This window comes from Pseudoalteromonas piscicida (assembly GCF_002744175.1).
Classification (GTDB): Bacteria; Pseudomonadota; Gammaproteobacteria; order Enterobacterales; family Alteromonadaceae; genus Pseudoalteromonas; species Pseudoalteromonas piscicida_B.
Window position 1 is genome coordinate 1 of record NZ_NKHF01000055.1, and the last position, 113,986, is coordinate 113,986.

Genomic DNA, 113,986 nt, shown 5'->3' on the forward strand with positions numbered 1-113,986 from the left:
CTGGGCGACGCCATGGTAGGAGCGCTTCACGCGGCGAGCTGTGAAAAGGCCACGAGGTGAACTCGCTCCTACTGGGTGAACGCCTTGGTAGGAGCCGCTTCATGCGGCGAGCCGTTAAAAAATCGCGAGGTGAACTCGCGCCTACCGAGTGAACGCCTTGGCGGCGATTAATGAAATCCATTCTAGAGGAATAAACTTAACATGATAGTAGGTTCCTGGGTTACTTGCTTTGTTGGGTTTATTCCTCGATTTTTCCTTAGTGTATTCTTACACGTTACTCGGTATAATGTCCGCTTTTAGCACTGCGGCAGACTAGAGTAAACTAATACGACTCGGCCGGTATTTTTGTTGAGAATGACTATGACATCACCTACACGCGGTAATCTGTTTATCCTTTCTGCACCTTCTGGTGCCGGTAAATCAAGTTTAATCAAAGCATTACTGGAAAAGCACGACGACATTAAAGTGTCGGTGTCTCATACCACCCGTGCACCTCGTCCGGGCGAGGAAAATGGCGTACATTATCACTTTGTCTCGGTTGATGAGTTTAAACAGCTGATCGACAAGGGTGATTTTTTTGAATGGGCACAAGTATTCGAAAACTACTATGGCACGTCTAAACAAGCGATTGAAGATCAGCTTGCCGCTGGCATCGATGTGTTTTTAGATATTGATTGGCAAGGCGCCCGTCAGGTACGTGAGCTAATGCCTGAAGTAAAAACCATCTTTATTCTCCCACCTTCTACCGCTGAGCTAGAAAACCGCTTAAATGGCCGAGGCCAAGACTCGCAAGAAGTGATCGCTGGGCGTATGGCAGAAGCGAAATCAGAAAGCTCGCACTACAACGAGTTTGACTATATTTTGGTTAATGACGACTTTGAACAAACGCGCGGTGAGCTTGAGCATATTGTTATTGCTGCAAGACTTGAGCAAAAAGCGCAGTCATCTCGTCATCAGGCGCTGATCGCCGACTTGCTAAAATAATTACTTTTTAACCATCAATACTTGGCGAAAGGCTAGACATACAGTAAACTAGCCTTTTGCATAATGAACTGAATTTGGAGTGCTTCGATGGCTCGCGTAACTGTAGAAGATGCAGTAGATAAAATTGGTAACCGCTTTGACTTGATTTTAGTAGCAGCGCGTCGCGCTCGCCAAATTTCTGTAGGCGGTAAAGATCCTATGGTTGATGCTGAAAATGACAAGCCAACCGTAATCGCGCTACGTGAAATTGAGCAAGGTTTTGTAACCACTGACTCGCTTGATATTATCGACCGTGAAGAGCAGCAGCATCAAGAAGCTGCAGAGCTTGCAGCCGTGGCTGCAATCGTTGGTGGCAATCGCTAATCCAACCACTGTCTTGATTCAATAATGCCAGCTTTTGCTGGCATTATTGTTTTATACCAATTGAAATTAAAACAATTGGTATAATTACCAGCAAATTGTACAACTTATAACGCCTTTAACTTCCTAACAAGTAGCATAAATTGTTCATTGGCATTGCTGGTGTTTCATCGTATATTCTTAAGTAATTAGCTTGTAAGTCGTTTTTATACTCGTTGAGTATAGCTTCTCTGAAACATTGGAGTGTGAATGTATCTGTTTGAAGGCCTCAAAAAGAAAATCTCAGAATATTTGTCACCAGAAGACGTCGATTTGGTGCAAAAAGCCTATGTCGTGGCCCGCGAGGCACACGAGGGACAGACTCGCTCTAGTGGTGAGCCTTATATTACTCACCCGGTGGAAGTAACTCAGATCTTAGCAAGTATGAAGCTTGACCATGAAACACTGATGGCAGCGCTCATGCATGATGTGATTGAAGATACGGATTTTAGCCAAGATGATTTAGCCGAGATCTTTGGTAACACGGTTGCTGAGCTGGTGGAAGGGGTATCTAAGCTCGACAAACTGAGTTTTAAAGATAAAAAAGAGTTTCAAGCTGAAAACTATCGCAAGATGATTATGGCGATGACTCAGGATATTCGCGTCATCCTTATTAAACTTGCGGATAGAACGCACAACATGCGAACGCTTGGGGCGCTTCGTCCTGATAAACGTCGTCGTATCGCTCGTGAAACTCTAGAGATTTACGCGCCAATTGCAAACCGCCTTGGTATTCATGATATTAAAAATGAGTTAGAAGACTTAGGGTTTCAAGCATTATATCCAATGCGTTACCGTGCTCTGCGCTCAGAGGTGGCGAAGGCACGTGGCAACCGCAAAGAAGTGATCAGCAATATTCAGTCTGAAATCGAATCTAGATTAGAAGAGGCTGGGATCCAAGGCTCAGTAAAAGGGCGTGAAAAGCATTTATATAGTATTTATCGAAAAATGCTGAATAAAGAGCTAATGTTCAACGAAGTTATGGACATTTATGCCTTTAGGATTAATGTTGATAACCTTGACACCTGCTACCGTGTGTTAGGCGTTGCACATAACTTATATAAGCCGATAGAAACTCGCTTTAAAGATTATATCGCCGTGCCAAAAACCAACGGCTATCAATCACTGCATACGTCACTGGTTGGCCCTCACGGCATTCCAGTAGAAATCCAAATTCGTACTCACGATATGGATCATATGGCTGACAAAGGGGTAGCAGCGCACTGGATGTATAAAAAGTCAGGTGATAATGCCGGCCATACCGCGCAACAACGTGCACGTCAGTGGATGCAAAGCTTACTTGAACTGCAGCAAAGCGCTGGTTCGTCTTTTGAGTTTGTTGAAAACGTTAAAACCGAATTATTCCCCGAAGAAATTTACGTCTTTACCCCAGATGGCCGCATTGTAGAACTACCAATGGGGGCAACGGCGGTAGACTTTGCTTACGCTGTGCACACCGATGTAGGTAATACCTGCGTGGGCGCGCGCGTTAACCGCAAACCTTACCCGCTAAGCAAAGCGCTAGATACGGGGCAAACGGTCGAAGTTATTACCAGCTCAGGTGCCCATCCAAATGCAACTTGGTTAAATTTTGTCGTAACGGGCAAAGCACGCCTTGGGATCCGCAATTACCTCAAGAGCCAGCAAGAGGAAGAGGCAATTCAGTTAGGCCGTCGCTTGTTAGATTCAGCATTGGGTGAGTACAAGTTAGATGATATTGCTCAAGAGCAGATTGATAACGTACTGGAAGAGCATAGCCTCAACACGCTGTTAGAGCTGTTGGTGGAGATTGGCTGCGGTAATATCATGAGCGTATTGATAGCGAAGCGCCTATTACAAGACGATAATGCGGTTGAAGATATTGCTAAACGAGCAAAAGCAGCGATAATCGGTACTGAGGGTATGCTAGTTACCTACGCTAAGTGTTGTCGTCCGGTCCCAGGAGATGCAATCACCGCGTATGTGAGCCAAGGTAAAGGCCTGATGGTACACCGTCAAGAGTGTAAAAATATCAAAGGTTGGCAGAACGAACGCTCGAAATATTTCGTTGTGAAATGGGAAGACAACCCAGAGAAAGAATATATCGCAGCGCTACGTGTGGAGATCATTAACCACCAAGGTGCGCTGGCTAAATTAACTAATGTTGTTGCGACCACTCAAGCCAATATTGTTGAAATCGCAACCGACGAAAAAGAAAGTAATTTATACGTGATTGATTTAGGTATTACCGTGAAAAACCGAATTCATGTCGCTGATATTATGCGCCGAATTCGAGTAATGCCAGACGTGCAACGCGTGTATCGTAAAAAATAAAGGAACATCCATGAACAAAGCTATTATTTCAACAGATAAAGCGCCAGCAGCCATCGGCACTTACAACCAAGCGGTAAAAGTTGGTACTGCGGTGTATTTATCTGGTCAGATTCCACTGGTTCCAGAGACAATGGAATTTATTTCTGAAGACTTTGCAGAACAAACGCATCAAGTATTCAAAAATCTTATTGCAGTTTGTGAAGAAGCAGGTGGTGAGCTGCAAGATATGGTGAAAGTAAATATTTTCTTAACTGATCTGAGCAACTTTGCGACAGTAAATGAGATTATGTCACAGTACTTTAGAAAGCCTTATCCCGCTCGTGCTGCCATTGGTGTAAAAGAACTACCAAAAGGCGCGCAAATTGAGATTGATGGCATCATGGAGTTGCCATCAACAAACTAAGTTGGTTATCGCTCCTGCAGTAGCAGGAGCGGATTTTTGTAATACGGTTTAGACAATCCCCGTCACAACATAGTGGCCAATACCCTGCCAATTAACTAAAGTTTGATTTCTACACCGAATGTGACAGTGCGTCCTGGTTCTGGCATCGCCACCACTGAGCCGGATGATACAGTGTATCGATTGGTTAAGTTACTGACGGTAAGAAATGCGGAATAACTCTCGTTGAATTTATAATCTGCATAAAAATCAAGTTGGTAACCCGCAGGGATACGCTGCAATGCATTCGCACCAGTACCGCTTAAGAAACCTGCAGGATGCATTTTTTCAGAGTGACCCTTATAGGTTAAGCCGATATCTGCTTTGTCGTTAAATAAGGTTGTGCCAATATTAGCAATAAGATGCTTTTTAGGTGGAATACGCACCGGTGTTAAGCTGCCTGAAAAACCGGTGGCATTACAAGTGTCGACACCCTCAGCTTCAGCGACAAGGCTTGAACACATCTCAACGTCAAAATATTTGGTGTAGGCAATTTTGCCGTAAAATAGATCGCCCTGATAGTTAAGGCCAAACTCTGCGCCCGGTAGCTCAAACTTATCATAGTTGGTGAAAGTGAAGTTTTGATCCCAAGACTCTGCGTCTGGTTTTTTACTAGGTAAAAATCCCGTTGCCAGCATATCTTTAATATGGGTATTAAAATACTCAGCAAAAACGACTAACTTATCGCCATTGGTCAAGACGTTGGAAAAGTCACTTTCAATACCAATGTCGTAAGACTGGGTTTTTTCAGGGCCTACAGGGTAGTCTGGCGAGTAAGAAAATACTTCATTAGAGATAGTAGACTCATATAGGTTTGGCATGCGGTAGGCATTACTAAACTTTGCTTTGATTGCGGTATTGTCTACTACATAGTAAACCCCCTGCACTGTGATATCGGTTTTACCATCAAAGCGCAACTGCTCACCAGTTTGGTGATCTTGGTTCTCAGAGTCATGATGATTGATATTCAGCGAGAGCTCTAGCGGTGATAAGTCGATTTGAGCATTGGTGAAAATCGCACGCTTTACCTGCTTGCCATGACGAGAAGTTGGCGTGTATTGGTGATCGTCAGGAAAATAATCTTTTTTGAAGTTGTTCAGCCAATCTTTATGTGGCGCTAAAGTTTCTTCTTGCCAAGAGAGGCCATACAACAAGGTTACCGGATAGCTAGCGACGGTGAATGAAGAAGTATTTAACACCCCTACACCAGCTCGCTTGTTGCTGTAGCGATGGAAATACTGACCTGCATTACTTCCTAGGTTGCTACCCAGCGCATTATACTGTTTTAGTTTTGCGCTGGTGCGCCACGCGTTGATCTTTAAGTCGATAAGTGAGGTAGACGCTGGTAAGTAGCGATAGAGCACACTGGCACTGTTAACGGTAGCTGAGCCTGGCTCCCATTGTGGCATGGTCTCAACCCCTTCAGGGATCTTTTCAATATGGGTTTGTTTTTCGCCGTTTTCGTCAACACTGGTCCAGTATTTCAAATCTCCAGCTCGACCTTTATACCAGTAGCTCGCCAGCATTTCTCCAGCTTCTTGTCGATGCAATCGAGTGTTAGCTTCTATTGAATGCTCATCGTTCAGTGCATAGCTAAACTTAGCCAGGTATGACTCGCTTTCAAAGCTGGTATTTACGACTTCACCTTCGCGGTTGACTGGAGGAGGTGTATGGACGATTTCGGTTGTTTCGATATACTCAGACCAAGGCACGTTGAGTGCATTACCGGCAGCGTCTGTTGGTGGCACATATTTGGTGAATTCATCGACTTCTACAAAGTTGTCGAAGCCGTGTTTACCAGCAAAATAGTTACCGACTTTTTTATCACTGAACGCGAGTACGGCTTGTAACTTATCTGACTGGTAAGCTGTTGCAAAGGTAATACCACCGCCGTCAAAATCAAACGTATCGTTGTCGTTGCTGACTTCATAGTAACTTTGGAGGCCAAAGTTTTCTGCGATTTCAGGCATTTTGTTGTTATTGTGGGTTTTTAATTTAACTAGTGCGCCAAACTGCTCACCTTCTTTAAACACATCTTGCGCATTTAAGGTGCGAATGGTCACACTGCCACCGATTGCGCCAGAGCTAAACGCAGAGCCTTTGCTGGTAGCCCCTTTTTCTAGTGATAGATCGCTAATTAAATCGGAGTCGATATATGTTCGATCTGCACTGCCCATATAACCACGGTTAGTGTGTGTCGACTGTAGGCTACCATCAATGAAGATAGGTACTCGGCCCTCACCTTGAACACCTCGAATACCAATATCGAGGGCGCCAGCTTCGTTACGTAAGTTGTTGGCATTCACTCCTGTAAAGGTTGAAAAGATATCTGAGTTTGAACTTCCCTTTGTATGCTCAATTTCACGTTTTCTTAGTTGAAGCTTTTCCCCCTCAACAACGATAACTTCTATATTTTGGTCAGCTAGCTTCACGTCTGAAGCAAATGTTTGTGTTGCTTGCATACTGAAAAGAGAAGCAGCAACAGCAATAGATAATTTGGAGTAGTTCATATTCAAAACACGGCAACTGGTTGTAACTTAAATAGGAGCGCACATGATAATGATTTCTATTACAAATTCTAGTGCTTTGTATGAATTTAGGTAAAAATAAGCCATTACTACCGTGTGGTGTAACTAAGTACTTACTTATTGTTTTTAAAAAATTATCAAATAGGGGTTGTAAGGAAGAACGCTATTTTTGTGTTACTTGAATCGTCTAGGTTAAGTAGAAGGGAAGGGACATACTGCTATGGGGGCAAATAATGTGTGGAAAGGGTTGGAGAAATCAAGGGGAAGCAGAGCTGCCCCTTTTAGTTGGTGTTTCAGTACACGAGCGTGTTGGCACGCAGCAGGGTTCTATACGTTGCGCAGTTGTATTACACGTTGTTATGACCTGCCTTGTGACTCATGCTCTTTAAACCTTGCGCTATCCTCTTTTTCCTCAATTGGGGCTGGACGAAAGCGTTCAACATAAACGGTTGCCAAGAGTACTGTTACAACGGCGGCGAGCAAAATTGCTTTGGCATATGGATAGCTTTGATATACCCAATTCCAACTCCAAAATGGCTTAGCAGTATCCTCTGCGACACCGAAAATATAGTCCATATTGCGAATTAAGTTTTCGATGAATGCGGCTATATCAACCACCATGAAAAGAAAATAGATTCCTACCAACAGAATATCAGCGTGAGTCATATAAATAAACTCTCGCTTCTCTGGAACGAATTTGCTTATAAAAGCCATGGATAATTTCGTTCTATTTTTGAAATAGTAAAATAGTGCTAGATCAGTGAAAAAGTGCAGTGAAAATATTAAAGCATTTACAAAGTAGGCCGGCCTTTCAGGGAATAATATCTCAGTGATCAATGAATATAAGAAGAATTCAAAAGAAATAACTAATACCAAGCCCGCAGAGATATGCTTAATATTCTCTTGTGATTTGAAAAAGAATGTAAATATTAAAGTAGTAACAATGATATAAATATAGGCATACTCTTCAAAGGTAATTTGAATATACGCAATAAAAAACCATGCTACTACCGCTAACAAGGCAAAGTGCCAAGTTTTAATCATTTAACTTTCCTTGATCCTGAAGGTAGAGAACTAAGATGGTAGGAAGGCCTTGATGAGCTCCTTGGATCATCTTTGATAACACCTAAGCTACCGCCGTAGACTCGCTCTTTTTCAGCCTTTGATAAGTGCCTTGCTTTCATTTTCTCTGTTATACCTTTCTGATTTGAAGACATCATATTCTATTCCTTATAGGGTTTTGCAGTGGTTAATATTGTCAATACAGTACTCAGAAACTTACCTATTGAGAATAACTTGTAACATTAAGATAGCTAACTTGCCAAGTGTTAGGCTTAGGTGAAGTTCCCTTATTCTCGGGTCATTATCTATTTTTCAGTCTCCAGCTACTAGGTATATTAACTAGTGGTATAGGATTACTTAACCAGTTTCTTGTAATTTTAAGTTGGCTAATAACATAACTTTTACTCTTCCACTTTCTTTGGATTAGAAGTTGTTGGGCTTTTGCGTCTTAATTGAGTATCACTAATTAAACTCCGTAGCGCTTGAAACTGTTTAATGATGGGAGAAAGATCAATATCACAGTATTTACACCAAACTTGAAAGTGATCCCAAGGTATACGACTAACTCCATTTTCATAGTTTTCGTACGTTTGACGACTAATACCAACAAGGTCGGCCATTTGCTGTGTAGTTTTTTGGGCAGCAAGGCGCATTCTTCTAAGATCATCACCGTTATATTTAAAATTGGGATTGCCCACCAATTTAATCCTTTGCTTATGGGAGAGTACTCTTAAACTCTATATAAGTTATTTTTTTGTATAATATTTGTTGTGATTGTATCGGTGGTTGTAATTTTAATCAATGAAAACGTTTCCGTAAGAGGGAAGTTTATTCACTGACTTTTCGTGGTAACACACTCGCCGGTATACTTTTCACCTTGATTTCTTTACTTTAATTTTAAAGCTGGTTCGACAAGATTTTTTAGCAAGGCTTTTGTTATTTTAGTGTGAAATAAAAGTAAGGTTAACAACTGAGGATGATATGGATTATCTACGTCAATACAATGACTTAAATATTCTCTATGAAGCACTTAAAAAAGCAAGTCGCGAAGAGGTTGAAGTTCCTGAAACGACCACTAAATGGTTTTCTCTTGTAGAAAGTACCTTATTTGAGCTTCAGGAACTGGCTTATATGGAAAAGGCATATATGCAGAAGTCTCGGACCATGAATAATCTCATCGAACTGGTGTATGCCAGTGTTCCTACCACTGAATAGTGGTAAATAGAAGAAACAAAATTGTATGTTTTACAGTGGTAAGAGTGCCAATAAAACTCGGTTGAGTATTGGCACTCTTTTTTTAGTGATTGGCGTCGTTTTTAGAGTTCAAAGGGGGCGACGCCTTTGGCTTCCATCATATAACCAGTCTGTGCGATATCACCTTTCCAGGTCGCAACTTTGATAGTGCCGCTGACGGTGATTGCATCGTATAAGCTTTCGATAGGCACGCCGTCTTTAAATTTTACATGGACGATTTGGTTAGGTGGCGGTGGTGGCACATGAATACAAGCACCAAAATAAGGTACCAACAAAAATTCGGTAAGCACTTCACTGTTGCCTTCGAGTGGTACAACAAACCCAGGTAGGCTCACGTGTTGACCGTCCAGTTCTTTTACCACTGGTGCATTCAAATCTGGTTGCACCCAATTTTGTTCGGAGCCTTCATGGCTGGCAGCAGCTTGATTGCTAATTTGAACATGCCCTTTGGGAATTAAATCTTCCCAAAATATTTCTTTTGGCGGTGCTGCATTAACGGCAGTGCTAAACAACATCGCGGTGATGAGTGCCATAAAGTAAAAAACGTGACTACGTGCATTTAACAGCATCTTGATCCTCTTAGGTTTTAATTTGCATGCCATCGGCAAGCGAGTAAAAATAAGCACGCGCAGCGGGAATAGCGCCGATAATAGTACCTGCACCTATAATAACGCTTAGTAGCGTGAGTTCATAGGGGGAGAGCCCTCGGATACTAAGCACCACACCAAACTGGCTTTGGAGGCCAGACTGTGCCGCAATGAGCAATAAATAAAACAGAATGACACCAAAGGCACATCCTAATACTGTGATAAAAATTGCTTCGCTAATTAGCAGCGCAAAAATATGCCAAGGCCTAGCACCGACTGAGCGTAAAATTGCCAGTTCTCTGCGCCTTTGATTTAATGTTGCCAGCAGGGAAGTAAGCATACCCAGTAGGCTGATGAGCACAACGGCAAGGGTGATAAGTAGCAGGATTTGCTCGACAATATCTAGCATTTCCCAAAGTTCCCTTAGGGTGACTCCCGGCATGATAGCCAGCAAAGGTTCTGCCTTATATTGATTGATGTTTCTTCTGACTTGCAAGGTATAAAGCGGCGAGTCAAACCCGAGTAAGAATGCTGTAATTTGCTGTGTAGAGCCGATTAAATCGCCTGGCTCGGAGTCGAGATTGTGTAGTAGCTCATCTTTTTCTTTACTGTCATGCTCATGCTCATGCTCATGCTCATGCTCATGCTCATGCTCATGGCTTGTAGCTGTGTGCTTACGTGAAATCATTCTAGGCTGCGTATTGTGCCCAGTACTATGCATAGCTTCAATTGCACTGAGTGGCACATGTAAGGTCTTATCTACCGGTGTGCCGGTACGCGCTAAAATCCCAGAAATAACCAGCGGGTTATCATCATGATGATGAAAGCTAGTATTACCCATGCCATGAGAGATCACGATTTTTTGCCCGAGCCGATAGCCTAATTGTTTTGCTACTTCAGCACCGAGCACCACCTCTTGCCCATTATGAAATGGGCGACCAGCAACAAAGGTGAGATTTTGTTTATTGGCATACTGATAGTGGTGAAAGTAATTGTCGTCGGTGCCAAGCACTGCAAAACCTTTATGGCTATCACCTAGACTAATAGGTATGCTCCAAGCAACCCCACGTTGGGATTTTATATATTGATAGCTTTGCCATTGCACAGCGTTGTTGGCATGACCAATTCGAAAGACGCTAGAAAGTAACAGTTGAATATCGCCAGTCCGTGCGCCCACAATGAGATCAGTACCGGAGATAGTGTTGGCAAAACTAGATTTAGCGTCCTGACGGATCCGTTCAACCGAAAGCAGCAACATCACACTAATCGCTATAGTGACTAAAGTGAGGGCAACACTTGCTTTGCGGTTTAATGTGCTCTTCCAAGCGAGTTTAATTAACATGGGCTGCCTCCTTGATTAATGTCGCCTAAACTCAGTTGCTTATCAAAAAGAGGGGCTAAGCTTTGATCATGACTAACAAAGAGGATCGCAGCACGATATACCGCGGCTTGGTTGAACAGCAATTTTATAAAATCATTGCGACTATCGGCGTCGAGTGCTGAGGTTGGTTCATCCGCGATGATAACTTCAGGTCTACCAATAAATGCACGGGCTGCAGCAACTCGCTGCTGTTGTCCAATGCTCAGCTCGGAAACATGACGGTGTTGCGTTGCTTCATCTATGCCAAGCTCGTTCAGTAGTAATTTGGCTTCGTGCTCTAGGGTCTTATTTTGTGAGGTGATGGTTTGTACCCGTTTACTCGAAAATTCACACCCTAAAGTGACATTTTCGATGGGAGAAAGGTACGGCAGTAAATTAAAGTTTTGAAAAATAGTCCCAATATGGTCGGCTCTAAACTTATCTCTGCGACTGCGACTCAGTTTGCTGACCTTTACCCCTGCAATTTCAATTTCACCTTGCTGACAATCCAGCGTGCCAGCGATAAGCCCAAGCAAAGTTGACTTGCCACTGCCACTGGGACCATGCAAAAAAACGTGCTCACCGCGTGCGATATGCAGGTTCGGTATGGTTAACACCGGTTTACTCGACTTGGGCCAAGTAAACTGTAATTGCGTAATCTTAAGCATAATGTCTCTGATCTGCCGAATAACTTGGTGATGGTATAACAAGAATGACGAAAGCAAAACCTAGTTTAGTTCAGTAACAAGCGTGTAAGTTAAATTGTGATTTTGGTTCAGCTCGACTATTATAGCGACCCTAACCCCCTCATTATTTTGTGCCCTTTAGCAAGGCGCATCCTGTCATCGGAGTAACAATGAGTAGCTACAAAGTTTTAGACGTCAATGACGATCTTCCAATTCGCACCAAAGGTGCGGTTCATAGCGGTAAAGTACGTTCAGTTTATTGGTTAACCGACGCCGACAGCGCGCGTTTAATCGAAGAAAAAGGCTATCAAGTTCCAGCTGGCACTGAGTTGGCTATCATGGTTATCTCAGATCGTATTTCTGCATTCGACTGTATTTGGCAAGGCGAAAATGGCCTAAATGGTGTGCCTGGTAAGGGTATCGCGCTAAATAGTGTTGCAGCACACTGGTTCAAGCTTTTTGATGAAGCTGGGCTTGCGGGCAATCATATTGTTGATATTCCGCATCCGTATGTGTGGATTGTGCGCAAAGCCAGTACAGTTAAAGTGGAAGCCATTGCACGCCAATACATTACTGGCAGCATGTGGCGCGACTATGCCAAAGGTGTTCGATCTTTCTGTGGTTTGCAATTACCAGAGGGCTTAGAAGCCAATCAAAAGCTAGATGATGTGCTTATCACGCCATCGACCAAAGGTATCATCAAAGGTTTAGCAGATGTGCCAGAGGTTGATGATGTGAACATTTCTCGTCAGAATATCGAGGACAACCTTAGCGCCTTCAATTTTAAATCAGCGGCAGATGTTGATAAGTACGAACAGCTGCTAACTGAGGGCTTTAGCCTTATCAGTAGAGAGTTGGAAAAGCTTGATCAAATCTTCGTAGATACTAAATTTGAATTTGGTTATGTTGAAGATAAAGACGGTCAAGAGCGCTTGATATACATTGATGAAGTAGGCACGCCAGACTCATCTCGTATTTGGGATGGGCCAGCTTACCGTGATGGTAAAATCATCGAAAACTCAAAAGAAGGGTTCCGTCAGCTACTAATTAATAATGTACCTGACAGCGATGTACTGCTGAATAAGGATCGTATGCCTGAGCGTGAAGCGTTGGCACGAGACTACCAGTTGCCAGAAGCGGTGATGATGTCGGTAAGCGAAACCTATGTGGGGATCGCCAGTAAAATTATTGGTCGTGAATTAACGATCCCATCAGATCCTCGCCAAGAAGTGATCGATATTCTTAATAGCCACTACGGGCTTATCGATTAGCGCTAGCAACCATAATATTTTGCCCTAGTAAATGAGTTTATTAGGGCAAATTTCTCAATTCGCTTGCATTTCATGGCAAGGTCTCTTTTACTTACCTTAATTGTTGCAATAACTAGAGTCAGATATGCGACCGTTTGTTCTGCCCTTGCTAAGTTTAGGTTTTTTACTTTTCATCGCTTCAAGTAAAGCACAGGCCACCCAGCTAAAGATATTGGATGGCAATGGTGAGCCGCTTCAACATGCCGTTGTTGAGTTGATAGATCAGCCGCTAGCATCATCACCACAAGGGATTGCGGTTATGGATCAAATCAATAAACAATTTGTTCCTTTTATTTTAACTATTCAGAAAGGACAGCTGGTCAGCTTTCCAAACAGCGATGACATTCGCCATCATGTTTACTCATTTTCTGCGGTAAAACCATTTGAATTAAAGCTCTATGCCGGTACGCCAAATCAACCGCTTAAGTTTGATAACGCTGGGGTTGTGGTGTTAGGTTGTAACATTCATGACTCTATGGTTGGTTATATTTACGTTGCAGATGACAACCCCGTACTCGTGACCGATGCCAGTGGTGTTGTGTCTTTACCCGACGCGTCTCGCACTGTAACTGTGTGGCACCCGTATCAGAGCAACGACATTGATAGTCGCCAAAGTGCACAAATAGTGAACACAAATGCGCAGGTGACCGTAACAATTGAAACAACTTATCCAGCGCCGCGAAATACCTTTGGAGAGCGCTTTGGACAGCATGAATGAATAACAGCTTTAAAAATAAAATAATCAGCTTGTGTATCATGCTTATTCTGGTTACGGCCGGAATGAGCTTAGCGAGCTTTTGGTGGTCAACGAGTAAATTCAATGAAGCGCAAGTTGAAAGAAAAATTCAGGTTGCGCAAAACGTTTATCAACAATACCTGAAAGCTAGAGAACGCTTACTCGTCACAGCCGCAACGGTATTGACTGCTGATTTTGGCTTTAAGCAAGCGGTGGCAACGCGCGATGCGCAAACCATCAGTAGTGTGCTGTTAAATCATTCACGCAGAATTGATGCAGACTTAATGTTACTTCTTGATGTGCAAGGCAACCTTATCTCTGCAAATACAGAAGGATTAAGCTTTCCCGGCAATACACGAAGCTGGATGCAAGCGCTGCAAAGTCATAACGACCACTCGGCATTCGTCGTACTCAATGATCACCTATATCAAGTAATTATTCTCCCAGTAAGGGCTCCTAGAACGATTGCTTACACGGTTATAGGCTTTGAAGTGGGCGAAACGGTGGCGAATGAATTAAAAGAGCTAACCGGTATGGAAACCAGCTTTGTTGGTGAAGCTGACAACCTAAAAGCCTCATCTCTAGACGCGTTGACACTTGGTAGTGATCTATTTGATTTCTTGGCAGCCCAAAAAACGACGCGTTGGTTTGGAGAATATTCTGTTTTTGAGAGCGCTGAAGTGAGCTTACCGTCGCTTGATAGCAACCCGATCAGTTTGGTGCTGAGCTCCGATCTAACTACCCAATATCAAGAGTTCGACAAGATGGTACTGACCATTATTTTGCTTTCGGTTGGAACCATATTAATTGGTTTTATTACCAGTGGCGTGGTTGCTAAGAATTTGACCACCCCGTTAAGCAAATTGACAGAGATGGCCAAACGTTTTGCGAAAGGCGATTACTCAGCAAAATTAGCTGAGTCTCGGCCTACTCAGGAGATTTGCCAATTAGTTGATGCCTTTAATAACATGGGTGAAGACATTCAAGAGCGGGAAGAGCAAATCCGCTTTCAGGCGAGTCACGACCACTTAACAGGGTTTTATAATCGTAACGCCGCGCTAGATAGGCTACATAGCATGCTCAGTGGCGGTGCCGAGTTCTATTTTCTTGCTATCGATATCAAAGGATTACGGCACATTAACGACAAGCTGGGACCACGAGTAGGTGATGACTGTATCAAAGCTGTTGCCAAACGTATCGCTGAAATCAATGCTGAAGAAGGTGGGCTCAATGTTCGCTTGGGTGGTGACGAGTTTTTAGTTGCACATCGAGCAAAAGCCTACGCTGATCCGCAAAGTGCAGTGATTGGGATTGTTGAATGTGCCGAGAGGTTAAATCAAGGCCTAGGTAAACCTTACATGGTACAAGGCTTAGACATTTCGCTGCACTTTAGTATCGGGGTGGTGCATTACCCCAAACAAGCGCACACACCAGAAGATGTGGTTCGTCGGGCTCTGATTGCGGTGGATACCGCGGCCCATGATGGTCACGATGTTTATTATTATCAATCAGGGGAAGACGAAGCGCATCTGGAGCGTTTGCAGATCATTGATGAGCTAAAGCAAGCCATAACTCATGATGACGGTCAGTTGTTTATGACCTATCAGCCTAAGCTTAATATGAAGACTAATCGTATTGATAAGGTGGAATCCTTGATCCGTTGGCAGCGCAAAAACGGTGAGTGGGTTTCTCCTGAGCTATTTATCGACTTAGCTGAGCAATCAGGTTTAATTGTTGAACTAACACAATGGGTTGTGAAAACTGTGGTGTCACAAGTTGCAAACTGGGTGCGGCAAGGGGAGCGTATCAAAGCTGCCATTAATGTGTCGGCGCAAGACATTGCTGATAAAAACTTTTTGCCTCACCTTAAGGCACTACTTGAATCTTACAAGGTCAAGCCTGAGTTGATCACCATCGAGCTTACCGAGCGAGATATGATTGAAAACGAAGAGAAAGGCATTGCAGTTTTACAAGCACTCAAACAACTGGGTGTTCAAGTGTCGTTAGATGATTATGGTGTAGGGCAAACTTCGTTAGGTAGATTGAAGATGCTACCAATTGACGAATTAAAACTAGATAAGGTGTTTATTTTAAAGCTTGCACAGTCCGAAAAAGACCAGTTTATCGTGAGCTCAACCATTACGCTTGGCCATCAACTTGGTTTTAGCGTGGTGGCTGAAGGGGTTGAAGATAAAGCATCATTGGATCTATTAGAGTCAATGCAATGTGATTATGCTCAAGGGTACTATCTTAGTAAGCCATTAAAAGCACAAGATTTTGACCAGTGGCTCGGGAGGTATCATGAAGTGGGTTAATGTGATTATTGCTTACTTGCTGCTAGGTAGTTCAGCTTATGCTGCAACGGGCAAATTGCTAGCAACACCGGGCGTGTCTCAAGTTGAGGGGAGTGCCGGTGGTGGAATTGTACCTTGGGCACAACTTGCAGGCTATGCGTCAGAGGATGAGTGGTCGGCAACAGGTTTTTGTAGCCGTGCCAGCTTAAAGGATTATCAGCTTGATGTCTGTGGGATTCAGGCAAATCTATTTAACCGTGTTGAGCTGAGCTTTGCCCAGCAAAACTTCGATGTTGATGCGCTAAACCTCGATATTGAGCAAGATATTATCGCAGCTAAGGTACGTTTATATGGCGATATTGTTTACAGTAAATATCCACAACTGAGCTTTGGCATTCAGCATAAATCTCTAGATGACGCTACAGTTGCTAATCTGCTTGGGGCTAAAGATGACTCTGGTACAGATTATTACTTAGCTGCAAGTAAATTACATTTAGGGGCGATCGGCGGCTATAACTGGTTTTGGAATGTCACGGTAAGACACTCGCGAGCTAACCAACTAGGAATTCTGGGTTATGGTGGGGCAAATGACAGCTCACCTTGGCAGCTTGAAGCGAGCAGTGCGGTGTTTTTGTCGAGGCATTGGGCCCTCGGCGTCGAATATCGTCAGAAATCAAATAACCTTGGTCTTGGCGAGTCAGATTGGCAGGATCTTTTTGTAGCCTGGATCCCGAATAAGTCTGTCAGTGTTACGGCTGCTTGGCTCGATTTAGGAAAAATTGCAGGTCAACCGTCTCAAACCGGTTGGTATCTCTCTGTGACGGGGTATTTTTAAATGAAATGGTTACCGCTAGCAGCGTTGCTATGTATTTTGACCGGTTGTAATGCCACTACGCCTCAACGTTCGTTATATGAACAAATTGGAGGGAATGCTGGAGCACAAAAGTTGGTAGATGCGTTTATCCAGCAAATAGGTAACGATGAAGTGATCCTACCCTATTTCAAAGCGTCTAACGTAAGTCACTTTAGAGAAGGCTTTATTACCCACCTATGCGACACCCTAGATGGTCCTTGTGATTATCAAGGGGATAACATGGTACAAATCCATACTGGGATGAATATTACCGAATCAGATTTTAATCGTGTTGTTGATTTACTGATTAATGCGATGAATGAGGTTGGTATTCCGCATGGAATACAAAACAAAATTTTAGCCCGCCTAGCCCCCATGCGAGGAGAAATAATTAAACTTTAGGGGAGCGCTGAAGGGCTTTACTTTGGCACAAAGATTAGGGAAAAAAGCTGAATTATTTACTGTAATTCTGTAACCTAAAAGAAATATATTGAAAATTCAGTCACGGGATCGGATTAACACGCAATTAGCGTGCTTTATACCGTGCCAATAGAAGAAGAGAGCCAACTTGAAAAAAGTCATTACATTTGGAACCTTTGATATTTTCCACGTAGGACATGTCAATATTTTGGAACGCGCGCGTGCGCTCGGCGATTATTTGGTTGTGGGTATTTCATCGGATGAGCTTAACTTTTCTAAAAAAGGTAGAAACCCGGTTTACTCCATATCTGAACGTTTAAAAATCATTAGTTCTTTACGGTTTGTCGATGAAGTCTTTGTCGAAGAGTCACTCGATCTAAAAGCACAATATTTAAAAGATTTTAACGCTGATGTCTTGGTCATGGGTGATGATTGGAAAGGTAAATTTGATATATATAAAGATATTTGCGATGTCGTTTATTTAGAACGCACACCCTCCATATCAACGACCGAAATTATTGAAGTTGTGCGTCAGCCAAAAGGAAATTAATCATGAAGCATGTGGTTGATGTAAAGTGGCTTTTTTCTAATCTAGAGCAAGTCAAAGTGCTCGATGCGGGCATCGTTAAACCAGGGCAATTGGGGCCGTATCAACCACAGGCAAAAATTCAGGGGGCGCTGAGATTTGATATCAGCGGTGCGTTGTGTGCAGAGCAAGCTACAAGCCCAAACATGTGTTGCAGTCCCGCTCAGTTTCAAGCAGAGATGCGCCAGCTGGGCATTAACCGTGGCGATATCCTAGTTGCATACGATGACAAAGGCATGTTTAGTGCTGCAAGAGCTTGGTACATGCTAAAAATGATGGGACATGAACAAGTCTATGTATTGGATGGGGGACTCCCTGCGTGGTGTGAAAAGCAATATCCAACCAGCCAGTCTTATGGTGCCGCAGCGCAGGCAGGAGACTTTGTTGCAATATTTGATGAAAGTGCATTTGTTGATAAAGACATTGTACTAGCCAATATTGGATCAGCGCAAAGTCTACTGCTTGATGCCAGAGGCGCTAAGCGGTTTACCGGACAAGAAGCTGAGCCGCGAGCCGATATGCGTAGTGGTCATGTGCCTAAAAGTAAAAACCTACCATACACCCGCCTGTTAAGCTCTGACGGCTGTTTTAAGCCACTCAATGAGCTTGAGCTGATATACCATGAGTTATCAGCTGATAAAGCTAAACCATTAATTTTTTCCTGTGGCTCTGGTGTTACCGCCTGCATTTTAGCGCTGGTGGCAGATGAGCTAGGCTATAAGAGTTTAACTGTGTATGACGGCTCTTGGAGCGAGTGGGGAGCTGACTCAGACGTGCCTGTTGAAACAAGTTATACCAATTGAATTAATTCTCTAATCAATTTTAAGGATGAAATAGCATATTAGCGTCGTTAAAAATTTCTTATTTAGCACAACTAAATAGCAAAATTTTTGCCTAGCTACTAACGCTGTTTCTGTGCTTAAAATAGCCCATTTACTTAACACATTTAGTATTAATTGGCATCGCTAATATATTGTACTTAACAAAAAGGTGCCAATGGCACCTTTCTCGTTTGTAATACCAGTTGTTTAAGCAAACTAGTTATTCGAAGCTCTGGTTAGTTATTTATGATAACCAAGGCACACTTCTACTTCATTTTTTGAGCCTAAGATCACGCCAACACGTTGGTGAATTTCTTCAGGCTGAATATCTAAAATACGTTCACGGCCTGTATGGGCAATACCACCGGCTTGCTCAACCAGCATCGCCATTGGGTTTGCTTCGTATAGTAGGCGCAGTTTAAATGGCTTGTTGGGGTCTTTGCGGTCTTCAGGGTAAGTGAACAGTCCACCTCGGCATAAAACCCGGTGTACGTCACCCACCATTGCCGCTATCCAGCGCATGTTGAAGTTTTTACCACGCGGACCGGTTTCACCTTCAAGTAAGTCTGCAATGTAGCTCTGCATTGCAGGTGTCCAATGACGTTGATTAGAGGCATTGATCGCAAACTCTTTGGTGTCTTCAGGGACTTGGGCAAAGTCTTGCGTAAGAAGGAAGCTGCCGTGTGTTTTATCTAGTGTAAACAAACGCGTTCCTTTGCCTGTTGATAGTGCCAACATGGTCGACGGGCCATATAGTACATAACCTGCTGCGACTTGCTTATGGCCTGGCTGCATAAAAATAGTCTGATCGCTAGGATCAGACCCTTCCGGTGCTTCCATAATAGAGAAGATAGTACCAACTAAGGAGTTGATATCGGTATTTGATGAGCCATCTAGCGGATCAAACGCAACGATATAGTTAGCATTAGGGTTACCGGCGACCGTAAAGTCTTCTTCTTCAGAAGCAATCGCTTTCACATAGCCTGATTCAAGCAAGATGTCTTTTAACAGCTGATTTGACAGCACATCTAGCTTTTTCTGCGTTTCGCCTTGGATATTCTCATCTAAGGTTGAGCCAAGTACACCTGATAGCGCACCTTGACCAACACGGAACGATATTTCTTTACATGCCGCGAGAATGGTTCGAATAAGAGAAACCAACTCACGAGAACAACCATCTTCAATTAACACCGGAGGGAGTCTACGCATTTTTTAAATCCTGATTACCTTGTGTTTATAGCAATAAATAATGTGAGAGGTGCCATAAACGGCGCTGTAATTCGTCTTGAAAGACTATAAATTGTATACGATTTCATATACAACTGGGGTTAAGCCTCAAAACCATAAATAACAAAGAGCAGCCATGAGAAAAATAACGTGTTTCACTCAAACTGTATCGGCTTTGTTACTGTGTATGATAACTCAAGCACACGCAGCAATTAAGTCTATTGATGAATTTACTGCCAGTTTTAATCACCACCCCGGTTTTTACGCCTTTTATAGTGATGATAGCACTGGCAAACTGTACCTTGATGTCGACAAGCTCGATGCCCCTTTTTTGTTACAGCAAAGCCTGCCTTATGGCGTCGGCTCTAATGATATTGGACTAGATAGAGGTCAACTCGGCGGTACTCATCTAGTTCAATTTGAACGTTTTGGCGATAAAGTGATGTTGCGTGCGATCAATACTTACTATCGCGCAAGCGCAAATAACAAAGCCGAACAACAAAGTGTGAAAGAAGCCTTTGCCTCGAGTATATTGCACGGTTTTAACGTGGTTGCGGAAGATAGCGATAGCGTACTAATTGATTACACGCCTTACCTACTGAGCGATGTACATGGCGTTTCTCGTACTTTGGCAAATCGTAAGCAAGGTAGTTTTAGTCTAGATCCTAGCCGCAGTGCCGTATTTATGTCTCGTTCAAAGGCATTTGTAAAAAATACTGAATTGGAAGCCGTGCTCACTTTCAAGGGTGTAAAGCCCGGTGAGTATGTGCGCCAAGTGAGTGCCGACCCTTATGCACTGACGGTACATCAGCACCACTCGCTTATTGAACTGCCAGATGATAACTACCAGCCGCGTGCATTCCACCCCCAGTCTGGTTATTGGAGCATTGAGCATAAAGATTATTCGGCACCGCTTGGAGAGCCTATGTTGGTACGTTATATTCCGCGCCACCGCTTACAGAAAAAAGATCCAACCGCGGCTGTATCTGAAGCAGTAGAACCCATTGTGTACTACCTTGACCCTGGCGTGCCAGAGCCAGTAAAAACTGCATTACTTGATGGGGCAAAATGGTGGGATCAAGCATTTGCAGCTGCGGGCTATAAAAATGCTTTTCAGGTCAAAATTCTGCCTGAACACGCTGATCCTATGGATATTCGCTACAACGTGATCCAGTGGGTACATCGTGCTACTCGTGGTTGGTCATATGGGGCGTCGGTGATCGACCCACGTACCGGTGAAATCTTAAAAGGGCATGTCACGTTAGGTTCTTTGCGAGTACGTCAAGATATCCTGATCGCAGAAGCGCTTTCTGCGCCGTTTGTTGACGGAAACGAGCGTACCGAGCGGCTACATGCAATGGCGCTAGACCGTATTCGTCAACTCAGTGCTCACGAAATCGGCCACACTTTGGGGATCGCGCATAATTTTTCAGCATCGGTAAAAGACCGAGCATCGGTGATGGATTACCCTCACCCACTGGTTGGGTTCAATAACGGCAAATTAGAAGTAACAAAAGGCTATGCCAAAGGCATGGGGGCATGGGATACACAGGTTATTAAATATGGCTACAGTGAGTTTAACGGTGCTGATGAGACAACTGAGCTGGCTGCAATCTTAGCGGAAAATAAAGCACAGGGGCTTGAGTTTATTTCTGACTCAGATGCCAGAGCCCAAGGCGGAGCACATCCCACGGCACACCTTTGGGACAATGGTGCAGATCCTGCCACCGAGTTATTACGTGTGCTGGATGTCCGCAAGCAGGCGTTGAATACCTTTGGGGTCAATAGCATTAAAAAAGGGGTAGCCCTTTCGCAGCTAGAAGAAAAGCTAGTGCCACTGTACCTGTTCCACCGTTACCAAGTTGAAGCTGCTGTAAAACTGGTCGCGGGAGTGGATTACGACTATGAAGTGCGTGGTGATGACGTGATTAAAGGGGCTCGTGTGGTTGAAAAGGCAACGCAGCAACGCGCTGCAAATGCTGTGCTCAATACTTTATCATCAGACGCGTTAACGATCCCTGAGTCTATTTTAGCGCTGATCCCACCAAAAGCTTACGGCGAGTACAAAACTCGTGAGAGTATTAAAGGTCGAACTGGACTAACTTTAGATGCCATGGCGCTGCCTGAAGCCGCTGCACAGCACAGCCTTGAGCTTTTGCTTAATCCACAGCGGTTAAATCGGTTAGCGCAACAACATGCGCGCAATACTCAACACTTTGGTACAAAGGCACTCTTGGACGCTTTATATCAGCAAGTCTTTGCTCAGTCTGCGCAAACAGGTATGGCACAGAAGTTACAACAACGAGTGCAATATCTTAGTGCGACTAAGCTGGTAACACTTAGTAATAGCGACAAATTGGCACCTGAAGTTCAGGCACAGCTGAAATTTATGTTGGCCAAGGTCGCGAAAGACTTTAATCAGTCTTCAGTATTTAGCGATGTTGCGTTTGAGCAATCGTTCAAGCATATGCTCGCACAACAAATCAATCATTTCCTCGCTTCAGGAGAATGGCCTGATAGCTTTAAAGCGCTTGATATGCCTCCAGGCTCACCAATTTAATCAATCGTGAACTTCGTAAATAGGGGCTTAGCAACGCCCCTATTTTTTTATGCTTTTTTGACCATAGTATTGGTCGTAATATGTGGGAAAGTCACAAGTTGTCCAGCGATCGGAATTTCCATTGTAATATTTTGCGAATACTGCAGTTGCGTGAAGTTATCACTACCGTCAAGGGACTCAAGCCAATAGCTAATGGCGTAACGACTGACTTTTGCATGCTGTTGTTCAAAGCCAATATTCGTGACGGGGATCCCTGAATGCGCGGTATCGACTTCAAGTAGAATAAACTTCTTAGGCGGAGAAACTTCTAACGCATTATTTAAGGGCTGGTTTGGATTAAGTGTAAAGTCAGGATTTAAGTTACCAACACTTTTGGTGGTGTATTGATCGGTACTGATCCCATGGGGTAAACCCATAGGCAAAATATCATTTTGGCTCAACATAGGGATCGTTGGGACTCCAGTACCAGTTTGAAAATGTCCACTGGCTAAAATGGAATTACCGTGGGGAACAGACATTTGTTTTATAAAGTCATAGGTTTGGGTTGGCGGCACACTGTTTGGTATGGTTTCATCGCCAATTCCCGGGTTTTCACCATTGCCATATGGGCCAAGTAATTGCTTTGCGTCCGATAAATACAACAGCGAACCATTTTCAGCATGGACGAGCTGGTCTTTCGCTGGACCTTCTGCAAAATAAACCCTTTGTTCGTAAAATAAGGTATTAGCGACCTGCGTACCAAGCCCTCCTCGGTTTGGCGCGGTGCCATGGATAGCTGAGAAAGTAAGCTCTTCATAATAAGAGAAATTTTTAAGAATATAGCTGGCTTCTTGGGGGAGTGGCATTAAGCAGTAAGAAAATGGTTTGTCAGGGCCGCCCAACCCTGAGTTAACCAAGGGCTGGTTAGTCCAAGTGCCGACCAAATGTTGCAGTGGACCTAAACTGGTGGTTGGAGCTGCTGGGCTGCTCTGGGCTGGGTCAATAAGTAATGGTTGCGATAGGTCTGGTGGTGTTGTTTCAGTCACGGTTATATCCTCGCTAAATTGCTTGCGAACACCTTGACTATTTCTAGATACTTTCTTTTGGTGCCCGCACTATGATCCCTGTCATGACCGCTCAGTGATGATGGGATCCTCGACCACCACCGCAATGCAGTTAGGTATAGTGCAGACTGTGAATATGGCAATTACATACCATTACAGCTATGTTATTGCCAAAACCTGAAGCGATGATCCCGACGGCCTGCTAGGCGAAGCAGCTTTCTTTGATGAGCTGCTTGATAATATTTTGACTTGGTTTGATTTTTTCCATCGCTAGAAACTCATTGGGTTGATGGGCCTGATTGATTGAGCCTGGCCCCATAACAATCGTTTCACAGCCTAATTGCTGTAGAAAAGGTGCCTCTGTGCAGTAGTTTACCGCTACGGCTTGTTGCCCTGATAGGCGCTCAGCCATTTTTACTAAAGCAGAATCTGTTGAGCCAGTAAAGGCAGGAATAGGCTCATGCATATCGATCACTGAGACGCTGTTGGGATATTGGGTGTTAATGGGAGCAACGACAGCCATTAGCATCGCTTGCAACTCTTTTATACTTAACCCCGGCAGTGGGCGCATATCAATATGCAGCTCGCAGCAGCCACAAATACGATTGGCATTATCGCCGCCATGGACGTGCCCAAGGTTCAATGTTGGGTATGGAATGGCAAAATGTGGAGTTGAATATTTATTCTTTAATTCTTCTCTTAATTTTAATAAGTTTGTAATCACTTGATGCATGATCTCAATGGCATTTAAACCACGTTCCGGATCTGAGCTGTGGCCTGAGCGACCGACGATACGGATTGCCGAAGTCATGTGCCCTTTGTGTGTAAATACCGGCACCATATCTGTGGGTTCGCCAATCACGCAACGTGCTGGTTTTAGATTTGGGTGTTTGGCGATTTCCTGAGCACCAGCCATGGTGGTTTCTTCATCGGCTGTGGCTAAAATAGTGATGGGGGCATGTTGCTGCAATTCATCTAACTCTGCAATCGCATTGAGTACAAAAGCAAAAAAGCCTTTCATATCAATACTGCCAAGACCATATAATTTATTGTCTTGTTCGCTCAACTTAAACGGATCAAATTGCCAACGGCTATCGTCAAATGGCACGGTGTCTGTATGACCTGCTAGCATTAATCCACCATCGCCATTGCCTCTTCTCGCAATTAAATTGTACTTTCCTTTAGCGTGTTCCAGCTCTGTGACTTCAACAGTAAACCCCAATGTTTCACACCATTGAGCGAGTAAATGAATGACATCTTGGTTGCTCATATTGAGACTGTCTTCTAATGCACTTATCGATGGCGCAGCGATAAGGTGTTGGTACATTTCCATAAAAGCGGGCAATTTCATAAAAATTCCTAAAATACTTATTCAAAGTTCTTGCATAAAAATATAAAGATGTTTATTGTGAATATCAATTCACTTTTTTAGCATAAATATATTTTGGATCAGCAATGCGACGATTTAACTTCAACAATTAGCAAAACCAACCCTTATTGACCATTTTTACCTGAGAGCACTATGTTGAAAGTAACGATAATCGGAGCGAGCGGCTATAGCGGCGCTGAGCTTGCTAAGCTGATTTCTAAGCATCCAGAATTTACCCTCGCGCATTGCTTTGTATCTGAGCAAAGCGTAGACAAACACAAGTTAATTAGCGATCTTTATCCTGAATATTCGGGTCTGCTAGATATTGAGCTGCAACCTTTAAATGAGCAAGCCTTTTCGTTGATTGAGCAAACCTCGGATTATGTGTGTTTGTGCACGGATCACAAGGTGAGCGTAGAGCTTGCTCCCGTATTTTTGCAAATGGGCAAGCGGGTTTTTGATCTTTCCGGCGGCTATCGTCTATCTAGCAATGACGATTATGAAACTTATTACGGGTTTTCCCACCCCCATCCTGATTGGTTAGCGCAGGCACAGTACGGGTTAGCCGAATGGTACGGGGATGCCATTACATCGGCACAGCTAATCGCGGTTGCAGGGTGTTACCCAACGGCGGCGCTCAACGCGTTAAAACCGCTACAACAGGCTGGTTTACTTACGGAGCAGCCTGTGATTATTAACGCGGTTTCTGGCGTAACGGGAGCTGGCAGAAAAGCAAATGTTGCGACGCATTTTTGTGAGGTATCGTTAGCGCCTTACGGCTTATTTACCCACAGACATACCCCTGAAATCGAAAAATACCTTGAACACCCTGTGTTGTTTACACCACACCTAGGTAACTTCAAGCGCGGCATCCTAGAAACAATCTACGTCACACTAAAACCCGAGGTTACCTCAACCCAAGTGAATGCTGCTTATCAAGTGCTTGCTGACGAGCCACTGATCAGATTAAAGGGAAGCCAACTTCCATCGATTAAAGCCATTGAAAACCAGCCATTTGTTGATATTGGCTGGCAACAAAAAGGACAGCAACTGATTGTGGTTGTCGCGATTGATAATTTACTGAAAGGCGCAGCAGGTCAGGCAGTCCAGTGCATGAACTTAGTCGCTGGGTTGAATCATTATCAAGGTTTAGGGGTAACAGCATGAGCAAACAAACTTGGGTGATCAAACTAGGCGGTGCGGTGCTTAACCAAGCAGGGGCTGCGCAGGCATTGTTTGCCGCTATCAAACAAATTCAACACGAAGCACCACATAAACAATTTGTGATAGTGCATGGAGGCGGGGCACTGGTTGATAAGTGGTTGAGCGACGCAGGATTTGCCACTGCAAAACATCAAGGGTTGCGGATCAGCCCACAAGAGCAAATGCCCTATATTGTTGGTGCACTTGCAGGTTGTGCTAACAAGCAACTGATGGCAGACGCCATTACCGCCACGCTCAAGCCCGTTGGATTGTGCTTATATGATGCAGGATTTACCACAACCCAAAAGCTTAAAGCACTTGGCCGTGTAGGAACCTGTGAAGCAAGTGAAGGTGGCATGCTAGAAGCCATGTTGGAATTTGACCGGCTACCGGTCGTGAGTTCCGTTGGCATTGGCGCTGACGGCCATTTATACAATGTGAATGCCGACGAAGCGGCAGCCGCTATCGCTAGTAAACTGGGTGCAGAACTGATTTTTATGACTGATGTTGAGGCGGTATTGGATGAAAACAAACAACCACTCAATCAACTTGATGCTGAACAAATTGCAGCGCTAATAACACAAAAGGTCATTGTGGGCGGGATGGAGGTCAAAGTTAAGACCAGTCTTCACGCTGCCCAACACTTACGACGAGGTGTGTACATCTCCAGCTGGCAAAAGCCAGAAAACTTAATTGCGTTGCTCAATGGCGAGCACGTAGGTACACAAATTCTGCCGTAGGAAAACACCATGACAAAGCACTTTTTAACAGGTTTGGAGTTAGACCAAACGAAAGTTTTAAATTTATTGAAGCTTGCTAAAAACATTAAAACGCATCCACAAGAATACAGCCAGGCTTTAGCTGGCAAGTCTATTGTTACGTTATTTGAGAAGCCGAGCTTAAGAACGCGGTTATCGTTTGATATTGGTATTCATAAGCTAGGTGGCCACGCTGTTTATTTAGACCAGCAAAATGGTGCCATGGGCGCTCGGGAATCGGTAAAAGATTTTGCGCTCAATATTTCCACTTGGGCAGATGGCTTGGTGGCACGGGTTAATCATCATAATACCCTTGAGACTTTAGCTGAATACGCCTCTGTTCCGGTGGTAAATAGCCTATGTGACTTATATCACCCTTGCCAAGCATTGGCTGACTTTTTAACGCTATTTGAGACTTATGAGGATGTAAGCCAAATCAAAATCGCTTACCTCGGTGAAGGTAATAACGTGACTCACTCTTTAATGTTATTAGCGGCAACGCTAGGCACTGATTTTGTTGCAGTTTGTCCAAAGGGCCATTCACCAGATGCACAAATTGTAAAGCAGGCTGAACAAATTGCGGCGGTAAATGGCGCATCGGTGCTTGTGAGCGATCGTGTCGAAGCGGCGGCAGGTGCGAATGTGCTCTACGCTGACACTTGGGTTTCAATGGGAAATCAAACACCAATCGAACAGGTGAAAGAGACCTTTATGCCATATCAAATTAATCAACAGTTGGTTGATGCGTGTGGTGCCCAGACCATTTTACATTGCCAGCCTGCACATCGTGAGTTTGAAATAACCTCCGAAGTGATGGATGGCACAAAGTCAAAAATTATTCAACAAGCTGAAAACCGCATGCATGCCCAAAATGCACTGCTGGTATCGCTGTTAAACAAAGATTACGTTTGAGGTTAAAAACATGAGCAAGATTAAAAAAGTGGTACTGGCTTATTCCGGTGGATTAGACACATCGGCCATTGTACCTTGGTTAAAAGAAAACTATGACTGTGAAGTTGTCGCCTTTGTTGCCGATGTTGGTCAAGGTGAAGAAGAGCTCGTGGGGGTTGAAGAAAAGGCCATCGCATCAGGGGCCTCCGAGTGTTATATCGTCGACTTAAAAGAAGAAATGGTCAGCGATTACATTTATCCAACATTGAAAACGGGCGCTATCTATGAAGGCACGTATTTACTCGGCACTTCAATGGCACGACCCATTATTGCCAAGGCACAGGTTGAAGTTGCACGTAAAGTAGGAGCTGATGCGCTTTCTCATGGTTGTACTGGTAAAGGTAACGATCAAGTGCGTTTTGAATCTTGCTTCTCAGCCCTAGCACCAGATCTTAAAGTCATTGCGCCTTGGCGTGAATGGTCGTTATCAAGTCGCGAGTCGCTCCTTGATTATCTGGCCGAGCGGAATATTCCTTGTGCTGCTTCTGCTACTAAGATTTATAGTCGTGATGCTAATGCGTGGCATATTTCGCACGAAGGTGGCGAGCTTGAGGACCCGTGGAATGAGCCAAGTGATCAGGTTTGGACCATGACAAACTCACCAGAAGCTGCGCCAGATAAACCTGAATATGTTTCGGTGCTGATTGAGCAAGGTGAAATCACTGCAGTTAACGGTGAGCGTTACAGTCCATACCAATGTTTGGTTAAGTTAAATGAAATTGCTGCCCCCCATGGCGTGGGGCGGGTAGATATCGTTGAAAACCGTTTAGTCGGCATGAAATCTCGTGGTTGTTATGAAACACCGGGAGGGACGGTGATGATGGCTGCGTTACAAGCGATTGATGAGCTAATTTTAGATAAATCTTGTCGTAAATGGAAAGCCACATTGAGTGAAGAGTTTGCTCATTTAGTGTATGACGGCCGTTGGTTCACGCCACTTAAAGATTCCATCCTTGCTGCCGCAGAGTCTTTCGCACAGCAGGCAACTGGTGAAGTGGTGCTTAAGCTGTATAAAGGCCAAGTTCATGCGGTACAAAAGCAGTCAATTAATAGCCTGTACAGTGAAGATTTTGCCACGTTTGGCGAAGACGACGTATACGACCAATCACATGCTGAAGGGTTTATTCGCCTATTCTCATTGTCGAGCCGGATAGCGGCACTCAACAAGCAAAAGCAGTCTTAAGATAGGAGAGCGAAATGGCATTATGGGGAGGCCGCTTTTCATCAGGTCCTGATGAGGCGTTTAAACAATTTAATGATTCTTTACCATTTGATTACCAGTTGGCAGAGCAAGATATTGTTGGCTCTATCGCTTGGGCTGGAGCGCTAAAGCAAGTCGCAGTATTAAGTGATAGCGAGCATCAACAGATCATTTCAGCGCTTAAGCAGCTATTAGAAGAGGTCACTGCAGATCCGTTAAGTGTCGCAACTGCTGGACATGAGGATATTCATTCTTACGTTGAAGCCAAGCTTATCGATAAAGTGGGTGATCTTGGTAAAAAGCTACACACAGGAAGAAGCCGTAACGATCAAGTAGCCACCGACTTTAGATTGTGGAGCCGTAAAACGGCTCAGCAACTGCTTGAAGCGCTGGGGGCGCTTAAACGCGCTTTGATCACTCTTGCAGAGCAAGAGCTCGGTACTATTTTACCGGGATACACACACTTGCAGCGTGCGCAGCCTGTACTTTTTAGCCATTGGTGTATGGCTTACGTTGAAATGATAGAGCGCGATGAGTCGCGCTTAACTGATGCGTTAGAAAGACTCAATGTTTGTCCTCTCGGCTCTGGAGCACTGGCTGGTACGGCTTATCCGATTGATCGTGAAGTACTAGCGGTAAATCTAGGCTTTAGAGAAGCATCTCGGAATAGCTTAGATGCGGTATCTGATCGTGATTTTGTGGTTGAGTTGTTAAGTTGTGCTTCTATTTCTATGATGCATTTATCCCGTTTTTCTGAAGATTTAATCTTCTATAACTCAGGTGAATCGGGCTTTATTGAGCTTGCGGATAATGTGACATCTGGCTCGTCGTTGATGCCACAGAAGAAAAACCCAGATGCATTGGAGCTTATCCGTGGCAAAACAGGTCGAGTCTTCGGGGCTTTTAGCGGCATGATGATGACGCTAAAAGCCTTGCCACTTGCGTATAACAAAGACATGCAAGAGGATAAAGAAGGGCTATTTGATGCAATGCCGACTTGGCTTGCGTGTATTCATATGGCGGAAGCTTGTGTGAAAGGGATTAAGGTAAATGGTGAGAAAACCCTCGCCGCAGCCAAAGGTGGGCATGCTAATGCCACTGAGCTTGCTGATTATTTGGTCGCTAAAGGGATCCCGTTTAGAGAAGGCCATCATATCGTTGGTGAGTTAGTGCAGTTGGCTATTGCTCAAGGGCAGAACTTAGAAGATCTCAGTTTAGAGACATTCCAGAAAGTCTGCTCCGTGATTGAAGAGGATGTTTATCCTGTGCTGGAAATTGACGCTTGTATTGCCGCTCGAAAAGCATTAGGTGGCACGTCGTTGCCGCAGGTCTCGAATGCGATAAAAGCGGCAAAAAAAAAGCATGAAATTCAAGTGCGTGATGCCAATTTAGATGATGTTGAAGCTATTGCTGGACTTATCCAATATTGGGCGAAGGTAGGGGAGAACTTACCTCGAGCGAAAAGCGATATGATCCACAGTATTAATGAGTTTGCGGTGACTGAGGTGAATGGCAAAGTAACGGGTTGTGCGTCTTTGTATATTTACGATACCGGGCTTGCTGAAATCCGTTCTTTGGGCGTAAACCCAGAAAGTGCGGTAAAAGGTCAAGGTCGGTTGTTAGTAGAACATTTATTGGTGAAAGCCAAAAAGTTGGCACTGAATCGTATTATTGTGCTTACTCGAGTACCTGGATTCTTTACTAAACAAGGTTTTAACAATTGTACCAAAGATAGTTTACCCGAAAAGGTCATGAAGGATTGTGAGTTGTGCTTACGTAAAGACAACTGTGATGAAATAGCGATGGATTTTATTATAAAACAAGAGTCTAGCTTGAGTATTCCGTGTCGATTTGTCGCATAAATTGGGGTTGTACAGCAACAAACAGGAGTGGATGGATGCGCTGCTGTTTGTATTTGCTGTAGACCCATATATTTTCTGGCACACTCTGTGCTTACTAATCCCTGATAATTTTTTGGGCGAGACATTTTGAGTGCTCAGCCTTGTTTGTATATTTTGAGGGAAATATCATGATAAAAACAATTCTAGCTAGAAAAAACCAAGCTAAAACAACTGGTCAAGTTAAGCCACTTTCTGATAAGGTTATTTTAACTGAGTCTGTATTAGGTAAAGTATCAGGTGCTCGAGGTGGCGGCGGCATTCTTATTAAAGACCCGCGAAGCAACTAGTCAATAATTAGGCTAAACGAGTCCTGATCAAAATAATCTATGTATTTTGATCTTACAAAAATTGGTATATTTTTTGACTCGATAGTGGTGGTCGGTCTGGTGACCGGCTTCCTTCTTAATCTCCTCTTTTTTATATTAAAAATAAAGAACAACTTGTCTCTTGTTGTGACCAGCGGTGTGGTCGCTTTATCTTATCTTGTCAGTAATGTTTATCTCGATTTAGTTCAAGCGGACTACACCTTATATTTAATGTGGTTTTTTTACGACCTGCTCACGATTGCATTATTGATAGGCATAAACTACAAACTCAAAGTCCCTTGGTGTAACGCGCTATACTACGTATTTTTATGCTTAACGATAAACTCTTTGCTGTATTTGGGGCTTTATATAGATCTAGCGATATTTGAAACGCGAGAGGAGTGGTGGTTTTGGAGTCTTTATTCTGTTGCTGTCCTCATATGTGACTCGGCTATTGTGATAAGCCTGATCATTGATAAAGACTGGCTTGGAGGAAGGCGCTTGTTGGCCAAAGTAACCCCAAATGCTGTGAGTAATACTAATATGTATTAAGTAAATGCGCTATTTCATCCTTCAAATTGATTAGAGAATTAATTCAATTGGTATAATAGCTAATTCACACTTTAATATGGCTTTATTTATCCAAAGTTTAGTATGCGGTTGAATTTTAAAGAGCGGTTTTAGCCGCTCATTTTAAAATTGATACTCTATACTCAACGTCAGTGCTGCATGGCTGTCGTCGTCTTGTGCGGACTTATCTTGCCAAGCTCTTACACCGATTTTAGCAAGTGTACCAAATACCCCTTGCTGATACCCTACATCGAGTTGGTTTCGCTCAACATCTACTGTCTCATAATCGACCCGTTTTAGCTTGGCATAAATACCCATGCCATCGGTACTAAAATAGTCTAGTGCGAGCGTTAGATTTTTAGCATCCAAGCCTGAACTCGCCCCAAGCCAAAGATCGCGTTCGCTATAGTAAGCCGAATCAACGGTATTATTTCTTGGACACAGTGCAAGTTTTAGCTCATTGCTACACTCTATGTTGGTATCAGAGTACTCGACAAAACCTTTTAGACGATAGTCATTACCACCCCAATAGCTTTCTACACCAAGTGTATACATTGGATCTCTCGGCAGCGCACCACTTTCGTTATTACCTGCAAATTCACCATAAAAAGCCAACGGTTGGTTCCCTAGGCGAGTGGAGTATTTAAAATCAACACTGGTTAAGCGCTGCGTATGTTTTTCACTTTCTAGGTCTTGCTGCTGGTAAACAAAGTCACTGTAGGTGGTACTAAAACCTAGCTCTAATCCCTGTAAAGGAAAAGCCGCAGCCCTGAATCCCCAAAAGTCTCCCTCTTTTTTACTCGTCAAGCTTGGGCGTTGCTTGGCCATGATGGCGGTTATCTGCCAAGGTCCAACAAAAGAGAAAAAACTAGGACCAATGTAGTTATTATTGGCGCGACTTAAGCGTACGGCTTTCATTGGGGCCGCATTATTGGAAAGCATTAAGGCATTTTCGTTGCTTGGTCCCCACCAGTAACTTAATCGCTCAGCACTGAGGGACCAGTTACCAAATAGGACTGCTAGATGAGTACCGTGGTGGTTGATGTATTTACCATCTTGGCCTTCATCTGCATAGTTAACCGCTACCTTTGCACTAACTGAGGCGCCTGTTATCACACTATAAGTGCGAAGCCCAGAGCGTTCATTTTTACGCTCACCAAACCCTGTGGAGCGCGTTTCTGCACCGTTAAAGTGAGCGGTTACACTGCTATATTTTGAGCGTTTAGCTTGTTTTAGTGCATGACGTAGATGCGCCAAGGCAAAGCTCGCTGTTTTAGATAGTTGGCGTTCTTCAACCATGGCAAGGTCGTTAACAATACCGCTCCATAGTAATGGGTATTGATTTACAGGGCGGTTGATCACGCCTTCGGCAACCAGCAAATCTATACTGTGTTTAAGATCACTTTGCGACACCTCAATCCAAGGTGACGCATGGGCATAAGTACCAGCGAGTACAGCTAGGGACAATAGGCACTTTTTCATCCGTGTAGTTTTTCCTCTAACGCTTTGGCAACCAGTGGGTGAACAAACTCACTAACATTGCCTTTATGAAGTGCAACTTCTTTGACTAAAGTTGATGAGATAAATGAATTCTTTTCAGATGGCGTTAAAAATACGCTTTCTAGATCGGGATGTAAACGACGATTCATATTGGCTAATTGAAATTCATAGTCAAAATCAGAGACGGCTCGAATACCGCGGATCAGTACATTGGCTTTTTGCTCTTTAGCCAAATCAACCAACAATCCAGAAAAGCCTATGACTTTAACATTTTTATGCGATTTTAAAATTTCTTCAGCTAAAGCAACACGTTGCTCCAATGAAAAGCACGGCTTTTTGTTTGGATTGTGGGCAATTGCCAGAATGACGGTATCAAACATCTTGGCAGCACGTTTGATTAAATCTTCATGTCCATTCGTAAGTGGGTCGAATGTACCTGGGTAGAGGGCGACGACTTTCATAAGCATAACTATGTTGAATTTTTTTGTATGGTAACAAGGTTTTTTTGAAAAAACACTGGTCAGCTTTGTCGGTTTTACGCTTATCTCAAAGCCAAATTAGTGCTATTTTTTTATACGGAGCACTGAGTATCATGATGGCGCTCACATATTTTCAATAGAGATAGAGAATCGTAATGAATACCAAGGAAAAAATAATACGTACCAGCATTGCTTTATTTAACTTGCATGGAGAGCGAGCAATTACGACCAATCATATTGCTTCTAGCTTGGGGATCAGTCCGGGCAATTTGTATTATCATTTTAAAAATAAAGAAGACATTATTCGGCAAATATTTGCACTGTACAGTGAACATTTAAACACTCACTTTCAACCGCTAGAACAGCAAACTGAGCCGCTAGAGCAACTCACATTATATCTAGACTCGCTTTTTGATTTGATGTGGCGCTATCACTTCTTCTACGACAACCTGACCGATATTTTAGCCAGAGATGATGAGTTAAAGAAAAACTACATCGCTTTTCAGGCTCGCTTACTTGAACAAGTCAAAGCTGTGGTTATAGGACTTCGAGATACAGGTGTTATCACCATTTCAGATGAAGATGCCAAAGAGCTCGCACACATGCTAAAAATGACTGTCAGCTTCTGGACGCCTTACGTCAAAGCGAGAAGAATGACCGGTGTTTTAGAGCAGCAAGATATCTATAATGGCATCATCAAAGTATTGATGCTATTTAAACCTTATGCCACGCAAATGAGCGCGCCAAAAGTGGCACACTTGCAACAACATTATCAAGCATTGGCTGCAGCAAGCTTACCGAGTATTGCTTAATGCTCGTAGTAACAAGGTCACTTAATAGCTTAGTGGTAAAGGGACGCGATTGGGAAATAGTCTGATTATTTCCTAATCGGTTCTGAATTTGATATACTCGCGCGCCCGAACTGTCCCTCGGTCAATGTGCGCCACGATAACGTCCTCTTAGGTCAAATCAGAGCGTCATCGCAACCGATAATCGATCTGTAGTAGAGTGACTTTTATGCTTAAATTTATCGTCAAATTACACCCCGAAATTGCTATTAAGAGCAAATCCGTCCGTAAGCGTTTTACCAAGGTATTAGAGAAAAACATCAAAATGCTGTTGGCCCGCGTTGACGAAAACGTAAAAGTTAAAAATAACTGGGACAATATCTCAGTGACCAGCCAACTGGATGACGAAAAAACACGCCTTGCATTAATTGACAACCTCAAGCGAACACCTGGTATTGTGCAATTTATCGAGGTGCAAGAAACGCAGTTCGAAACACTAGATGATATCTATCAGCAAACTATCGCCTTAGTTGAACCCTTGATCAAGGGAAAGACGTTTTGCGTACGTGTAAAACGCCAAGGTAAGCATGAGTTCACTTCCAGCGATGTTGAGCGTTACGTTGGTGGCGGCTTAAACCAAAATGTTGAAGGCGCCAGCGTTAGGTTGAAAAAGCCAGATGTGACAGTAAAAATCGAAGTGAAAGACGACAAAGCCTATATTGTTCGCCATCAGCACTTTGGTTTGGGTGGCTTTCCATTACCAACACAAGAAGATGTGCTGTCTTTAGTTTCAGGTGGTTTTGACTCTGGGGTTGCAACGTATCAGATGATGAGAAAAGGTGCGCGAACCCACTTTTTATTCTTTAACCTAGGTGGCGCAGCTCACGAAATTGGCGTAAAGCAAGTAAGCCACTATTTGTGGAAGCAGTTTAGTTCTACCCACAAAGTGAAGTTTATCACCATCGATTTTGAACCTGTGGTGGCGGAAATTCTAGAGAATATCGAAAGTGGACAAATGGGTGTGGTATTGAAGCGTATGATGATGCGTGCCGGTGCTACAGTGGCTGAACGTTTGGGGATCCCGGCATTGGTAACCGGTGAGAGCATTGGCCAGGTATCAAGCCAAACGTTGGCTAACCTAAACGTGATTGACCGCGTGACTGAAATGCTGATTTTACGACCGCTAATTCAGCACGATAAAGAAGAAATTATTCGCATTGCTCGTGCCATTGGCACTAATGAAATGGCTGAGGCCATGCCTGAATATTGCGGCGTTATTTCTAAAAAACCAACGGTAAAAGCGCAGCTGAACAAGATCCTTGCGGAAGAAGAGAAGTTTGATTTTGACGTGTTAGATACTGTGGTATCAAATGCGACAGTGAAAGATATTCGTGATATTGAAGTCGAGGCAAAAGAAGAAGTCAAAGAAGCTGAGTCGGTAAGTGAACTACCACAAAATGCAGTAGTATTAGATATTCGTTCCCCTGACGAAGAGGACGCCAATCCGCTTGAGCTTGAAGGGACTGAAGTGATCCACCTGCCTTTCTTTAGGCTTGCCAGCAAGTTTGGTGACCTACCACAAGACAAAGAATACTACCTATATTGTGCCAAAGGTGTAATGAGCCAGTTACAAGCGCTTATTTTACATGAAAACGGCTACGCTAATGTTAAGGTGTATCGCCCTTAGTAAAAGCGAACTTATACGCGTTGAGTTTGCCTTTGTGCTGACTCAACGTTTATTCACTTCTTCAAGCATTCGCTGATTATATGGCACAGTAATATGATGCTGGGCTGCCATCGCACAAATATAACCACACATAGCATCTATCTCTGTACGTCGATTATTGGCTATATCTTGATTCATTGAAGAGCGATTTTTTGCGGTTTGTGCCATCACAGTGTAGGCAAGGGTAACCAGCTCACTGAGTGCCAAGGTTACTCCTGTGCGCGCGGCCACAAGCTGTACTTCATTCATTAAGTTGAGAATTAAGCCTGCGTATTTGGGTTGTCTTAGTTGACCATTTTCAATTTGTTCCAGCGCACTTAATGGGTTAATAGCAATATTGACCGCGAGCTTTTTCCAAAGTGTTGGCATGATATCAGACGTGATTTGTGCATTTTCAAATGTGCCGAACAGCTGCGAAAATACATCGAGGTAGTGACATTCAGCAGAAGCATTTAGAGGCCCAAACCAGGTGGCCCCTTGTCCGGTATGGTGCACAGTATTAGCGCTTTTAAACCCGGCAATCGAGGTACTTAAAAAGTAAGCTGATTGGGCGTGCTCAAGTGTAGTTAATTTGCTTGACCAATCGACCATACCATTGTGGCTCAGTATGAGGTGAGCATTTGCTGTGAGTTTTGGAATAAGCTCGGTCAATGCATCAATGACTTGATAAGCCTTCACTGGGACTATCAAAGTGTCGATACTACGTTCTGGGATCTCGTTGGCAATGGAGGTATTACACGAAATTGCCTGAGCCCCTGCTTGGTTTTGATAGCGATAGGTTGTTGCGCGTTTATGTCGAGTGATAAGCGTAATGTGATGCGTTTGACTTAGATGTTGGGCGAGTAGCAGGCCAATCGCTCCCTCACCGACAATATGTATATTAGCCATGTTTTCTTCTGCGCCAGCTAGCCCAAATGTAAAACAGCACGAAGTAGCTCACGGCACCGGCCAGATCAGCTAAAAAGTCAGCGGTCGACGCTTGTCTGTAAGGTAACGAATGCTGCATCCACTCGATCCCAGCTCCATATAAAGCAAGTAAGACTAAATGGAACCATACTTTAAATTTAAAGGCATGGTGAGAGATAAACGCGAGCACAAAAAACACGCCAAAGTGCGCTACTTTGTCGATATTGGGAAATAGTTTAGGAGATAAGCTAATTTCCTTTGCGAATAGCACAGTACATATAATTAAAGAAAGAATTAACAAGGTTTTATAAACGCGCCGTGTCACAATACATCCCACTTCTGTATGACTAAGCGAGCAGTATAACATCGAAAACTGGCCATTGGGTGAACATAAATAGGGTAAAACTTAAAATAACTCAAATCAGTTTAAGCTGCTATAATCGAGCCAAAATGACTTTAGGAGAGAAGCATGCCTTCATTCGATATTGTATCTGAAATAGATATGACAGAAGCAAGAAACACCGTGGACAATGCGGTTCGTGAACTTGACACGCGTTTTGACTTTCGTGGCGTTGATGCGTCAATCGAGTTAAATGGTGAAGTGATCAACCTTAAGGCGGAAGCTGAGCAACAAGTGATGCAGCTTTTTGACATGCTAGTAGGAAAAGCTGCAAAGCGCGGCTTGGATGTTGCGAGCTTTGAGCTCAAAGACATTGACCGTTCTGGCAAGTATGTATCTCGTCAAGTGGCCCTTAAACAAGGTATCGACAAAGATATGGCAAAGAAGCTGGTGAAGTTGATCAAAGACTCAAAAGTGAAAGTACAAGCATCTATTCAAGGTGATACGGTACGTGTAACAGGCAAAAAACGTGATGATCTGCAAGAAACCATGCAGTTGATCCGTGGTGGTGAGTTAGGCCAACCATTTCAGTTTAAGAACTTCCGCGACTAATTGCTTTCCTATGCCAAAAGTGCGGTGATACTGCACTTTTGGATTTCTAGACGGCCATTGACAATTATCCCCAAACCCAAGACAATACCCCTGCATTTTCGAGGTGCTGTACACAACCTAGTTTGGTTGCCAAGTGTATAGATAATCGGGAAGCTGGTGCGAACACAAGGGAACCTCTAAATATTTACAAATATGCCGCCATGGGATAGACCTATGATACCAATCCGCATTAATATCAGCTCAATTTGAGGGAGTAAATTTGACGCTAACGGCGTTAAAAATTTCTTATTTAGAACAACTAAATAGCAAAATTTTTGCCTAGTTACCGACAAAATTTCCTTGCCTCAAATAGAGCACTTAATTAAGCGAATTGGTAAGACGCGTAGCGTTTTATTTAGTTTGGATCGGTTTTATGCCAGCGCTGCCCCCGCAACGGTAGAGTGGATCAACACTGAGTGTTGGTAAACTGAGCCCGGAGACCGGCCTCGAAACAGTCACTTTGTGTTCTTGTACGGTGGGTACAAGTTAGGGGAAACCATGTTAAATAAAACTGCTCTAAGCGCAGCTATTGCTGCGGCGCTCTCTTTTTCTGCACTAGCAGATCAAAATATCGAACATATCAAAGTTACAGCGAACAAGTTCGAACAGTCTTTGGAAAGTACGCTGTCGGCAATTACAGTAATTAATCGTACTGATATTGAAAAAAGCAATGTGCAAGATGTCGTGTCTCTTCTCGATAATGTTGCGGGCATTCAGGCTGTAAGGAATGGTGGCTTTGGTCAAAGTGTCAGTCTATTTTTGCGCGGTAACGATGCCAAACATACTTTGGTATTGATTGATGGCGTCAGAGTTACCGATGCCAATTCGGGGGATAACTCGCTCACGAATGTGCCACTAAATAGCATAGAGAGAATAGAGGTTATTCGTGGTGCGAAAGCGGCGATCTATGGTTCTGACGCGATTGCAGGGGTGATCAACATCATCAGCCGCGAAGGAAATAACAATACCATAGCACTCACCACGGGCAGCAATAATTACTCAGATGTTGAAGCCACGGTAAACTACAAAAAAGAGAAGTTTAGCCTGTCTGCAAATGCTGGATATAGTCACACCGATGGCTACGATGTCATCGAGAAAGACCCAACTGCACCTGTCGGTAAAAATCATGACCGTGATGGCTACTATAACGGCAATGCAGGTGTAAACCTGCAGTATGGCGATGAGCAGAGCGGTATTTTCAGCCTTCGCGCTCAGTATAGTGAAGGTGAAGGCGAGTATGATGCATGGGGAAGTGATGCTTATCGGTTCCACAATTATACCAATAAGCTGGCATGGAAACGGCGCACCGACAAATTTAGTCAAAGCGCATCATATAGCTTAGGCAAAGAGCAAAACACACAAATTGGTAGTAGTGCCGATGATAACGCCTATGTCACTAAGCGCAGCCAATTTGAGTACCAATCGCAATATAGCTTGAGCGAGGCGCTAATATTAACCGGTAACTTTACGCTATTAAATGAAGATGTAGGCGAGTCGACCGCTTCGTTTTCAGAGCCGGAGCGTGATAACTTATCGTTGGCGTTAGGCGGGTTTTATAACGATGAAAGCTGGTTAGCTGAACTGGTTCTCAGAACGGATGATTATGATTTTCACGGCCGTGCAAATACTTACACCGTAGCGTTGGGTAAGCAGTTGATTGAAGGTCTAAGTGTTAAGCTTAATCATGGTACAGCATTTAGAGCACCTTCGCTGTCGCAAGCATTTGTGATTGATAGCCCTTACTATTTACCTAACCCGAGTATCAAACCTGAAACAGCGACCAACAACGAAGTTATTGTAACTTGGAGTGGCGAGCGCTTTAGAGTCGAAGCCGCAATTTACGATAATCGTATTACCGACAAAATAGTTAATGAGCGGAATAAGTCTGGTAAATACGTGCCTTACAATGTGGAGCGTGCAGACTTTGAAGGGGCTGACCTATCGATTGAAATCGAAGATAGCTTTGGGGTTGAGCATACGCTTAACGCAAGCTATGTGAGCGCCAAAGATGCCAAAACAGATAAGCAGTTGCAACGCCGGGCAAGACGCACATTAACTTACTCGGTGAGTAAAGAGTGGGAAAATGTAGACGCAACGCTGACACTGGTTCACCGTGGTGATCGCAATGATAAGGTATGGGGATCACAAGGTTCGTATGAAGTGACGTTACCCTCTTATACGCTATTTAACCTTGCGGCCAATTATACCTTTTTCGATGGCTTTAAGCTCAATGGTCGTATCGAAAACCTTACCGATAAACGCTATTTCAATGCCACTGCCGGTGAAGCAAAAGATGGCTCACTACTTGGTTATACACCGCCAGGTAGACAAGCTTATGTGGGTGTGAGCTACAGCTTCTAGCAACACGACACTAGAGGTGTTCCATACCAGAGGTGGAGCACTTTACTACTTCAATCAAAGCTCGGGATGACAACTCGTTATTCTGAGTTTTGATTACCTTACCTTTCCACAGGGTTGTAGATACCCTGATAGCCGCTGTATGCAGAAGCGAAAATGGTATTACATTTGTAACTGGTATTTATGACCTTTGGTAGCTGATAATGTATTTGATTTGTATTATTACTACTTCAAGGAAAAGAATATGAAGTCATTATTACTTGGGCTAGTTGCCCTAAGTTCTGCAGTATCAGCACAGGCTAATTTGCCAGAAGCCACCTTTGAGCCTCAATCTACCACACAAGCAATAAGTGGGGATTTTGACTGGTTTAATGCGCCATCGCAATCTTGTGGTCAGATCCGCAGCATGTTATATCGCCGCCATCCTGGTAATGATCACCTAACACCGGTGTCTGTGCCTGTTATATATACGGGAGGCGAATGTTGGTCAACGGGACGAACCACTTCCAGTCAAGGTCCTAAAACCATGTATGACGAGGTGTCAGCAATTATTCATCAACAATTTTCTACGGTTGAGCACAATTACAAAGAACTAACGACAGATATCGTGAATAATATTGCTGCTCAGTCAAGTTCCACGAAGGTGAAACACACAACAAGCCTGTATGGCACCATGCATATGAAAATTGCTGGTAGAGTTAATGCCCAGAACAAAGTGCCAGTGCTGATCGATGGTTTTGACTTAAGGTCTTATGCTAAGTTTCGTAAGAAGCAACTTGGTATGAATATTTATATCCACGTCTATACAAATAACGAAAATGTGACGATTAAAGGTAAATATGATGTACGCACTCAACAGTTAGAATTGGATCCTTTGATTTCTAGTTTTAAACCAGTGGTGACTACGGAAGTCGAATTACCTTGGATTTTAGATTTAATAGATACGTTAACTCCAGGTATTTTTGACAAGTTATATACCGAATTTAGTCGCATTGTGATTGATGTCTTTGAGTTTTTAGGTGTGGATATGAGTGAAGATATTCCGCAAGTTATTAAGCATAACGCTCAATTGATTAACTCCGGGGTTGTGCCATTGAAGGGGCTAGACCACTTGAGACCCGGTGATACCGCGAATTTAGAGATGGAAGTCATGCGTGGACATTTGCGAATTAAAGATGGTCGCACGAGCTTCTACTTATTTGCGGTGCCTATGTTGCCATAGCAACCAATATGGTTCGGTAAGCTGGCCTATTGCCAGTAAATTTAACCCAGTAGTCAGGTATAACAACTGCTAGAGAGAACAAGTTGTTATACCGAGTTCAGGCTACATAGCCGAGCGCCAATTTTGCACTCGGCTTTTCACGTTAGGCTTTTAAGTATTCTTGAAAACGGCTTTCGAATTTTGCAATTTTAGGGGCGATTAAGATACTGCAATAGCCTTGATTTGGGTTTTCGGCATAATAATTTTGATGATATTGCTCAGCCGGGTAAAACTCACTTGCAGGACTCACTTCTGTAACTATTTTCTCACTTAGCTGCGGTTGTAGTTTATTGATATGATGCTGCGTTTGCTGTTGCTGCTGTTCGTTGTGATAAAACACCACGCTACGGTATTGAGTGCCAATATCATTACCTTGACGATTTAGCTGGGTTGGATCGTGCAATGTGAAGAACATATCGAGCAAAATTTCAAAGCTGATGATATCGCTATCAAATTGCAGCTGAACGACTTCAGCATGACCACTATCACCTTGGCATATCAGTTGATAGCTGGGATTATCCATATGGCCACCAGTGTAGCCAGAATGCACAGACTCGACGCCATTGACGCGACGAAATGCCGCATCAATGCACCAAAAACAGCCACCACCAAAGGTTGCGGTTTGTAAATTTGCCATTTATACCTCCTGTTCAGGATGTTGTTGTGACTGCGTCTCCAAGCGTTTAGCTGTCTCTTCTGGAGATTGCGTCTTCTTAGCTAGTAACGTATAGGCAGTTGGGATCACAAACAAGGTTAGAATGGTTGCAACACTGACACCAGCAAAAATAACCACACCGATGACCATGCGGCTTTCGAATCCTGGACCTGTGGCAAAAACGAGCGGAATAGAGCTCATCACGGTCGTTAAAGACGTCATGATGATAGGCCGTAAACGCTGTGCCGCGGCATCCACAATAGCCTGCTCAAAAGCAACGCCTTTATCACGGAGCTGATTGGCAAATTCAACAATTAAAATACCATTTTTTGCGCTCAATCCGATCAACATAACGATACCGATTTGGCTGTAGATATTCAGCGTGCTATCGGTGAGGAATAAACCATACATAGCACCAACTAACCCGAGCGGCACTGTGAGCATGATCACCAGTGGGTGTACAAAGCTTTCAAACTGTGCAGCCAATACTAAGAAGGTGACGGTGAGCGCAAGAATAAATACATAGGTCATTGCAGAGGCGCCCTCATAAAACAGCTGAGACTCACCCTTATAGTCAATCGCACCGTCAATATCGTTTTCTTCAGCTGCCACTTTGTTTAAAAAGTTGAGCGCTTGTTCTAGCGTGTAATCGCCAGCCAAGTTCGCGGTGATAGTGATAGCACGCATACGGTTGTAGCGATTTAAGCGTGATGCTGTCGCTTCTTCTTTAATGGTGATCAAACTATCTAATGGTACTAGCTCATCGCTACGAGACTTTACATAAATATCAGAAATATTGTCTGGTGCAGAGAAGTCGGCTTTGGTCCCTTTTAAGATCACGTCATATTCTTCACCACGATCTATAAATGTCGTGACTCTACGTTGCCCGAGCATGGTTTCTAATGTTTGACCGATAGCGCTTACCGACACGCCTAAGTCGGCAGCTTTGGTTTTATCAATGCTAATTAAAAACTGTGGGAAAGTTTCTTTATAGTCGTGATCAAGACGAACCAATCCTTTGTTCTCCCGTGCACGCTCTAAAATGCGGTCTCGCCATGCCGCTAGCTCATCATAGTCGTTCCCTTGGAGTACGAATTCGATAGGGCGTGAGTTACCGCCACCACCGATCCCACGGCGCATAATAGCAAAGGCGCGGATGTCGGTTACATCTTGCATTTTGCCACTGATCTCATCCATTACTTCCCAAGTGGAGCGTTTGCGTTCATCCCAATCAGGCATACCAATAATGGCAACCCCCCCTTGGCCACCCCAACCAGGAACACGAATAAGTACGCGACTTAGCTCCTCGGAGTCGACGTAAGGCAGCAGGCGCTCCTCAATTTTCGCCATATTCTCAGAGTTATTTTCATAACTTGCGCCTTCGGGGCCATTCATCATTACAAAGAATGTACCACGGTCTTCTTTAGGCGTGAGCTCTGATGGAATTTGCTTAAACAGGCTATAACTGGTGAATCCAGCCAAAGCTAGCATTAGGATAAGGCTGTATTTACGCGATAGGTTATCTTGTAAAACTCGACGATACCCTTGCTCAAGTCGTCCAAATTGACGGTCCATCCACTGGCTAAAGCGGTTTTCCTTATTACTTGGTTTTAAGACTTTTGAACATAAGGCTGGAGATAATGTCAGTGCCGTAATACTTGAAAACAGGACCGCCGCACTCACGGCAAATGCGAACTCAGTAAATAGGGCACCAATACGGCCATCCATAAAGACCAAAGGCACAAATACGGCAACCAGAACAAGTGTGGTGGCAATAATTGCAAAACCTACTTCTCGGGCACCTCGATAGGCTGCGAGCAATTTAGGCTCACCCAGCTCTATACGGCGATAAATGTTTTCTAACATCACGATGGCATCATCTACCACTAAACCGATGGCAAGTACCAAGGCCAGTAGGGTCAACAAGTTGATTGAATAACCCATCGCAAGTAAAAACATAAACGTGGCAACGAGAGCAACGGGCACAGTAACTGCCGGAATAAGAGTCGCTCGAATATTGCCAAGGAAAATATAAATGACTAAAACCACCAACGCCATTGCTATGGCGAGAGTACGATATACTTCAGTGATGGATTCGCGAATAAAAATAGACGAGTCGTAGCTGTCTTGAATGGTGGTGCCTTGAGGCAGGTTACGTTTGATTTTTTCAAGCTCTTTACGCGCGTTATCAACAACTTCTAGCGTGTTGGCTTTGGCTTGTTTGACGATACCAAGACCAATCATATTTTTTCCGTTTCCACGGAAGGTGCTTTCGTCATCTGCAGCTTCTAGTATCACCTCGGCTACTTCTCCTAGCCTAACTAGATAGCCTTGATCACCGCGTTTGATCACTAGGTTGTCAAAGTCTTCTTGGGTTTTATAGCTTCTGGCAATACGCACTGAAAAATCGCGATCAATTGACTCTATTTCACCTGCGGGTAGTTCTACGTTTTCTCTACGTAACACCTGCTCAATATCACTGCTGGTGATCCCGCGAGCGGCCATTGCTTTGCGGTCGAGCCAAATTTTCATCGCATATTGGCGCTCGCCACCAATACGAACATTCGAAACGCCATCAACAACGGCTAAGCGATCGACGATAAAGCGTTGAGCATAATCAGATAGTTGCAAAGTATCCATGGTTTCACTGTTCAGTACAAACCAAGCGATGGGGCTCTCATCACTGTTCGATTTAGACACCTCTGGCGGCCTAACTTGCTCTGGTAACCTGTCTAATGCGCGAGAAACACGCTCACGTACATCGTTTGCGGCAGCATCAATGTCGCGATCAATATTAAACTCAATCGTGATATTTGATCTGCCGTTACGGCTACTTGAGTTAATACTTTTAATGCCCTCAATGCCCGATATGCGGTTTTCCAAAACTTGGGTTATCTTGGTTTCTACGACTTCCGCTGAGGCTCCAGTGTAGTTAGTACTTACACTGACAATAGGTGTTTCAATATCTGGGTACTCACGTAATGGCAGCATGGTAAAAGCGACTAAGCCAAAGGTAAGTAGTAATAAGTTTATTACGATCGCGAAGATCGGGCGTTTCACCGCCGTATCTGTGATTCTCACGTCGGCTTACCCCTTTACTTCAACTTTTGAGCCAGAGCGAATTTTCAGCGTGCCTTCCGTGATCACTTGTTGTCCTTCTACTAATCCAGCGTCTACCGCTACCCAACCGCTAAAACGCGTTTGCAGGTGTACTTCGCGCTGCTGTGCTTTACCTTCGTCGTCGATAACAAACACAAAGTGTTTGTCTTGTCTTGGAATGATGCTTTTTTCTGGGATGACCAATGCTTGTAATTTGGCCAGTTCGAGCCCCATATGTAGTAGCATGCCTGGGCGTAGTTTATAGTCTAAATTGGTAAAGCTTGCCGTGACCCGAACAGAGCGAGTTTGTTCGTTAATACGGGGGTCTATGTGTGACACCTTACCGCTAAAAACTTGATCAGGGTAGGCTTCACTTTGTGCATTGACTTGCATATCAAGCTTTAGCTGCGCTAAGTATTTCTCAGGCACCTGAAAATCTACTTTGATAATACTTATGTCGTCAAGTGTCGTGATCACGGTATTATTATTGACAAAGCTACCTATAGAGACATTTCGCGTACCCAATAAGCCATCGAAAGGGGCATAGATAGTCATTTCGGCTAACTTAGTTTTTGTAGCCTCCAGCTGAGCTGTGAGCGTATCGACCTTAGCTGATTGCGCCTCCAGCTGAGAGCGCGCTGCCGACTGAGTTTTAGCCAAATCTTTCAAGCGATTCAGCTGTCTTATCTCTTCTTTTAATGTGACCTTGAGCGCTTTAATATCTAATTTTTCTTCGGCATCACGTAGCTGCACCAACTTGTCGCCTTTTTTGACTACACCACCGTCATCAAAAAAGAGTGCCGATACATAGTCACTCTGTGCGCTTGTGACGTTAATGGCTTGATTTGCTCTCGCCGAGCCAATAGAGTGAACAGCAATAATGCGTTCTTCCTTTGCAACCGTGTGGGCTTGAACTGGTGTGGCCGAAGCTGAGTTGCCACTTACTTTGCCTTGAGACTCTGGTAAATACAAATAGCCGCTAATGGCGACTAGCACTACAATAATAAAAGGAAACAGTGCTTTTCCTGATTGATGACGCATAAAGGTAACCCAGATTATAATTTGTCTCTAGTTTACAAAATTAAAGGCTATCAAGATCGGCGGCATATCCTATAAATTTGTGCGTTAAACGAAAATGTAATTCAGATAGAGTGTTTTTACCTAAATTAGTTATTATGAAGCGTAGTCATTCATGTAAACAATGTATCACAATACGTAAATTGGTAGTGTGGGCGATCATCATGTACTTCTTTTACATTTGGTATACGCATGCTTGAAGCAAAGTTACGTGCAACGGCAAACAGGCACGGCGTTGAGTTTATGCTAGTTGGTGCAATTGGCCTAGTTGTGATCATGGTGTTTGTCAATTTGCGCGGGACACCTATTACTATTTTAGAAATATTTATTGCTAGTGCTATGCTGCTGGCAATATTTATTGGGTTTCTTAAAAGCCAGCAGCCTTTCTTTAGTTTATACTTTACCGAACAAGAGTTTAGGTATGTACACAAGTATGGAGCTTGGTCACTTTCCATTGTAAACTTCCATTCCAGCGGCATTCCGAAAGTCCAACAAGGTCTTGAAACACTTGAGTTAAATACAGTTGGTATTAAACTTAATGATATTGATGAATTTTTAATTAACTTGACCCCAAGGCTGGCAGGCAAATTGCTCATTGAGCAGCGGCATATTTTTTTACAAGCTGTTAAAATGAATTGCGAAAATGGCAACTGCCCGTCGGAATGGTTGATAGAAGAAACGCATTATCGCTCTAAAGCTGGATTAGAGTACACCGGCCTGATGGCGATGTTTGCGAATCGGATGGACAATTTAAAGACGGTAACGGGCTATGATTTATTAGTCCCCGCTACCGCTCTAGACAGGGATATTTGGCAATTTTCAGTGATGTTAAACCGCTGGAAACTTAACCCTAAAGAGGTGGTAAAAGCATTGTTAGAAGAACAAACCACCTACTGAAGATGTAACAGGATACACCAATATGAGCGTAGAAACGGCCTATATTAAGAGTGGGCGTAATACCATTATTCATAAAGAAAAGAAGCTAGATCTTGTGATTGTCAATGGTGAAGCCCACCCAAAAATCAAGGTGACGGCAACTGGTTTGGTGCCTTTTAAGGAAGAGTTACCTAAAAATCGCAGAGAAGCCAAAGAGCGCTACCTTGAAGTGGTTCACGTTTCAAGTATTGATGTTTTTGGTGAGGTAAAGCGTTTGCTGTTTATCCAAGCCTTGGATGGTCGTGAATATAAGGTTGATTACAGTAAGATAGGAACTAAGCTATTCGTCCGAATACATCAAGAAAGTTATTTATAACTAAAAAGGATTAGTATGAATGCGTTGAAGGTTGGCGGGGCGCTACTAACACTGATCTTAGCCGGGTGTGGCGGAGGGTCTAGCAGCGAGCCAAATCAAATTAGTGTATCTGTCAATGCTGGCGAGGATCAGTCGGTGGTAGAGAAGGCCGAAGTGACCTTAAATGCCTTGGGATCTCCTGCAGGTGGTACGTTTAATTGGCAAGTGATCTCTGGCACGACGGTTGAAGAATTTCCAATCACAGAGCAGCAAGCTACCTTTGTCGCGCCAGATATAAAAGCCAAGGTGGACTTAGTGATTCAAGTGGACTACGTCGCACCTGGTGGCAGTGTTGCGAGTGATAGGGTCACAGTCAGCATAGAGTCTAATAACCAACTTCCAATTCCTAAAATAACGCAAACTGCACCGGAAACATTACCTGCGAGATACAAAGACACGATCACCCTCAGTGGCGCAGAGTCATCTGATCAGGACGAAAATGGCCAAATAGTTGCCTATCAGTGGCAGCAGGTTAGTGGTCCAGCAACCGTTCAAGCTGATAGTTTAACTAGTACAACGCTTTCGTTTGTACACCCTTTACTAGATACCTCACAAGATTCCGTTTGGCAACTTACTGTAACCGACGATGAGGGAGGGCAAGCAAGCATTGAATTCCCTGTGAGATTGTTAGCCAATACGGAAGTGGTCATAGCAAATGCTGGAAGCGATCAGCAAGTACAAGAATATGATCAAGTAACATTAGATGGTTCGAACAGCGATTCCGTCTCTGGCCAAAAGCAATGCCTATGGCGACAAGTCACGACGGGCACTCAAGTTTCACTGAGCTCGACAACAAACTGCACCACGACCTTTACGGCGTTAGATCAAAATATTCTAGCAGAGGTTGAATTTGAGTTGACTGTCACAGACACTCAAAATCGCTCAGCGACGGACACGGTACTGATTGATATTCAGAAAAAGCCATTGGGTAAACTAAATGATAGTGGTCAAGCTACCTGCTATGATAATACGTCTGCCATTACGTGTAGTGAGACCCAATTTAGTGGTCAAGATGCCCAACGTGGTCGCGATAACTTTGCTGCGCAAGTTGCAAAAGAGGGAAGCGGTAGCGTTGGCTTCGACTTTACCAAGCTCGACCGTTTTGCCGATGAGCTGCCAGACGATGCAACGGATTTTGCTTGTGTCCGAGATAACGTGACTGGGCTTATCTGGGAAGTGAAAGAAGCGACGGCGGGCATTTTACCTAATACGTCAATACGCAATGCTCAAAATAGCTACAGCTGGGCGCTTGAAATTGACGGCACTTTTGCTGAAGGGAGTGTACAAGCCGCGGCAAACACGACGTGTCCGCAAGATAGTCATTGTGGCATTCAGGCATTAATCGATGAAGTGAATAATCCCGCCATTGGCGAGCAAAGCTATTGTGGTGGTAACAACTGGCGCTTACCCACCTATATGGAATTACTTGGCTTGTTGCATTATGGTAGCACAAGCTCCACTATGCTTGACGAAGCATTATTTCCTAACCTACCAAGTTCAACTATTTTAGGACATCGTTATTATTGGACTACACAGTCAAGCTTAGATGGTAATGGCGGTACGCTTAGGAGAGCCTACGTACTGGACATGGATACTGGCAATGACCTTGCATTCGAAAAGTCTAGCAGTGCGTTTGTTCGGTTGGTGAGAAACCAATAAGGAGAGGGAATATGAAACTAATTACAGGAATATTGCTTACTTTGATCTTTGCCTCTATTTGCCAAGCTCAGACTTGCGTTGATACAGGGATTAGTACCAGCCGTTTCACTGTCAATGCGGATGGTACAGTATTAGATAGTGAAACGGGATTGATGTGGCAGCGCTGTAATTATGGGCAAAGCTATAATAGCAGTTCGCAAAGTTGTGAAGACAATGCGCAGCAGTTAACCTGGTCGCAAGCACTGACGGTGGCGCAGCAAGACAACTTTGCAGGCTATACAGATTGGCAGCTACCCAACGTGAAAGAGCTCGCTAGTATTGTTTTTCATCAATGTGTTACACCTGCGATTGATATCAACGTATTTCCAACCACTAAAAGTAATAACTACTGGTCTGCGACGACCTATGGTAGCCAACCAGAATTTGCTTGGGTGTACCAGTTTGCTGATGGGAAAAATAACCCTACAGTTAAAACAGCCGACGCTTTTGTTCGTCTTGTGAGATACTATCAATAAGCATTTTATTGATAGTATCTTTGGCAGCTAAAAACGCTAAGTAAGACCTGCTTCGTTATTTCCATCCGTCTAAAATCACTTTGGGATTGTTTGATCTTTTGGTACTCTCCGAAAGCGTCCCTATCGTTATTCTTACTTTGCACACAGGAGGCTTTATGAATAGATTACTTAGCGTGATAGCCTTGTCTTGTGCCTTAATGAGCACCTCTGTTAATGCAAAAAATAAATGCGATGTTGAGCTTGGTCACGGCCTGATTATTACCGACAACGAAATTCGTATCGTCGATGATGGTCAGACTCGGATCCAAATAAATAACGATAGCCAGCTTTTTATTCTAGGTCGTTGGATAGAGTTAGACCCTGAGGGAGAAGCCGTGGTGCGAGAGTATTCATTGGGGATCCGAGATACCGTTCCTGAGTTGGTTAACTTAGCGACAGATGGAGTAAACTTGGGACTAAGCGCGATTGAGCAGGTTGTTGAGGGGATGTCGGACAAAGAACCTGAAGTACTTAAAACTCAACTTCAGTACGTTGAACGTGCACTTATGGATAAGTTTAAGCGTGGTGACGATTTCTTTTTCATTGCCCCTCAGTCGTTATCAAAAATTGATGATTTCTTTACCAAAGAGATCAGTCAGAAGATCCACTCTGCCGTACATGGCTCACTGGGGTCTATTTTGGTGTCGTTAGGTGATGCTTTTAAATCCCGTGAAGGCAATATAGAAGATCGCATTAACGACATGGGACAACGGATGGAGATAATCTCAAAAGAGATAGATAAGTCTCTGCAAAAGAAAGCCCACCAGCTAGAGGAAAAAGCCGAAGAGTATTGTGAGTGCTTAAATTCTTTGGATAAAACAGAAGAAAAGCTACAACGTATTGTGCCACAGCTAGTTGCTTACGACCTAGTGCAGATCCGTTCATAAGCCGTAACAGCGCTTGGCATTTTCTCGGCTGAGTTTGTGCCAAGTCGATGAATTGCCAATTACATTAAAGTAATCTTGCCACACTTGCCAATAGCTTTTTTGCATCAGCGACACTGGATAATTTGAGCCAAGCATCAAGCTTTCTTCACCCGCATGCTCGATAAGATGATGTAGCCAAGTCGCTAAAGGCAGTGGATTGGCTAACATTTCCAGACCTGAGCATTTGATCATAACATTATCGAGTAAACTAATACGCTTTAAGACATCCTTAGCCATGTGCTCATTGTCAATAAACCCTGCATGGTTAAAGACCAAGGTTAGCTGATTATGTTGCTCAGCAAGTGTTAGTAGCCGCTCAATTTCCCCATCATGTTGAAACGCTAGCTGCGCTTCAAAATGAAGTGCTTGCTTGGCGAGATAAGTGAGATTTTCACCTAGCCAAGGTGTGTGCAATCGTTGGCTGTCGTTGCCTTCGGTAATATCCCTAATAGCCACTAAGCTTGGATGTATTAAGTTATCGATTGCCTGCCTAAATTGCGCCGGTGGTGCATCGATTGGAGCATAGCCTACGGCTTTATATGGGAAAGGAGCGAGCGTTTGAGCAAGCCAATGTAGCTCATTCACAGGGTGCTGATTATCGAAGCCTGCTTCAACATGGATGAGTGCCTCTAATGCAAACTGCGGATGTGGGGGAATACTTGCAAGGTGGTGGCTTTGCCTGATTTTATCGAGGTTTTGCCAAGCTGGTGGATGATGCTTGAGCCAAGAATATTGACCTGTCGCTAAATCAAAAAAATGTAAGTGACTATCAATAATCTTTAGGCTCATTGGCATATTCCTTTACTGAGCAGTATATCCGCCGTCGATACTTTGCAAGCTACCAGTAATAAAGCCTGCTTCTTCACTTAATAAAAAAGCGACCAGCGCAGCAACTTCTTGTGGTTGCCCTAAACGGCCTATCGGTTGTAATGCCGCTTCTTCAGCAACCACTTCAGCTTTATTGGCACCACTGCGTTGGCAGTAGCTATCAATGGCTTGATGAAACAAAGGCGTTTCTATGGTGCCAGGGCATACTGCGTTGGCGCGAATATTAAATTTGGCGTAATCCAGAGCCGTTGTTTTGGCCATGGAAGCAAGTGCAGTCTTACTGAGGTTATAAGCAAAAGAGCTTGTTTTGCCAATCAGCGCTTGGTCAGAAGACATCAACACTATACTACCTGTACCTTGTGCTTTCATACTAGGGAGTACAGCTTGGATCGCTGCATAGGCGCCTTTTACATTTAATGCAAAAAGTGCATCTAAGGTGGCTTCGTCGGTTTCTTCAATGGTGGCGCTGAGGTGCTTACCAGCATTTGAAACTAGCGCGTCAACTCGGCCTGCTTCTGCCACTATTTCAGCGATAACCGATTTAACTTCAGAGACTTGACTGACATCACAATGGCGATAAATACCTTGCTCGCTTGGTTGAATGTCGAGGTTGTAAACGGTGTAATGTTGCGATAGCAGCTTACTGACAATGGCCTCGCCAATGCCAAAGCTGCCACCAGTTACGATGGCAACTTTTTTCATCATTAGTGTCCGCAGCCGCCTTCAGCGTGAACGTGACCGTGTGAAATTTCTTCAGCGGTTGCTTCGCGTACTGAAAGGATCTCAACATCGAAAGTCAGTGTTTTACCTGCAAACGGGTGGTTCAAGTCGCAATCTGCGTTGAAGCGACCAACTTTTACCACTTTAACTTGGTGGCGACCTTGGTTTGAATCAACAATGGCAGTCATTCCTGGTTTCCAGACTTTGCTGTCGCCAAGGCCTTGTAAGTGCTTGATTGGAATGCGTTGCACTAAGCCTTCTTGATACTCGCCATATGCCTGATCGGGCGTTAAGGTTACCGTGAAACTATCGCCACCCGTTTTACCTTCTAGTTCGCTTTCAAGACCAGGAAGCATGCCTTCAGTACCGTGCAGATAGTTTAGTGGCTCGCCATTCTTGCTTGATTCGATTTGGGTGTCACCTTCGTGAAGTGTGTAGTGAAACTCTACCACTGTGTTCTTTGCAATTTGCATAAGTAAACCTTAAATAACTAGTCTTAGGCAATGCGTCGTCGCACTAGCCTGTAAAGGCTGTAGTTTACGTGAGTGCACTTCTTTGACGCAAGTTTATCGGGGCTAATTTGGTGTTTCATCTTGTCCTGGCTTGCCATGGCGCAATAGGGACTGAATTGCTTCAATGCTCGATACGGGCTGTTTACGAAGTGCAGGGGAGTTAGGGGCACTTGCTTTGGGAGCTGGCAGTAGCACCATTAGTACTTTACCGGGCTTCAATAAGCTTTGAGCAGTAATGGAATTCCAGTTTAAAAGGTCTTTGACGGCTACCCCATAATGACGGCTGATAGTCCACAAGGAGTCGCCTTGTTTTATGGTGTGGTGATGTTCAACCTGAGGAAGTGGTTTAACTTTTATCTCTTCAATGTAGGGGCTGATCTCATAATCCACTAGCAAATCGAGCTGACCTTTGTTTTCTGAAATCATTAGCTTTTCTCCCACCCTAATGAAATCAGATTCTTTATTGTTTAGTGCCTTAAGCGCTTTAACGCTCATACCAGCATTCAAAGCGATCCGATACAGTGTATCGTTCGGTTTTACGGTGTATCCTTGGCTGAAATGTTCTCTGAAGAAAGCGCTTTTGAGCAGCGTTTTTTCCGAAAGTGGCAATAAAATTTTATGAGGGCCATTAGGAGAACTGCGGTGTTTTAAAAAGCCCGGGTTTAATGCGTAGAGTTGACGTTTGTTGATACCGCTTAGCTTTGCGAGCTGATTCACATCAAATTGCTGACCAATATCAAGTACCGACGTGGTTGCTTTATTGGCGAGACTTGGAATAGTAAAGCCTTTTGGTGCGGTTTTGAGCAAATGGCTGAGTGCTAGCAGTTTTGGCACATAATCAGCGGTTTCTTTGGGTAATTTTAGATGCCAAAAGTGAGTGGACTTTCCAGCCTTTTTGTTTCTGGCAATGGCTTTTTTAACGCGTCCTTCGCCACTGTTATACGCAGCAATCGCATGTAACCAGTCGCCTTGAAAACGTTGGTGTAAATATAGTAGGTAATCCAGCGCAGCATCAGTGGATGCTAAAACATCTTGGCGACCGTCGTACCATTCATCTTTTTTTACGCCAAAGTGATAGGCGGTTGCATCAACAAGTTGCCAAACGCCCACGGCATTTTGCTGCGATTTAGCGTTTGGCCTAAAGTCGCTTTCGACAAAGGGGAGTAAGGCAATTTCCATAGGTAGACCTTTACGCTCTACCTTTTTAACCACATGGTAAAAATAAGGCGCTGCCCGGCGATTGACCACATTGAGATAATGCGGTTGAGACAGATACCAGTTAATACGTTTATCTAGCCTTGGATGGGAAGCCGTATTAAAACTGAGCTTTGTGCGAACATGTTGCCACAGGTCGTCCTCTTTCATGGGGGCTTTGACCGTTTGAGCTGCGGTGTTTTTCGCTTTTGGTAACGGAGCTGGAGCAGCGGGCTTTTCGATGGGCACAGTCGTAAGAGAGACAAAATTGCTTGTCTGCTCACCTGTGGACTGCTACTGCTTTTACAGCCAACGAGAAGTGCTAACAGCATTAACCCACTCAGCTGTATTAATACTCTGTTCATCCTTTAACTATACCGAGAGGTTAGATTTTATTCAAAGTTTGTTTGTTGCTGAAAGTGATGCCATTGCATGATAGCCCGTTGCTGCATTTGTTTGTCGGGATATAGCGTCGCCAGCTTTATCGCTACTTGTTGTGGATCTTGTAGTGGCAGCAAAGAAAAAAACTGAGCTGGCACGGCGAGCATGTCAGGCTTATAGGGTTTGTCGCTTGCAGGTAAAACCCAGTCTAATGAATAGCGAGAAAAGTGCCGAATGGCTTGTTGCCATTTGGGCCAATGCGCAAGATGCGCAAGCGGAACTTGGTCGACGCTGTAACCTGCAATGAGGCCTTTTACGTCAGGTAGATACAGGCTAAGGTCGTTACCGCTAAAGCCAACCAGTGGTGCTAGCTCTACGTTGATCTCTCCAAGGTTTAGTGTCGCTGAGTTTTGGGTGATCGTGCTGCTGGCTGGAGCCAACGTCGCGAGTTGCTTCCAAGTCGCTATTCGTGCTTTGGCGAGCGCTAATTTTTCTTGCCAAACAGGTTGTTGCGCTTCGTCGAGAGAGGCGATACGTTGCTGACTAAGCTCAGTGCTTTGCTCAAACAGTGCCAATTGTGCTTGATAAGCTTGCTTTAATGCATCACTAGAGATGGGGATGGGAGTTATCCACTTTAACTCAGGGTAGGCGTGTTTGAGTAGGACAACACTGGTATCTTGTTTGATATCAGCATGTAGCGACACAGCATAGCAAAGGGGCACGGTGAGCCGCTGTTTAAGTTCAGCGATCAACGCTTCTGTGGTAACGAGATCGCCGTGTATCGAAGCCAACAATGCGCAATGCTTGCCAATCACCACAGCTTGATTTGGTTGCAGGGTTTGACGCTTGCCTTGAATAAAATAAACTGCATCGTTTACTTTATGAAACTGATGAGAAGCGGCGGCAATGCTATGAAAGCTTGCCACCAGCATGATGGCTGACCAAATAAGCAGAGTACAGGATAAAAAAGACTTGCTGCTACGTGTCGACATTATTCGCCCGATGATTGCGTTAATTTGTCGATGAGTGTGGAAACCATATTGGCGTCTTGTTGCTGTTGTGCTTCCAGTGCTTGTAAGTCATGACAAAGATGAAGTGCGGCGAGTAGAAGTGCATTATGGTCGTTGCGAACAGTGGAACGTTTACGCATTTCTTCTACGCGGCGATCTAAAAGCGCTACGGCGTTGTGTAGCGCTTCTTCTTGGTCTGGCGCACATGCAAATTGATGTGACTTACCAAGTAACGTCACTGTTACTTGGTTATTCTGCTCAGACATTAGCTAGCCTGTTGTGTTTGCAACTTATCAAGTAGGCCAGACAAGGATGAACTAAACTCTTTTTGCTTTTCTTCGCTCTCTAGCATTTCTAGCTGTAAAGTTTCATTTTCATCGATGAGTTTTTGATTTTGTTCTTTCAGTGCCGAAACTTCCGATTTTAGCTGGTTATTTTGGCTCAAAAGTTGGTCAATCAACTGGTCGAGTTTCTGGAGATCTTGGTTATTCATAAATGCGCTCATATGACTGTGATTTGTCATGCAAATGTAAAACAAAGCGGCTAAGGATGCTAGTGTTTACGCGACTTTATACTGATTTTTCTTAACTTTTAAGAGATAATAAGGATATTGGAATATTTTGTTCAGAAGTGATTCAGTCTAAAGTTAAAAATTGATGAATTACTGTTCACTATTAATACAGCTTGGCAATGGCTGAATTACTATCACTCTTTCTTGCAAGGCAGGTTTATGCTTAGTTACAGACATTCTTTTCATGCAGGCAACCCTGCCGATGTAATCAAACACTTAGTATTGGCCCAAGTGTTGTCATATATGGCTAAAAAAGATAAGCCCTTTGATTACGTGGACACGCATTCAGGGGCGGGTTTTTTTGAGCTTGCCAGTAGCGATGCTCAAAAAACGCAAGAGTACTTACAGGGGATTGCTAAATTATGGGATTACTCTGGCTCTGTGAATGCGATTCACGATTATGTGGCGCTGATCAAATCCTTTAATGAGCAGGAAAAGCTAAGTCACTACCCAGGCTCTCCTAAAGTGGCTGAGCACTTTTTACGCCGCCAAGATAAAGGCTGGTTTTTTGAACTTCACCCTAAGGATTTGGATTTATTACAACAAAATACGGCTCATAAAAAATCGTTACGTGTAACGGGGAGCGATGGCTTTAAAGGCTTACTTGGATTAGTACCTCCTGCTTCTAGAAGAGCATGTGTACTTATGGATCCTCCTTATGAAATTAAGTCAGACTATGATGTTGCGGTGAAAAGTATTGTCAAAGCGCACAAGAAGTTTGATTCTGGGGTGTACATGATTTGGTATCCGGTGGTCGACAGAGCGCGCATTGAGGCAATGGAGTCGGGTTTAATTGAAGCTGGAATTCGTAATATTCAGCTATTTGAATTGGCAACTCAAGCTGATACTGAAGAAAGAGGGATGACAGCGTCAGGAATGATAGTGATTAATCCACCTTGGACACTAAAAAAGACCATGGATGAAGTGTTGCCAGAGCTAGTATCACTGCTTGCTGAAGACGAAGGGGCGTTTTATCGCAGTATCCAATTGGTTGAAGAGTAATAACCGCCATAAACAGATGCAGTGCATTAAGTGCAAAGTACAACAAAGTAAACTGCTAAGCTGACTAAAAGAGTAAGCTTACAGAAGCTTAGCAGTTTATCTCGGTTACTTTTTGACGAACTTCGTTAAGATTACGATGTTCTGGCCATCAACGCGACCTTCAATGTGTTCTGGGTTTGAAGGTGATAGGCGAATATTACGCACTGCAGTACCACGTTTTGCTACTAAGCTGCTGCCTTTCACGTCTAGATCTTTGATTAGTGTTACTGTGTCACCTGCGTTTAATTTCACGCCATTGCTATCTAAATGCACTAGGTCGTCGTCCTCAGCGAGTGCTTGCTCTGCCCATGCGCGTGTATCGTCTTCGAGGTAGAGCATATCTAGCGCGTCTTGCGCCCAACCATTATCAGCTGCTAAGCGTTTTAGCATACGGTATGCTACTACTTGAACCGCTGGCACTTGACTCCACATGCTGTCATTTAAGCAGTGCCAATGATTGGCTTGCAAATCTTGTTGGCCTTCTACTTGTGGCTTACATTGGCCACAAAGAAAAACACATTTATCAGAATGCGCTTCGGCGACAGGTGGTACTTCATAAACCTCTAGGCCTTCCGTTGAAGCACATAATTCACATTGATTGTTACTGCGCTCAGCAAGCGCGGCAGCGATAGTCATAATGATTTCCCAAGCTGTAAAAGCGCTATTATATCAAATTGAGCCAGTAGCGGCGTGTCTTAGGGTATAAAATTCTTATAAATTGCCAATTTTATGAGTTGGTAACTGAGCAATATATCGTTGTTCGATTTTTTCAATCTCGCCTGTCTCTTTTAGGTCTGAAATTGCACCGTTGATTTTGTTGAGTAGATTTTCATGCTTTGACAGTAGGCGCAGAGTTAACATGCCCTCGGAGTGAATTTGTTTGAAGCTAAAGGGGATTCCTAGTTTTTCAGACCAGTGTAGTGCGGGTAAGTCACCGATAATAATATAATCGATACGCTTTATATGTAGCGCTTTTAACAACTCTTTTTCTGAAGCAAAGTCGATACGATCGAAGTGGTTATCATCATGATAATAATAGCCTCGGACTGTGCCAACTTCAGCGCCAGACAGAGAGGTTATCGGTGGCTGGGAGGGGCGAGTAACTATGTACTCTCGAATGGCTAAAATCGGTTCAGAGTAAACAAATTTCTTATCTTGTTTTTGTGCTGCTTTGAGCCAATCTGGACTGATGATATCAAAGTCAATTTGTTGCTTTTCGAGATAAAAATTAGTGCGCTTGGCGGGCAGCAACAGGTTCTCGCCTTGGATTTCTGCTCGGCTTAAAATTGCCTCAACTAAATCTGGAAGAATGCCAGGGGCATCTTCACGATGTGTAAAATAGGGGTAAAAGCTCCCTGAGCCACTTAAACTATACTTTAAGTAGGGTAGTTGCTCGGCGTTACTTAAGCCTGCGAAAGCGAATAAGCAAGTGATTAAAAAATGCTTCATAGGGTCATCTTAGCTTACGTTTTCTGAAATAGGCAAGGTAAGGAAGGGGCGAGCAAACTGGCATAGTTAAAATTAAATTCTACTATTTATAGAGTTAGTCGAATAATTTGATAACTTTTAATTATAGGTATTGTAAAATAGAGAAACTTTTTATTGCCCGGGGCGTAGCCATATTATACGCTCTTGAATAGGTGGTTTCCTTTTCGCCCTTAAAGGATACGAATGTTAATGAGTGGTCCAGTGACTGAAATACGCAATTCAGCGGTACAGTACATAGCACGGCAGGCTATTTTACGGCCTGATCAGGAAGTTTTCGCTTATGAGCTGCTATACAGAGACTCAGATAATAATGCGTTTCCTGTTGGTGTAAGTGATGGCCAAGCTACTGGGCGGATGTTTTTTAACTCCTTGATGTTTATAGGTGTTGATCGACTAGCTGCGGGGCAGCTTGCTTTTATTAACCTCTCTGATGAATCACTCTTACAAGAGCTACCCAAGCTCCTTGCACCACAAAAAATCGTAATTGAGATTGTTGAGCGGTCAAAGGATATTCCTTCTTTGGTAAAGACCGTGAGCAAATTAACAGAAAAAGGTTATCGCTTTGCGCTGGATGATTATGATGGTGATGCTAAGTGGGAACCTTTATTGAAGCTTGTCGAGTTCGTTAAAGTTGAGGTAGAACAGCCGATCATTAAAACCAATATGGCGGTAAAACGGCTCAAGCGTCAATACCCAGATATTAAAGTGATAGTCGAGCGCATTGAAACCAAAGAAGAGTTTGAAATCATTAAATCTTCTGGTGCAGATTATTTCCAAGGCTTCTTTTTTGCTAAGCCAGAAATGCTCAATCATGGCAATGTCGAACCTTCGAAAATGGTAGTTTTTCAACTGCTGCAAGCGACGGCCAAGAAATCACTGTGCTTTAAAGAAATACAAACCCGAGTGAGTAAAGATCTTAGCTTGACGGCAAGGTTGTTAAAGTTGGCTAATGCCAGAGCGGGGGAAGACAGATTAGAAATTAAGTCTATTTCTCAAGCCGTGGTTTATTTAGGTGAAGACGCCATTCGTCAATTCGTTAAGGTTTTAGCATTAAGTGAGCTGGGTTCTGATAAGCCTAGTGAGCTAACCAGAATGGGGTTAGTTCGAGCTAAGTTTGTGGAAACCTTCTTAATGCCTGGTGGCGAAGAAATGGCAGAAACGGGCTATTTACTTGGGCTAATGTCTATCTTAGATGTGATCCTTGATGTTGACTTGTCGGTTATTGCTGCTGAGTTTTCGCTAGACAATTCGTTGTCTAGCGCCTTGTTGAGCTATCAGGGCTTGTTAGGCGGAGCGTTGCGCTTAGCATTTGAAATAGAACGCAACGATTGGCAAGAGGCTGAGCTTATCTTACAAGCAATAAGACCAGCGACACCAACAAACTATTTATATGACATGGCATTATCCAGCCGTGCATATGCTGACGACATTTTATCTATTGTTGTTGAAGACCTCGAATAATCCACGACGGTCAATGCAGCAATGTTTCAGGATTAAAACGTCAGCTGAATATTGACAGTTTTTAGGTACTGTTGTTCTTGTTCTAAATCTGCTTGAAACAGTGAGTGAGACTCTAACCAGTCGCTCGCAATATGCAAAGTGAGTGTATTATCGACTGCACTGAGATTAAGTTCAGGTAACTGATCTTGCTGACGCTTTTGGTTCACTAATACACTTAGGCGAAATACCGCTAGCAAGCGACTAAACTGGTCTACTTCATCTTCAACGAGTTCTGATAACTCTGCTACTTTGATCTTTTTGCGATAGAAGCGGATCAATGCACTAAGCCTTGATTGTTGTGTCTGAGTAAACCCAGGTAATTGACTATGCCTAACGATGTAGGCGCCGTGTTTGTGCATGCCCGATGAATTAATCGCAAGGCCAACCTCGTGCAACTTGGCTGCCCAACATAGCATTTCTAAATCGTAGGATGACACCGACCAACTGGTTTTTAGTTGTGAGGCAAAAAGCTTAATGGTTTCACAAATGTTATCGGCATGCTGTTTGTCTACATTGTAGTGATCACAAAAAGTGTTAATGGTGCGGGTGCGAATATCAAACTCTTCGGTTTGATGCATCTCAAATAGTAAGCCTTCTCTGAGTGCATACTCGCTAAAGCGCATACATTCGATATTTAATTGTCTAAATAATGCGATTAGCACGGCAAGACCACCTGCAATACTAACCTTTCGCTCTTCAGGGAGTGATTTTAACGTGACCTTGTCGATGTGCTCGGCATCAACAAATACTTGTTTAATCTGTTCAAGCTTTGTCAGTGTGATCTCGTCATCTGGCGTCAGCTCGCTCACCATTGCAGCTATTGCTTTGATTGTTCCAGACGTGCCGATGACTGTATTCCAGCCAAGTTTTAGGTAACTGGCGGTAATACTTTCGATATGTTGCTCGGCTTTGATCTCCGCTTTTTTAAAGCGCTTGGCTGATAACTTACCATCTGCAAAATAAGTTTTGTTCATGGTGACGCAGCCAACATTGCGGCTGCTTAAGAGTTTATGAGTAAGATGCTGTCCAATGACCAGCTCTGTACTGCCACCGCCAATATCAATCACTAAACGATTGTGTGTATCATGTTCATGATTGGCAACGCCTTGGTAAATGAGGCGAGCTTCTTCTTGACCAGAAATAACGTTGATTGGATAGGGAAAAACTTGCTTAGCTTTGGCGAGAAAGTAGTTGAGGTTTTTGCAATTTCGTAAGGTATAGGTCGCTACGACCTGCACCGATTCTTTAGGAAATTCATGTAAGGTGGTTGCAAACTGAGCCAAGGTATCTAGTGCTCGGGTGATGGCTTCATCACTTAGGTTAAAGTCATCATCTAAACCCGCTGCGAGATAGACTCTTTGTTTCTCTTTGTGGAGGAGTTGAAGGCGACCATCTACTTCTCTTGCTACAACAAGGTGAAAACTATTTGAACCTAAATCCACTGCGGCAATGGAAGGGTAGTCGCGCATACATTGTTCCTCAAAAGTTATTCTTTCGCTTCATTTAACTGGTGCAACTCCCATTTTTTTAGATGGTCGTAAATGGCAATTTGAGAGCGAATTTTTTTACGGTTACCACGGCGAACGTACAGATTCTTCTGTTCTGCGTCAATCACTCTTGCTTTGGTACGGTCTTTAAACTGCAATTCTATAATATCGATAATGAGTTTTTTCAAATGCTCTGCATAAATCGGCGTTCCTACTTCAACACGATGATCTAGGTTGCGGGTCATCCAGTCTGCTGAGGAAATATAAACTTTTTGATCGCCATTGTTCTCGAAGATCATCACCCTTGGATGCTCTAAAAAGCGATCGACGATACTGATGATTTTTATGTTATCGCTAAAGTGCGCAATCCCGGGGATTAGTGCACACATACCGCGTACAATCAGGCGCACTTTCACGCCTTTGCGGGATGCCTCGTAGAGCTTGTCAACGAGTTGTTTGTCAACTAAATTATTGATTTTTATGGTTACCTTGCCTGACTTCCCTTGTTCAGCATGATTAATTTCATCATCGATAAGCTCAAGAATTCTGCTACGGGCATTAAGTGGAGAGATCATTAAGTGATCGAACTTAAACGGCAAGTAGCTGCTTTCGATAAAACGAAAGACACTGTCACATTCTTCTGTAATATCTGGATGTTTGGTAAATAAACTAAAGTCAGTGTAGATCCGAGCCGTTTTTTCGTGGAAGTTCCCTGTGCCTATATGAGCGTATTTGACGATTTTCCCTTTTTCTCGACGATGTACTACACAAAGTTTACTGTGTACTTTTAGCGCTGGGATCCCAAGCATCACTTTGATGCCATACTCGCTCATCAGCTTTGCCCACTCGATATTATTCTGTTCGTCAAAGCGCGCCTTAAGCTCTACCATTACGGTGACCTTTTTACCGTTTTTTGCAGCACTGATCAAAGACGCTATCAAGCGAGACTGTTTCGCAACGCGATAAATGTTTACCTTAATCTGGGTCACTCGAGGATCGAACGCAGCTTGGCGCACATACTCCAGCATATGGTTAAAGGTATGATAAGGATAATAAAGCAAGATATCTTGCGCTGAGATGGCCCTAAACACACTGCTATATTTGGCAAAGGCTGAGCTTTTAAGCGGGGGTAAAGGTTTGTTCTCTAGATAGCCGCGGCCGACGTTAGGAAATGAGATAAAGTCTCTAAAGTTACGGTATCTTCCCGCTGGGATCATGGCGTCTTGCCCCGTGACCCCTAAGCGCTTTTTCATTAGTTTGAGCATTTCATCCGGCATGGACTCTTCGTACACGAGGCGCACAGGCTCCGCATATAAACGCTGTTTAAGGCCCTTGGACATGGTATCTAGTACGCCTTCTTCAAGCTCGTCGTCTAGGTTATATTCGGCGTCACGGGTGAGCTTCATCGAGTATGCGTCTATCCGCTCAAACTTGAAGAAGCTTTTGAATACATCGGCGATAAAAAAGCGCACGACATCGTCGAGTAACACGATGGTTTTATGTCTCCGTGTTTTCTCAGGTGGTAGTTGTACGAAACGATTGAGTCGATCTGTCGGCACTTCCAAAAAGGCATGATGTTGCTTTTCACCATTAAGCTCAACAAACAGATAGGTCATGGTGTCATTGATGTTGTCTGAGTAATCCTTACTCTCATTGATCATCATAGGTAACAGGTGAGGTAAAACTTGATCTTTAAAGTAGTTTGCCAGCCAAGTTTTGTGAAAATCAGACAATGCTTCGGGTTGCTCAATATGAATATTGTGCTCGTTCAAATCTTTTAAAATTTGGTCGTAAATCGCGTTGAACTTTTTCCCGAGCTCCAATACCTTTTTTTGAATATCGGCAAGCAGGGCTTCATCTTCATCAAAATTGGTATCTGGCAGGTTATTTAGCAAGATCCTACGCTTGACGTCAGCAACACGCACTTGGAAAAATTCGTCTAAGTTGTTGGAGAATATACCAAGAAACCGGATCCGCTCGATGATCGGGTTGGCTGGGTCTTTGGCTTCTTGCAAAACGCGTTCGTTAAAAGAAAGCCAACTTAATTCTTTGGCAAAGTACGTGATAGTTTTATGCTCTGGAGATACGGCCTGCATGGTTCTTTCCATAGGTACAGCTTGTTAATACAGCTTAAGCAGGGTGTGTGACATAATTATGACAAACACAACGCGCCTGTTGTGTTTGTCATAAAACCATCATGAGTATAGTGCAGGTTTTAGCTTTCTTCTATGTCCACGATCAAATCACTGGTGATTGATTCAAGTGCGTCAATCACATTTTCTTTGACCATACCTGCTGGCAGAGTAACGGTCGCAAATGCACTAAAGATAGGTAGCCCCCAATTTGGTGCGCTACGCTGTTTTGACGTCAAGTGGGTAATGTTCGCTCCCTTGTGACGAATAACGCTGGCAAGCTCTTGCACAATACCTGGCCTATCATTACCTGTAATAATTAAGTTCAATGTATCTGGCTCATCTTGAACCTGTACGTTTTCGCCAGACTCAATTTTGACATCCAAACCTGGTAATGCATGCAGTGCGTCTTGTATTTCCTGCAAGTGTTCTTCAGCAACTTCGATTTGTATGATCCCAGCAAAATGCCCAGCCAAATGACTGAGGTTACTGGTTAGCCAGTTTCCATGGTGAGAAAGAATAGTAGAAGATATTTTCTCGACGAGACCCGGTTGGTCCTTACCTATAAGTGTTAATATTAACTGCTTCATATCATGTCTCTTTTTTTGTGGCGCCCGTAGGCGAAAAAACGAATTCGGCGCATGATTTAGACTAGTCTAAAAACTTACTTTGTCCAGTGTCTAGAAACACTTAATGTAAAGAAATGCAACGAAATTTCAGTGGTTACGCGAGCTTAACAATAAGGACGTTTTTTGAACCAATTAGTTCAATAATTCTGATAATAAAAGTAACCATCAATACCCACAGAAGAATCTGCAATTGTGTCTCATGTGTAACACAACTGTCATCTTGATGAAATATAATGCCCCCAATTTTTAAACCAAAGGGTATATTGATGACTTCCAATCCGCAAAAGCCATCCTTTAAAACGGATAGAAGCCGTCTATTCAAAGACAGGTTTGCACAATTTGGCATTACCTCCGGTGGGGTAATGGTATTAGTCGCACTTTTACTTATCTTCTTCTACTTATTATATGTGGTTCAGCCAATCTTTGAGTCTGCAAAGGTTGAAAAGCGAATGGATATTCAGCTGACACAAGACAGAACCTATATGGGGATAGGCCTTGAAGAGCAAACTGAAATTGCTTATCTGCTTGGTAGCCAAGGAACTGTTGATTACTACCAAATCAAAGGTGAAGATGCCGGTAAACTATTAGACTCTCTTGAAGTAGAGCTTGATGGTAAGGTTACGGCGTTTGCCGAGAGTGCGCCGTTTTTAGGCCAGTACGCTTTTGGCCTTGATAATGGCCAGGTTCAGCTTGTTAAACCCATGTTTACGGTAAGCTTTCCTGGTAACCAACGTGTACTTACTCCGCGTTTGAGTTATCCGCTCAATGCCAAACAACTGATTGTTGATGAACAAGGTCAGGCGATCCGTAAGTTTGCATTTAGCCACTTTGAAGATAAAACCGCGGTGGTCGCACAAACCGCTGACAAACGTGTGATCTTTGCCTCTTATGTTGCAGAAGAGAACATGTTCACAGGTGAAGTTGAGTGGGTAGTTGAACGCACTGAGTTAGACATCGACGGTCGCGTTGATGAACTACTTATTTCTCCAGATACCTCGCGCACTTTTGTTCGTTCAGCAAACCAAGTTTACGTATTTGACACTCGCTACGCTTCTGACGTAGAACGATTCCAGCTACTTGCAGCGAATGAAGAAAATGCCAACTTAGTAGATATGAATCTGTTAGCCGGGGCAAACTCATTGATGCTTGCCAATGACAACGGTGAGGTATCTCAGTGGTTTGAAGTCAACACCGATGACGGACGCCAGTTTGCTAAGATCCGCTCGTTTGAAACACCAAAAAGTAAGCAAGTAAAACTATTCAGTGAATATTATCGTCGTACTTTCTTTACCACCAACGAAAACGGTGAGTTAGGTTTATATTACACCACCAGTGAAGCCCACCTTTGGCAAGGCTCTGTTACTGAAAAAGCAGTACAAAAGTTTGCTGTTGCACCGCGTGCAAATGCTGCTTTGGTTTTGGCTGATGACACGTTAACTGTCGTTGAACTGCACAATGAGCACCCAGAAGTAACTTGGTCTGCATTGTGGCAAGAGGTGTGGTATGAAGGCTATCCTGAGCCAGCTTATACTTGGCAATCGACTTCAGCGAGCGATGATTTTGAATCTAAGTTTTCTTTAGTGCCAATTTCGTTTGGTACTATTAAAGCGGCAATGTATGCCATGCTATTTGCGGTGCCTATTGCACTTGCATCTGCTATCTACACAGCCTACTTCATGTCGAGCGAATTGCGTCGCGTGGTTAAACCAACAGTCGAAATCATGGAAGCACTACCTACGGTGATCTTAGGCTTCTTGGCTGGCCTTTGGTTAGCTCCGCTAATTGAAACGCATTTACCTGCGGTGGTTGCTTTACTGGTGTTATTACCTATCGCAATGATAGCAACAGCATTTGGTTGGACTAAGCTCCCTGCCAAAATTAGACACGTAGTGCCAGAAGGGTGGCATTCAATTTTGCTTATCCCAGTGGTACTGATTGTCGGTTGGATCTCGTTTGCCATGAGCGATGGTATCGAGTCATGGATGTTTGGTGGCAACGTTCGTCAATATTTAACCAACGAGTTAGGATTGACCTTTGACCAACGTAATTCACTGGTTGTGGGTATCGCAATGGGTTTTGCAGTCATTCCAACCATTTTCTCAATTGCTGAAGATGCGGTATTTAGCGTCCCTAAACATCTTTCAAACGGCTCGCTTGCATTAGGTGCAACACAATGGCAAACCTTAGTTCGTGTAGTGTTACTGACAGCAAGTCCAGGTATTTTCTCTGCTGTGATGATGGGCCTTGGTCGTGCCGTTGGTGAAACCATGATTGTATTGATGGCAACGGGTAACACGCCAATTATGGACTGGAGTATCTTCCAAGGTATGCGGACGCTGGCTGCGAATATCGCAGTTGAGATGCCAGAATCAGAAGTGGGCAGTTCTCACTACCGCATTCTATTCCTTGCGGCCTTCGTATTGTTTATTTTTACTTTTGTATTTAACACCGTCGCTGAGTTTGTTCGCCAGCAGCTGCGTGAAAAATACAGTTCAATGTAATTGGAGTGACATGACATGATGAAACAGTGGTTTAAGTCAGGTTCTCCGTGGATCTGGATGACAGGTGGCGCGGTCAGTATTAGTTTGATTTCCGTAATTGGACTACTTGCGATGATCGCGTGGAAAGGACTGAGCTTTTTCTGGCCGTCGCAAGTTGTAGAAATGCAGCTTGACGGATCAGTAGCAAAACAAACCGTGATCGGTGAAATCTATGACCGTGAAATGGTTCCTAAATCGCGCCTTGAAGCAGCCGGATATGATCTGTCTGATTATGACGGGGAGAATGTCGAGCGTTTATTATTAAAAACAGGTAACCGTGAATACGTAGAGTTAGACTTTAGATGGGTATTGTCAACCGACATTCAGAGCCAGTCCAAACCGGCTGACTTAGCAGTATTTGAGCGAAGTAAGAATGGTAATTTCTATGGTTATGTCACACGCGTTTTAGAAGACGGCAAAGTGGTGACAGATCAACCCGTAGAAAAACTCCATGAGTTAGTTGAACGTGCAGTGGACCTTAATGAAGAAGCACTAGACCTGCAAAATAGTGAAATTGGTCATATCAACTACGAGCTTGAGCGTTTACGCTTAAAAGAGAAGTCTTATCAGCTAGATAATGAGCTTACTGATGAAAAGCTAGCTGAGCTGAACGCGCGTCGTGCTGAGCTGCGTGAAGATTACAAAGTATTCGAAAAGCGTTTATTTGAACTAAGAAAGCAAGCAAAGCGCGACCAAGTTGTTGTCCGTGATATGCGTGGTGAAGAAGTAACGCTACCTTTATACCAAGTATTGGATGTATGGTTCCCTAATGACATGGGCTTTTTTGCAAAAGTGGGCCACTACTTAGTGCAAATTAGCAAGTTTGTAAGCGATGACCCTCGTGAAGCGAATACCGAAGGCGGAGTATTCCCAGCTATTTTTGGTACTGTATTCATGGTGATGTTAATGGCTGTGATTGTGACGCCATTTGGTGTGGTTGCAGCAATTTACTTGCACGAGTATGCCGCAAAAAATGCAGTGACTAAGATGATCCGTATCGCGGTAATTAACCTCGCAGGTGTACCATCTATTGTATATGGTGTATTTGGTCTCGGTTTCTTTGTTTACATGCTAGGTGGCTCAATTGATGAATTGTTCTACCCTGAAGCAGCGCCAAGTCCTGTATTTGGTACTCCAGGTGTTATTTGGTCGGCGCTAACGTTGGCAATTTTAACTTTACCTGTGGTTATTGTTTCCACAGAAGAAGGTTTATCTCGTATTCCAAGTTCAGTCCGTCACGGCTCTTTGGCACTTGGCGCAACCAAAGCAGAAACTCTATGGCGCATTATAGTGCCAATGGCTAGTCCGGCAATTATGACTGGCTTGATCCTTGCGGTTGCGCGTGCGGCTGGTGAGGTAGCTCCTCTGATGCTGGTTGGTGTGGTAAAAATGGCACCAACACTACCGTTAGATGGAAACTTCCCCTATATTCATTTGGATCGTAAGTTTATGCACTTAGGATTCCATATTTATGATGTTGGCTTCCAAAGCCCGAATGTTGAAGCTGCTAGACCTTTGGTTTATGCAACCGCGTTCCTATTGGTTACGGTGATTATTGCACTGAATATTACCGCCATCGGTATTCGTAACCACTTACGCGAAAAATTCAGATCGTTAGAGCATTAATAGTAAAGATTTTTAATAGGTAAAAACATGATTACAGTAGCGCCAGAAGTCAATCAAGCAAACGGCAATAACAAGCTTGATTTAGAAAACTTAAGTCCAGAACTCACCGCACTAGAGATCAAAAACCTAGATCTTTACTATGGTGATAAACAAGCCCTTAGCAACGTCAATATGTTGATCCCAAAAGGGCAGGTAACCGCGTTTATCGGTCCATCGGGTTGTGGTAAGTCAACGTTACTACGTTGTATTAACCGCATGAACGACTTGGTTGATAGCTGTCGTATTGAAGGTGAAATCAACCTTCAAGGACAGAACATTTATGATAAGAGCGTAGATGTTGCAGCACTGCGCCGTAACGTAGGCATGGTATTCCAAAGGCCAAACCCATTCCCTAAGTCAATTTATGAGAATGTGGTATATGGACTACGCTTACAGGGGATCAAAGACAAGCGTAAACTTGATGAAGTAGTAGAAAAGTCGCTCCGTGGTGCTGCGTTGTGGGATGAAGTAAAAGATAGACTACACGACAGTGCTTTTGGCTTATCAGGTGGTCAGCAACAGCGTTTGGTAATTGCACGCTCAATTGCCATTGAGCCTGAAGTATTGCTATTGGACGAACCAACATCAGCACTTGACCCTATTTCAACATTAGTTATTGAAGAACTCATTAACGACCTGAAAAACAAGTATACTGTAGTTATCGTTACACATAACATGCAACAAGCTGCACGTGTATCAGACCAAACTGCGTTTATGTATATGGGTGAGTTAATTGAGTATGCAGATACCAATACCTTATTCACCACGCCGTCTAAGAAGAAAACAGAAGACTATATTACAGGTCGTTACGGTTAAGGCGAGCTTGCGAGGAGAATATAATGGAACACAATATTAATAAGCACATTTCTGGCCGCTTTAACGAAGAGCTAGAAAACGTGAGAAATCACGTATTGAGTATGGGTGGCTTGGTTGAGCAGCAGTTAAATACTGCCCTTGATGCGGTTAACCATAACGACGCTGAAAAAGCTAAAAAAGTCAGCCAGAATGACTACAAAGTAAACGCAATGGAAGTCAATATTGACGAAGAGTGTACGCGTATCATCGCTAAGCGTCAGCCAGCGGCCAGTGACTTACGCCTGGTGGTTGCGATTGCAAAAACCATTGCAGATCTTGAGCGTATTGGTGATGAGGCTGAGCGTATCGCGAAAGTGGCACTAGACTCGTTTACCAAAGATCAGCAAGATTTATTGGTCAACATCGATAACATGGGCCGTCAAGTATCACAGATGCTTCACGATGTACTAGATGCATTTGCACGTATGGATGCGCAAAAGGCGTTTGAAGTACACAAAGCGGATGCAAAAGTTGACCGTGAATACGAAGCCGTTACCCGTCAAATTATGACATATATGATGGAAGACCCTCGCTCTATTCCTAAAATTATGGATTTAATTTGGTCTGTGCGTTCATTAGAGCGTATTGGCGATCGCTGTCAGAATATTGCGGAATACGTAATTTATTTTGTAAATGGCAAAGATATTCGCCATACATCTCAAGAAGATATCGCAAAAACCTTGTGATGCTTATCAACTAGTTGCGCGCCTAGAGCGCGCAATTTCATAGTAAGTTCATTTAAACTTGCAATAAAACCGTTCACAACGGCGCTCAATGCTGTAAAATTACTCTTTGCACATGCATACAAATATGATTTAAGGGTCAGTTATGCCTAGTAACGCGTTTTTAGGAGTATTTGCTAAATCTCCTATTAAGCCAATTGAAGAGCATATAAAAATAGTTCATCAAGCCAGTGCGGCTTTGATCCCATTTTTTAACCATGTCTTCAAAGAGGAGTGGGCGGAAGCGGATGCGATTCGCATTGAAATCCGCAACCTTGAGCGTGAAGCAGATGAACTTAAACGTGAAGTGCGTTTACAGTTGCCTCGCGGTCTATTTATGCCAGTAGAACGGACTGACTTACTGGAACTTATTACTCACCAAGATAAGATTGCCAACAAAGCGAAAGATATCGCAGGTCGCGTTATCGGTCGTGAAATGGTTATCCCTGAATCCATTCAAAAAGACTTTCTTGCTTACGTCACTCGTTGTGTTGACGCAACTAAACAAGCTTCAGAAGCGATTAATGAGCTAGATGAATTGCTTGAGACTGGCTTTAAAGGCCGTGAAGTCACTTTAGTTGAAAAAATGCTCGTTGAGTTGATGCGATTGAGCAAGATACCGACGAAATGCAGATTAAAATTCGTCAAGAGTTACGCGCTGTAGAAAGCCAGCTAAATCCAATCGATGCAATGTTTTTATACAAAATCATTGAGTGGGTTGGTGGCCTTGCTGATATTGCAGAGCGCGTTGGTTCACGTCTTGAGCTGATGTTAGCTCGTTAATAAAAATCGATCTTTTAAAATAAAGTAAGGTTTCTTATGGATATCATTGCATCCTACGGCACAGTATTGGTTTTAATTGCCGCAGCAGTTGGTTTCTTTATGGCTTATGGTATTGGCGCAAACGATGTTGCGAATGCTATGGGTACTTCAGTAGGCTCAAAAGCGCTTACTATTAAACAAGCAATTATTATTGCTATGATCTTTGAATTCGCCGGTGCTTATCTTGCAGGTGGTGAGGTAACCTCAACAATCCGTAAAGGGATTATTGATTCAACGCCTTTTCTAGATATTCCTGAATTAATGATATTAGGGATGATCGCGGCTCTTTTTGCTGCGGGCGCGTGGTTATTGCTAGCTTCTATGCTGGGATGGCCGGTATCGACTACACACTCAATCATCGGTGCTATCATTGGTTTTGCATTAGTTGCTGTTGGCAGCGAAGCTATCCAGTGGGGTAAGGTTGCTGGTATTGTGGGTAGTTGGATTGTGACCCCAGCTATTTCAGGTTTTATCGCCTATCTTATCTTTATGAGTGCCCAAAAGCTGATTTTTGACACCAATAAGCCATTAGAAAATGCCAAGCGCTTTGTACCGATCTACATGGGCCTAGCAGGTTTTGTGATGTCATTGGTGACGATTAAAAAAGGCCTGAAGCACATAGGTATTCAGATGGGCACCTTTGAAGGTTTTGCACTGGCCATTGGTATTGCGGTTATCATTGCTATCATCGGTAAGATTGCTATCGCTAAACTAAAAATGGACCCAAATGCAGACAAGCAAATGCAGTTCAACAACGTTGAGAAAGTGTTTGCTATCTTAATGGTGCTAACTGCATGTTGTATGGCATTTGCCCATGGTTCAAATGACGTTGCAAATGCAATCGGTCCACTAGCTGCGGTAGTAAACATTGTAGAAAATGATGGTGAGATTGCGAAGAAAGCAGCACTTGCTTGGTGGATCCTACCGCTAGGTGGTTTAGGTATTGTTGCTGGTCTGGCAATTCTTGGTAAGAAGGTGATTAAAACAATCGGTGAAGGTATTACCCATTTAACTCCTAGCCGAGGTTTTGCTGCTGAACTTGCAGCCGCTTCAACAGTAGTTATTGCATCAGGTACAGGTCTACCAATCTCGACAACTCAAACCTTAGTGGGTGCGGTGCTAGGTGTAGGTATGGCACGTGGTATAGCGGCATTAAACTTAAGTGTTATCCGTAACATTGTAGTTTCTTGGGTAATTACGTTGCCAGTTGGTGCTGCCCTTGCTATTGTTATATTCTACATTTTGAGATTAGTGTTTGGCGTTTAGAAATAAACCACACCTTTTCAAAAAGACAGACTTTTAGCTTGAAAAGATCTCAACACCTTTGGTGTTGGGGTCTTTTTATTTGTGCTGTTGAAAATTAAGAGTAAAGCTTGTGACGAATTTACCTAGTATCAAACAACTACAATACCTGCTTGCGGTGCATCAGCACCAACATTTTGGTCGTGCAGCTGAAGCCTGCTTTATTGGTCAATCGACATTGAGTAGCGCGATACAAAACTTAGAGGAAACATTAGGCTGTCAGCTTATTGAACGAGAAAATCGTAGCTTAATGTTTACCGATATCGGTGAGGAAGTGGTTGAGCGAGCACGGAAGATAATCGACGACACCATGAGTGTAAAAGAGCTTACCAAGAGTTATAAAAACCCGCTATCTGGCAAGCTTACGCTTGGGATCATTCCCACCGTCGCGAGCTTTATCGCTGCACCGCTCTATCAAGCTTGTAAAAAAGAGTTCGAAGCGCTTAATCTGGTGTTAGTTGAAGATACCAGTGATAATTTGCTAGATAAACTCGAGCATGGTCACATTGATATGGCCATGCTGGCCTTACCATATCGAACAGATAAGTTTCATACACAGGTGTTAGCAAAAGACCACTTTAGTTTGGTTCGCCATCAAGACTACAGCGTACCAGAGCCAATAGAAGACTTTAATTTGCTACCTGAACAGAGCGTATTCTTACTAGAGAAAGAGCACTGTATGACGGGGCATGCGCTGAGTGCTTGCCATTTAAATCGGAATGCTTGTATCAACCCATTTGAAGCCGCCAACCTGCATACCTTACTGAGCATGGTAGAGTATAAAAACGGTGTGACTTTTTTACCTCAAATGGCAATTAATGCCGGCATTTTGGAAGGCAAGCCTTTGGTTGCTATGCCACCACAAGACCATGCATATCGCGAGATAGGGTTGATTTGGCGTCGTACAACCGGTCGAATAAGAGACTTTAGACTGTTTAGCGAGTTTGCTAAAACTGAAATCCAAGCATATTGTGATGAACAGCTAGATTGACCCTGAAAAAATGTTATATTAATCTTGTGTTTCTTTTTTGTTATTTTAAAGGATTAAAGAAATGCAAAACATCAAAACCAGCTGTTTTGGGGCTTTATTTATTTTGGCCTCTGGCGTGTTATCACCGGTGGCTCAAGCGGTTGAAGCACCTAAAAATTTAATGGAATTCTGGGAAAACTCAGCTCAGCAGGCAAAGATGCCGCTTGAGCATTATTTGAAAGCGAGTCAAGAGTTTGAACGCTTACTAAGTGGCTCGAATCCCGCAAAGTTAACGCCTTTGACTGAAACTCCAGAATATAAAGATGCCATTGTCTATGTGAGTAATGGCATTGCTATGCCAAAAGAGTTAGAACATAAACTTATCTCACGGCTCAATCAGCAAGAACAAGAGTTTGCTACTGCACTGGGTATACCTAGCGGTGAATTAAATGGTTTTCTCTCCGTATATGGTGAGTTGAGTTTGTTAGCCCGTGGAGAAATTACAACACTTGATGATAAGAAGCTCCGGCGTGTGGTCGTAAACTGCGCTGAAGATAACTGTAATTCCGGAAGCTTTGGCTCAGGTGGTTGGGCTGGATATAGCATATATATTAGCTCGCAGGCATCTAATATGGGTATTCCGTATTACAGTGATTTTTCTGTGCAATTTATCAACCGAAATAGTGGTAATGTGATTAGACACGATGTTTGGCAATACAGTCCATTTAATGCTTGGAGAGATCGAGACTACTGTGATGGATGTAAGGACGATGACAGATAAGGAGCTCTAACCTAGCCCTTCGTGCCGGCTCAACAACCATACCTTGGAGCTGGCACCCAACTCCTCCGCTTTACTGAATATTTGTTTATATAATTTCACAGCAGCCAACTATTGCTAATTTTTTTAATTTTAACCCCAACTTTTTTTGCTCTGACTACGATTAATAAATAAAAGAACCCATGAGTGAGCTGCGTGTTTTTTAATACCGAAAAACAACTTATAAAAAGAGCACTGCAAGGCAACGAAGGCGCTTGGTCTAGATTATGTGCTCAGCATCATAGCCGGGTTTACAATCAGTGTCTGAGACTCGTTGGTAACCCACAGGACGCGCTTGATATTGCGCAAGAGGTTTTTGTTAGCATGTATCGTAATCTGCATACCTTTAACGGAGATGCTAAGTTTTCGACTTGGGTATTTAAAATTACCCATGCAAGGATTGTTGATCACATGCGTAAGCACAAGTTTGAATCGATTGAAAGCAAAGAGCCTGAAGCGCATCAACAAGGGCCTGACGTGACGATAGTGCAGCAACAAAGTAATCAGGAGGTATATACCGCCTTGAAGCAATTACCATTTGAGCAGCGGATTGTTGTTGAGCTAAAATTTTTTCAACATTACACCTTTGAAGAGATTGCAGTACAACTCGAGTTATCTAGTAATACGGTTAAAGCACGTTTATATAGTGCGTTAGGTAAAATGAAAGGGCAGCTAGAGGTGCAAAATCATGGCTAAATTAGATGTCTTATTTGAAAAGTGGTTAGAGGGTAACAGGCTGTCAGAAGCTGAACTGGCACAGCTACAGGCGAACGCTGAATATCTAGAAATGATGGAGGCTGCAACGCAATGGCAGCAGCATGCCAAAAACTATGAAGTACAAACGCCACCAGCACAGCTTGCGCATCAACACCGTGCGCGCGTTTGGTCGCTTGCTGCAGTTGCGGCTTGGTTAGTGGTAGGTCTTGGAGTTTCAGGCTTGTGGCTGCAAAACTTAGGGTTGCACCAGCAACTTACCGTACAGCAGACACAATTAGCGCAGCAGCAAAGTGCAATTCAAAGTATGTTAGATAAGCTGGATGACACAAAGCCCATAGACCAAACAACTCTAGTTCAGTTAGCCACGCAAGTTGTGGAGCAAAACCGTAAAGAACGCAGTTTAGCGATGAACAACCTAGTGGATTTAATCCAAGCCCAGCGAGCGCAAGATCAAGCCCTACTCAGGCTGCAACTGAACGAGCTTGCAGAGCAAGTAGAGCAAACCCCTTCACAGAATTTAGCCCAGTATCGAGGTAACCCATGAAAATAACAACACTTTGTTTTGGCACTATTGCAGCAATTACGTCTAGTCTTGTTCACGGGCAAGTACCAAATGACGAGCTCAAGCGTGAAGTTGCCATCTTTGAACGCGTACTAGTCAGTGCATTACAACATGATACACAAGATCAAGTGCGCAGCGTATCAGGCTACTACTTAAAAGATCAGGGGGCGGTTTTTGAATTGTCTTTAAAACGCCGTCATCGTCTGGAATGGTTATCGCATCTTGATGACTTTGATGATGTTGCAGCCATTGGTGAATTTGAGCTACCTAAGTTTGATGTAGACATTGCCGAGGTTGAATTTGCCGAGCCTATCGCTGAAGCATTCTCACACGCATACTCAGAAGCGGCAGAAAAGGTCAAAGCCGGTGCTGAAAAGGTGCGTGAAGCCGTGGAGCAGGAAAGAGAAAATAGGATCCGATTAAGAGAACTTGAGCGTCAAAAAGCGGAATTAGAATTTGCTAAAACACACGAAAGTAACCAACAGGCTGATGAATTAACTGAATCATTAAAAGAAGTTGAGAAGCGTATACAGAAGCTCTCACTCAAAGAGTCAGAGTTGAAGGAACTAAAAGATAAGCTTAAAGCCAGCCTTGAGGCTTCAAGAGCGAAACGACAAAAAGATCAAGCGCTGAAGCAGCAAGCCCTTGAAAAAAGCTTAACAACCAGTTTAGCGAGAAGCTTGTGTGATTATGGCGCGGGGCTTAGAAGTCTACCTGAAGATGAACACATTAGTTTTATTTACAGCGGGCTAAGTGGGCAAAAAGAAAAGCAGATTTTTGTGTATCCAAAGGCTTTAGTGCAACAGTGCGTAACAGGAAAGAAGACGGCTAAAGAGTTAAGAGAAGCGGCAGTCAGCTATCGCTTTTAGCACGCAGGCGAACGCTGTCTCGTTTTATACCAAATGTATTAAATAAATGAGCTATTTCATCCTTCAAATTGATTAGAGAATTAATTCAATTGATATTAGCTACAAAAAACAGCATGCGCCGACGGTGACATGCTGTTTTTTTACAACGGAAAGCGTTACGCTTGCTCGATGTTTTTCGCAGTTGTTAGATTGGGCAAGAAAAGTAAGTAAACCCAAACCACTAAGTTAAAGTAAGGGAGTAACCCTAGCCCTGTGAACAACTTTACCGGATATCCTTTTGCACTAGCATAACGGTAACATTGAAAGGCAATAACTAAGTTTGCAAGTATTAAAAACAGTGATAGTGACAGCATAATTTACCCCTTGAAGTCCATAGCAAGATGTAACACATTCCATTGAATGTCTGCAAAATTAAAGTGTTACCTTAAAAATTGATGACATTTTAAACTGGTATCTTTAATTATAGTGGACTTTGCAAGAAGTAAAAGTAACCTATAGTATAAAGTTGTTACTGCGCTGTTTTTAGGGATAAAATAGTTTCAAGGTTATTTCCAAGCTGCTCTATCGGTAGCGGCCTGGAAATAAAGTAGCCTTGTCCATAGTCCACTCCGATTTCTTTAAGTTGTTGAAATATATCCTTGTTCTCTACATATTCAGCAACAGAACACTTGTCCAATGAATGACTAATATCGTTGACTGCTTTGACCAAGGCTAAGTCAATCGGGTCATTGAGCATGTCTCTGACGAACGAACCATCTATCTTCACATGCTGTGCAGGGAGCTGTTTTAGGTAACTAAATGTGCTAAACCCTGTCCCGAAATCATCAATAGCAAAATGGCAACCCAAATCATTCAAGCTCTTGATCATGGATTGGGTGGCGTTCAAATTATTAATGCTTGCTGACTCTGTGATCTCAAATATCACACGATTTGCACTGACTTGATATTCTTTCAAACAGGCTTGAATATGCGGTTGTAATCTTTCATCTAAAAATGAATGGGCCGACAAGTTAATGGCAACCTGACTGAGTATTTCATATTCCGACAGAGCTTTGATTGCAGCTCTGATCACGCATTGATCCATTAAAAAGGTATCATTTAGCAGCTCAAGTGCGGGAATAAACTGATTTGGATAAATCGTTTCACCATTAATTTTTAATCTCAGCAGTGCTTCGTAATAGGCAATGTGCTCCTTTTTGAAATCCCAAATCGGTTGATAGTGTAACTCTATACTGTCGTTTTGGAGTGCTTGGCGAACACTGTGTCCCCATTCTAACCCAATTTGTAATGTTTGGTTTTGTTCATCTTCTTTGTTGTAACAGTGCACTAGGTTGCGACCTAGATTTTTCGCAATGTAGAGGGCAATATCGGCCTGTTTTAAACATTCATTTGGATCGGCATTGTCTCGAGTAATTTGAGTTAAGCCTATTGAGCAGCTGATGGAGTAGGCATTATCTTCAAAGTGAAACTTATGTTCCTCAATTGCCATACAGATACTCTCCGCACAAATATGTGCGTCCAGTAAGTTGGTATGCTTAAGTAACACCGCAAACTCATCGCCGCCGATACGAAAAGTCAGATGTTCCTCGCCAATCTTTTCGTTAAAAAGATCAGAAACTTCTTTAAGAACAATGTCACCTTGCTGGTGCCCTTTGCTATCGTTGATGATCTTAAAGTGATCCAAATCGATATAAATTAGCGCATGCTCTATATCTTCCGCTGATTTCACTTCGGTACAAAGCTGGTTCAACTGTTGGTCAAAGTAGTAACGATTATGCAAGCCCGTTAGCGTGTCATGCAGCGCGAGATGCCTGAGCTGCAATTCCGCTTGTTTGCGTTCATGAATGTTATCTAGCGTTGCGGTAATAGCGACTGAGCTGGAGGTATTTTTAATGAGTTGTAGGCGACATTCAACCCATACTAAATGGCCATTTTTGTGACTCAGCTGCAACTCAACTTGGGCATGTTGTCGTGTGCCAGTTTGCAATTCGTTGAAGACTTTTTCCAGCGTGAAAAGGTCTTCTTTGGCGATGTAATCTCTGAGTCGTGTATGTAAGCTTGATTTTATGCCAAAGCCCGAGAGGTATTCCCATGCTGGGTTAATAAAGCGAATTTCTCCTTCTAGATCCAGCTCAACAACCACTGTCCTGAGGTGAAGTAAAATCCGTTGGTGCGCCGAAAAAAGGTCTTTATAGCGGTTTTCACTGCGACTGAGTTGCTCTACTTTGTTAGCAAACTCGGCATAGCTCACCATAAAATCTTCACGACGAGCTGCATGGTCGCAAACCTTACTTAAGAAGGGCATATCGTAGGGAGCTCGGACAAAGTCCGTTACGCCAAGCAACAGAAGCTGTTCCGCATGATCGGCATCACGTTTATCTATGATGGTTACAATGGCTTGGCTAGGCTTGTGTTTGAGAATGCTTTCGACTAGCGCTTCTGCGGAACCTGAAAGGTTTGCTGTAGTGTCCATCAACACAATAGCGTAATTATCCTGTAAAAACAGTGACAGCGCGCAGGTAGCAGAATTTACATGGGTACAAACGAAGTTATGTGAGAGGTGCTCACAAATTTTTTCTGCCTGAGCTTGGTTAGGTTCTAATAGCAATAACTTTAGACGGCTACTTTTATCCAGATGAGTAGATAGTACGTTTGCCAAAATCTGTGGCAGCATATCTTGGCGTTCAAATGGTAATACTGCATCGATACTGTAACTGCGCGCCGTGGTCTCGGCAATTCGTTCACAATACGTTGGGGGAATGAGCACAATGGGCGTATTTTTAGGCGTTGCAAGTAAACCAGAGCGTATCATGCGAGAGAAACGCCAACCGTCAATTTTACCAACATCAAGCCCAGTAATCACCAGATCAACAGCTTGTGTTTTTAATAGGCTTAATGCATCTTGTGAGTCTGACTTGGCAATAATAGTAAAGACATCTAGTGCACTGAGTGTTTTGGTTAGGGCTTGGCGCTCGTGCGCACTGGCGTTAACAATAAGCAACGTTAGTTGTCTAGACACAATAAAAAAACCTCACCAGATACAGCCACACCATGACACATTTGATTTTGGAACTTGCGCAAAAAGCGATAAGTTATTGTTTAAACTTAAAGAATAAAGAACGTACTAGATTAAGGTGTTCATCGTTTTAAAATTTACATGATGATCACGTTTTCAGACCCGCTAGGTTAAAGGTATTTACGCAAGGTTACAAGCACTTGATTTCGCCAAAACACCGCACTAGACTTGGCGCACTTTTAGAAATGAGGCCTTTCCATGCGCGTAGCAGACTTTAGTTTTGATCTTCCTGATGAGTTGATTGCCAGACACCCTATGAAGGAGCGTTCTAGTAGTCGTCTTCTTACTCTAAATGGCAACAGTGGTGAAATTGAGCATAAAGTATTTAAAGATATTCTAGCGCTGATCAACCCGGAAGATTTAATCATCTTTAACAACACTAAAGTGATCCCTGCACGTATGTTTGGCCAAAAAGCCAGCGGTGGTAAACTGGAAGTGTTGGTCGAGCGTGTGGTTGATGCTCATACGGTACTGGCACATATTAGAGCGAGTAAATCGCCAAAGGCTGGGACTAAAATTGAACTTGAAGGTCAAGCGACCGCAGAAATGGTGCAGCGTCATGGAGAACTCTTTGAACTGAAGTTTGATGGCGACGAAAATGTATTGGCTATTTTAGATAAGATAGGCCATATGCCACTGCCGCCTTATATTGATCGTCCCGACGATGAGGAAGACAAAGAGCGTTATCAAACTGTGTATGGTGAAAAACCTGGAGCAGTTGCGGCGCCGACAGCTGGTCTACACTTTGACGATGACTTGATGGCAAAGCTAAAAGACAAAGGCGTTGAAATGGCTTTTGTTACGTTGCACGTTGGCGCTGGTACTTTTCAGCCGGTACGAGTTGATTCTGTAGAAGAGCACGTCATGCACTCTGAGTACATTGAAGTCTCAGACGAAGTTGTGCAAGCGGTTAACGCAGCTAAAGCCAGAGGCGGACGAGTGATAGCCGTAGGCACTACGTCTGTACGTTCACTTGAGTCAGCAGCTAAAGCAAATGGTGGCGAAATCGCACCACTATACGGCGATACCGATATTTTCATTTATCCAGGTTATCAATTTAATGTGGTTGATGCGATGGTCACTAACTTCCATTTACCAGAGTCTACATTAATTATGTTAGTGAGTGCCTTTGCAGGGCAGGAGCATATTATGAATGCGTACAAAACCGCGATAGAACAAAAATATCGCTTCTTTAGCTACGGTGATGCGATGTTCTTGCAAAAACAAGATAAGTAACTCACACCATACAACGATTAAAGTGCCCAGTATTGCTGGGCATTTTGCGTTTTATAGCTGTAAAGTTGTAGGCTCGATATGGACTTTGTGTTTTTTATCCCAATATTATACCAATTAGTCTTAACGCTTGCTCAATTTGAAGGAGTAAATCTGACGCTAACTGCGTTAAAAATTTCTTATTTAGAGCAACTAAATATCAAAATTTTTGCCTTGTTATCGACAAGATTTTCTCGCCTCAAAATAGAACACTTAATTAAGATAATTGGTATTAGAATTGCGCTGGTAATCTTGGTAGAATCGAAAGATCACTGCCCTAAGCATTGGCTTAGCACGTTTTTTAGTCAAAGTTGGACTGTTTTTCCGACAACGAGGTAATAATGAAATTTGAATTAGATCGCAAACAGGGTAAAGCTCGCCGAGGTCGCTTGATTTTTGACCGTGGTGTAGTAGAGACGCCAGCGTTTATGCCTGTTGGTACTTATGGCACAGTAAAAGGCATGACTCCAGATGAGTTAAAAGAAACTGGTGCGCATATCTGTTTAGGTAATACTTTTCACCTAATGCTAAGACCTGGTACTGAGATCATCAAGCAACATGGCGATCTACATGATTTCATGAATTGGGACCGACCTATTTTGACTGACTCGGGTGGTTTCCAAGTATTTAGTTTGGGTGCGATGCGTAAAATCTCAGAAGAGGGTGTACTCTTTAAGTCACCGGTAAATGGTGAAAAAATCATGCTATCTCCAGAAAAGGCAATGGAAGTACAGCGTGATTTAGGTTCAGATATTGTGATGATTTTTGACGAATGTACGCCATACCCAGCAACTGAAAAAGAAGCAAAAGATTCAATGGAGTTGAGCTTGCGTTGGGCAAAACGGTCTAAAGCGGCACACGGTGATAATCCTTCGGCATTGTTTGGGATCATTCAAGGTGGTATGTACCCAGAGCTGCGTGCTGAGTCACAGCAAGGCTTAGAAGAAATTGGCTTTGATGGTTATGCGCTAGGTGGCTTATCGGTTGGTGAGCCAAAAGAAGACATGATCAACATTCTCGACCAGTGCGCTTACAAAATGCCAGAGAACAAGCCTCGCTATCTAATGGGTGTTGGTAAACCAGAAGACTTGGTTGAAGCGGTACGTCGCGGTATTGATATGTTTGACTGTGTAATGCCAACACGTAATGCTCGTAATGGTCACTTGTTTGTGACAGGTGGCATCGTGAAAATCCGTAATGCAGCACACAAAACGGATACCAGCCCACTAGATGCAGAGTGTGATTGCCACACCTGTAAGAATTACTCTAGAGCATACTTACATCACTTAGATAAGTGTAATGAAATACTAGGTGCTCGACTCAATACCATCCATAACTTGCGTTATTATCAACGTTTGATGGAAGGAATGAGAAACGCCTTATCTGAAGGCACATTTGATGAATTTGTCGAAGACTTCTACGCGCGCCGTGGCATACCGGTGCCAGAGTTGGCTGACGTTGGTTTGACAGAAAATAATTAATTTTATAAACGAGGAAGTGAAATGAGCTTTTTTATCTCAAGTGCGCATGCTAGCAACGCAGCAGCGGCACCAGCAGGTGGCGGTATGGAAATGCTAATCATGTTAGGTATTTTTGGTTTGGTATTTTATTTCTTAATTTACCGTCCACAGGCCAAGCGTGTTAAAGAGCACAAAGACCTAATGGGTGCATTAGGTAAGGGTGACGAAGTACTAACTCAAGGTGGACTTGTGGGTAAAATCACAAAAGTAGCCGAAGACAAAGACTTTGTTGTAATCGCACTGAATGACCAAATGGAAGTGACAGTGCAAAAGTCAGCGGTTTCAGCTGTATTACCTAAAGGTACAATGAAATCTCTATAAGAATAACAATAAAGGGATAGTCCAGTGTTAAACAAGTATCCAATGTGGAAGTACTTACTTGTTCTGGCTGTGTTAGCTATCGGTATCCTTTATGCCACTCCAAACTTGTATGGTCGCGATCCGGCCATACAGGTGTCAGGCACAAAAGGTGCTGATGCGACACTCAGCGTATTAGATCAAGTCAATGAAACCCTGCAAAAGAACAATCTAGCCGTAAAATCTTCGGCATTAGAAGACGGTCAAATTCTTGTTCGTTTTAAAAATGTAGAAGATCAGCTTAAAGCGCAAGACATACTGCGCAATACTTTAAGTGGCGACTACATTTCCGCTATTAATATGTCTCCAGCACAGCCCGAGTGGTTAAAAAACTTAGGTGCAAACCCAATGAAACTGGGTTTAGACTTGAGTGGTGGTGTTCACTTCACTATGGAAGTGGATATGGTCACTGCGATGGACAATGCGCTTGAGCAAATGGAGCAAGATTTTAAGAGCGATTTACGCGAAGAGAAGCTGCGTTACCGTTCAGTACGCAGGGTGTCGAATAGCGAACGTGTGCAAGTGACTATGCGTTCGGAAGAAGACAAAGACGCTGCTATGAGCTTCCTAAGAAAGCGTTACCCGGGTAATGACTTTGTTAATGATAGTAGCGACAGTTTGGCTTTCTTCTCAAGCCTTAGCGATCTCAAGTATAAAGAGCTGCGCGAATACGCCATTAAACAAAACGAAACCATTATTCGTAACCGTATTAACCAACTAGGTGTTGCGGAACCAAACGTTCAACGTCAAGGTGGTGAGCGTATTATCGTACAGCTTCCTGGTGTTCAAGACACCGCCCGTGCCAAAGAAATTCTTGGTGCTACGGCAACCCTTGAGTTCCGTGAAGTGGATGAAAATGCAGACGTGCGTGCCGCGGCACAAGGCCGTATTCCTCCGGGCACAGAAGTGATCCCACATAAAGATGGCTACCCAGTTGTACTTAAAAAGCGCGTTATTCTTGAAGGTACACATATCACTGGTGCGCAATCTGGTATGGATGAATATCAACGTCCTCAAGTTAACATTAAGCTAGATAGCAAAGGCGGAGCAAAAATGAACGCCTTTACCAAACGCGCTATCGGCAAACGTATGGCAACCGTTTTTATTGAATACAAGCCATCTGGCAAAAAAGATGAAAATGGTAAGGCGCTACCACCAATCAAGGTAGAAGAAGTGATTAACGTGGCGACAATTCAAGCCCGTTTGAATAGCTCTTTCCGTATTACTGGAATTGATAGCCCAGCAGAAGCACATAACCTGAGCTTGCTACTTCGCGCAGGTGCGCTAGTTGCGCCAATTCAAATTGTTGAAGAGCGTACAGTAGGTCCAAGCCTAGGTCAGGAAAATATTGAAGCCGGTATGACCGCTGTAGTGCTTGGTTTTGCGTTTGTACTTGCATTTATGTTGTTGTACTACAAAGGCTTTGGTTTAGTAGCAAACCTTGCGCTGGCGGCTAACCTCATTATGATTGTGGGCGTGATGTCGATGATCCCAGGTGCGACACTGACGCTGCCAGGTATTGCTGGTATCGTATTGACGGTAGGTATGGCGGTGGATGCAAACGTACTTATTTTTGAACGTATCCGTGAAGAAATTGCGGAAGGCCGCAGCCCGCAGCAAGCCGTTCATCATGGTTACGACAGTGCATTTAGTACGATTTTTGATGCCAACATCACGACCTTAATTGCAGCAGTGATCCTATTCTCTGTCGGTACAGGTCCAATTGCAGGCTTCGCGGTTACGTTAGCTATCGGTATTATTACTTCAATGTTTACTGCGATTGTTGGTACGCGTGCTGTTATTAATGCCATCATCGGTGGCAGACGTATCACTAAGCTATCAATCTAGGAGACGGACATGCAATTACTTAATTTAAAAAGCACCATCCGTTTTATGTCAGCAAGAAAGCTTTCTATGGCTTTCTCGGCATTATTGATCTTGGCTTCAATCGGCTCATTTATGGTGAAAGGATTGAACTTTGGCTTGGACTTTACCGGTGGTACGGCTGTTGAAGTCGGATTCTCACAGCCTGCAGACTTAGCAAAGGTACGTAGTGTATTAGCCGAGAGCGGTTTTGCAGATGCCTCTGTACAACTTTTTGGTTCAAGCCAAGAAGTGCTTGTACGACTTGCCCCTCGTGGTGACGACGTCAAGGCTGAGGTGTTGGGAAACCAGCTCATTGCAGCTCTTAAGCAAGCGGATGAAAGTGTGGTGATGCGCCGTATCGAGTTCGTTGGCCCAAGTGTAGGTGAAGATCTTAAAGAGCAGGGTGGTTTGGCGATGTTAACCGCGCTTATCTGTATCTTGATCTATGTTGCTTTTCGCTTTGAGTGGCGCTTTGCGGTAGGTGCTGTTGCAGCACTGTTCCACGATGTTGTACTGACTATGGGTCTGTTTTCTATCTTAGGTCTAGAGTTTGACTTAACCATTTTAGCAGCAATATTGGCGGTAATAGGTTACTCACTCAACGATACTATTGTTGTATCTGACCGTATTCGTGAAAACTTCCGTAAAGTGCGTATCGACGACACACTAGAGATCATCAATATCTCACTGACACAGACGCTTAACCGTACATTAGTGACTTCAATCACGACCATTTTGGTATTGATTGCACTATTCGTATGGGGTGGTCAAACCATTCATGGTTTTGCAACAGCCTTGCTATTCGGTGTGTTTATAGGTACTTATTCTTCTGTTTATGTAGCAAGCTCAGTGGCTGTAGCTATGGGCGTAAGTAAAGAAGACTTAATTCCTGTTGAAGTAGAAAAAGAAGGCGCCGATTTAGATCCTATGCCTTAATCGCAGCATATAATGTGATACCAAAAGCGGCCTTTGAGCCGCTTTTTTGTTGCAAACACAAGCATATAATTGTTTCTAAATAATGAAGGTGATGTATAATGATAATCGTTATCAATAAAGGAGATTATCATGTACAAACTTGTGATGGCTGCTAGCGTATTAACTTTGCTTACAGCATGTTCTAAGCAACCAGAGCTAGAACAAAAAACGGATTCAGTAGCGCAAGCAACAACCTCTTTAACGCAATATAAGACCAAAGCTGAAGCGTTATTGGCTGATATTCGAATTGAAAAAGAAGATAAAGCGCTGGAAACTCAGTCGGCAGACCTTGTCACGCTATCTCGAACGTTATTGACGGAGTTTGTAGCAAAATACCCACAGTGCCAAACCTATCTTGATGCATTAGATAAAGCTGCGGATATTATTCCCACATTGCCACTAGAAGAAATAGAGAGCGGCTATCATGCAGACGGTAAATTACCTAAGTTTGACGACCCTGTGTGTTATCACGCCAAGGACTTACTAGTACACCCAGCCACAGTACAAGCGATGGCATTAAAAGGTTTTACGAGTCCTGAAGACTACCAAAGTGCTGAAATGGAAATTGTTGAAGTGATTGCCCATTTTGACCAAGTTGAAAGTGCATTAAACTAATGTAACCTGAACTTGGCATAACAACTTGTTCTTTAGCAGCTGTTATCTCTTACTGCTGCGTTAAACTTGGCTTGTTTTAAGAAGTAACTTTTTATCTCGAGTGCAGGTTACTTCAAAGAGTGCAATTGTTAGGTTGAAAATCATTCAACTGCAAATTGGGTACATTTCACCCGATTGACATATATCTGTCATACACACTTGCTACCGTGCGCGATTATACTTTTACAGTGAGTTTGATGCTGTGGATCTTTCGCGTACGGTAGTACTAAATACAATAATAAAAGAAAAAGCGGTATTCACACTTTTTCAGCCTATTTATGATCTTGCGAAACGCCAAATCTTAGGGTTTGAGGCATTGAGTCGCGGCATGGCTGGCTCATTATTAGAGTTACCAGATAAACTATTTGCAATCGCCAGTCAGCAAGAACGCCTCTCTGAGTTGGAAATTATTTGTCGCGAGGCGGCAATCAAACAGTTTGTTTCACTTAACCTGCCCGGTAAATTATTTCTAAACGTCAGCCCAAAAGCACTATTAGACCCTTCTCACCCTAAAGGTGAGACACGCCACCTTACTGAAGTGTATGGATTGGATCCCAAACGCGTAGTGATAGAAGTTACCGAGCAAGATAAAGTGGATGACGCAAATTTACTGCTCTCAACGATTACACACTATCGCGAACTCGGCTTTCACATCGCCATTGATGATTTAGGGGCTGGATATTCAGGGCTGAGGAAGTGGTCAGAACTTTGCCCCGATTATGTTAAGGTGGATAGATATTTTATTGATCACTGCGATCAAAGTGTCGTTAAGCGTGAGTTTTTAAAGTCCATAATTGAACTTGCTAAAGCGACCGGAACCCAAGTTATTGCAGAAGGCATTGAACGTATAGAAGAACTCAAGCTCATAGAACAACTAGGGATCGTCAATGCTCAAGGTTTTTTGCTTGCTAAACCTGCGAGAAAGCCCTCGACCGAGCTTGAGATTTTTAAGTCTCTACATACTGAATCTAACCTATCATCCAATCAATTTGAGCAATCAATGGCAATCGGTTGGCTTGCCAAAGAAGTCAATGCGATCCATGAATGTACGCAGTGTATCGACGCTCACCGACTCTTTGAACAAGACCGCAATCTTACCAGCATTGCAGTAGTAAATGACCTTAGGGAGCCTATTGGGCTGCTACATAGAGATCAGCTTACCGAGGTATTCGCAGCGCCATACGGACATGCACTATTCGATAAAAAGCCGGTCACTAAGTTGATGGACAAGCAGCCTTTAGTGGTGGATGAACAGCAAGAGCTGGACTCCGTCAGTAAGCAGATCACCGACCATGAATTTGATATTCGCCGTCATATTGTGATCACCAGAGATGGTCGATATTTAGGCTTGGCACCGTTGCGCGATATTCTAAAACATATTACCGAAGAAAAAATTCGTCATGCTCAGCATGCGAATCCGTTGACCATGCTGCCGGGCAATGTCGCAATCAACGAAGCAATAGAGCAACGGCTGCGTTCGCATCATGACTTTTCTTTGGCTTATATCGATTTAAATCACTTTAAGCAGTTTAATGATCTATATGGCTACGCCAGTGGTGACAGTGTGATTAAGTTGCTTGCAGAGGTAACCGTTGATGTATGTGCGCAAAGCTCAAGCTTTGTAGGCCATATTGGCGGTGATGATTTTATGGTGGTATTCGATAACAGTGATGCGCAAGTGCTTTGTCATGAGATAATTGCCCAGTTTGAGGCAAAGTCAAAAGCATTCTTTACACCAGAGCACGTGAGTGCTGGGGGGTATTGGGCTACCAATCGAGAAGGGCAGAAGCAATTTGTCCCCTTATTGACCTTATCAATTGGTTTAGTACGGCCAGATCTACAACATTGTATCAACTCACATCAAGTTGCAGCATTAGCAACAGACGCGAAAAAAGAAGCCAAACGTTATCGCAATAGCTACCTGTTTGTGTGCAACCGTCGTAAGCCGACCGTCTCGACCGTTCGATTAGAAAATGCCGGTTGACTAAATTTGTAATTACGCAATAGTAGTATCAGGTAAGCTAACCGATCACCCCAGTTACCTTGCATTTGGGATAAAAAGTTAGCAAGCAGAGTATCAAGTAATAATGACGGCTAAAGGGCCTGTGGTTATTCCACACTCCGGTTAGTTAGGGGGGAGCAATGAAGTTAACGTTGAGCGTAATATTGACCGCAGTATGGTTACACAGTGCCACTGCCACAGAACAGTCATCTGAGTTAATCTACGTTGCCAAAGAAGCTAGAACACTCTACGACAGAGATTTATATCTCTACGAATTACTTGATAAAGCGCTGGCTGCAGCTAAATATGAAGTACAAATAGAGCATATTAAAATCCACCCACATCAGCAACGTACACTGATGGCACTCAGTCGAGGAAAAGTCGACTTACATTGGTCAATGACCAGTCCTGCTCGAGAACAGATAGCGACACCGATTAAAATTCCACTTTATGATGGGCTTATCGGGCGGCGCTTATTGATTGTTCATAAAGATATTTACCCAGCCATTAAGGCAATCACAACACTGAACGAATTAAAGCGCTTTACTGCGGTACAAGGTCATGACTGGCCGGATACTAAAATTTTAAATTATAACGGCCTCAAGGTAAGGCCAATCTCAGATTATCAAACCATGTTTAATCTAATCGCTGACAAGAAAGCGGATTACTTTCCTCGTGCTGTCATTGAAGCCAGTGCTGAAATTAGCGCACAAAACAATGATAATTTAATGATAGTGCCTGATTTTCATCTATATTATCCCACTGCATTTTATTTCTTTGTAAATAAAGAGAAGCCCAAGCTTGCGCAAGCATTAAAAACTGGACTAGATAAGTTACAGGCGTCCGGAGAATTACAAGCATTAAAACATAAGTATGGCTTAGATAAACCACCAGAAAGTGTCGCTATTGAATTGGATAATCCGTATTTTGATTGAGACTAACGCTTTTTTCGGATGCTAGGTAAAGCGTAATCATATTCTTCTTTGTAGGTGATGGCAGCAAGAGATAACAATATCAAACAATTGGCGCTATAAATTAAATACCCACTGACGTCAAAACTGTAGAAGAAAAATGTCATATTGGCTCCCTTTGCATTCCGGAAATAGTTTTCCACAAGTGCAGCAAAGCTCATTACTACATTAAATATAGCCAACCAAGGCATAATGGCATCAGCAAAGGTATAGCGGCTTTTGAGTTTGGGAAACAGCTTCTTGGTAATCTCAACGCGATAAGTGAGTGGGAAAATAATCAGCAAACCGATAATAAAGTGCGTCCCGAAAATTAGGGTGTTTTGGAGTAACCGTTGATCTTTGGAAGATTCTAAGCTTATTAACCCTGAAGAAAACACGATAGTTTCTAAGGTAAAAGGCACAACCGCGAGTATAGATAAGGTGCAAATATTAATGTCTTTTAACCTAGCACCTAAAATAAAGACCGTCGAGACAATCAGTAAATAAATCAAATAGAAATGAAAACGAATGTCATAAAGAACTAGGAGGCCTACTGCCACAATAGCATATGGAATCAGCAAGTCCCCCAATGAAAAATTCTTTTTCATAGCTAAAAACTTAGCCGTTGTCGTTTTCTTTTGCTTGAGGATCATTTGGTTCGTAAATACCGCCACCAGAAACTTTTTTACACTCTTTTAAGTTTAGCTTTTGCATTATCATAGTCCTTATTATGGATGCTTGAATATCAAGCGATCAAAATGTTTGGGATGTTTGTTTTATTGTGAGTAACACAATTTCGAAAGTACCTTGCCAGACTACTTAACCGACACTCTCGACAGGTACAAATTTAACACCAAATAAACACAAGGTGAATGAAAAATTAAATATTTTTTCTAAACAATAGTCTAGATAAATTTACACTTTACCTTGTTTGTTGTAATTATCAATAAATTCAATGTGTTATATCTTGAATTTAGCCATCTCAACCTCCAGATTTCCAGATAAAGACTTAATTGTATCGGTTGCTTTATGTGCTTTTTCCGACACAGTGGCGGTTTGTGATGCAGTGTCAGATATAGTGACGATACGCTGAGCCGTATCTTCACCCGCATCAAGTTGTTCTTTTGCAGCTTGCGCAATTTGATGACTCATGTGGGATATTGATTTTAATGAATCTGCTACTTGGGCAAGTGCCTGAGAAGCTTCAGAAGACATACTTACGGTTTTTTCACTCGTCGCAATGCTTAAGCTGACGGATGCCTTTGCATCTTGTGTCGCACTTTGCAGCTTAGTGATCATCGTACGAATTTCTTCGGTGCTTGTTTGGGTGCGCTGAGCCAGTTGTCTCACTTCGTCGGCAACCACCGCAAACCCCCTTCCTTGCTCTCCAGCTCGAGCAGCTTCGATAGCAGCATTTAAAGCCAGTAAATTAGTTTGTTCAGCAATTGACTGGATCACGGTGAGTACATTAGCAATGCTAGATACCTCCTCATCTAGCACTTGGATATTATTACCAGCGCTGTCAATTTGTTGCTCTAGTAAGGCAATTTCATTCGCAGCCTGAGCAGTTAACTTATCGGCTGCATTGCCCTGCTTCTCTGCTTCTTGCACAGAACCTGCGGCTTGTTGTGCGTGTTCGACGACAGCTTGCGCCGAAGCAGTAAGCTCGGTAATGGCGGAGGCGACCATTTGGGTTTCAGAATTGAGGCTTCGAGTCAGGTGCTCTAATTCAACTGAGCGAGCTTCACTATCCGATGTTTGACTTTGCAGCGCTTGGGTTGCCTGTTTCAGCCCTTCAACTACACCTTTTAGTCCATCTTGCATGTAAGCCATTGCTGCTAAAATACTGTAATCTTTGCAATTTGAGGTATCGATGGGAGTCGTTAGGTTTCCTCTTGAAACGTGCTTTACGATTTCAAGTACGTCATTGATCTCAGCACCAAGCTTATTATTCAATGACAAACCAAATCGAGCAAGTGCCGCTGTGAGCCCAATTGCGACGACCAAAGATAACGCAACCAGCCAAATTGCAGTGTCCCAGTAGCGTTCATTGACTTCTTTGTAGCTAATACCGGTGCCAACATACCATCCAAACCCAGGTGTTTTTTGGACAACGGAAGTGAGATCGACCACTTCACCTTCTCGCAGTGACGTCCAGTTGTATGTAATAATTCGGTCTACTTGGCTACCGACTAAGCGCTTGACCATGCTGCCGATACTTCTACCGTCAGCATCTTTAAAATCGTTAAAACTAGTATTATGTAACTCTGGGTCGTGAGGCGTTGCTACAAAGTCCATCTTGTCATTCACAACATAAACATATTCAGAGTCATGGTATTTATTCTCACGCAGCACCTGAGTGGCCATAGCTTTCGCTTGTTGCTCGGTGAGTTTACCTTGTTGTGCAAATTGCTCGAATTGCTTAACGATATTAACGGTGCTTTTCATCAATTGATTAATACGCGCAATATTATCGCTTTCACTAGCATGACGAAGTGCTTGAAGGCCAACAAAGGCAACAGCGAGTAAGGAAATAAATATTGCGGCGGCGAAGGTAATTATTTTTGCTTTTAACGTGAAACTGGAAAACACAGGATTGCCCCCTAAAAATACTCTCTTACATGATTTAGCATGTTTAGGGGGAACTTGTAAGTAGGTTAATGCGCTACAGCCGGAATTTTGAGATGATATTTACTCATACAGCGCAAGAGTAAAGACTAACTTGCATTAATTATGCTTATTTCTTCGTCCGTTAACGGCCGATATTCGCCTTCTGCAAGCGCTGGATCCAGCTCGATCCCTGCTATATTTTCTCTATGTAGTTCAACAACTTGGTTTCCAACCGCAGCGAGCATACGCTTTACCTGATGGTATTTACCCTCACATATCGACAAACGTAGCGCAAACTTATCAATTAACTCTGCTTTGGCTGGTAAAGTTGCATGTTTTTCACCATGAAGTTCAACGCCTTGCTCCAATTGCAATAAAGCTTCTTGAGTAAGCTCGTCGCGGCTCTCTAGCACGTAAGTTTTAAATTTTTGCTTTTTAGGAGAAGTGATGTGATGCGACCAATCACCGTCATTGGTAATGAGAACAAGACCAGTTGTATCTATGTCCAATCGTCCTGCTACATGAAAATCTTTTAAGTTAGGTTCGGCAATTAAGTCAAACACAGTTGGATGCAATTCATCGCTATTTGCACACACATAACCCTGAGGTTTGTTTAGCATGAAATAGCGCAAACCTAGATACTCTAAGCGCTCACCATCAAAAGTAATATGATCCTCTGGGGTGACTTGAATATCCCCTTTTTTGACCATTTTGCCATTGACGGTAACAAGACCTTTTTTAATATTAATCTTAACCTTGCTGCGAGGCATCTCAGCAACATGGCTTAAAAATTTCTCCAATCTACATGGAAATTTCATAGTTAAATAGCTCGAATAATAAATTAGTTTTTACGATAAATTTCGGGTAATAAATCATAACAATGGACGCTGAGCGCGAAATGCTCACCGACTTTTGCTAGCAAAAACTTCAACGCGCTTTCCGTGAGTGTTTGTTTTTGCTCTGTCGTTCTGCCTGCCATCATATGGATCTGTAAATGAATAAACCCCTGCTTACCGTCACCAATGTGAAAATGCTCAAATGCAATTGCACGTGTTTTGACTGATGTTGGCTCGAATAGACCGCATGCACAGGCGAACTGTTGTACTTGTGACACTAAGGCATCGGTTTCTATCGGCAAGTTAGGTGAATGCTCGAGAATAAAGTGTGGCATGTGAAACTCCATGTTTTTGCATTACCCTCAGAGTTTATGCTATTTATCAGGGGTTATTCTACAAAAGAGTGAATTATTAGCATGCTGTCCTTATTTAAATTCTCGCCGCTACTTAGTGAGGAGGAAACCCAATGGTTGATAGATACCTTTATTTGGGCGTTTGAGCATTTTGATGGGGAGTACTTTTTAAACGATACGCAAATAATTACACCTACTCCCACTTTTTTCCCAGATCCTGTGTCTAGTATCGAAGAAATGGCTTCGGTTGTATTTGCGCGAGTCAAATCCTATGCAGGATTACAAAAGTGGCCTATTACTTTGGTTTCGCCAACGCATATGCAGGCGACAACGCATATACCCAGACTACAGATCTCCGGACGATGGCGGGGGGAGCATGCCGAGATAGCTGACACCACAAGTCCAATTGTGATTTCTTATAACCCTAACCAAATTAATCAGCCTCAAGATCTAGTTGCTAGCTATGCCGGGGTACTAGCCAAAGTGGCGATTTTGCAGCGCGGGGTGTTACCTCCCGGTGGAGAGGCCCAACTTGATGCTGCCAGCGATGTACTAGCCTGCTTTTTTGGTTTTGGGGTAATGGTGTCTAATACCGTATATCATTTTAGAGGTGGATGTGGCTCTTGTTATAATCAGTATGCCAATCGCCAAGCCGCGCTCACGGAGCAGCAAAGTGTGTTTGTGCATGCACTTGTTTGTCACTTTAAAGGGGTAAAAGATGGCCATAAACATCTTAAATCACACCTAGTCAGTCAATTTAAAAAGGCGACTAAACAAATCAAGACGTTAATGGATAACTCCGAACGCGGTGACTTACTAGCTTTACAGGAGCACGCTAATGCTCGCTTATCTTGATGAGTTTATTATCATCGCTTTAGCTCACTTCTTTGCTGTAGCCAGTCCTGGCCCTGATTTTGCGATTGTGCTTAAACAAAGTGTGCAACATGGTAGGGCTAACGCCTTATGGACCAGCTTGGGAATTGGTCTTGGTATATTGGTACATGTTACTTATTGTTTGCTAGGGGTTGCCATATTGCTTTCCCAGTCAGAGGCTTTATTTAGTATCGTAAAATACCTAGCGGCGCTTTATCTTGCTTATCTTGGGATACAGGCGTTGAGATATGCAAAACCAAACACAGATAAAGAACACATCGCTTCAGACCATGCGCTGGAGTCCAATTGGACCGCACTCAAACGTGGCTTTTTAGTTAATGCGCTCAATCCAAAAGCCACGCTGTTTTTTCTTTCTCTTTTTACGTTAGTGATAGAGCCAACGACACCAAGCGGTGTGCAGTTGTTTTACGGTCTTTACATGGCAGTGGCAACCTGGGTGTGGTTTTCTTTTTTATCTGTAGTGTTATCCAAAACAACTGTTCGGGCGTTTTTTCGTCGTGCTGGGCATTGGTTTGACCGCGGGATCGGTGTGATCATGTTATTGCTTGCAGTAAGATTGGTGGTGTAATGAGTGAAAAAAATATTGTTAACTTTAGTTTTGGCTCAAATATGTCGACTGCTCGTCTATTGGCACGACTACCCGAGGCTAAGCTACTGGGCGTAGGTATATTAAACGGCTACCGGCTTACTTTCGACATGTTGAGTACCGATGGCTCAGCAAAGTGCAGCATAACACCATGTGTGCAACGCAGTAGTCAGGTATATGGTGTGCTCTACGCACTAAACCAAGAAGAAAAGTTGCGCTTGGATGAAATTGAAGGGGAACGTTATACCTGCCAGCGTGTACCCGTTGCCCTGCAAGCGGGCAGCACACTAGACGCTTGGTGTTATATCGCCAATACCTTTGTTGAGGATGAGCTACCTTTTGATTGGTATGTTAAACATGTGCTTGCGGGGGCGCAAGAGCATCGTTTTCCATTTGAATATCAGAAGGTTATTTTAGAACAATCACACATTATTGATAACGATACTGATAGAAAACAACGAGAATTAGCGATTTACCAGTCAATCAAAGGGCAACGTTAAGCGTAAGCTGCTCACCTACAGTGACTGGGTGTAAAACAATCCAAGGAATAATAATGAAATTAAAACAATGGTTAATCACGACTGGTTTGGTGGCTGCGAGTGTACTGGCGGCACCGGCCAATGCAGCAGTAAATCAACAGGATGTTGAAGAAGCCGTTCAACAAGCGATGGCAAAGTTCAATATACCGGGGTTGGCAATTGGCATTGTGGAAGAAGGGAAAGTCGTAATGACCAAAGGCTTTGGTGTTACTCACTTAACCAAGCCCACAAAAGTTGATGCCGATACCCTTTTTGGCATTGCATCCAATACAAAAGCGTTTACCGCAGCGGCGCTTGCGATGTTGATTGATCAGGGCAAACTCAGTTGGGATGACAAAGTAACGCAGCATATTCCTGAGTTTAAGCTTTATGATAGCTATGTCACCCAAGAGATGACCATCCGTGATCTATTAAGTCACCGTAGCGGCCTCGGTTTAGGGGCTGGAGATTTGATGATTTGGCCTGATACCGACAAGACGATGCCCGAGTTGTTGGCTGGGATTGCCCATTTGAAGCCCGATTCAAGCTTTCGCAGTCAGTATGCATATAACAACCTTATGTTCGTTGTAGCAGGTGAGGTTGTTAGTCGAGTGAGTGGCAAAAATTGGCGCGATTTCGTAGAGCAAGAAATGTTTACTAAGCTAGATATGGATGACTCCAAAGCGGGCTTTTCGCGGATCCCTGCTCGAAACACTAACTGGGCAACAGGTCATATTCCCATGGATGGTAAACTGACTCCATTTTTTGTGAACTATCTTGAAGACTTCCGTGGAGCAGGTGCTATTGCCTCTAATGTTGATGATATGACCAAGTGGCTGCAGACGCAACTGGCTGGTGGACGTTTGCCATCGGGTGAGGTGTTATTTAGCCAAGAGCAGCAACTACAAATGTGGCATCCACATATTTTGCGATTGCCCGCTGAAGAGGCAAAAAAAGCGTATCACCAACAGTTTAAAGGTTATGGCTTAGGGTGGGCTGTTGAAGACTACTTTGGCTATAAAAAGGTAGGACACGGCGGTGGCATTTTGGGTATGGTCTCTCAGGTTGCCATGATCCCAGAGAAAAAGCTTGGTGTAGTCATACTATCGAATCAGCAAAAGTATCCTGCGCTGTCAGCCATCGTTAATGAAGTATTTGAAGATGCACTAGGGCTGGAAGATAAGGATTGGGTCAACATCATCGCAGATGATTACTTTACAGCTCGAGAAGCGCAGTACGCTGACGCGGGAGTGATTGAAGTTGAACAGCCTCAGCCGTCTTTGCCACTTACGAACTATACAGGAACACTAAATAGCGCCTGGTACGGTGATGTGGTGGTGGAGCTGATAGAGAACACATTGCGTATCGACTTTATCCATACCAAACGTCTAAAAGGTAAGTTAGAGCACCTAACGGGAAATACCTTTGTGGTGCGCTGGGATGAACCGCTTTTAGAAGCCGATGCTTACTTTAATTTTGTCATGGATAAAAACCAGCAAGTTGAGTCGGCTGACATGGAGTTTGTAAATCCAGAGATCACTGACTTTAGTTTTGATTTCCATAATCTAGACTTAAAGGCCAAGCGGCTTTCAAATTAAGATATACCAAAGTATCAAAGCCACCGTAAAGTGGCTTTGATATAGTGTATGGAAGCAATTGTAATACTCATTGTATTCATAAACTAACCTAAGGATGTATTCTTAATATGCGCACTGCAATTATCACCCACCCATATTGCCGCAAGCATAAAATGACACAGGAACATCCTGAATGTCCCGCAAGGTTAGATGCGATTTCAGATAGATTGCTAGCTTCAGGGTTAGATATCGCTGTCGAGCATAAAACGGCAATAAAAGCAGATGCGTCACATTATTCGCTGGTGCATGATCAAGCCATGATTAAAGAAGTGATGGATAAAGTTCCAAGCGAAGGGTTGTCCGAATTAGACGGTGATACCTGGCTTTGTCCGGACTCCATGAAAGCGATTGAGCGTGCTGTTGGGGCTGGAATATTAGCGGTGGATGAAGTGACAGCTGGTAATCTCGACGCTGCATTTTGTTCCATTCGGCCACCTGGACATCACGCCAACCAGAGTACTTCGTCCGGTTTTTGTGTCTTTAATAATGTTGCTATTGCCGCTGCTTATGCAAAAACCAAGGGGGTAGAGCGGATCGCTATTTTGGATATTGATGTTCATCATGGCAATGGCACTCAGGATATCTTTAAAGACGATCATAGCGTCTTATTTTGCTCATTGTTTCAATATCCATTTTATCCCAATACCGCCATTGAAAATCACCAAAGCCTGATCAACTCCCCCCTGAGTGCAGGGGCTGATGGGAGTGATTTAAAAACGTTATTTGAACAGCAATGGTTACCTAAACTGCAAGACTTTAAGCCTCAGCTTATTTTTATTAGTGCCGGGTTTGACGGTCATCTTGAAGATGATATGGGTGGACTCAAGTTTGTTGAGCAGGACTATCAATGGTTTACAGAGCAAGTTGTGGCGTTTGCAAAATCACAAAGCTGTTTGGGAATTATCTCATACTTAGAAGGGGGCTACGATCTTTCTTCTCTAGGCCGCAGCGCTGTGACCCATATCAAAGCATTGGTGGAAGAAACGGAATCATGCTAGCAGCGCGAACGCTTGCTGAATATTTCTAAGCTGGATTTTGCTAACACAACATTCTCCTTCATCAATAAGGTATTGTTGCACTAAGTTGGTTAAATGTGTGAGCTCAATTTGGCTCACCTCTTGACCATTCAGATCCGCGCAGCAGCCGTTTTGTGTGATCACCATTGTTCTGCCTTGCATGGCTTCATCAAGCATATGAATGGAGTCTAATAACGCTTTTTCGTCTTCAATCAACTCTAGACTTTGGTCTAATACGAGCAGGATAGGGTAGCTTTTTATCGTCATAATTTGTTCAAGGTCAAGTTATCACCAGCGATGCTCAGTATACTTCAAATTGGAATAATATTGCGAGAGTGTGCTTATGGTTGGTGATTCACGTCAGTTACAAATCAAAGAAGTCTTTACCAATAGCTTGTTATGTTGTGATGAGCAAACGAGTCTTCATGACGCGGTTGCGCAAATGCGAGCAAATAGAGTGAGCTCTATTTTTGTGACTCGTGCCGATGACATTATCGGCATTTGGACTGAGTCTGACTGTGTTAAGCTTGACTTTAACGATCCAAACTTTGCTCAGGTGGCAATCAAATCAGTCATGACTTCTCCTGTGCAGAAGATTCAAGTTGATAAAACTTTGAGCGAAGCAACGGTGAAGTTTCATCAGTTAGGGATCCGTCACCTGCTGGTGGTTGACTTAGAGGGGCTCCCATGTGGCGTCGTTTCACTGTCGGATATTGTGCGTAGTCAAGGGCTTGATCACTATCTGCATTTTAGGCCAATCGAGCATCATTACGATGCAAATATAGTCGTCTTAGACAGTGAAGACTGTGTGTCTGATGTTATCAATAGCATGTGTGAATTAAAGCTCACAGCTGTATTGGTTTATAATCGTAGACTGGACGAGTATGGGATCATCACCCAGCGCGATATTGCCTATATTATTCTGAATCCGGATTGGCGCCAACCTTGCTGGCAGTTAGCAAGCTATCCTATGCTTTCCATGACACCAAAAGACAGTTTATTTGATGCTTACCGGTTGATGACCGTTAACTCTATTCGTCATTTGGTGGTGACGTGTCCTGAATCACAAAAGGTGATCGGCTTATTGGCACTCAAAAATGTGTTGACCGAAATCGAAACCGCTTATTGCAGCGAGCTTGAGAAGGTGCTGGTACAGCGAGATATAGCGCTACAGAAGTCTGAAAAAAACCTGTACCTTGCCAATCGCATCATTGACGCTTCTTTAGATGGCATCATGATCACCAAAAGTTCTGGTGAAATTATTCAAATCAATCCCGCATTTAGTGCACTCACAGGTTATAAAGATTACGAAGTACTAGGTAAAAACCCCAGTATATTAAGTTCTGGGTTACACGATGAATCTTATTATCAAACCATGTGGGCTGCGCTGCGAGAAAAAGGGGTATGGCAAGGGGAGATCTGCAACCGTAAAAAAAGCGGTGAAATCTATGTAGAGTGGTTAACTATTATAGAAATAAGGGAACCATATAGTGATGATATGCTCTATGCGGCGATTTTTAGTGATATCACTGAACGTAAGAACGCAGAAGAAAAAATTGCCCGTTTGGCCTATTTTGATGAGTTGACAGGACTGCCAAACCGTCGGTTGTTTTACGACCGATTGTCAATGGCGTTGGCATCGGCACACCGTTACAAGCAAAAGCTGAGTGTGATGTTCATAGACTTAGACCGTTTTAAAGAAGTGAATGACTCACTTGGTCATAGTGCCGGTGATGAGTTACTGGTACAGGTAAGCGAACGAATTAAAGCAATTTTGAACGAAGGGGATACGCTAGCACGCCTTGGCGGCGATGAGTTTGTTGTATTACTCAGTGAAGTAAATGGTATGTCGGAAGTGATAGAGTTTGCCGACCAAATATTGATGGCGCTAGCCAATCCATTTGAACTTGGTGATATGCAGGTAGCGGCAACAGCTTCGATGGGGGCGGCTATTTATCCCGAGGATGGTCATGATACTGAAACTTTACTTAAGCACGCTGATGTTGCCATGTATCGCTCCAAAGAAGTGGGTAGAAATTCTTTCCAGCTATTTGAAGCTTCAATGAATGCACGCTCATTTGAACGTTTGTCGATGTTGAGTCGTTTCCAAAGCGCCTTAGAGAATGACGAGTTTGAATTGCATTTTCAGCCATTACAGTGCCTAGCTAGCAATCGCATCTCGAGTGTTGAGTGCTTATTACGTTGGCGCGACCCCAACCTTGGTATTATCTCTCCAGCTCAGTTCATTCCTCTTGCTGAGGAGCTTGGGCTGATTATTCGTTTAGATCAGTGGGTAATAGACAAGGCTTGTCAGCACCTAGCGCAATGGCAACGTGAAGGGATTGAACTACGGCGACTGGCTATTAATATCTCGGCATCGCATGTCACGCAAGGCGACTTATATCAATGCGTTGCACAGGCGCTTCACAAGCACAATGTGGAGGGCAGCTATCTTGAGTTAGAGCTTACCGAAAACAGCTTTATTGGTAATTTGTTAGAAGCAAAATACACCTTGAAAAAGCTTAAAGCGCTTGGAGTAAGATTAGCAATTGATGACTTTGGCACGGGTTATTCGGCACTCAGTTACTTGGCTAAGCTTCCCATAGATATACTGAAGATTGATGCCAGCTTTATTGCTAAAGTGCCCGATGAGTATGGTAACAGCGAAATTGTGTCGGCAATTGTGGCGATGGCCAAAGCACTTAATCTGCAAGTGGTTGCTGAAGGCGTTGAAAAGCCTGTACAGAAGCGTTATCTGCGCAAATTAGGATGTCACACTATTCAGGGATATGTCTTCTGTAAGCCGCTTACAGAAGACGCTTGGTATGAATTCTACTCGTCGGAGAAGGCGATTTCGTAAGAGGTAAATTTACGGATATTGATCACGCCCTGATCAAAGATGAGATATTGTCCTTTGATCCCTTCAAGTACGCCAGACACCACTGGCTCTTTATCAAAGTTGAAAGAGCTAATTTTGTTAGGGTGTTGCTCCACAGGGAAGGTCAGATCGACAACTTCTTCGTCTAGCACCTCAATGGCGGTTGCACCAAACAGTTCGGCAAGCTCATCTAACTTTGCTTGGATCTGTGGGATCAGTTTGGCGGCTTCCGCTTTGAGGTCGATTTCAGGGTTAACGCCTTTGAGCATATTACGCCAGTTGGTTTTGTCGGCAATAAACTGCGCCAGCGCCACTTCCACTAGCCCTGATTGGTGACGTGTTTGCACCTTAAAGATAGGCAAGGCTTGTGTTGCTCCTTGATCAATCCAGCGAGTTGGAATTTGCGTATGGCGGGTGATCCCCACTTTCAGGCCTGAGGTATTGGCCAAATAGACATAATGCGGGATCATGCAGTTGGCTTCACCCCACTCAGGCTCTCTACAAGTACCTTGGTCAAAGTGACAGGTTTCTGGCTTCATAATGCACATATCGCAGCTAGCAAGCTTTTTCATGCACACAAAACAGTGTCCTTGAGAATAGCTTTTTTTGGTTTTTTTACCACAGTTGCAACAAAAGATATTGCCAGTGAAGGTAAGGGTGACGGACTTACCAAAGTAGTCATTAAGTGATACTAAGTTATCACCAACGGGTAACTGATATTGAATAGGTTCAACAAGCGTTGACTTTAGCTTGCTGAGCGTACCTTGTACTTGCATCTTTGCCCCTAAAAATGCTCATAAAAGGGTAGGATACCATTACAAACTTAGAAACGCAGTGAGTAAAAATGAAAAAGGCCAGCATCGAGCTGGCCTTTTGAATATAAAGTGAATTAGCTTTCACGTGCAATGGCGCGATAAGCAATATCAGTACGGTACTCTACGCCGTCCCAATGAATGTCTTTCACGAGTGAGTAAGCACGCTTTTGCGCCTCGGTGACAGTGTGACCTAATGCCGTCGCACATAACACACGACCACCGGCAGTGACGACGTGTTCACCATCTTGCTTAGTCCCTGCATGGAACACTTTTTCACCTTCAGCGTAATTTACTTGTAGGCCAGAAATTGCGTCACCTTTAGGGTAGTTACCAGGATACCCTTTGGCCGCTAGAACGACACCAACAGCCGCGCGTGGATCAAACTCAATCACAGTTTGATCCAGCTCTTCGCGGTTGGCCGCCTCAATCAGTTCAACAAGATCCGATTGTAGGCGCAACATAATAGGTTGTGTTTCTGGGTCGCCAAAGCGGCAGTTATATTCGATAACTTTTGGTGTACCGTCTGCGGTGATCATCAGGCCTGCGTATAAGAATCCAGTATAAGGGTGGCCTTCTTTTGCCATTCCCTCAACCGTTGGATTAATCACTTCATCCATAATTCGGTTATGAATTTCTTGTGTCACTACTGGCGCTGGAGAGTAAGCCCCCATACCTCCAGTATTCGGCCCTTTATCGCCATCGTAAGCACGCTTGTGATCTTGGCTGGTGGCAAACGGAAGTACGTTTTTGCCATCGACCATAACGATGAACGAGGCTTCTTCACCTTCTAAAAACTCTTCAATAACAACGCGGCTGCCCGCTTCGCCAAAAGCGTTACCAGCAAGCATATCGCGGATCGCTTCTTCCGCCTCTGCTTCAGTCATCGCTACGATAACCCCTTTACCGGCAGCAAGGCCATCCGCTTTAACCACAATCGGCGCACCTTGTGCTTTTAGGTATGCCAGTGCTGGCTCAATCTCTTCAAATGTTTGATACGCAGCAGTTGGAATATTATGACGGGCTAAAAAGTCTTTGGTGAAAGACTTTGAGCCTTCAAGTTGTGCTGCAGCTTGAGTTGGACCAAATATCGCAAGACCTTCTTCGCGAAAACGGTCAACAACACCAATAACCAGCGGTGCTTCTGGGCCCACAATAGTCAATTGTACGTTGTTTTCTTTAGCAAATGTGACCAAGGCATCAATGTCCTCAACACCAATAGCTACATTTTCAAGCTTAGGCTCAAGAGCGGTGCCTGCGTTACCTGGCGCAACAAAAACAGTTTTGACAGATGGATTTTGTGCGGCTTTGAACGCAAGCGCGTGCTCGCGTCCACCGCTGCCAATGACTAGTACATTCATGGCGAAATTTTCCTATTAAAGCTTTTTAAATTTCAAGGTCATACGGTCACTTTCCCCAATCGCTTTATATTGCGCTGCTTTTTCGTCGCCAAGCGCTAAGCGAGGAGGGAGAGTCCATACACCTTTGGGATGATTTGCGCTATCCAATGGGTTAGCATTAATCTCACTGCTTTCAACTAGTTCAAAACCAGCTTTTTTGGCAATATCAACAACATAACTTTGCTTCATATACCCTGATGACTTTTGATCTTCAGTGTTGCGGTGTTCAGGTAAGCGGTGTTCAACCACACCTAAAATGCCACCAGGCTTTAGCGCTTTGTTAAAAGCGGTAAACGCACTGAGCACACCCTCATCACCTTTACCCATATACCAGTTATGAACATTACGGAACGTCAGTACCATATCAGCACTGCCTGCAGGCGCAATGTTGCTGTGCGTTACAGGTGCAAACTCCGTGATTTTAACTTCACTGTAATCTGGGTTGGTTGCTACTTTTTCTTGGTAGCTTTTTAATGAGCGTTGATAGTAACCAACGTCTGAATCAGCAGGGAAGTGGGCTGCATAGTATGTACCCTTGCCTTTGACTAGAGGCGCTAAGATTTCGCTGTACCAACCGCCACCAGGGGCAATTTCTACCACAGTCATAGATGGGGTAACACCGAAGAAAGCGAGCGTTTCACTGGGATTACGATACTGATCTCGCGCTCTGTTTTTCTCTGCGCGATTGTCGTTAGCAACGGCTTTTGTAATGGCACTCGGCACTGCTTGGCTTGAGTTAGATTCTGTGGCGTTACAGCCTACGAGAGTTGTGAATATCGCTGCAGCGATAAGTGACTTCATACCTAGATTCATCGTTAGTTTCCTTCATTCTGTTATGATTATGCTGTAGCCAGAATACTGGAAATTAGCTGAAACAAAAAGCGCGAAACTAATAAGTTTCGCGCTTTATTGATTAGTGGCGGAAGTGACGCATTCCGGTGAATACCATTGCCATTCCCGCTTCGTCAGCGGCAGCTATCACCTCTTCGTCACGCATTGAGCCACCAGGCTGGATCACCGCAGTAATACCAGCAGCCGCGGCAGCATCAATACCATCACGGAACGGGAAGAAGGCATCAGATGCCATGACTGATCCCGGTACTTCTAGGTTCTCGTCAGCGGCTTTAATGCCTGCGATTTTAGCCGAGTAAACGCGGCTCATCTGGCCTGCGCCGACGCCGATGGTCATGCCGTCACGAGCATAAACAATCGCATTTGATTTAACAAATTTAGCGACTTTCCAGCAAAATAGCAGATCTTTTAGCTCTTGCTCTGTTGGTTGACGTTTAGAAACTACTTTAAGGTCGTTTAAACCAACCATCCCTTGATCACGGTCTTGTACCAAGATACCACCATTAACACGCTTGATATCAGTACCTGTGGTTTTTGTCGACCACTGGCCACATTCAAGTAAGCGAACGTTTTTCTTCGCAGCAACAATCTGTGCTGCTTCTTCAGAAATACTAGGGGCAATAATGACTTCAACAAACTGGCGAGCAACGATAGCCTCGGCAGTGTCAGCATCTAATTCACGGTTAAACGCGATGATGCCACCGAAAGCAGAAGTTGGGTCGGTTTTAAATGCGCGGTCGTAAGCTGCAAGGATCGTATCATCAACAGCAACACCACATGGATTGGCGTGTTTTACGATAACACAAGCGGGCTTATCAAACTCTTTAACACATTCAAGTGCCGCGTCGGTATCAGCGATATTGTTGTAAGATAGCGCTTTACCTTGAAGTTGCTTAGCCGTTGCAACGGACGCTTCTTCAATGTTGTTTTCAACATAGAAAGCGGCATCTTGGTGCGAGTTTTCACCATAGCGCATATCTTGCTTTTTGGTGAACTGCATATTGATGGTGCGCGGAAATTTAGTTTCTTCAGTTGCTTCCTCGGTGTAATCAGGAACCATCTTACCGAAGTAATTAGCAATCATGCCATCGTATTGTGCGGTGTGCTCGTATGCTGCAATAGCTAGGTCAAAACGTGTTTTGTAAGTTGTTGACCCTGTGTTTGCTTTCATTTCTTCGATAACATGGCCATAGTCACTGGCGTTAACAACAATTGTCACGTCTTTGTGGTTTTTTGCCGCTGCGCGAACCATAGTTGGTCCGCCGATATCGATGTTTTCAATGGCATCTTCTAGGCTACAGTCAGCTTTCGCAACAGTTTGTGCGAAGGGGTATAAGTTGACTACTACCATATCGATTGCTGAAATATTGTTTTCGGTCATTACGTCTTCGTCTTGACCGCGACGTCCTAGGATACCGCCGTGCACTTTAGGGTGAAGCGTTTTAACGCGACCATCCATGATTTCTGGGTGGCCAGTGTAATCAGATACTTCTGTTACTTTAATGCCGTTGTCTGCAAGTAGTTTGCAAGTACCGCCAGTTGACAAAATTTCTACGCCTTGAGCTTCAAGGGCTGTAGCGAACTCAACGATACCGGTTTTATCTGACACGCTTAATAGGGCGCGACGAATTGGACGATGTATATCCATGATGGTTTAGGTTTCCTCAATGATTAGTTAAGGGCTAGCTTAGAAAGCCGGTATTTTAGCGCATAATTGTTAAGAAGACGATGTTAAAACGCGAGATAAACATGAGAAAAGTACGATATGAAAAGGATAAATGTCCGCTAGCTGCTGAATTTTAAACAATAAAAAAGCACCCGAAGGTGCTTTTTTATCAACTAAATTTACGTGCGACGCTTAGTTCATGCCGTATTTTTTTAGCTTTTTGCGAAGTGTGCCACGGTTGATACCTAGAAGGATCGCTGCACGAGTTTGGTTACCACGAGTATAAGTCATAACCTCTTCAAGTAGCGGTGCTTCAAGCTCAGAAAGAACTAACTCATAAACGTCTTGTACGTCTTGGCCATTAAGCTGCTTCAAGTAGTGGTGTACAGCTTTTTTAACTGCATCGCGCAAAGGTTGCGGTTTCTCTTGTGACTGAACATGAGCGTTAGTAATAAATGGAGAAGTCACATTTTGTTCGAACATCGTTATGTCTCTTTCTTAGTTAGCCTGTAGAGTGAATAAACTCATTCACCCTAATGTTTCAAAATAGTTTTCTAATGCCTCGATTTGCGCTTCTGGCGTCTCAAGAGCATTGAATACTCGCCTAAATTGACCTTCTTGGTCATGGGCCTGCAAATACCAAGATACATGCTTGCGTGCGATGCGCGCTCCCATTGGCTCACCATAGAACTGATGGAGGTTTACTAAGTGCTCCATCAAAATTGCTTGAACCTCTGCTATCTCAGGTTCCGGCAAATGTTCACCAGTTTGCAAATAGTGGTCGATTTCTCGGAAAATCCAAGGGCGACCTTGGGCGGCTCGACCAATCATGATGGCATCTGCGCCCGTGTATTCCAGCACCTGCTTCGCTTTTTCAGGAGACGTAATGTCACCATTCGCAACAACAGGAATTGACACTGAACGTTTAATTTCTCTAATCGTGGCGTACTCGGCTTCGCCTTTGTACATACAAGCGCGTGTACGCCCATGTACGGCTAGCGAAGCAATGCCTCGACGTTCAGCTATGCGCGCAATCTCAACACCGTTACGATTATCTGTGTCCCATCCTGTGCGGATTTTTAACGACACAGGTACGTCAACAGCAGCTACCACAGCAGTGACGATTTCATCGACCAACTCTGGGTATTGCAACAGCGCTGAGCCTGCGAGCTTTTTGTTCACTTTCTTCGCGGGGCAGCCCATATTGATATCTATGATCTGCGCACCGTTTGCGACATTAAACTGTGCTGCCTGCGCCATCAGCTCAGGATCTGCACCAGCAATTTGTACCGAACGAATGCCCGACTCACCACTGTGATCCATGCGATTTTGCGATTTATCGGTTTTCCACACTTTAGGATTTGAAGACAACATTTCAGATACCGCAAGCCCTGCACCTAGACGTCGACATAATTGTCTAAACGGTCTGTCGGTGATGCCAGCCATTGGTGCTACGATAAGATTGTTTTCAAGTTGGTATGGACCAATACGCACTACAGTTTAATCCGCCTTTCCTCAAGGGGCGCTAAGTTTACGGTTTTTTTCGCAAAAATCAAAGGTTATAAATTGAACATAATTGCTTTTTTTTTGAACTTTATGGGTTGACTTTTGGTAACAAGCTGAGTGCCCATAAGATTTGTGTGAAATTTAATCAAAAACAATTTTTGCAGTACAATTAAGTTGAAAATTTAAGCTGTGAAAAATGCGTAAAGCCTGTTAATTACAGGCTTTAGCAGTTAAAACTTACTAACTTTTTTAGCGCCACTGACACCTTTGTCGGTGTGATGTGGATCAGGTTACTTTTTAACTCCACTTACGCGAGTCCATTCCCCTTCTTGAGCAATGTCATCCAAATGAATAAATGGTGCGTAAACATCTGCTACAGACTGTGCTTGCTCGGCTAAAATACCAGACATTGCAATCGCGCCCTCATCTCCTAAGAAGCCCAGAATAATCTCGTGCAGCTCTCTTAACGGTTGTGCAAGAATGTTTGCGACCACGATATCAGCACTAAACTCAGGTTGATTTTCAGGTAAGTAGACTTCTAGCTGATCGGCAACGCCATTACGCTCGGCGTTTTCACGGCTTGCAATAAGCGCTTGTGGGTCGATGTCGATACCAATCACACGCTCAGCTCCGAGCTTGATAGCAGCGATCCCCAAAATACCGGAGCCGCAACCAAAATCAACAACGGTTTTACCACTTAAATCTTGTTGCTCTAACCATTTTAGACAAAGAGCAGTTGTTGCATGGGTCCCTGTACCAAATGCAAGGCCCGGATCAAGTAAGACATTAACTGCTGTTGGATCCGGCACATCACGCCAACTTGGACAGATCCACAACCTTTCACCAAATTTGATGGGGTGAAAGTTGTCCATCCATTCACGTTCCCAATCTTTGTCTTCTAACTGCTCTAACTTATAGTTAAGCGGCTTATTATGTTGTGATTGCAAATAATCAACCACAGCCTGCATATCGTGATTCGCTTCAAATAAGCCAATAACGGTTGTTTCAGGCCAGAGGATAACTTCGCCTGGTTTTGGCTCATAAACCGGGTTGTTTTTACTATCCATAAATGTCACCGAAGGGCAGCCAATATCCATCAGCATGTCGCTAAGGGCATCAGCATCAGCCTTATCAGCGTAAATTCGAATTTGGATCCAAGCCATGTTTGTATACCTATTTAATCCAATTAATATAAAAAAGGCCGCTTAATAGCGGCCTTAATCTTATCTGCTACTTTTTAGCCTTTAACGTCTAAAAAGCTCTTTAATAGATCAGAACGAGAAGGGTGGCGAAGCTTACGCAATGCTTTAGCTTCAATCTGACGAATACGTTCACGCGTTACGTCAAACTGCTTACCCACTTCTTCTAGCGTGTGGTCAGTGTTCATGTCGATACCAAAACGCATACGTAGTACTTTTGCTTCACGAGCCGTTAGGCCTGCCAGTACTTCGTTGGTTGCGCCGCGAAGACTTTCCATTGTCGCCGAATCAATCGGTGATTCAATAGTGGTATCTTCGATAAAGTCACCAAGATGTGAATCTTCATCATCACCAATTGGCGTTTCCATTGAGATCGGCTCTTTTGCAATCTTCAATACTTTACGGATCTTGTCTTCAGGCATCACCATACGCTCTGCCAATTCTTCAGGGCTAGGTTCACGACCCATTTCCTGAAGCATTTGACGTGATATACGATTTAGCTTATTGATTGTTTCAATCATATGCACTGGGATACGGATTGTTCTAGCCTGATCCGCTATTGAACGCGTGATCGCCTGACGGATCCACCAAGTCGCATAGGTTGAGAACTTATAACCACGACGGTATTCGAACTTATCAACCGCTTTCATCAGACCGATGTTACCTTCTTGAATAAGATCCAAGAACTGCAAGCCACGGTTGGTGTATTTTTTCGCGATTGAGATTACAAGACGTAAGTTTGCTTCAACCATTTCTTTCTTCGCACGGCGAGCCTTGGCTTCACCTATACTCATACGGCGGTTGATGTCTTTGATACGCTCAATACTTAAGCCAGTGCTTTCTTCAAACACTTTTAGTTTATTTACACAGCGCTCGATTTCCGATTTAACTTCAGCAAGTTTTGCTGAGTGCTTTTCACCTGACGCGATTTCTGCATCAATCCAAGCTGTGTCGGTTTCGTTATTGGCAAAGTGCTTAACAAATGTTTTCTTTGGTACTTTTGCTATTTGAACCGCTTGTTTCATGATGATACGTTCTTGAACACGTACTTTGTCCATCATTTCACGCATGTTATTTACCATGCGGTCAAACTGCTTAGGTACTAGTTTGAAAGTACGGAAGTGATCACCGATTTCCTGAATTGCAGCTTGTGCGTCAGGGTGTGAACGACCTTTACTCTCAAAAATATTTCTGGCTTTGTTATACAGCGTGCGTAGATGTTCAAAATGCTCACGAGCTTCTTCAGGATCTGGACCTGAATCGCCTTCTTCTGAGTCATCGTCATCATCGTCTTCATCATCTTCATCATCTAAGTCTTCGTCGCTTAGCTCTGAACCGATGTGCGTTGCTGAAATAGGTGCTTCATCTTCTTCGATGGCATTAGGATCAAAAAAGCCAGAAACGATGTCGCTTAAGCGCATCTCTTCCGCTTCGTACTTGTCCCATTGCTCTAAAAGGTAAGTAATGGCTTCAGGGTATTCTGCAACAGAAATCTGTACCTGATTGATCCCTTCTTCAATACGCTTAGCGATTTGGATTTCGCCTTCGCGAGTAAGGAGCTCAACAGTACCCATTTCACGCATGTACATACGAACAGGGTCAGTTGTGCGGCCAATTTCTTTTTCTACTGTCGCTAGTGCCGCAGCTGCTGCTTCAGCAGCATCCTCATCTGTTGTTGTTTCTTGCATCATCAACTCGTCAGCATCAGGCGCGTTTTCAGAGACCTGAATACCCATGTCGTTGATCATGCTGATGATATCTTCTACCTGATCTGAGTCTATGATGTCTTGTGGAAGATGATCGTTAACTTCTGCAAAAGTTAAATAACCTTGCTCTTTACCTTTCTGAATCAGAAGTTTGAGTTGTGACTGAGGAGATTGATCCATAGAGAAATTTGCTTCCACTCTGAAAAGTTGATACAACAGGCGCCAGCTAATTAACAGCTAAATTTTGATGACGCAGTGAATAGAACATTATAGCACCGAAAATCACTATTGACTAGAACTTCTACCGTTTAAGCGCTTGCATTAGTAGCGCACATTCAAGCCGCTCGTCGTTTGTTAAGCCTTCGGTTTTCTCCTTAATAAATAGGGTCTCAAGGCGATAATTTAAACACTGATCTTCAATAAATTGAAAAGTATTTTTAAATTCATCGACTAACCTATCCTCAGCCACACCGTGTTGCCACACTGCGAGCTTTTTTAAGGCATCAAATTCAGGTTGTTCTCTGTAGTGCTCAAGTAATTGCGCAGTATTAATTTTTGGGTTTTGGTGACATAAAGATTGCAGGCTAAGCAATAATTGAATACCTGGGATCGACATTTCAGCCAGCTCTGGCATATATTCAACATTTTGTGCCAGCTCAGGGTGTTGCAGTAATAGGCCAATAGCTCTTCGCATTGGCGTGACCTTAAACTGCCTTTCTATCTTATTTTGGTGCTTATTATTCGCTAACTTAGCGCTCAGTTGTTCTCGTGTTCGGCCAATGAGTCGAGCTAAGGTGTTTAATAATGTTTCTTGATAATAGTCACTGGGAATTTTACTAATAAGCGGAATTGCATCGGTAAGCAATTTTGATTTCCCTGCGTCATTGGTCAAGTCACATTGCTCGCGCAATTTAGTGAACAATACTTGCGTATAATCGGTTGCCGCATCTAAACGTGCTTCAAAGGCTGTTTTACCTTCTTGCTGCACCAAAGAGTCGGGATCTTCGCCATCTGGTAAAAATACAAACTGTAATGATTTACCATCTTTGAGATTTGGCAGCGCATGTTCTAATGCTCGCCATGCTGCGTCACGTCCAGCTCTGTCACCATCGTAACAACAAATAACTTTATCCGTATTGCGAAAGAGTGTTTGCATGTGTTCGGCTGTGGTGGCTGTGCCCAGTGCGGCAACAGCATAATCTATGCCTTTTTCCGCCAGTGCAACCACGTCCATATAGCCTTCAACGATCAATACTTTGTCTAGCTGTTTATGTGCTTGCTTGGCTTCATAAAAGCCGTATAGCTCAAAGCTCTTGTGGAAAATGCGAGTTTCTGGTGAGTTTAAGTATTTTGGTCCCTGATCTGCTCCCATGATCCTGCCACCAAAAGCAATGACTCGACCTCGCTTATCGCGAATAGGAAACATTAATCGGTCGCGGAAAAAATCAAATTGACGACCTGCTGATTTTTCTGAGGCTAATTTTAAATCGAGCAATTGCTGTTTATGCTCGGGCTTTCGCGCGATTTGATTACATAACGACTCCCACTCAGGAGGTGCGTAGCCAATCATAAACTTTTGAACTGTTTCGCCGCTGATCCCGCGGCCTTTTACATAATCTATCACCTGAGTCGCATTGCTATGATGCTTAAGTTGGTGCTGATAAAATTTTGCGGCCTGTAACATTAAGTCGTAGTCTGACTTTTTTTCGGCCATGGAACGTTGTGGCCCTTGAGGTGCATTTTCTCTTGGTACTTCAAGATTTAAAAGTGCTGCAAGCTCTTCTATGGCGTCTACAAATTCGAGCTTGTCATACTCCATTAAAAAGGAAATGGCGTTACCGTTCGCACCACAACCAAAGCAATGGTAAAACTGTTTATCGCGTGACACGGTAAAGGACGGTGTTTTCTCATTATGAAATGGGCAGCAGGCTTGGTAGTCTTTTCCGGCCTTTTTCAATCCCACGCGACCGTCTATTAACTCGACAATATCAGCTCTTGCGAGTAGGTCATCAATAAACTGTCTAGGGATTTTACCTTTCATCTACGTTCCGAAGTTAAGCAAGTGGTTTGGTTATTATATCAAGTTGCGACCATAAAAAATCAACTTAATTCAATCGATACAGAGCGAACTAATTTGGGCTTGGGATACTTAATGCTTTTCTTGCAGCCAATTTTAGCGCTAACAGCGTTGAACTCACGTCCAATAGCCAGCTATGGGGGCATATATCACTTGAATTAACTCGCTAATCAATTTGATGGATGAAATAGCATACTAACGTAGTTAAAAACTTCTTGTTGAGAACAATTAAATAGCAAAATTTTTGTCTCGCTATTAAAGCTACTTCTGTGCTTCAAATCGCTCATTTACTTAATACATTTGGTATTAAATGGGCCTTGCCCACAGAATGTAGGTGCCTTAGCGAGAGCACGACGCAGAAGCAGAGTTACCCTCAAAACGCTCTGATCAAATAGTGAAAAATTACATCAAAAATCTGATTATTCAGAGTTTAACGGGAATGGAGGATGCTTAAAAATGAAGAAACCGAGCACAAGGCTCGGTTCACTTTTAATCATACAATTGTATGTGGGCTTAGGCTGTGAGTCTTTGTTTGATTAAACCAGACATTTTGCCCATGTCAGCGCGACCTTCAGCTTTTGCCTTGATAGCACCCATGACTTTACCCATGTCTTGCATGCCAGCTGCACCAGTTTGTGCAATCACGGCATCAATTAGCTCGATGATTTCGTCTTCGCTAAGTGGCTTAGGAAGGAAAGTCTCAAGTACGCTAATTTCGTTAGCTTCGATATCAGCTAAGTCTTCACGCCCTGCATCTTTGTACTGGGTATAAGAATCGCGACGCTGCTTTACCAATTTTACTAAAACAGCAGTAATACCCGCGTCATCTAGTGTAGTTTGGTTGTCGATTTCTCGCTGTTTAATTTCAGCAAGTACCGCGCGAATTGCGCCAAGACGAATTTTGTCTTTGGCTTTCATCGCTTCTTTTTGCGCGTCTTTTAGCGTAACTAATAAGCTCATTGATACAAGACCAATACTGATTAGTATAATTTAACGCGACGTGCGTTTTCGCGAGAAAGCTTTTTCATGTGACGCTTAACAGCTGCAGCTTTTTTACGCTTACGCTCAGCAGTTGGCTTCTCGTAGTGCTCGCGACGACGAACTTCAGAAAGGATACCTGCTTTTTCACATGAACGTTTGAAACGACGTAGTGCAACGTCAAACGGCTCGTTTTCTCTTACTTTAATTACTGGCATTAAAAATTCACCTACCTAATTAATGAGCTTAGCTCTATCTGGCTAAAAACTAGCCAATTGGTTCAAAAATGGTGCGGTATTGTAATCTGAAGCAAGACCGCATGTAAAGCTTAAATTATAGCTAAAAGTGGACTCCCTGTCATGTACCGCTCTGGCGCTGGTTTTTTACTGTGTTTTATCGTTGGTAAAGGCGACAAATCACTTGTCCAGCCTGCTTTTCTTTTAAGATTTGCCAGTGTTGTGGGATATCAGGTTGTGCCTCTTGTTCAAATTCAACATAAATCAAGGCCGATTCGCATAACCAAGCGTTTGATTCAAGTAATTCGCAGCAAGGTGAAACTAGATTTTTTCGAAAAGGTGGATCAATAAACACTAAATCATATTGTTTCTGTTTAGGATTGCTGGCCAATACAGCTAACGCATCGTGATTGATGATATCTACATTATCTAGCTTGAGTAATGTTGCGTTACTAGCCAGTTGAGCTGCCGCTTTCTTATCTAGCTCGATAAATGTGCCATGGGCTGCAAAACGTGAAATCGCCTCAAAGCCTAAACTGCCGGCACCTGCGAAGCAATCCAACACATTAGCATCTCGAACATCTTGCATTAGCCAGTTAAATACCGTTTCTTTCATTCTGTCTGTAGTTGGACGTAACCCAGCTACATCATGAACTGGTAACTTGCGGCCTTTATGTTTACCACTGATCAATCGAATAAAACCAGATTGTTTTGTATTAGGCTTTGGCTTAGATTTTCTCATAGCGACGTAATTTGCTTCTTTATTAAAGGTTCACGGTATCAGGATTTTTCATCCTCACGGAACATGGTACACTTGCTCACAATTTTGTCTAAGCACTAAGGTTGCCGCCCTCGGCTTGCCTTTCAGGCCCAAAATTAAGTGTGAATTCAATCCAACTTGCAGCGATAAGCAAAGCAAGCTGGCATTTTCGAGTATGGTATCAAGATCATCGGCACTTTGCTTTGGGTTTATGCAATTTATCTAACACGGTCGTAAGTGAATATGGGAAAGAAAAATAAGTTTTTATCTTGGTTAGGTTTTGGTAAATCCGATAAAGCGCAGCAAGAAGCAGAACGTGAGGCGCAGATAGCCAAAGAGCAAGCTGAACGTGAAGAGGCCGAACGCCAAGCGCAGTTAGCCAAAGAGCAAGCCGAACGTGAAGAGGCAGAGCGTCAAGCGCAGTTAGCCAAAGAGCAAGCTGAACGAGAAGAGGCGGAGCGCCAAGCGCA

Annotated in this window: 103 protein-coding genes and 2 pseudogenes; 58 read left to right on the top strand and 47 right to left on the bottom strand. The window is 43.4% G+C overall.

The window, feature by feature from the left end; all coding sequences use genetic code 11:
* The first annotated feature begins 360 nt into the window (after positions 1–360).
* The 4 genes from gmk to CEX98_RS12145 all read left to right on the top strand — a co-directional run bounded on the left by gmk (position 361) and on the right by CEX98_RS12145 (position 4,099).
* Positions 361–984: a guanylate kinase gene (gene gmk, locus CEX98_RS12130; RefSeq protein ID WP_099642327.1), complete on the top strand. Its 624-nt coding sequence runs from the start codon at positions 361–363 to the stop codon at positions 982–984.
* A gap of 87 nt (positions 985–1,071) precedes the next feature.
* Positions 1,072–1,347 carry a DNA-directed RNA polymerase subunit omega gene (gene rpoZ / locus CEX98_RS12135; RefSeq protein ID WP_010374289.1) on the top strand — a complete coding sequence of 92 codons (276 nt, stop codon included), beginning with the start codon at positions 1,072–1,074 and terminating at the stop codon, positions 1,345–1,347.
* A gap of 246 nt (positions 1,348–1,593) precedes the next feature.
* Positions 1,594–3,696, top strand: coding sequence for a bifunctional GTP diphosphokinase/guanosine-3',5'-bis pyrophosphate 3'-pyrophosphohydrolase (spoT, locus tag CEX98_RS12140; RefSeq protein ID WP_099642328.1), 2,103 nt, complete (start codon positions 1,594–1,596; stop codon positions 3,694–3,696).
* A gap of 10 nt (positions 3,697–3,706) precedes the next feature.
* A complete protein-coding gene (locus tag CEX98_RS12145) occupies positions 3,707–4,099 on the top strand; it encodes a RidA family protein (RefSeq protein ID WP_099642329.1) in 393 nt (130 codons plus the stop codon).
* Positions 4,100–4,194: 95 nt separating this feature from the next.
* On the opposite strand, the gene CEX98_RS12150 is transcribed toward CEX98_RS12145, so the two are convergent.
* The 3 genes from CEX98_RS12150 to CEX98_RS12165 form a co-directional block, all read right to left on the bottom strand.
* A complete protein-coding gene (locus CEX98_RS12150; RefSeq protein WP_099642330.1) occupies positions 4,195–6,645 on the bottom strand; it encodes a TonB-dependent receptor domain-containing protein in 2,451 nt (816 codons plus the stop codon).
* A 375-nt stretch (positions 6,646–7,020) separates the two neighbouring features.
* The gene (locus CEX98_RS12155; RefSeq protein ID WP_099642331.1) at positions 7,021–7,707 is read right to left on the bottom strand and encodes a hypothetical protein; all 687 of its coding nucleotides are present in this window, start codon (positions 7,705–7,707) and stop codon (positions 7,021–7,023) included.
* Positions 7,708–8,126: 419 nt separating this feature from the next.
* Positions 8,127–8,423: a helix-turn-helix domain-containing protein gene (locus tag CEX98_RS12165; protein ID WP_099642333.1), complete on the bottom strand. Its 297-nt coding sequence runs from the start codon at positions 8,421–8,423 to the stop codon at positions 8,127–8,129.
* A gap of 283 nt (positions 8,424–8,706) precedes the next feature.
* Between CEX98_RS12165 and CEX98_RS12170 the strand changes: the two genes are divergently transcribed.
* Complete coding sequence (locus CEX98_RS12170; protein WP_099642334.1) at positions 8,707–8,940, top strand: hypothetical protein; 234 nt, start codon at positions 8,707–8,709, stop codon at positions 8,938–8,940.
* A 101-nt stretch (positions 8,941–9,041) separates the two neighbouring features.
* On the opposite strand, the gene CEX98_RS12175 is transcribed toward CEX98_RS12170, so the two are convergent.
* The 3 genes from CEX98_RS12175 to CEX98_RS12185 are packed head-to-tail and all read right to left on the bottom strand — an operon-like array spanning position 9,042 to position 11,594.
* The gene (locus CEX98_RS12175) at positions 9,042–9,512 is read right to left on the bottom strand and encodes a DUF3299 domain-containing protein (RefSeq protein ID WP_431520162.1); all 471 of its coding nucleotides are present in this window, start codon (positions 9,510–9,512) and stop codon (positions 9,042–9,044) included.
* Between the two features lie 46 nt (positions 9,513–9,558).
* Positions 9,559–10,908, bottom strand: coding sequence for an ABC transporter permease (locus CEX98_RS12180; RefSeq protein ID WP_099642336.1), 1,350 nt, complete (start codon positions 10,906–10,908; stop codon positions 9,559–9,561).
* Entirely contained in the window at positions 10,902–11,594 is a 693-nt protein-coding gene (locus CEX98_RS12185) for an ABC transporter ATP-binding protein (RefSeq protein ID WP_099642337.1), read from the bottom strand. Before CEX98_RS12185 ends, CEX98_RS12180 begins: the two co-directional genes overlap by 7 nt.
* 188 nt (positions 11,595–11,782) lie before the next feature.
* Between CEX98_RS12185 and CEX98_RS12190 the strand changes: the two genes are divergently transcribed.
* The 7 genes from CEX98_RS12190 (at position 11,783) to CEX98_RS12220 (ending at position 18,614) form a co-directional block, all read left to right on the top strand.
* Positions 11,783–12,883 carry a phosphoribosylaminoimidazolesuccinocarboxamide synthase gene (locus CEX98_RS12190; RefSeq protein ID WP_099642338.1) on the top strand — a complete coding sequence of 367 codons (1,101 nt, stop codon included), beginning with the start codon at positions 11,783–11,785 and terminating at the stop codon, positions 12,881–12,883.
* A gap of 124 nt (positions 12,884–13,007) precedes the next feature.
* Positions 13,008–13,640 carry a methylamine utilization protein gene (locus CEX98_RS12195; protein WP_099642339.1) on the top strand — a complete coding sequence of 211 codons (633 nt, stop codon included), beginning with the start codon at positions 13,008–13,010 and terminating at the stop codon, positions 13,638–13,640.
* On the top strand, positions 13,637–15,973 hold the full coding sequence (locus CEX98_RS12200; RefSeq protein WP_099642340.1) for a bifunctional diguanylate cyclase/phosphodiesterase: 2,337 nt from the start codon (positions 13,637–13,639) through the stop codon (positions 15,971–15,973). The genes CEX98_RS12195 and CEX98_RS12200 overlap by 4 nt, the downstream gene beginning before the upstream one ends.
* Positions 15,960–16,787 (top strand): DUF3034 family protein, encoded by an 828-nt coding sequence (locus CEX98_RS12205; protein ID WP_099642341.1) that lies wholly within the window; start codon positions 15,960–15,962, stop codon positions 16,785–16,787. The genes CEX98_RS12200 and CEX98_RS12205 overlap by 14 nt, the downstream gene beginning before the upstream one ends.
* Positions 16,788–17,207 (top strand): group I truncated hemoglobin, encoded by a 420-nt coding sequence (locus CEX98_RS12210; RefSeq protein WP_099642342.1) that lies wholly within the window; start codon positions 16,788–16,790, stop codon positions 17,205–17,207.
* A gap of 166 nt (positions 17,208–17,373) precedes the next feature.
* On the top strand, positions 17,374–17,775 hold the full coding sequence (locus tag CEX98_RS12215; RefSeq protein ID WP_099642343.1) for an adenylyltransferase/cytidyltransferase family protein: 402 nt from the start codon (positions 17,374–17,376) through the stop codon (positions 17,773–17,775).
* 2 nt (positions 17,776–17,777) lie between these two features.
* On the top strand, positions 17,778–18,614 hold the full coding sequence (locus CEX98_RS12220; RefSeq protein WP_099642344.1) for a sulfurtransferase: 837 nt from the start codon (positions 17,778–17,780) through the stop codon (positions 18,612–18,614).
* Positions 18,615–18,872: 258 nt separating this feature from the next.
* Here CEX98_RS12220 and CEX98_RS12225 read toward each other — a convergent pair whose 3' ends face one another.
* Positions 18,873–19,841, bottom strand: a complete 969-nt coding sequence (locus tag CEX98_RS12225) for a class 1 fructose-bisphosphatase (protein ID WP_099642345.1) — start codon at positions 19,839–19,841, stop codon at positions 18,873–18,875.
* 154 nt (positions 19,842–19,995) lie between these two features.
* On the opposite strand from CEX98_RS12225, the gene CEX98_RS12230 reads away from it, so the two are divergent.
* A complete protein-coding gene (locus CEX98_RS12230; protein WP_099642346.1) occupies positions 19,996–22,419 on the top strand; it encodes a zinc-dependent metalloprotease in 2,424 nt (807 codons plus the stop codon).
* Positions 22,420–22,466: 47 nt separating this feature from the next.
* On the opposite strand, the gene CEX98_RS12235 is transcribed toward CEX98_RS12230, so the two are convergent.
* Together CEX98_RS12235 and argE are read right to left on the bottom strand one after the other, a co-directional pair.
* Positions 22,467–23,444 carry a heme-binding protein gene (locus CEX98_RS12235; protein WP_099642347.1) on the bottom strand — a complete coding sequence of 326 codons (978 nt, stop codon included), beginning with the start codon at positions 23,442–23,444 and terminating at the stop codon, positions 22,467–22,469.
* Positions 23,445–23,664: 220 nt separating this feature from the next.
* Positions 23,665–24,813, bottom strand: a complete 1,149-nt coding sequence (gene argE, locus CEX98_RS12240) for an acetylornithine deacetylase (protein WP_099642348.1) — start codon at positions 24,811–24,813, stop codon at positions 23,665–23,667.
* Between the two features lie 174 nt (positions 24,814–24,987).
* Between argE and argC the strand changes: the two genes are divergently transcribed.
* From argC to CEX98_RS12270, 7 genes are all read left to right on the top strand, one after another.
* Positions 24,988–25,998 (top strand): N-acetyl-gamma-glutamyl-phosphate reductase, encoded by a 1,011-nt coding sequence (gene argC, locus CEX98_RS12245; protein WP_172439768.1) that lies wholly within the window; start codon positions 24,988–24,990, stop codon positions 25,996–25,998.
* Entirely contained in the window at positions 25,995–26,774 is a 780-nt protein-coding gene (argB, locus tag CEX98_RS12250) for an acetylglutamate kinase (protein ID WP_099642350.1), read from the top strand. The genes argC and argB overlap by 4 nt, the downstream gene beginning before the upstream one ends.
* A gap of 9 nt (positions 26,775–26,783) precedes the next feature.
* Positions 26,784–27,704 (top strand): ornithine carbamoyltransferase, encoded by a 921-nt coding sequence (locus tag CEX98_RS12255; RefSeq protein ID WP_099642351.1) that lies wholly within the window; start codon positions 26,784–26,786, stop codon positions 27,702–27,704.
* Between the two features lie 10 nt (positions 27,705–27,714).
* Positions 27,715–28,926, top strand: a complete 1,212-nt coding sequence (locus CEX98_RS12260; RefSeq protein WP_099642352.1) for an argininosuccinate synthase — start codon at positions 27,715–27,717, stop codon at positions 28,924–28,926.
* 14 nt (positions 28,927–28,940) lie between these two features.
* Positions 28,941–30,806 carry an argininosuccinate lyase gene (gene argH, locus CEX98_RS12265; protein ID WP_099642353.1) on the top strand — a complete coding sequence of 622 codons (1,866 nt, stop codon included), beginning with the start codon at positions 28,941–28,943 and terminating at the stop codon, positions 30,804–30,806.
* Between the two features lie 167 nt (positions 30,807–30,973).
* Positions 30,974–31,132: a hypothetical protein gene (locus CEX98_RS22885; protein WP_172439766.1), complete on the top strand. Its 159-nt coding sequence runs from the start codon at positions 30,974–30,976 to the stop codon at positions 31,130–31,132.
* Between the two features lie 153 nt (positions 31,133–31,285).
* On the top strand, positions 31,286–31,702 hold the full coding sequence (locus CEX98_RS12270; RefSeq protein WP_143484341.1) for a hypothetical protein: 417 nt from the start codon (positions 31,286–31,288) through the stop codon (positions 31,700–31,702).
* A gap of 141 nt (positions 31,703–31,843) precedes the next feature.
* Here CEX98_RS12270 and CEX98_RS12275 read toward each other — a convergent pair whose 3' ends face one another.
* Both CEX98_RS12275 and coaD read right to left on the bottom strand, forming a co-directional pair.
* Positions 31,844–33,202, bottom strand: coding sequence for a capsule assembly Wzi family protein (locus CEX98_RS12275; RefSeq protein ID WP_099642355.1), 1,359 nt, complete (start codon positions 33,200–33,202; stop codon positions 31,844–31,846).
* Positions 33,199–33,681, bottom strand: coding sequence for a pantetheine-phosphate adenylyltransferase (gene coaD, locus CEX98_RS12280; RefSeq protein ID WP_099642356.1), 483 nt, complete (start codon positions 33,679–33,681; stop codon positions 33,199–33,201). Before coaD ends, CEX98_RS12275 begins: the two co-directional genes overlap by 4 nt.
* Before the next feature lie 173 nt (positions 33,682–33,854).
* On the opposite strand from coaD, the gene CEX98_RS12285 reads away from it, so the two are divergent.
* Complete coding sequence (locus CEX98_RS12285) at positions 33,855–34,511, top strand: TetR/AcrR family transcriptional regulator (RefSeq protein WP_099642357.1); 657 nt, start codon at positions 33,855–33,857, stop codon at positions 34,509–34,511.
* 205 nt (positions 34,512–34,716) lie between these two features.
* On the top strand, positions 34,717–36,174 hold the full coding sequence (gene thiI / locus CEX98_RS12290; RefSeq protein ID WP_099642358.1) for a tRNA uracil 4-sulfurtransferase ThiI: 1,458 nt from the start codon (positions 34,717–34,719) through the stop codon (positions 36,172–36,174).
* Positions 36,175–36,216: 42 nt separating this feature from the next.
* Here thiI and CEX98_RS12295 read toward each other — a convergent pair whose 3' ends face one another.
* Complete coding sequence (locus CEX98_RS12295; RefSeq protein WP_099642359.1) at positions 36,217–37,101, bottom strand: ketopantoate reductase family protein; 885 nt, start codon at positions 37,099–37,101, stop codon at positions 36,217–36,219.
* A complete protein-coding gene (locus tag CEX98_RS12300; protein ID WP_172439767.1) occupies positions 37,094–37,444 on the bottom strand; it encodes a VanZ family protein in 351 nt (116 codons plus the stop codon). Before CEX98_RS12300 ends, CEX98_RS12295 begins: the two co-directional genes overlap by 8 nt.
* Before the next feature lie 144 nt (positions 37,445–37,588).
* Between CEX98_RS12300 and CEX98_RS12305 the strand changes: the two genes are divergently transcribed.
* From CEX98_RS12305 to CEX98_RS12315, 3 genes are all read left to right on the top strand, one after another.
* Entirely contained in the window at positions 37,589–38,071 is a 483-nt protein-coding gene (locus CEX98_RS12305; RefSeq protein ID WP_099642360.1) for a YajQ family cyclic di-GMP-binding protein, read from the top strand.
* Positions 38,072–38,608: 537 nt separating this feature from the next.
* Positions 38,609–40,471, top strand: a complete 1,863-nt coding sequence (locus CEX98_RS12310; protein ID WP_099642361.1) for a TonB-dependent receptor domain-containing protein — start codon at positions 38,609–38,611, stop codon at positions 40,469–40,471.
* Between the two features lie 241 nt (positions 40,472–40,712).
* Positions 40,713–41,690: a hypothetical protein gene (locus CEX98_RS12315; protein WP_099642362.1), complete on the top strand. Its 978-nt coding sequence runs from the start codon at positions 40,713–40,715 to the stop codon at positions 41,688–41,690.
* 142 nt (positions 41,691–41,832) lie between these two features.
* Here CEX98_RS12315 and msrA read toward each other — a convergent pair whose 3' ends face one another.
* From msrA to CEX98_RS12330, 3 genes are read right to left on the bottom strand one after another with little or no spacing between them, the layout of a single operon-like run.
* Positions 41,833–42,366 (bottom strand): peptide-methionine (S)-S-oxide reductase MsrA, encoded by a 534-nt coding sequence (gene msrA, locus CEX98_RS12320; protein ID WP_099642363.1) that lies wholly within the window; start codon positions 42,364–42,366, stop codon positions 41,833–41,835.
* Positions 42,367–45,465 (bottom strand): efflux RND transporter permease subunit, encoded by a 3,099-nt coding sequence (locus tag CEX98_RS12325; RefSeq protein WP_099642364.1) that lies wholly within the window; start codon positions 45,463–45,465, stop codon positions 42,367–42,369. It abuts the gene before it with no gap.
* A 6-nt stretch (positions 45,466–45,471) separates the two neighbouring features.
* On the bottom strand, positions 45,472–46,524 hold the full coding sequence (locus CEX98_RS12330; RefSeq protein ID WP_099642365.1) for an efflux RND transporter periplasmic adaptor subunit: 1,053 nt from the start codon (positions 46,522–46,524) through the stop codon (positions 45,472–45,474).
* Positions 46,525–46,752: 228 nt separating this feature from the next.
* Here CEX98_RS12330 and CEX98_RS12335 point away from each other — a divergent pair, with 228 nt between their 5' ends.
* From CEX98_RS12335 to CEX98_RS12355, 5 genes are all read left to right on the top strand, one after another.
* Positions 46,753–47,457, top strand: a complete 705-nt coding sequence (locus tag CEX98_RS12335; RefSeq protein ID WP_099642366.1) for a DUF2982 domain-containing protein — start codon at positions 46,753–46,755, stop codon at positions 47,455–47,457.
* A gap of 22 nt (positions 47,458–47,479) precedes the next feature.
* Entirely contained in the window at positions 47,480–47,812 is a 333-nt protein-coding gene (locus CEX98_RS12340) for a hypothetical protein (RefSeq protein WP_099642367.1), read from the top strand.
* A gap of 15 nt (positions 47,813–47,827) precedes the next feature.
* On the top strand, positions 47,828–49,510 hold the full coding sequence (locus tag CEX98_RS12345) for a DUF1566 domain-containing protein (protein ID WP_099642368.1): 1,683 nt from the start codon (positions 47,828–47,830) through the stop codon (positions 49,508–49,510).
* A gap of 11 nt (positions 49,511–49,521) precedes the next feature.
* Complete coding sequence (locus tag CEX98_RS12350; protein WP_099642369.1) at positions 49,522–50,025, top strand: DUF1566 domain-containing protein; 504 nt, start codon at positions 49,522–49,524, stop codon at positions 50,023–50,025.
* A gap of 155 nt (positions 50,026–50,180) precedes the next feature.
* Positions 50,181–50,951, top strand: a complete 771-nt coding sequence (locus CEX98_RS12355; RefSeq protein ID WP_099642370.1) for a YggN family protein — start codon at positions 50,181–50,183, stop codon at positions 50,949–50,951.
* On the opposite strand, the gene CEX98_RS12360 is transcribed toward CEX98_RS12355, so the two are convergent.
* From CEX98_RS12360 to CEX98_RS12390, 7 genes are all read right to left on the bottom strand, one after another.
* On the bottom strand, positions 50,946–51,779 hold the full coding sequence (locus CEX98_RS12360) for an amidohydrolase family protein (RefSeq protein ID WP_099642371.1): 834 nt from the start codon (positions 51,777–51,779) through the stop codon (positions 50,946–50,948). The genes CEX98_RS12355 and CEX98_RS12360 overlap by 6 nt on opposite strands.
* A gap of 12 nt (positions 51,780–51,791) precedes the next feature.
* Positions 51,792–52,520 carry an SDR family NAD(P)-dependent oxidoreductase gene (locus CEX98_RS12365; protein WP_099642422.1) on the bottom strand — a complete coding sequence of 243 codons (729 nt, stop codon included), beginning with the start codon at positions 52,518–52,520 and terminating at the stop codon, positions 51,792–51,794.
* A 2-nt stretch (positions 52,521–52,522) separates the two neighbouring features.
* Positions 52,523–53,011 (bottom strand): FKBP-type peptidyl-prolyl cis-trans isomerase, encoded by a 489-nt coding sequence (locus CEX98_RS12370; RefSeq protein ID WP_099642372.1) that lies wholly within the window; start codon positions 53,009–53,011, stop codon positions 52,523–52,525.
* Between the two features lie 102 nt (positions 53,012–53,113).
* Positions 53,114–54,415: a LysM peptidoglycan-binding domain-containing protein gene (locus CEX98_RS12375; RefSeq protein ID WP_242441693.1), complete on the bottom strand. Its 1,302-nt coding sequence runs from the start codon at positions 54,413–54,415 to the stop codon at positions 53,114–53,116.
* Positions 54,416–54,636: 221 nt separating this feature from the next.
* Positions 54,637–55,617 carry a hypothetical protein gene (locus tag CEX98_RS12380; RefSeq protein ID WP_099642373.1) on the bottom strand — a complete coding sequence of 327 codons (981 nt, stop codon included), beginning with the start codon at positions 55,615–55,617 and terminating at the stop codon, positions 54,637–54,639.
* The gene (locus tag CEX98_RS12385) at positions 55,617–55,901 is read right to left on the bottom strand and encodes a cell division protein ZapA (RefSeq protein WP_099642374.1); all 285 of its coding nucleotides are present in this window, start codon (positions 55,899–55,901) and stop codon (positions 55,617–55,619) included. The genes CEX98_RS12380 and CEX98_RS12385 overlap by 1 nt, the downstream gene beginning before the upstream one ends.
* Positions 55,901–56,128 (bottom strand): hypothetical protein, encoded by a 228-nt coding sequence (locus tag CEX98_RS12390; protein ID WP_010374211.1) that lies wholly within the window; start codon positions 56,126–56,128, stop codon positions 55,901–55,903. The genes CEX98_RS12385 and CEX98_RS12390 overlap by 1 nt, the downstream gene beginning before the upstream one ends.
* 237 nt (positions 56,129–56,365) lie before the next feature.
* On the opposite strand from CEX98_RS12390, the gene CEX98_RS12395 reads away from it, so the two are divergent.
* Positions 56,366–57,208: a 23S rRNA (adenine(2030)-N(6))-methyltransferase RlmJ gene (locus CEX98_RS12395; RefSeq protein WP_099642375.1), complete on the top strand. Its 843-nt coding sequence runs from the start codon at positions 56,366–56,368 to the stop codon at positions 57,206–57,208.
* Positions 57,209–57,313: 105 nt separating this feature from the next.
* Here CEX98_RS12395 and CEX98_RS12400 read toward each other — a convergent pair whose 3' ends face one another.
* Positions 57,314–57,883: a PhnA domain-containing protein gene (locus CEX98_RS12400; RefSeq protein ID WP_099642376.1), complete on the bottom strand. Its 570-nt coding sequence runs from the start codon at positions 57,881–57,883 to the stop codon at positions 57,314–57,316.
* 75 nt (positions 57,884–57,958) lie between these two features.
* Entirely contained in the window at positions 57,959–58,696 is a 738-nt protein-coding gene (locus tag CEX98_RS12405; protein ID WP_099642377.1) for a substrate-binding periplasmic protein, read from the bottom strand.
* Between the two features lie 222 nt (positions 58,697–58,918).
* Here CEX98_RS12405 and CEX98_RS12410 point away from each other — a divergent pair, with 222 nt between their 5' ends.
* Positions 58,919–60,196, top strand: a complete 1,278-nt coding sequence (locus CEX98_RS12410; protein WP_099642378.1) for an EAL and HDOD domain-containing protein — start codon at positions 58,919–58,921, stop codon at positions 60,194–60,196.
* 32 nt (positions 60,197–60,228) lie between these two features.
* Here the strand turns inward: CEX98_RS12410 and CEX98_RS12415 are convergent, their stop codons facing one another.
* The 3 genes from CEX98_RS12415 to CEX98_RS12425 form a co-directional block, all read right to left on the bottom strand.
* The gene (locus CEX98_RS12415; protein WP_099642379.1) at positions 60,229–61,704 is read right to left on the bottom strand and encodes an exopolyphosphatase; all 1,476 of its coding nucleotides are present in this window, start codon (positions 61,702–61,704) and stop codon (positions 60,229–60,231) included.
* A 17-nt stretch (positions 61,705–61,721) separates the two neighbouring features.
* Complete coding sequence (ppk1, locus tag CEX98_RS12420) at positions 61,722–63,818, bottom strand: polyphosphate kinase 1 (RefSeq protein WP_099642380.1); 2,097 nt, start codon at positions 63,816–63,818, stop codon at positions 61,722–61,724.
* A gap of 119 nt (positions 63,819–63,937) precedes the next feature.
* Positions 63,938–64,444: a glycine cleavage system protein R gene (locus CEX98_RS12425; protein ID WP_099642381.1), complete on the bottom strand. Its 507-nt coding sequence runs from the start codon at positions 64,442–64,444 to the stop codon at positions 63,938–63,940.
* A gap of 305 nt (positions 64,445–64,749) precedes the next feature.
* Between CEX98_RS12425 and CEX98_RS12435 the strand changes: the two genes are divergently transcribed.
* The 11 genes and pseudogenes from CEX98_RS12435 (at position 64,750) to CEX98_RS12485 (ending at position 76,324) form a co-directional block, all read left to right on the top strand.
* Positions 64,750–66,984, top strand: coding sequence for an ABC transporter permease subunit (locus tag CEX98_RS12435; protein ID WP_099642383.1), 2,235 nt, complete (start codon positions 64,750–64,752; stop codon positions 66,982–66,984).
* A gap of 15 nt (positions 66,985–66,999) precedes the next feature.
* A complete protein-coding gene (gene pstA / locus CEX98_RS12440) occupies positions 67,000–68,649 on the top strand; it encodes a phosphate ABC transporter permease PstA (RefSeq protein WP_099642384.1) in 1,650 nt (549 codons plus the stop codon).
* 27 nt (positions 68,650–68,676) lie between these two features.
* Positions 68,677–69,504 (top strand): phosphate ABC transporter ATP-binding protein PstB, encoded by an 828-nt coding sequence (gene pstB, locus CEX98_RS12445; protein ID WP_099642385.1) that lies wholly within the window; start codon positions 68,677–68,679, stop codon positions 69,502–69,504.
* 23 nt (positions 69,505–69,527) lie between these two features.
* Positions 69,528–70,229 carry a phosphate signaling complex protein PhoU gene (gene phoU, locus CEX98_RS12450; protein ID WP_010607158.1) on the top strand — a complete coding sequence of 234 codons (702 nt, stop codon included), beginning with the start codon at positions 69,528–69,530 and terminating at the stop codon, positions 70,227–70,229.
* Positions 70,230–70,371: 142 nt separating this feature from the next.
* A pseudogene (locus CEX98_RS12455) lies at positions 70,372–71,048 on the top strand (TIGR00153 family protein).
* A gap of 36 nt (positions 71,049–71,084) precedes the next feature.
* Positions 71,085–72,353, top strand: a complete 1,269-nt coding sequence (locus CEX98_RS12460) for an inorganic phosphate transporter (RefSeq protein ID WP_099642386.1) — start codon at positions 71,085–71,087, stop codon at positions 72,351–72,353.
* Between the two features lie 109 nt (positions 72,354–72,462).
* On the top strand, positions 72,463–73,380 hold the full coding sequence (locus CEX98_RS12465) for a hydrogen peroxide-inducible genes activator (protein ID WP_099642387.1): 918 nt from the start codon (positions 72,463–72,465) through the stop codon (positions 73,378–73,380).
* A gap of 61 nt (positions 73,381–73,441) precedes the next feature.
* Positions 73,442–74,140, top strand: coding sequence for a hypothetical protein (locus CEX98_RS12470; RefSeq protein ID WP_099642388.1), 699 nt, complete (start codon positions 73,442–73,444; stop codon positions 74,138–74,140).
* Between the two features lie 183 nt (positions 74,141–74,323).
* Positions 74,324–74,872, top strand: coding sequence for an RNA polymerase sigma factor (locus CEX98_RS12475; protein WP_242441694.1), 549 nt, complete (start codon positions 74,324–74,326; stop codon positions 74,870–74,872).
* Positions 74,865–75,437 carry a hypothetical protein gene (locus CEX98_RS12480; protein ID WP_099642389.1) on the top strand — a complete coding sequence of 191 codons (573 nt, stop codon included), beginning with the start codon at positions 74,865–74,867 and terminating at the stop codon, positions 75,435–75,437. The genes CEX98_RS12475 and CEX98_RS12480 overlap by 8 nt, the downstream gene beginning before the upstream one ends.
* Positions 75,434–76,324: a hypothetical protein gene (locus tag CEX98_RS12485; RefSeq protein ID WP_099642390.1), complete on the top strand. Its 891-nt coding sequence runs from the start codon at positions 75,434–75,436 to the stop codon at positions 76,322–76,324. Before CEX98_RS12480 ends, CEX98_RS12485 begins: the two co-directional genes overlap by 4 nt.
* A gap of 155 nt (positions 76,325–76,479) precedes the next feature.
* Here CEX98_RS12485 and CEX98_RS12490 read toward each other — a convergent pair whose 3' ends face one another.
* Positions 76,480–76,677, bottom strand: a complete 198-nt coding sequence (locus CEX98_RS12490; RefSeq protein WP_099642391.1) for a hypothetical protein — start codon at positions 76,675–76,677, stop codon at positions 76,480–76,482.
* Positions 76,678–76,832: 155 nt separating this feature from the next.
* The gene (locus CEX98_RS12495) at positions 76,833–79,343 is read right to left on the bottom strand and encodes a two-component system response regulator (RefSeq protein WP_099642392.1); all 2,511 of its coding nucleotides are present in this window, start codon (positions 79,341–79,343) and stop codon (positions 76,833–76,835) included.
* Between the two features lie 255 nt (positions 79,344–79,598).
* Here CEX98_RS12495 and queA point away from each other — a divergent pair, with 255 nt between their 5' ends.
* From queA to CEX98_RS12540, 8 genes are all read left to right on the top strand, one after another.
* Positions 79,599–80,636 carry a tRNA preQ1(34) S-adenosylmethionine ribosyltransferase-isomerase QueA gene (gene queA, locus CEX98_RS12500; RefSeq protein WP_099642393.1) on the top strand — a complete coding sequence of 346 codons (1,038 nt, stop codon included), beginning with the start codon at positions 79,599–79,601 and terminating at the stop codon, positions 80,634–80,636.
* Positions 80,637–81,013: 377 nt separating this feature from the next.
* Complete coding sequence (gene tgt, locus CEX98_RS12510; RefSeq protein WP_099642394.1) at positions 81,014–82,153, top strand: tRNA guanosine(34) transglycosylase Tgt; 1,140 nt, start codon at positions 81,014–81,016, stop codon at positions 82,151–82,153.
* A gap of 21 nt (positions 82,154–82,174) precedes the next feature.
* Positions 82,175–82,513 carry a preprotein translocase subunit YajC gene (gene yajC, locus CEX98_RS12515; protein ID WP_099642395.1) on the top strand — a complete coding sequence of 113 codons (339 nt, stop codon included), beginning with the start codon at positions 82,175–82,177 and terminating at the stop codon, positions 82,511–82,513.
* Positions 82,514–82,537: 24 nt separating this feature from the next.
* Entirely contained in the window at positions 82,538–84,397 is a 1,860-nt protein-coding gene (gene secD / locus CEX98_RS12520; protein WP_099642396.1) for a protein translocase subunit SecD, read from the top strand.
* Positions 84,398–84,406: 9 nt separating this feature from the next.
* Positions 84,407–85,351, top strand: a complete 945-nt coding sequence (gene secF, locus CEX98_RS12525) for a protein translocase subunit SecF (protein WP_099642397.1) — start codon at positions 84,407–84,409, stop codon at positions 85,349–85,351.
* A 129-nt stretch (positions 85,352–85,480) separates the two neighbouring features.
* Entirely contained in the window at positions 85,481–86,005 is a 525-nt protein-coding gene (locus tag CEX98_RS12530) for a hypothetical protein (protein ID WP_099642398.1), read from the top strand.
* A gap of 241 nt (positions 86,006–86,246) precedes the next feature.
* A complete protein-coding gene (locus CEX98_RS12535) occupies positions 86,247–88,028 on the top strand; it encodes a bifunctional diguanylate cyclase/phosphodiesterase (protein WP_099642399.1) in 1,782 nt (593 codons plus the stop codon).
* 158 nt (positions 88,029–88,186) lie between these two features.
* Entirely contained in the window at positions 88,187–88,981 is a 795-nt protein-coding gene (locus tag CEX98_RS12540; protein ID WP_099642400.1) for a substrate-binding periplasmic protein, read from the top strand.
* Between the two features lie 2 nt (positions 88,982–88,983).
* Here CEX98_RS12540 and CEX98_RS12545 read toward each other — a convergent pair whose 3' ends face one another.
* The 4 genes from CEX98_RS12545 to CEX98_RS12560 all read right to left on the bottom strand — a co-directional run bounded on the left by CEX98_RS12545 (position 88,984) and on the right by CEX98_RS12560 (position 92,777).
* The gene (locus CEX98_RS12545; protein WP_242441695.1) at positions 88,984–89,604 is read right to left on the bottom strand and encodes a hypothetical protein; all 621 of its coding nucleotides are present in this window, start codon (positions 89,602–89,604) and stop codon (positions 88,984–88,986) included.
* A 352-nt stretch (positions 89,605–89,956) separates the two neighbouring features.
* Positions 89,957–91,588, bottom strand: a complete 1,632-nt coding sequence (locus CEX98_RS12550) for a methyl-accepting chemotaxis protein (protein WP_099642401.1) — start codon at positions 91,586–91,588, stop codon at positions 89,957–89,959.
* A 125-nt stretch (positions 91,589–91,713) separates the two neighbouring features.
* Positions 91,714–92,424, bottom strand: coding sequence for a 16S rRNA pseudouridine(516) synthase RsuA (gene rsuA / locus CEX98_RS12555; protein WP_099642402.1), 711 nt, complete (start codon positions 92,422–92,424; stop codon positions 91,714–91,716).
* 23 nt (positions 92,425–92,447) lie between these two features.
* Positions 92,448–92,777: a 5-carboxymethyl-2-hydroxymuconate Delta-isomerase gene (locus CEX98_RS12560; protein ID WP_099642403.1), complete on the bottom strand. Its 330-nt coding sequence runs from the start codon at positions 92,775–92,777 to the stop codon at positions 92,448–92,450.
* Positions 92,778–92,858: 81 nt separating this feature from the next.
* Here CEX98_RS12560 and CEX98_RS12565 point away from each other — a divergent pair, with 81 nt between their 5' ends.
* From CEX98_RS12565 to CEX98_RS12585, 5 genes are all read left to right on the top strand, one after another.
* Positions 92,859–93,650, top strand: coding sequence for a hypothetical protein (locus tag CEX98_RS12565; RefSeq protein WP_099642404.1), 792 nt, complete (start codon positions 92,859–92,861; stop codon positions 93,648–93,650).
* On the top strand, positions 93,634–94,257 hold the full coding sequence (locus CEX98_RS12570; protein ID WP_099642405.1) for a LysE family translocator: 624 nt from the start codon (positions 93,634–93,636) through the stop codon (positions 94,255–94,257). Before CEX98_RS12565 ends, CEX98_RS12570 begins: the two co-directional genes overlap by 17 nt.
* Positions 94,257–94,775: a gamma-glutamylcyclotransferase family protein gene (locus tag CEX98_RS12575; RefSeq protein WP_099642406.1), complete on the top strand. Its 519-nt coding sequence runs from the start codon at positions 94,257–94,259 to the stop codon at positions 94,773–94,775. The genes CEX98_RS12570 and CEX98_RS12575 overlap by 1 nt, the downstream gene beginning before the upstream one ends.
* Positions 94,776–94,828: 53 nt before the next feature.
* On the top strand, positions 94,829–96,391 hold the full coding sequence (locus CEX98_RS12580; RefSeq protein ID WP_099642407.1) for a serine hydrolase: 1,563 nt from the start codon (positions 94,829–94,831) through the stop codon (positions 96,389–96,391).
* Between the two features lie 107 nt (positions 96,392–96,498).
* Entirely contained in the window at positions 96,499–97,428 is a 930-nt protein-coding gene (locus tag CEX98_RS12585) for a histone deacetylase family protein (RefSeq protein WP_099642408.1), read from the top strand.
* On the opposite strand, the gene CEX98_RS12590 is transcribed toward CEX98_RS12585, so the two are convergent.
* Entirely contained in the window at positions 97,420–97,713 is a 294-nt protein-coding gene (locus CEX98_RS12590; RefSeq protein WP_099642409.1) for a DUF4144 family protein, read from the bottom strand. The two genes, CEX98_RS12585 and CEX98_RS12590, sit on opposite strands and share 9 nt — an antisense overlap.
* A gap of 76 nt (positions 97,714–97,789) precedes the next feature.
* On the opposite strand from CEX98_RS12590, the gene CEX98_RS12595 reads away from it, so the two are divergent.
* Positions 97,790–100,306, top strand: coding sequence for an EAL domain-containing protein (locus tag CEX98_RS12595; protein ID WP_099642410.1), 2,517 nt, complete (start codon positions 97,790–97,792; stop codon positions 100,304–100,306).
* On the opposite strand, the gene CEX98_RS12600 is transcribed toward CEX98_RS12595, so the two are convergent.
* The 12 genes from CEX98_RS12600 to rsmD all read right to left on the bottom strand — a co-directional run bounded on the left by CEX98_RS12600 (position 100,279) and on the right by rsmD (position 113,498).
* Positions 100,279–101,100, bottom strand: coding sequence for a DUF2797 domain-containing protein (locus tag CEX98_RS12600; protein ID WP_099642411.1), 822 nt, complete (start codon positions 101,098–101,100; stop codon positions 100,279–100,281). The two genes, CEX98_RS12595 and CEX98_RS12600, sit on opposite strands and share 28 nt — an antisense overlap.
* 113 nt (positions 101,101–101,213) lie before the next feature.
* The gene (gene purD / locus CEX98_RS12605; protein WP_099642412.1) at positions 101,214–102,497 is read right to left on the bottom strand and encodes a phosphoribosylamine--glycine ligase; all 1,284 of its coding nucleotides are present in this window, start codon (positions 102,495–102,497) and stop codon (positions 101,214–101,216) included.
* A gap of 15 nt (positions 102,498–102,512) precedes the next feature.
* Positions 102,513–103,349 carry a class I SAM-dependent methyltransferase gene (locus tag CEX98_RS12610; protein ID WP_099642413.1) on the bottom strand — a complete coding sequence of 279 codons (837 nt, stop codon included), beginning with the start codon at positions 103,347–103,349 and terminating at the stop codon, positions 102,513–102,515.
* A 100-nt stretch (positions 103,350–103,449) separates the two neighbouring features.
* Entirely contained in the window at positions 103,450–105,036 is a 1,587-nt protein-coding gene (gene purH / locus CEX98_RS12615) for a bifunctional phosphoribosylaminoimidazolecarboxamide formyltransferase/IMP cyclohydrolase (RefSeq protein ID WP_099642414.1), read from the bottom strand.
* Between the two features lie 210 nt (positions 105,037–105,246).
* Complete coding sequence (fis, locus tag CEX98_RS12620; protein WP_010374122.1) at positions 105,247–105,537, bottom strand: DNA-binding transcriptional regulator Fis; 291 nt, start codon at positions 105,535–105,537, stop codon at positions 105,247–105,249.
* 45 nt (positions 105,538–105,582) lie between these two features.
* Positions 105,583–106,548, bottom strand: coding sequence for a tRNA dihydrouridine synthase DusB (dusB, locus tag CEX98_RS12625; protein WP_099642415.1), 966 nt, complete (start codon positions 106,546–106,548; stop codon positions 105,583–105,585).
* A gap of 302 nt (positions 106,549–106,850) precedes the next feature.
* Complete coding sequence (gene prmA, locus CEX98_RS12630; RefSeq protein ID WP_099642416.1) at positions 106,851–107,723, bottom strand: 50S ribosomal protein L11 methyltransferase; 873 nt, start codon at positions 107,721–107,723, stop codon at positions 106,851–106,853.
* A gap of 74 nt (positions 107,724–107,797) precedes the next feature.
* A complete protein-coding gene (gene rpoD, locus CEX98_RS12635) occupies positions 107,798–109,645 on the bottom strand; it encodes an RNA polymerase sigma factor RpoD (RefSeq protein WP_099642417.1) in 1,848 nt (615 codons plus the stop codon).
* A gap of 121 nt (positions 109,646–109,766) precedes the next feature.
* On the bottom strand, positions 109,767–111,506 hold the full coding sequence (gene dnaG, locus CEX98_RS12640) for a DNA primase (RefSeq protein ID WP_099642418.1): 1,740 nt from the start codon (positions 111,504–111,506) through the stop codon (positions 109,767–109,769).
* A 549-nt stretch (positions 111,507–112,055) separates the two neighbouring features.
* Positions 112,056–112,502, bottom strand: coding sequence for a GatB/YqeY domain-containing protein (locus tag CEX98_RS12645; RefSeq protein ID WP_099642419.1), 447 nt, complete (start codon positions 112,500–112,502; stop codon positions 112,056–112,058).
* 20 nt (positions 112,503–112,522) lie between these two features.
* Positions 112,523–112,738: a 30S ribosomal protein S21 gene (rpsU, locus tag CEX98_RS12650; RefSeq protein ID WP_010362466.1), complete on the bottom strand. Its 216-nt coding sequence runs from the start codon at positions 112,736–112,738 to the stop codon at positions 112,523–112,525.
* 175 nt (positions 112,739–112,913) lie between these two features.
* Entirely contained in the window at positions 112,914–113,498 is a 585-nt protein-coding gene (gene rsmD / locus CEX98_RS12655) for a 16S rRNA (guanine(966)-N(2))-methyltransferase RsmD (protein WP_099642420.1), read from the bottom strand.
* Between the two features lie 261 nt (positions 113,499–113,759).
* On the opposite strand from rsmD, the pseudogene CEX98_RS12660 reads away from it, so the two are divergent.
* Positions 113,760–113,986, top strand: a pseudogene (locus CEX98_RS12660) (signal recognition particle-docking protein FtsY); the annotation flags it as partial.

Coding starts and splice junctions, on each gene's coding strand:
- gmk (WP_099642327.1), top strand. CDS start 361: ATGACATCACCTACACGCGGTAATCTGTTTATCCTTTCTGCACCTTCT.
- rpoZ (WP_010374289.1), top strand. CDS start 1,072: ATGGCTCGCGTAACTGTAGAAGATGCAGTAGATAAAATTGGTAACCGC.
- spoT (WP_099642328.1), top strand. CDS start 1,594: ATGTATCTGTTTGAAGGCCTCAAAAAGAAAATCTCAGAATATTTGTCA.
- CEX98_RS12145 (WP_099642329.1), top strand. CDS start 3,707: ATGAACAAAGCTATTATTTCAACAGATAAAGCGCCAGCAGCCATCGGC.
- CEX98_RS12150 (WP_099642330.1), bottom strand. CDS start 6,645: ATGAACTACTCCAAATTATCTATTGCTGTTGCTGCTTCTCTTTTCAGT.
- CEX98_RS12155 (WP_099642331.1), bottom strand. CDS start 7,707: ATGATTAAAACTTGGCACTTTGCCTTGTTAGCGGTAGTAGCATGGTTT.
- CEX98_RS12170 (WP_099642334.1), top strand. CDS start 8,707: ATGGATTATCTACGTCAATACAATGACTTAAATATTCTCTATGAAGCA.
- CEX98_RS12175 (WP_431520162.1), bottom strand. CDS start 9,512: ATGGCACTCATCACCGCGATGTTGTTTAGCACTGCCGTTAATGCAGCA.
- CEX98_RS12180 (WP_099642336.1), bottom strand. CDS start 10,908: ATGTTAATTAAACTCGCTTGGAAGAGCACATTAAACCGCAAAGCAAGT.
- CEX98_RS12185 (WP_099642337.1), bottom strand. CDS start 11,594: ATGCTTAAGATTACGCAATTACAGTTTACTTGGCCCAAGTCGAGTAAA.
- CEX98_RS12190 (WP_099642338.1), top strand. CDS start 11,783: ATGAGTAGCTACAAAGTTTTAGACGTCAATGACGATCTTCCAATTCGC.
- CEX98_RS12195 (WP_099642339.1), top strand. CDS start 13,008: ATGCGACCGTTTGTTCTGCCCTTGCTAAGTTTAGGTTTTTTACTTTTC.
- CEX98_RS12200 (WP_099642340.1), top strand. CDS start 13,637: ATGAATAACAGCTTTAAAAATAAAATAATCAGCTTGTGTATCATGCTT.
- CEX98_RS12205 (WP_099642341.1), top strand. CDS start 15,960: ATGAAGTGGGTTAATGTGATTATTGCTTACTTGCTGCTAGGTAGTTCA.
- CEX98_RS12210 (WP_099642342.1), top strand. CDS start 16,788: ATGAAATGGTTACCGCTAGCAGCGTTGCTATGTATTTTGACCGGTTGT.
- CEX98_RS12220 (WP_099642344.1), top strand. CDS start 17,778: ATGAAGCATGTGGTTGATGTAAAGTGGCTTTTTTCTAATCTAGAGCAA.
- CEX98_RS12225 (WP_099642345.1), bottom strand. CDS start 19,841: ATGCGTAGACTCCCTCCGGTGTTAATTGAAGATGGTTGTTCTCGTGAG.
- CEX98_RS12230 (WP_099642346.1), top strand. CDS start 19,996: ATGAGAAAAATAACGTGTTTCACTCAAACTGTATCGGCTTTGTTACTG.
- argE (WP_099642348.1), bottom strand. CDS start 24,813: ATGAAATTGCCCGCTTTTATGGAAATGTACCAACACCTTATCGCTGCG.
- argB (WP_099642350.1), top strand. CDS start 25,995: ATGAGCAAACAAACTTGGGTGATCAAACTAGGCGGTGCGGTGCTTAAC.
- CEX98_RS12255 (WP_099642351.1), top strand. CDS start 26,784: ATGACAAAGCACTTTTTAACAGGTTTGGAGTTAGACCAAACGAAAGTT.
- CEX98_RS12260 (WP_099642352.1), top strand. CDS start 27,715: ATGAGCAAGATTAAAAAAGTGGTACTGGCTTATTCCGGTGGATTAGAC.
- argH (WP_099642353.1), top strand. CDS start 28,941: ATGGCATTATGGGGAGGCCGCTTTTCATCAGGTCCTGATGAGGCGTTT.
- CEX98_RS22885 (WP_172439766.1), top strand. CDS start 30,974: ATGATAAAAACAATTCTAGCTAGAAAAAACCAAGCTAAAACAACTGGT.
- CEX98_RS12275 (WP_099642355.1), bottom strand. CDS start 33,202: ATGAAAAAGTGCCTATTGTCCCTAGCTGTACTCGCTGGTACTTATGCC.
- coaD (WP_099642356.1), bottom strand. CDS start 33,681: ATGAAAGTCGTCGCCCTCTACCCAGGTACATTCGACCCACTTACGAAT.
- CEX98_RS12285 (WP_099642357.1), top strand. CDS start 33,855: ATGAATACCAAGGAAAAAATAATACGTACCAGCATTGCTTTATTTAAC.
- thiI (WP_099642358.1), top strand. CDS start 34,717: ATGCTTAAATTTATCGTCAAATTACACCCCGAAATTGCTATTAAGAGC.
- CEX98_RS12295 (WP_099642359.1), bottom strand. CDS start 37,101: ATGGCTAATATACATATTGTCGGTGAGGGAGCGATTGGCCTGCTACTC.
- CEX98_RS12305 (WP_099642360.1), top strand. CDS start 37,589: ATGCCTTCATTCGATATTGTATCTGAAATAGATATGACAGAAGCAAGA.
- CEX98_RS12310 (WP_099642361.1), top strand. CDS start 38,609: ATGTTAAATAAAACTGCTCTAAGCGCAGCTATTGCTGCGGCGCTCTCT.
- CEX98_RS12315 (WP_099642362.1), top strand. CDS start 40,713: ATGAAGTCATTATTACTTGGGCTAGTTGCCCTAAGTTCTGCAGTATCA.
- msrA (WP_099642363.1), bottom strand. CDS start 42,366: ATGGCAAATTTACAAACCGCAACCTTTGGTGGTGGCTGTTTTTGGTGC.
- CEX98_RS12330 (WP_099642365.1), bottom strand. CDS start 46,524: ATGCGTCATCAATCAGGAAAAGCACTGTTTCCTTTTATTATTGTAGTG.
- CEX98_RS12335 (WP_099642366.1), top strand. CDS start 46,753: ATGCTTGAAGCAAAGTTACGTGCAACGGCAAACAGGCACGGCGTTGAG.
- CEX98_RS12340 (WP_099642367.1), top strand. CDS start 47,480: ATGAGCGTAGAAACGGCCTATATTAAGAGTGGGCGTAATACCATTATT.
- CEX98_RS12345 (WP_099642368.1), top strand. CDS start 47,828: ATGAATGCGTTGAAGGTTGGCGGGGCGCTACTAACACTGATCTTAGCC.
- CEX98_RS12350 (WP_099642369.1), top strand. CDS start 49,522: ATGAAACTAATTACAGGAATATTGCTTACTTTGATCTTTGCCTCTATT.
- CEX98_RS12355 (WP_099642370.1), top strand. CDS start 50,181: ATGAATAGATTACTTAGCGTGATAGCCTTGTCTTGTGCCTTAATGAGC.
- CEX98_RS12360 (WP_099642371.1), bottom strand. CDS start 51,779: ATGAGCCTAAAGATTATTGATAGTCACTTACATTTTTTTGATTTAGCG.
- CEX98_RS12365 (WP_099642422.1), bottom strand. CDS start 52,520: ATGAAAAAAGTTGCCATCGTAACTGGTGGCAGCTTTGGCATTGGCGAG.
- CEX98_RS12370 (WP_099642372.1), bottom strand. CDS start 53,011: ATGCAAATTGCAAAGAACACAGTGGTAGAGTTTCACTACACACTTCAC.
- CEX98_RS12375 (WP_242441693.1), bottom strand. CDS start 54,415: ATGAAAGAGGACGACCTGTGGCAACATGTTCGCACAAAGCTCAGTTTT.
- CEX98_RS12380 (WP_099642373.1), bottom strand. CDS start 55,617: ATGTCGACACGTAGCAGCAAGTCTTTTTTATCCTGTACTCTGCTTATT.
- CEX98_RS12385 (WP_099642374.1), bottom strand. CDS start 55,901: ATGTCTGAGCAGAATAACCAAGTAACAGTGACGTTACTTGGTAAGTCA.
- CEX98_RS12390 (WP_010374211.1), bottom strand. CDS start 56,128: ATGAATAACCAAGATCTCCAGAAACTCGACCAGTTGATTGACCAACTT.
- CEX98_RS12395 (WP_099642375.1), top strand. CDS start 56,366: ATGCTTAGTTACAGACATTCTTTTCATGCAGGCAACCCTGCCGATGTA.
- CEX98_RS12400 (WP_099642376.1), bottom strand. CDS start 57,883: ATGACTATCGCTGCCGCGCTTGCTGAGCGCAGTAACAATCAATGTGAA.
- CEX98_RS12405 (WP_099642377.1), bottom strand. CDS start 58,696: ATGAAGCATTTTTTAATCACTTGCTTATTCGCTTTCGCAGGCTTAAGT.
- CEX98_RS12410 (WP_099642378.1), top strand. CDS start 58,919: ATGTTAATGAGTGGTCCAGTGACTGAAATACGCAATTCAGCGGTACAG.
- CEX98_RS12415 (WP_099642379.1), bottom strand. CDS start 61,704: ATGCGCGACTACCCTTCCATTGCCGCAGTGGATTTAGGTTCAAATAGT.
- ppk1 (WP_099642380.1), bottom strand. CDS start 63,818: ATGCAGGCCGTATCTCCAGAGCATAAAACTATCACGTACTTTGCCAAA.
- CEX98_RS12425 (WP_099642381.1), bottom strand. CDS start 64,444: ATGAAGCAGTTAATATTAACACTTATAGGTAAGGACCAACCGGGTCTC.
- CEX98_RS12435 (WP_099642383.1), top strand. CDS start 64,750: ATGACTTCCAATCCGCAAAAGCCATCCTTTAAAACGGATAGAAGCCGT.
- pstA (WP_099642384.1), top strand. CDS start 67,000: ATGATGAAACAGTGGTTTAAGTCAGGTTCTCCGTGGATCTGGATGACA.
- pstB (WP_099642385.1), top strand. CDS start 68,677: ATGATTACAGTAGCGCCAGAAGTCAATCAAGCAAACGGCAATAACAAG.
- phoU (WP_010607158.1), top strand. CDS start 69,528: ATGGAACACAATATTAATAAGCACATTTCTGGCCGCTTTAACGAAGAG.
- CEX98_RS12460 (WP_099642386.1), top strand. CDS start 71,085: ATGGATATCATTGCATCCTACGGCACAGTATTGGTTTTAATTGCCGCA.
- CEX98_RS12470 (WP_099642388.1), top strand. CDS start 73,442: ATGCAAAACATCAAAACCAGCTGTTTTGGGGCTTTATTTATTTTGGCC.
- CEX98_RS12480 (WP_099642389.1), top strand. CDS start 74,865: ATGGCTAAATTAGATGTCTTATTTGAAAAGTGGTTAGAGGGTAACAGG.
- CEX98_RS12485 (WP_099642390.1), top strand. CDS start 75,434: ATGAAAATAACAACACTTTGTTTTGGCACTATTGCAGCAATTACGTCT.
- CEX98_RS12490 (WP_099642391.1), bottom strand. CDS start 76,677: ATGCTGTCACTATCACTGTTTTTAATACTTGCAAACTTAGTTATTGCC.
- queA (WP_099642393.1), top strand. CDS start 79,599: ATGCGCGTAGCAGACTTTAGTTTTGATCTTCCTGATGAGTTGATTGCC.
- tgt (WP_099642394.1), top strand. CDS start 81,014: ATGAAATTTGAATTAGATCGCAAACAGGGTAAAGCTCGCCGAGGTCGC.
- yajC (WP_099642395.1), top strand. CDS start 82,175: ATGAGCTTTTTTATCTCAAGTGCGCATGCTAGCAACGCAGCAGCGGCA.
- secF (WP_099642397.1), top strand. CDS start 84,407: ATGCAATTACTTAATTTAAAAAGCACCATCCGTTTTATGTCAGCAAGA.
- CEX98_RS12530 (WP_099642398.1), top strand. CDS start 85,481: ATGTACAAACTTGTGATGGCTGCTAGCGTATTAACTTTGCTTACAGCA.
- CEX98_RS12540 (WP_099642400.1), top strand. CDS start 88,187: ATGAAGTTAACGTTGAGCGTAATATTGACCGCAGTATGGTTACACAGT.
- CEX98_RS12545 (WP_242441695.1), bottom strand. CDS start 89,604: ATGAAAAAGAATTTTTCATTGGGGGACTTGCTGATTCCATATGCTATT.
- rsuA (WP_099642402.1), bottom strand. CDS start 92,424: ATGAAATTTCCATGTAGATTGGAGAAATTTTTAAGCCATGTTGCTGAG.
- CEX98_RS12560 (WP_099642403.1), bottom strand. CDS start 92,777: ATGCCACACTTTATTCTCGAGCATTCACCTAACTTGCCGATAGAAACC.
- CEX98_RS12565 (WP_099642404.1), top strand. CDS start 92,859: ATGCTGTCCTTATTTAAATTCTCGCCGCTACTTAGTGAGGAGGAAACC.
- CEX98_RS12570 (WP_099642405.1), top strand. CDS start 93,634: ATGCTCGCTTATCTTGATGAGTTTATTATCATCGCTTTAGCTCACTTC.
- CEX98_RS12575 (WP_099642406.1), top strand. CDS start 94,257: ATGAGTGAAAAAAATATTGTTAACTTTAGTTTTGGCTCAAATATGTCG.
- CEX98_RS12580 (WP_099642407.1), top strand. CDS start 94,829: ATGAAATTAAAACAATGGTTAATCACGACTGGTTTGGTGGCTGCGAGT.
- CEX98_RS12585 (WP_099642408.1), top strand. CDS start 96,499: ATGCGCACTGCAATTATCACCCACCCATATTGCCGCAAGCATAAAATG.
- CEX98_RS12590 (WP_099642409.1), bottom strand. CDS start 97,713: ATGACGATAAAAAGCTACCCTATCCTGCTCGTATTAGACCAAAGTCTA.
- CEX98_RS12595 (WP_099642410.1), top strand. CDS start 97,790: ATGGTTGGTGATTCACGTCAGTTACAAATCAAAGAAGTCTTTACCAAT.
- CEX98_RS12600 (WP_099642411.1), bottom strand. CDS start 101,100: ATGCAAGTACAAGGTACGCTCAGCAAGCTAAAGTCAACGCTTGTTGAA.
- purD (WP_099642412.1), bottom strand. CDS start 102,497: ATGAATGTACTAGTCATTGGCAGCGGTGGACGCGAGCACGCGCTTGCG.
- CEX98_RS12610 (WP_099642413.1), bottom strand. CDS start 103,349: ATGAATCTAGGTATGAAGTCACTTATCGCTGCAGCGATATTCACAACT.
- purH (WP_099642414.1), bottom strand. CDS start 105,036: ATGGATATACATCGTCCAATTCGTCGCGCCCTATTAAGCGTGTCAGAT.
- fis (WP_010374122.1), bottom strand. CDS start 105,537: ATGTTCGAACAAAATGTGACTTCTCCATTTATTACTAACGCTCATGTT.
- prmA (WP_099642416.1), bottom strand. CDS start 107,723: ATGGCTTGGATCCAAATTCGAATTTACGCTGATAAGGCTGATGCTGAT.
- rpoD (WP_099642417.1), bottom strand. CDS start 109,645: ATGGATCAATCTCCTCAGTCACAACTCAAACTTCTGATTCAGAAAGGT.
- dnaG (WP_099642418.1), bottom strand. CDS start 111,506: ATGAAAGGTAAAATCCCTAGACAGTTTATTGATGACCTACTCGCAAGA.
- CEX98_RS12645 (WP_099642419.1), bottom strand. CDS start 112,502: ATGAGCTTATTAGTTACGCTAAAAGACGCGCAAAAAGAAGCGATGAAA.
- rpsU (WP_010362466.1), bottom strand. CDS start 112,738: ATGCCAGTAATTAAAGTAAGAGAAAACGAGCCGTTTGACGTTGCACTA.
- rsmD (WP_099642420.1), bottom strand. CDS start 113,498: ATGAGAAAATCTAAGCCAAAGCCTAATACAAAACAATCTGGTTTTATT.